This is a genomic window from Paractinoplanes deccanensis, assembly GCF_016862115.1.
Classification (GTDB): domain Bacteria; phylum Actinomycetota; class Actinomycetes; order Mycobacteriales; family Micromonosporaceae; genus Actinoplanes; species Actinoplanes deccanensis.
Map to the genome: position 1 here is coordinate 1 of NZ_BOMI01000064.1, position 93,977 is coordinate 93,977.

Sequence of the window (93,977 nt, forward strand, 5' to 3'; positions counted from 1 at the left end):
GGCACCGCGGTACGTCGGGCAACGACAACGGACACCACGAGCGCTCGGGCACCGCAGACGGTCGGGCAACGAGAACGGGTACCGCGAGCGGTCGGCGGGAGCGGCGCGGTCGGTGGCGCCGGGAACGGCGGCAGCGGTGGAGCCGAGGGATCAGGCAGCGGGGGCGGCGACCGTCAAAGTGCCGCCGGTCGCGTCCAGGCGGGCGTGGACGCCGAGGCCCACGGCGATCTGCTCGGGGCCATGGCCGATGGGCAGGCCGCCGAGGACGGGGATGTTCAGGCGGCTCAGCTCGGTGGTCAGGTAGTCGATCACCGGCGGGCTGGGGTCGGGGTCCACGCAGTCGGTGAACTGGCCCACGGCCACGCCGCGCAGGCCTTGGAAGCAGCCGGCCCGGCGCAGGTGGACGAGCATGCGGTCCACTCGGTAGGGCTCTTCGTTGACGTCTTCGAGGAGGAGGATGGCGCCGTCGAGGGCGGGGGCGTGCGGGGTGCCGATCGACGATGTGAGCATGGCCAGGTTGCCGCCCAGGAGGGTGCCTTCCGCTTCGCCGGGGATGCGGACGGGGTAGGTGTCTTCGGCCTTGTCGGCCCGGATCTCCACCGGAGCCGTGGTCGTCAGGGCTCGGCGGAGGGACTCGGCGGTCGGGGTGCCGGGGCCGCGGTCGAGCTGGCCGGCGGTGGGGCCGTGGATGGTGGCGAGGCCGGTCTCGTGCCAGAGGGCCAGGTGGAGGGCGGTGATGTCGGAGAAGCCGGCGACCAGCTTGGGGTCGGCGCGAACCGCGTCGAAGTCGACGCCGTCGACGATGCGCTGCATGCCGTAGCCGCCGCGCAGGCAGAGGACGGCGCGCACCTCCGGGTCGCGCAGAGCGTCGTTGAGGTCGGCCAGGCGCTGCTCGTCGGTGCCGGCGAACGTGCCGTGGCGGCCGTGGGCGTTGCGGCCGGCCCGGACGCGCAGACCCCAGGATTCGAGGGACTTCGCTGCGGCCTCCGTCCTGGCCGGGTCGATGGCGCCGGACGGCGACACCAGCGCGACGAGGTCGCCGGGGACGAGACGCTGCCCTTGGATCATGGCGGGCAGCCTACGCCCCCACGCGCGCCCGGTCGCCGGGGACGAGACGCCGGCCTTCGATCATGGCGGGCAGCCTACGCCCCCACGCGCGCCCGGTCGCCGCTGCCGGAGGTCGGGGCGAGGTGAGCCAAGGATGCCTTGTCGGGCTTGCCGGCCGGGGTGGTGGGGACCTGGTCGATCACGGTGATGGTGGCCGGGGTGGCCTTCTCGCCCAGGCGGGCCGCCACCGAGGCGGCCAGTGCTGTGGTGTCGGGGGTGCGGCCGGTGGCCGCCACGACGAAGGCGTGAACCGCCTCGCCCGATGACGGGTCCGGCTTGCCGATCACGTAGGCCTCGGCCACGGCCGGATCGGTTGCCAAGGCTCGCTCCACGGCGCCGGCGTGGATCAGCTCGGCGTGGACGATGATCACGTCTCGGGCTCGGCCGGTCAGGTGCAGGTAGCCGTTCGGGTCCAGGTGGGCCAGGTCGCGGGTGCGTACCCAGCCGTCGACGAAGACCTCGGCCGTCAGCGTGGGGTCGTTCCAGTAGGACGCGGCCTGGGCCGGGGTGCGGACATAGAGCTCGCCGTCGCGGACGTCCACCTCGACGGCCGCGGGTGGGCGGCCCACCGACGCCAGGGACGACGGGGACTCCAGCATCTCGCCGGGGGTCAGCATGGCGATCATGCCGGTCTCGGTTTGGCCGTAGCCGTGGAAGACGACCGGGCCCAGGGCTTCCAGGGCTTCGCGGAGGCGCCCGGGGTCCAGCGGCGACCCGGAGACCATCAGCGCCCGCAGCGTCGGCGGCCGGGCGCTGAGGGAGCGGACCAGCTGGTGCAGCTTGCCGACCGTGATGACGCTCGCGGTCGCGCGGTGGCGGACGATGGCGTCGGGGAACGCCGGCTGCCGCGCCACGACGAGGCGTCCGCCGGCGGCCAGCGCGAGGATGCCGTACTCGAGCATGACCTGGCTTGTCAGCGAGCCGAACACCAGGAAGCGGTCCATCCTCTCGGCCAGCGCGCGGATCGCCGGCGGCCACCGGTCGGGGTGCGCGGCCCAGGCGGCGGTCATCGCCTCGTACGTCTGGCAGCAGCCTTTCGGCTCGCCGGTGCTGCCGCTCGTGTAGAGGATCCGGGCGATGTCGCCGGGCCGCCCCGCCGCCGACAGCGGCTCGTCCGGCGTGTGCAGGAGGGCGGCGACCCGGGCGTCGTCGATCAGGGTGCCGACACCCGCGGCGGCGACGTGGTCCAGCTGATCGGCCCGTACGCCGGAGACGCGCGCGCCCACGGCGAAAGCGGCGATGATCGCGGCGAAGGCCGGCGCGTCGACGCCCAGCAGCAGGATGACACCGTCGCCGGGGCCCACACCCTCGCCGCGCAGGCCCGCGGCGATGCGGCGGATCATCGACAGCATCGCGGAGCCCGTCACCTCGCGCGCGCCGTCCTCGAAGACGACGCGGTCGCCCGCCGCCGACAGGATGCCGAGGACCGGCTCAGGCCACATCGGCGAGGACGCCTTTCACGAAGACCTCGAGCGGCTCCACGTGGACGCCCGGAAGGTCCCAATTATTCTCCAGGTTCTCCGCCAGGTGGTGGGTGGCGACGACGGTCCCGCCCCGGTAGGCCCGCACGACGGGATGCAGGTAGCTGGCCTCGTGCGCGGCGGCGGCGTCGTTCTCCGCGATCCGCGGCACGGTGATGTCGAACGGGTCGACCTGGTCGTGGTCCGGCCCGTATTCGAGCGTCACCACGAAGGCCACGTCGTACGAAGTAAGGGCCCCTTCCTTGAAGTAGGCGACGGGCACCTCCTCGTGATACGCGGCAGAGGAGGACGCCGAGGAGGTGGCGCTCACCGTGACGACGTCGGCGAGGACGGCGAACTGCTGCCACAGGGCGGACGTCCGGTTGATGCGCGCGATGACGGCCGCCGTGATCGCCTCGGGGGTCGGTTCCAGCGCCGCGGCCGGCCACGGGCGGGACTCGTACCGGGCCGACAGGATCTTGTGCAGCGCCCGCACCCCGTAGCGGAAGCCGTGAATGAAACCATTCGTGGACTTCTTGAAGTCGCGTTGCTGCGACAGCGTGCCCGCGAAGTACAGGCCCGGCACGTTCACCGACTCGAACGCGGCCGTCTGCTCGGGGAACCGGTCGTTGATGACCAACGCCGGCGCCGCCGAGGGGTCGAAGATCGAGGCGTCGAAGGCGAAGCCCGTACAGAGGATGATCCGGTCGTAGTCGAGGACGCGGGTCTTCTCGACCGTCCGCGCGTAGCGGAAGTCCACCCGGTAACCGCCGTCGTCGCGCCTGGCGATGCGCTCGACAGTGCCGTCCAGGACCGCGTTCTGCGACTTCAGCTGGTACGTGTCGAGGAAGTTGTTGTTCACCGCCCGCAGGTGCCCGACGTAGTGCGTCTGCCACGCCAGCCGCACCGAGTGCGGGCCCGCCACGTGGATGACCGCCGCCGTCTCGACCAGCGCGTCCGCCGTCTCGAAGGCCGAGTTGCCCTTGCCGATGATGAGGACGCGCTGGTTCGTGAAGCCGGCCGCATCGACGCTCACGGTGTCGTACCGCTCCGCCAGCGACGCCCCGGGGATCGGCGGCTCGTACAGGCGCGACACCCCGGTGGCCACGATGACCCGGCGTGCCGAGTACGTCCGGTCGCCGGCGGTCACGACGAAGTCCGCCGGCCGCGACACCGACGTGACGCGCACGCCGTACTCGATGTTCAGCCCCTCGGCGAAGTCCGCGAGGTAGCGGACCATGTCGCCGGCCGCCGGGAAGTACTTGGTGCTGTAGTTGCGGAACAGCCGCGCCGGGTCGTCGGTCAGCAGCGAGTTCCAGTCCGCGCGCAGGTTGAACTCCGGATCGTCCGACCCGGTCCACACCTTGTTGATCGAGATCAGCCGGCGGTGCCGCGGGTACGTGCGGAAGAACGTTCCCGCGGTCTCGCCCGCCTCCAGGACCACGTAGTCGTGACCGTCGCGTTCCATCAGCGCGGCGAGTTGCAGACCCGCCGGCCCGGCACCGATGATCAGGTAGTCGTGCGTCATGCGGCGGACCGTAGCCGGGCGATTTCAGAGACTTCTGAGAAGCCGTCAATATCGTCCGCTTTCATGAGAAACGTAGATCTCGACGCGCCGCTGCACGTGGCCGATCTGCTCGCCGCCCGCGACCCGATCGCGGTGACCCTGAGCCCGCGGCGCCGGGCCCTTCTCGAGGAGTCCCGCCGCTACTTCGACAAGGCGAGCGGCGAGGACCGCCCGATCTACGGCGCCACCACGGGTTTCGGCGCCCTGGTCGGCTTCGCCGGCCGCGCGGACCAGCGGGACCAGGCCGACAACACCCTCGCGCACCTGGGCGCCGGCCAGGGCCCCGACCTCGACCCGGCCGTGGTCCGGGCGACCCTTCTGGTCCGCGCGTGGTCGCTGGCCCGGGGCGCGTCCGGCGCCTCCCCGCACGTGGTCGACGCGCTCGCCGCCGCGCTCGGCACCACGTTCTCCCCCGCCGTCGCGCGGTTCGGGTCGGTGGGCGCCAGCGGCGACCTGATCCCGCTCGGCGCCGCCGCCCAGGCCCTGCGGGGGCGCGGCCACGCGTACCTCGAAGGCAAGCGCCTCCCCGCCGCGACCGCGCTGGGCACCGCCGGCCTGCGGCCCCTCGCCCTGGACGGCCGCGACGCCCTCGCCCTGGTCAACGGCACCTCCCTGACCACCGCGGCGCTGGCTCTCGCGCTGGACGGCGTCCGCCGGTCCCATCGCGGCGCGCAGGCGCTGACGTGCCTGCTCGCCGACCTGCTCGGCTGCGACCCGCAGTTCCTCGACGAGCGCCTGATCGCCCGCTTCAACCACGCCGGGGCCACCACTGTCGCCGCACGTATGCGGCAGACAGCACGCGGCCACACCCCGAGCGGGACGCGTCCGCTGCAAGAGCCGTACAGCATCCGATGCGCCCCGCAGCTGCTCGGCGCGGCCGAGGACGCCCTGGCCTACGTGGACCGGATGACGGCGGCGGACCTCGGCGGGGTGTCGGACAACCCCCTGCTCTTCCCCGAGGACGACGCGATCGTGCACGGCGGCAACTTCTTCGGCCAGCCCGCCGCCTTCGCCGCCGACCTGCTCGCGATCGTCCTGGCCCAGGTCGGCAACCTGATGGAGCGCCAGCTCGACCTGCTCGTCGACCCGCATCGCAACGGCGGCCTGCCGCCCATGCTCGCCGCCGGCCCCGGCAGGCAGCACGGCCTGCAGGGCGTCCAGCTCGCCTCGACCGCCTTGATCGCCGAGATCCGCCGCGACGCCGTGCCCGCGAGCATGCAGAGCCTGCCCACCAACCTGCACAACCAGGACGTCGTCCCGTTCGGCACCCAGGCCGCCCTGCGCGCCCTCGACCAGGCCGCCCTGCTCCGGTTGCTGTGCGGTTCGCTCGCCCTGGGCCTGCGCCAGGCCGCCCACTGCGGCGCCCGGCGCCCCACCGCCGACGCGAACCGTGCCCTCCTGGAGGCACTGGAGGCGGCGATCGAACCCGTCGATCCGGACCGTCCCCTCGACGACGACGTGCGGAAAGCCGCCGACATCGTGGAACAGGCTGATATTTCTCTGATTTCCGCTTCCTAGCGTCCTCAGTCGTGACGCTCGACTACCTGATCATCGGCGCCGGCCCCGCCGGCCTGCAGCTGGCCGCCCTGCTGGAACGCGACGGTCACGACCACCTCGTGCTGGAGGCCGGGGAGGGCGCGGGCACGTTCTTCCGCACCTATCCCCGGCACCGCACCCTCATCTCGATCAACAAGCCGCGGACCGGCAGCGACGACCCCGAGCTCAACCTGCGCCTGGACTGGAACTCGATCCTCAGCGACGACCCGGACCTGCGCTTCACGAACTACACCGACCGCTACTTCCCCGGCGCCGACCTCATGGTGCAATACCTCGCCGACTACGCGGCCAAGACCGGCGTCAATGTCCGGTACAACACGCGCGTCGAGCGCGTCGCCAAGGCCGGCGGCGTCTTTCAGATCACCACCGCCGATCAGGTGTACGAGGCGAAGCGCGTCATCGTCGCCACGGGCGTCAGCCGCATGCACCGCCCCGCCATTGACGGATTCGAGCTCGCCGAGACCTACGACACCATGCCGGTGGATCCGCGCGACTTCCTCGACCAGCGGGTGCTCATCATCGGCAAGGGCAATTCCGCCTTCGAGACCGCCGACAATCTCATCGAGACCACCACGCTGATCCACGTGGCCGGGCCGAGCGCGGTGAAGCTCGCCTGGCGCACCCATTACGTCGGCCATCTGCGCGCGGTGAACAACAACTTCCTGGACACCTACCAATTGAAGTCGGCCAACGCGATCCTCGACGGCACGGTCCGCCGCATCGAGCGCGACGGCGACGAGTACAGGGTGACCTTCGCCTTCTCCCGCGCCGACGAGGTCGTCAAGGAACTGCGCTACGACCGCGTCCTGGCCTGCACCGGCTTCGCGTTCGACGCCTCGCCGTTCACGGGTGATGCCCGGCCGAGCCTCGTCATCGACGACCGTTTCCCCGAGCAGACCTCGGCCTGGGAATCGGTAAACGTGCCCGGCCTCTACTTCGCCGGGACGCTGTCGCAGCAGCGCGATTTCAAGAAGTCCACGGGCGGCTTCATCCACGGATTCCGCTACTCCGTCCGGTCACTTCATCAGATCCTCCGGCAGCGGTACGAGGACACGCCCTGGCCGGCACGCCGGCTCGCCACGAGCGCCGTCACGGACGCGATCGTCGAACGGGTGAACCGCTCCTCGGCGCTGTGGCAGCAGTTCGGATTCCTCGCCGACATCGTGACGCTCGACGGCGGCACCGCGAAATACCACGAGGAAGTGCCGGTCGACTATTTCCGCGACGGCGGCCTCGGCGAGCGCACGGGCTTCGTGGTGACCCTCGAATACGGGCCGGACCACGACAAGGTCGACCCGTTCGACATCACCGTCGGCCGGATCGCGCAGAACGAGCCCGGCCGGGCGCACGACGCCGCGTACCTGCACCCGGTAGTCCGCTTCTATCGCGAGGGCGCCGTGGCCGCCGAGCATCACCTCGCCGAGAACCTCGAGAACCGCTGGGACCGCCCCGACGTCCACGTCGCTCCCCTGGCCGCGTTCGTCGAGCGCTGCCTGGGCCACTGAGGTGCGCGAGAAGGCGCGGGCCGCCCTCGACCCGGTCCGCTGGGACTTCTTCGCCGGCGGGGCGGGCGAGGAGCGGACCCTGCGGGCCAACGAGCAGGCGTACGAGCGGCGCCGGATCGTGCCCCGGGTGCTGCGCGGCACCGGCGCGCGCGACCTGCGTACCACCGTGCTCGGCACCGAGATGGCGATGCCGGTGCTGATCGCGCCGACCGCGTTCCACCGGCTCGCCCACCCCGACGGCGAGGCGGGCACGGCAACCGCGGCACGGCGTACCGGCACGGTCATGGTCGTCAGCATGGCGGCCACCCAGCCGGTCGAGGAGATCGCCGCGACGGGCGCGGCGCTGTGGTTCCAGCTCTATCCGCAACCCGACGAGGCGTTCCAGCGGTACGTCGTCGCGCGCGCCGAGGCCGCCGGGTGCCGCGCGCTGGTGGTGACTGTCGACTCGCCGGTCCTCGGCCGCCGCGAGCGCGACCTGCGCAACGGCTTCACCGACCTGCCCGCCGGGTTCGCCTGCGAGAACATGCGCGACGCCACGGGCGCGGTCCTGAGCATCGCGATGGACCCGGCGCTCGGCTGGGACCACATCGCCCGCCTGCGCGAGAGCACCCGGCTCCCGGTCGTGCTCAAGGGCATCCTGCACCCGGCCGACGCCGCCGAGGCGGTCCGGCACGGCGCGGACGGCATCATCGTCTCCAACCACGGCGGCCGTCAGCTCGACGGGGCCGTGGCCACCCTGGACGCGCTCCCGGGTGTGGTGGCGGCGGCCGGCGGGCGGGTCCCGGTTCTCGTCGACGGTGGCCTCCGGCGCGGCACGGACGTGCTTGTCGCGCTGGCGCTCGGCGCCGACGCCGTGCTGCTCGGCCGGCCGGTGCTCTGGGCACTCGCCGCGGGCGGCGCTCACGGCGTACAGCAGATGCTCGAGACCCTGCGCACGGACCTGGACCACACGATGGCCCTGGCCGGGGCGAAGCGCCCGGCCGACCTGACGCCGGACCTCGTCGCGTGAACGCCGTGGTCCGCCTCCGCGAATGGATCTTCACGCGGGTCAACGGCGCCGAGGGCATCCCGATCCCGGGCCCGCTGGTCGGCGCGGAGCACTTCGAGCGCGTCTACAACGACCCCGCGGCCGACGGGCGCAGCAAGGGCGCGGGCCTGTCGGACCTGTTCTGGTACTGGCTCGCGCCCGGCCCGCAGATGCATCAGGAGCACCTCGAGCCGGGCGACCGCTACAAGGCGGTCTCCCGGACGACCCGGCGGGTCCTCGCGATCCCGCACGCCGACGCCGACGCGCGGGTCACCGCCGCCTGCCGCCGCGTGCTCGGCGAGCTGCCCACCGGCCGGACCAGCCTCGTGCGGCTGCGCGACCTGATGATGCCGATCTGGGCCGAGGTGCACTACGAGCTGGTCTTCGGCGAGCCGTGCCCGCGCGAGGCCCGCGACCTCGTCGTGGCCAACGCCGACGACGTGGTCAGCGCGCTCAAGGGCACCCGCCCGCGGCGCATGGCCCGCCGCGACCGACTCACCCGCTATCTGCTGGGCCGCATCGAGGACGGCACCTGCCCGGTGACGCTGCCGCCCGAGTTCACCGCCCAGGAGACCGCCTGGTACCTGCAGGGCGCGTTCTTCAACACCGCTGTGGTGCAGATGTCCGAGGCCATGGCGCACATCCTGCTCTGCGCGGCGGCCCACCCGGCCGCCGCGTCCGAAGTGGACGACGACGCCGCGCTCGACCGGCTCATCGACGAGACGCTGCGCGTGCACCCGCTCTTCGGCATCGCGCACCGCATCACGTCCGCGCCGATCGTCGTGGACGAGCGCGTCACGCTGCCCGCGGGCTCGGTGCTGCTCTTCAACTACCTCGCCTACCAGCGCACCGGTCCCGCCGCCGACGACGCGTTCGACCCCGGCCGATGGCTCACGGTCACGCGCAAGGAGGCGCACTTCATCCCGTACGGGGTGACGCACAACCGGGCGTGCCCGGCGCGCGGCGTGGCGCCGGTGATGCTGCGCGCCGCGACCCGGGAGGTGCTGCGCCGCTACGCCGTCGCGTCCAGCGCCGCGCACACCCGGTCGCTGCCGAGCCGCGGCCCCGCCTACCTGACCCCCGCAGGGCTCCCCGGTCCGGGACGGGCCCGGCTGTGCGCCCTGCGCGCCGCCGACCGCTGGCAGGACGCCGGCCGTTCGGTGCTCCAGCTCGTGCTCGGCACCTGGATGGTGCTCGACGCGCGCCGCCAGCGACTCTGCGCCACCTACTTCGAGGAGGTCAGGCAGTGACACCCACCGAGTTGGCACCCCGGTTCTTCATCGCCGTCGCCGTCATCCTGCTCTTCTGCCGCCTGGTGTCCTGGCTGCTCGGCAAGGGCGGCCAGCCACCCGTGGTCAGCGAGATGCTCGCCGGGGTGATGCTCGGCCCGTCACTGCTCGGCCTGCTGCTGCCGGGCGTGCAGGACGCGCTCTTCCCGGCCGAGCTCTATCCCGTGCTGTACGTGGTCGGGCAGATCGGGCTGGTGCTGTTCATGTTCCAGGCCGGGTACGCCTTCACCAGCCACCGCGTGCCCCGGCTGGCCGGGACGGCGGGCGCCGTCTCGCTCGCCGGCGTCCTGGTCCCGTTCGCGCTCGGCGCCGCGCTGGTGCTGGTGACCGCCTCCGGCGTGTCGATCCGGGCCGAGGGCACCTCGCTCGGCGTCTCGGCCGCGTTCGTCGGGGTGGCGCTGGCCATCACGGCGTTCCCGATGCTGGCCCGCATCATCACCGAGGGCGGCCATTTCGGCACTCGGCACGGCTCGCTCGCGATGGCCAGCGGCGCCATCGACGACATGGTCGCGTGGATCGCGCTCGCCGTGGTCCTGGCGGTCTCGTCGGGCGACGCGGGCACGGCGTTCCTCACGGCCGGCGGCACGGTCCTGTTCGGCGCGATCCTGTGGTTCGCCGGGCGCCCCGCCACCCGCTGGCTGATGACCTCGGACCGGCTCGACGACCGCGGCCGCCTGCTCGGCACGGTGGCCCTGCTCTTCCTGGTCGCCTGGTACACCGACGAGATCGGCCTGTACGCCGTCTTCGGCGCCTTCGCGGCCGGCGTGGTGATGCCCCGCAACGAGCACACCGAGAAGACGGTCGACACGCTGACACCGGTGGCGACCACGGTGCTGGTGCCGCTGTTCTTCACGTTCTCCGGCCTGCGCACCGAGTTCGCCCTGCTGGGCGACCCGGCCGTGCTGCTGTTCGCTGTGGCCTGCGTCGCGGTGGCGATCGCCGGCAAGTTCGGCGCCTGCTGGGCCGCCGCCCGCCTGCGAGGCGAGCCCAACGGGGTGGCGCTGCGCGTCGGCTCGCTGATGAACGCGCGCGGGCTCATGCAGCTGATCGCCCTGAACGTCGGCCTGGAGGCGGGCATCGTGAACACGTCGCTGTTCACCGTGCTGGTGCTGGTCGCCCTCGTGACGACCCTGATGACCACGCCTATGCTCCGCTTCCTCGAGTGGCGCGACGGCCGCCGGCGGCCCGTCCCCGAGCCGGCACCCGTGGCCGAGCTCGCGGCCTGACGCCGCCTCGGCCCCGTTGCGCCACCCCGTCCACACCGGCGGGCCTCAGCCCACGCGCGGCAAGGAGGGGCGAGGCGGCGGGAGGCGCCACCACCGGAAGCCGGCCGCGCGAACCGAATGTTGTAATCGCAAATTTCGTCTAGTCAGCGACCGATGGGATATGTCATGGTCAATCGGTGCGAGGCGGACGATCCCCCCGGCTTCTGCTCGTCGAGGACGACGCGGAGCTGAGCGAAATGCTCACCGACGTCCTGCGGGACGACGGCTACGAGGTCGACCGGGCTGCCGACGGGCAGCGTGGGCTGCACCTCGGCCTGACCCGGCCGTACGACGTGATGGTCATCGATCGTTTGTTACCCGCGCTCGACGGGCTCGACCTGCTTGCCCGGCTGCGGGCCCGGGCCGTGCCCGCCCGGGCGCTCGTGCTCACCGCGCTCGGCACGGTCGGCGACCGCATCGCCGGGCTGGATGCGGGCGCCGACGACTACCTGGGCAAGCCCTTCGACCTCGACGAGCTCAGCGCCCGGCTGCGGGCCCTCTGCCGGCGCACCGCCGAGCCGGCGGACGTGCTGCGGATCGACGGCGGAGGGCTGCTCGACCTGGCGCTGCGCGACGTCGTGCTGCCGGACGGCGGGCGGGTGGCGCTCTCCGCCCGCGAGTTCGAGCTGCTGCGGGTGCTGGCCTCGCGCCCGCACAACGTGCACTCCCGCTCCCAGCTGCGCAGCCGGGTCTTCGACGAGGCGGCCGCGGCGTCCATCGTGGACACGTACGTCTACTACCTGCGCCGCAAGCTGGGCCGCGCCGTGGTGCGCACCGTCCACGGCCTCGGCTATCGGCTGGGCAGCCTGTGACCGGCACCGAGCGCGCCCTCGTGCGCCGCGCCCGCCTGCGCATGGGCCTGTTCGTCGGGCTGGCGGTCGGCGTCCTGCTCACGTTGGTCGGCGGGGTGGCGTACGCGACGCTGGTGCACAACCAGGAGCGCCAGATCCAGCGCGAGCTGGCCTGGGGCGCCGCGCACGGCACCGTCTCCGGCCCGGTCGGCTGCAACTGGATCATCACGCTGGCGGCGGGCCGGGTCAGCGCGGGCCCCGTCGCTCTCCCGGCCGGCTTCCCGCTGCGCGCCGCCCTCGACCGGGTGGCCGCCGGCGGCGAGCGCGAGATCACCACCGTCGCCCGCAACGGGACGACCTATCACGTGCGGACCGAAGCCACCGGCCGCGGCGTCGTGCAGGTCGTCTTCGACGCTCGATACCAGCTCGCCGACCGCCGCCACCTGCTGTGGGCGTTCGCCGTCGCGGCGCTCGTCGGGCTGATCGCCGCCACCGCGACCGGTGCCCTGGTGGCGCAGCGCTCGGTCGCGCCGCTGGCCGAGGCCCTGTCCCGGCAGCGCCGTTTCGTCGCGGACGCCAGCCACGAGCTGCGCACCCCGATCGCGCAGGTGCACACCCGCGCCCAGCTGCTCGCCCGCCGCGCGCCCTCGCACGACCTGGAACGGCTCATCGGCACCACCCGCCAGCTCGGCGAGATCGTCGACGAGCTGCTGCTCTCGGCCCGGCTCGCCGCCGACCCGCAGCACCGCCCGGCGGCCGTGCCCGTCGACCTGACCGCGCTCGCCTCGGCCGCCGTGGCCGGGGAGGCCGACCGCGCCGCCGAACGCGACGTGGCGGTCACGCTGGCCACGCCGGGCGGGCCGGTGCGCGTGGCGGGCGTCGAGTCCGCGCTGCGGCGGGTCGTCTGCGAGCTGCTCGCCAACGCCCTCACCCACACTCCCGCCGGCGGGCGCATCACGGTGACCGTGCGGACCGCCCGCGACCTCGCCGAGCTGGTGGTCGCCGACACCGGCGACGGCTTCGACCCGGCCGACGCCGAACGCCTCTTCGACCGCTTCCACCGCGGCGCGGGCGCCGGCGACCGCCGCTTCGGGCTGGGGCTGGCGCTGCTCCAGGAGGTCGTGACCGGCCACGGCGGGACCATCGTCGCGGAGGGCCGGCCCGGCCTGGGCGCGACCTTCACCGTACGGCTGCCCGCCTTGGCCGACGGCCGCTCGCTCACACCGTCGCGGCGGCTGTTCCCCGTCCATCCGCGCCGGGACTTCGCGTGGCGCCGGTGAGCTCGAGGTCCCACACGATCAGCGCCGGGTGACCGTCGCGGGCGGCGTTCGCGGCGGCGGGCACCCACGGGTGCAGCAGCCACACGTCCGGCGGCACCCCCGGGTCCTCGGGCGTCTCACCGGGCAGCACCGTCGGCCGGGGCCGTTGCGGCTCCTCGCAGGCCCGGATGGCGAAGCCGTGCTCGATCGACGCCCGCACGTAGTCCCCGGTCGGATGACACCAGTTGCGGACGTAGCCGTAGCCGCCGCGCCGGTCGTGCTTGACGATCGGGTAGAGCGGCGAGCCGAGGAAGTGGCCGCGCGTGTCGGCGATGAGCAGATGACCGCCGGGCCGCAGCACGCGGGCCGCCTCGGCGAAGAACGGGCCGACGTGCTCGGCGTGGGACAGCGCGAGCGTGCAGACCATGTGATCGGCGGACCCGTCCGCGAGCGGCAGGGCGGTGTATCTCGCCCGGGCGAAGGTGGCCCCGGGAACGTTACGGCGCGCCCTCGCGAGCATCCCCGGTGACAGGTCGAAGCCGTGCACCCGATGGCCCCGCGCGACCAGCTCCCGGCTCGGCGAACCGGGCGTGCGTGAACTCCCGCCCGTGCTCCCCGGCGAAGGCGCGCAGCAGGGCCACACCCTCGAGCCCGAGCAGGTACGCCAGCGGGTGCTGATAGATCGTCACGGCTTCCGGTCCCAGTCGAGGTCCGCCACGACCGCGAAGTGGTCGGACGGGTGGAGACCGTCGATCGGCTGGTCCCCGGCGAGGAAGGCGCGCTCGACCGTCAGCCCGCCGCCATGGGCGAGCACGTGGTCGATGCGGCGGTCGATCTGCTTGACCGCCTTCAGCGGCGCCTGCGGCACCGCGGAGCTCAGCGTCACCGCCGCCGGATCGCCGCCGCCCGCCGGCCACGCGTCGGCGAGCACCGCGAGCAGCGGCGCCATCTCGGGCTGGTCGACGGAGGCGTTGAGGTCGCCGAGCACCACCGCCGGCAGGTCGCTCGCGGCGGCCAGCTCCGCGACGGCGCGCGCCTGGGCGAGCTGGTCCTGGGCGAACCAGGTCTCCCATTCCAGGCAGGTGACGATGACGCGGAACGGGGCGCCGGGGCGGTCGAGGATCGCGGAGATCGCGGTGGGCGGCGGCCCGGTGCGCTGCGGGTGGGGCAGCTCGTGCACGGTGCGGCCGGTGATCGGCCAGCGGCTGACCAGCCCGACGCCCATCTGCACCCCGGCCTGCGAGGGCTCCTCCGGCGGATGGGGCACCGGCGGGATCGAGGTGGGGGCGAACGTCGCGTCGAAACCGCCCAGGCGCTCCGCGAGGAGCCGCGGCTGGGTGGTGCCGTCGCCGGCCCAGGTCTCGCAGAGACCGACCACGTCGGGTTGCACGGCGAGAAGAGTCGCCACGATGCCGTCCTCGCGCTCACGCCACGCGCCGCCGAAGCGCCACCACACGTTCCACGTCATGATCCGCATCAATGCGATGCTAGCCGCACGGACGGGACCGCGCAGGGCTCAGGACCGGCGGCGGAACCAGCCCCGGTTGCGCGGGATCTTGCGCCCGGCCTCGCATTGCTTGCATTGCGGCGCGAGGGTCAGCTGATCGGCCAGGAGGGCGGAGTGGGAACGGCAGATGCGCCGCCCGCAGTCCGCACAGCGCCGATGCGTCACCACATTGCACTTCGCGCCCGAGCTGAGGGGAAGCTCGCAACCCAGCACAATCAGTGATCTCGTCACAGAGCGCAGTCTGCCAGGTCGAAAAGCCCGGGTCCACCACCTTTGCAATCCGGTCACACGCGTGCAATCGCATCCAGGGCCACCACTGTCCCCGCACGAGATCGCGAGACCATAGAGTGGGACGGTGAACGACTCTCTGGAGCTCGCGCGGCAGATGACGATCCTCGGCGCGCTCGGCCGGGTGCTGCGCCGGGCGGTGCGGCGGGTCGCGTCGGTCGACCGGCTGTCGATGGCTCAGGTCGAGGTGCTGCGCACCGTCGAGGCCAACCCCGGCATCGGCACCCGGGCGGCGGCCGAACTCCTCCAGCTGGTCCCGAACACGGTGTCGACGATCATCGGCGAGCTGGTGACGGCGGGGCTCCTCACCCGCGTACGGGATGAGGGAGATCGGCGTGTCGCCCGGCTGAACCTGACCGCCCAGGGTGAGAAACACCTGGCCTCGTGGGGTGAGACCCAGGACGCGGTGCTCGCCGCCGCGCTGGAGCGGCTGGACGAGGCCGATCGCCGGGCCGTCCGTGACGCCCTGCCCGCGGTGCGTCGCCTGCTGACGGTCCTGGAGAGTTCTTCTTAGGGAGCTCTTAGTCTCAATTACTTGAGGCTTCATGTACTTGGGTCATGGTGGGATCATGACGATCACGGCCAGACCCGGCGCCGGCCGCAAGGCGCCACCCGTTTCCGGGCCTTCCGCGACGCCACGCTGGTGGGCGGATGCCGTCGGCGTCGTCGCCGGCGCCACCCTGCTCGTCGTCACCGCACTCTGGGTGAGCCACGGCGGGTTGCAGTCCGTGGGGAACGGCGGCCCCGGCGCGATCTCGTCCATCGGCCGCCTCTTCGGTCTCTGGGCCTCCGACCTGCTGCTCCTGCAGGTGCTGACGATGGCCCGCGTCCCGTTCGCCGAGCGCGCCTTCGGTCAGGACACGCTCGCCCGCTGGCACCGCTGGTCCGGCTTCACGTCGTTCTGGATGATGGTCGCGCACATCGTGCTGATCACCATCGGCTACGCCGGTACCGCCCGGAACAACCCGTTCGCCCAGTTCTGGACCATGATCTGGAACTTCCCGGGCATGCTCCTCGCCGCCGCCGGCACCCTCGCGCTGATCATGGTGGTGGTCACCTCGATCCGCGCCGCGCGCCGCCGCCTCCGGTACGAGTCGTGGCACCTGCTGCACCTCTACGCCTACCTCGGCGCCGGCCTCGCCCTGCCGCACCAGCTCTGGTCGGGCTCCGACTTCGCCGGCTCCGGCTGGGCCGCCACGTACTGGTGGACGCTGTGGGGTGTGGCCGCCGGCTCGGTCCTGCTCTTCCGCCTCGGCCTGCCGCTGCTGCGCAACCGCCGCCACCGCCTGGTCGTCGACCGGGTCGTCACCGAGGGCCCCGGCATGACGTCGGTGTACCTCACCGGGCGTGACCTCGATCGCCTGCCCGCCCGCGCCGGCCAGTTCTTCCAGTGGCGCTTCCTCGACGGGCCCGGCTGGACCCGCTCGCACCCGTTCTCGCTGTCGGCCGCGCCCGACGGCGACCAGCTGCGCATCACCGTCAAGGACAGCGGCGACGGCAGCTCCCGCGTCGCCACCCTCAAGCGGGGCACCCGCGTCCTCGTGGAAGGCCCCTACGGCAAGCTCACCGGCGAGTCGTACCACGGCGGTCCGCTGGTCCTGCTCGCCTGCGGCATCGGCATCACCCCGCTGCTGTCGCTGCTGGGCGAGCTTCCCTACGCTCCCGGCGAGGCCACCCTGATCTATCGGGTACGGAGTGCGGACGAGATCGCCTTCCGCCCGGAACTGGAGTGGTTCGCGCAGAAGCGGGGCGTGCGGGTCACCTATCTGGTGGGGCCCCGCGCCGCCGACGGATCGTGGCTGCCGGCCGGCCACCGCGACACGGACGTCGACGCCCTGCGCCGGCTGGCGCCGTCCGTGGCCGAGGCGGAGGTCTACCTCTGCGGGCCCGGCGCCTGGACACAGGCCGCCCACAGCGCCGCCCGCGCGGCCGGGGCGCCCGCCGCCCGCCTGCACACCGAACTCTTCTCCTGGTAAGCGAGGAACCCTGATGCGACGGATCACCCTGTGGCTGTTCTCGACGGTGGCGGCGGTCGTGCTGCTGTTCAGCTATCGCACCAGCACCAACAGCCCGGCCACGCCGGCCGCCGCGGAGGCGCCCCTGCCGGAGCCGGCCGCGGCCGGAAGCACGCCGCCTTCCTCGGCGGCGGCCGGCTCCGGCTCGGGGAAGGCGAGTGCGGGGCCGAAGGAATACGACGGCTCGTCGGTGCAGACCCAGTGGGGTCCGCTCCAGGTCCGCATCACGGTCGCCGACGGCAAGATCACCGACATCGCGGCACCGACCTCCCCGGCCGACAACCCGGCGGACGCGGGCGTGACCGCCGGCGCCCTGCCCCAGCTGCGCGAACAGGTCCTCGCGGCGCAGAGCGCCTCGATCGACGGGGTGTCGGGGGCGACGTTCACCAGCGAGGCCTACAAGCAGTCCCTGCAGGCCGCCCTGGACGCCGCCAAGATCTGAGCCGCTACCGGGCTTCGCGCACGCCGGACCGGCGGGGGGAGTAGAACCGAGAAACGATGCGGATACTCGTTGTGGATGATGACGCGGCGGTGCGCGACTCTCTCGCGCGCACGCTGCGGTTCGAGGGCTACCAGGCCGACACGGCCGGGGACGGCAAGCAGGCGCTGGACGTGGCCAAGGCCGTCGCGCCCGATGCGATGGTGCTGGACGTCAGCATGCCGGTCCTGGACGGGCTCGAGACGTGCCGCCGGCTGCGGGCGGAGGGTCTGCTGCTGCCCGTGCTGATGCTGACGGCGCGCGACAGCGTCGGCGACCGGGTGGCCGGGCTCGACGCGGGGGCCGACGACTACCTGGTCAAGCCGTTCGCCCTGCAGGAGCTGCTGGCGCGGATCCGGGCGCTGCTGCGGCGCTCGGGCCTGATGGCGGCGGGCGGTGGCGGGGCGGACGAGCAGCGGCTCGCGTTCGGCGACGTCTGGCTCGACGTGGTCACCAGGGAAGTGTGGCGCGGCGGCCGGCAGTTGCGGCTGACGCGCACGGAGTTCGCGATCCTCGAGGCGTTCCTGCGGCATCCGCGGCAGGTGCTGACCCGGGCGGCGCTGTTCGAGCAGGTGTGGGGCTACGACTTCGGCGAGGGGTCGAACAGCATTCACGTCTACCTGGGCTACCTGCGGCGCAAGCTGGAGGCCGAGGGCGAGCCGCGCCTGCTGCACACCGTCCGCGGCGTCGGCTTCGTGCTCCGCGAGGACCCGCTGTGAAAGAGCGGACCAGCTGGTGGCGCCGCCGCACGCTGCACACGCGGCTGTCGCTGATGGTGGCGTGCGCCGTGGCCGCGGCCGTGGTCGTCATGGCCGGGGCCGCGCTGCTCACGGTCGCCGCCCTGCAGGCCCACCAGCTGGAGGCGTCGCTCTCGTCCGACGCCCGCACCATCGCGGCCTCCCCGGCCGAGTGGGAGGACATCCAGGAGGCCATGCCCAAGGGGTACGGCGGCCACAAGCCCCTCGGGCCCACCTGGCAGCTGCTCGACTCCGGCGGCGCGATCGTGAGCGGCTCGGCGGAGGTGCTGCCCGTCACCCCGGCCGCCAAGGAGATCGCCGCGGGTGGGCGGCCGCGGTGGCAGGAGGAGGTGATCATCGATGGGGACCACCATCAGATGCTCACCGTGGCGGCCAAGGGCGGCGGGGCCGTGCAGGTCGCCATCAACCAGGAGCGGACCCGGGACCTGCTGACCCTGCTGGCCGCCGCGCTCGCCGCCGCCTGTGTGCTCGGCATCGCGGGGGCGGCCTGGCTGGGGCGGGTGGTGGCGCGGGCCGGGCTCGCGCCGGTCGAGAAGCTGACCGGGGCGGTCGAGCAGGTCGCGGTCACCATGGACCTCACCAAGCCGGTCGAGGTGTCGGGCGCCGACGAGGTCGCGCGGCTCGGGCGGTCGGTCAACACGATGCTCGCTGCCATCGACTCGGCCCGCCGCGCCCAGCGGACCCTCGTGGAGGACGCGGGGCACGAGCTGCGCACGCCGCTGACGAGCATCCGTACCAATGTGGAACTGCTCCTGGAGGTCGAACGGCGGCCGGAGCTCGCGCACCGGCTCCCGCCCGAGGAACGCGAGTCGCTGCTGCAGGACCTCGACTCGCAGGTGCGCGAGCTCGCCACGCTCACCACCGAGCTGGTGGAGCTGGCCCGCGAGGAGACCACCCGCGAGGCCGTCGAACCGGTCGAGCTTCAGGACGTGGTGACGGCCGCGGCGACGCGGGTACGCACGAGAGCGCCCGGCCTCACGTTCACCACCGACCTGACGGCGGCGACCGTGCGCGGGCGGCCCGGCGAACTGGAGCGCATGGTCGTCAACATCCTGGACAACGCCGCGAAGTGGAGCCCGGCCGGCGGCACCGTGCGCACGTCGCTGAGGGCGGACGGCCCGCACTGGTGGACGCTGACGGTCGCCGACGAGGGGCCGGGCATCGCCGCGGAGGATCTGCCGCACGTGTTCGACCGGTTCTACCGCGCGCCGGCGGCCCGGTCGATGCCCGGCTCGGGGCTGGGCCTGGCGATCGTCGCGCAGACCGCGGCCCAGCACGGCGGCACGGTCACCGCCGCCGCGAACGAGCCGCACGGCACGGTGGTGACCGTGCGACTGCCTAACGGCCGATGAGGTCGTCGAGCCAGTCGCGGCTGGCCCGGGCGACGCGCGCCGGCACGCCGAGCGAGTCGAGCAGGTCGGCGGCGGCCGCCATCTCCTCGCGGCGGCGCACGGCGTGCAGGCGGGAGCCCTCCACCACGCGGTCGAGGGTCGCCTCGTCGCTGCGGGCGAACTCGGCGCGGATGTTGTCGCTCAGCCACTCCTCGAGCCCCGCCGCACGGGCCGCCGCCAGCGCCTCGGTCACGGCCGCCGACATGCCCTTGTAGAAGACGCTGCGCAACAGCTTGCGGGTGGCCGCCGCGCCCACCGGGCCGTCGATGACCTGGACGCTCGCCCCGTACGGCTGCAGGATCGACGCCACCCGGGCCGCGGCCGGGCCACTCGCCGTCATCGGCGTGCGCAGGCCCCGCCCGGGCACCGGCGCCATCAGCGCCACGTCCACCACCTCGACGGCACCGTCCGCCGCCGCGAAGAGCTCCTCCTTGAGCCCCGGCGCGGACGTGTTCAGATCGGCCCACAGCGTCCCCGGCCGGCACGACGGCAGCGACTGCCGCAGCGCCGCCAGCGCCTCCTTCGCGCTGTTCACGCTCAGCACCAGGCCCGCCTCACGGCAGGCGTCCTCGTCACTCTTCCTCTGCTCTACGCCGTCAGGCGCGTCCACGGCCGGATCGAACCCGAACACCGTGGCCCCCGCGGCGGCGAGGTCGGCAGCGATCCGGCTCCCGGCCTCGCCGAGCCCGAGGACCGCGACGGCGGTCACGCCGGCCCGCCCAGGTAGTCGATCGACCGCAGCGCCTCGATGACGCTGGCGATGTGGTCGCGCATCGCGTTCTCGGCGGCCTTGGGGTCGCGGTCGCGGATCGCCGCGATGATGCGCTCGTGCTGCGGCAGCGACGTCTGCGGGCGGCCCGGCAGCAGTGACAGCATGAACTGGTGGCGCACCAGCTGGCCGCGCAGCGTCTCGACGATCCGGTCGGCGGTGCCGTGCGCCGAGATGGCTCGGATCAGCGCGTGCAGCCGCTGGTTGAGATCGCTGTACGCCCGGTACTCGCCCTCGGCGACCGCCGCGCGCATGAGCCGGCCGATCTCGTCGAGCTCGGCGGCCTGCTCGTCGCCGACCCGCTCGGCGGCACGCGCCGCGATCAGGCCCTCGACCACCATGCGCACCTCGGTGATCTCGACGGCCTCCTCGAGCGACACCTTGCGCACGTGGGCGCCGCGGTTGCGCTCCATCTGCACCAGGCCCTCGCCGGCGAGATCCTGGAGAGCGGCGCGCACGTTGAAACGGCTGGCCGCGAACCGCTCGATGAGCTGCGCCTCGACGAGCCGCTCGCCGGGCAGGTACTCACCGCGGAGGATCGCCTCCCGCAACCCGTCGCGCGCCTGCGCGGCGGCCGTTCCTCGGTCCTTTTCCCGGTCGGGCTGCATCGGTCCTGTTTGTTCCTTCGTGCGGGCCGGTGGTTGGTCCCGCTACCCTATCCCATGGCGGCTACAAAATTGTCAACAATCCCGGCGGGAATGGCCCGTTCGTCCCGGCAATTCCTGGGTAGCGGTAGGAAATGACATTCCTCCCCCTGCTGGGCGGCGTGCTGCTCCTCGGCGTCGCCGACTCGATGATCGGGCCGTACCTGGTGCTCTACGGCACGGACGAGGCGAACCTCTCCCCCTTTCGCGCCGGCGTGCTGCTCTCGCTGATCTCGCTGAGCGGCCTGGTCGTGAGCACGTGGCTGGGCCGCCGCTACGACCGGGCGGCGAGCCGGTGGCCGGCGTTCCTCGCGGTGACCGCCCCGGCCGCGGGCTATCTGGCGCTGACCTTCACGACGGCGTACCCGCTGCTCCTGCTCATCGGCGCCGGCCTCCTCGGCGCCGGGATGGCGGCGTTCCCACAGCTCTTCACGCTCGCCCGCACCCACCTCGGCGACCATCCCCGGGCCACGCCGGCGCTGCGCTCGGTCTGGTCGCTCGCCTGGGCGATCGGCCCGATCGCCGGCGCCGCCCTGCTGGCCGCGGGCGGCTATCACCGCTTGCTCCAGGTCACCGCCCTCGCGTTCCTCCTGGTGAGTGTTCCCCTCGCGCTTGTCGGCCGTACGCCGCGAGCACGCGCCCAGGAGCGCACCGGCACCACCCCGCTCCCGCGCTCGATGCTGCCGGTCGCGGCCGCCTTCACGCTGTTCCACACCGCGATGCTCGCCGGCTCGGTCGTCCTGCCGCTCTACGTCACCCGGACCCTGCATCGGCCGGACGACGACGTCGGCCTGCTGTTCAGCGTCTGCGCGCTCGTCGAGATCCCCGCGGCGCTGGCCACGATGCTGCTGCCCGCCCGCGCCCGCAAACGGCCGGTCGTGCTGCTCGGCATGGCGCTGTTCGCCGCGTACTTCGTGCTCGTGGCGTTCAGCGCCGGCATGCCCGCGCTGATCGCCACCCAGGTCGCCCGCGGCATGGCGCTGGCCGTCGTCGGGGCGCTCGGCATCACGTACGTCCAGGATCTGGCACCGCACGCGGCGGGGCGGGCGACCGCGCTCTACGCCAACACGCTCACCGTCGGCTCGCTCGTCTCCGGCGTGCTGGCCGGCGCGACCGCGCAGGCGCTCGGCTACCGGGCCGCCCTGCTGCTCTGCGCCGCCCTCACCGCGGGCGGCCTGCTGCTGCTGGCCGCCCGCCGTGCCGAGTCCGATCGAGGACGCATCGAAGCGATTCAATCCCGGGTGGGTGCAGGGTGAGTCCATGAGGAAGACGCTGATCATGGTCGTGCTGTGTGTGACGGGCGGCTTCGCGGCCGCCCAGGCGCCGGTGGACATCGACAGTGTCCGCGTGTGGAACGGGTTCGCCCTGGACGCGGTCCGCACCACGCGCGCCACGGACGCCGATGCCGCCCGGCTGTACGCGATGGTGAACCTCGCGATGTACGACGCCGTCAACGGGCTCGCCGGCTCCCGGGCGCGCACCAGCGCGCTCGTGCCGGGACCGGGACCGCACGACGCCGACCCGCAGGCGGCGGCCGCCGCCGCCGCGCACGAGGTGCTGGTCGCCCTCGACCCGGCGCGCGCCGCCGACTACGACGCCCGGCTCGCCGCGGACCTGGCACGCCTCACCCACCCGCGGGCGGGCGCCGCCTGGGGCCGGCACGTCGGGCGCGCCGTGGTCGCCGCGCGCACCGGCGACGGCTCCACGCCGGTCGAGACGCAGCCCGCGGGCACCGGCCCGGGCGTCTTCCGGGCCGCGTGGTCCGGCGTCCAGTACCGCCACGTGCGCCCGTTCGGCGTCGTCGATCCGGTTCGGTACGTCCCGGCCGGGCCGCCGGCGTTGACCAGCCTGCCGTACGCCGCCGCCTACGCCGAGGTCGCGCTGCTCGGCAACGCCGCGCTGCCCGACGCGGACCTGCTCGCGACGTACCAGTACTGGTCGTTGCCGGCCGGCTCCGTCCAGCCTCCCGGCGAGTGGCTGCGCATCGGGCTCACGGTCGCCGCGGACCGGCGTCTGCCGCTCGCCGAGCAGGCCCGGCTGACCGCGCTGCTCACCATGGGCCTCGCGGACACGACGGTCGCCACGGTCGAGACCAAGTACCGGTACCGCCATTGGCGCCCCACCACCGCGATCCGCGAGGGCGACACCGACGGCAACCCGCTGACCGTGCCGGATCCGATGTGGACGGCCCGGGCCGGCAGCGCCGGGGGCAGCCCCGAGTACGTGTCCGGGCACAGCTCGTACAGCGGCGCGGCGGCGACCGTCCTGGCCGGCTACTTCTGCGACGACACCGTCGCGTTCACCCACACCACCGATTCCGCGCCGGGCGGCGCCGCCCGCGCCTACCCCGGCTTCTCGGCGGCGGCCGCCGAGGCCGGCCGGTCGCGGGTGTACGGCGGCCAGCACTTCGAGTTCAGCAACCAGGCGGGCCTGGCCACCGGCCGGGGCGTCGGCGGCGAGGTCCTGGCCACCCGCCTGCTGGTCCGGGGCGGCCCGACGCACGTCGGCGCCTGCCCCCGCTGACTCACCGCCGGAGCCGGGCCATCGCGTCTCCCGCTGCCGCCCGCGTCATCGGCAGCAGCGGGCTCGACGCCATCAACGTCAGGTCCTCGCTCCACGACGTGGTGCCGTCGAGGAAGCGCAGGACCCGCTCCGGCGGATTGCGGTCGAAGAGCCGGTCGAAGAAGGTCACGCCGTCGACCAGCCCCCGGTCGAGGGCGCGCAGCTGCACGGCGTCCATCCAGCGGTGCCGCGGCGGGTACGGCGCCCCGGGCACCGGCGGCCGGCCGGCGGCGAGCTCGCGCGCGATGTCGCCGGCCTGGCGCGCCATCGCCGAGAACGTGAAGCCGGTGGACGGCCGCGTCGCCCCGCCGGCCGTGCCGAGGCGTACCACCCGGGGCGAGGGCCGCGGGTCGAAGACGCCGTCGGTCATCGGGATGACGCCGTCCTCGACCTCCCGCACCCGCAGCGCGCCGAGGTCGAGGCCGCTGAGCCGGGCATAGCCGCGCAGCGCGGCGTCGTACGCGTCGCCGTCGAGCACCGCGGGCGAGAACTCCGTGTATTCCACGAGCGCGAACCGGTCGCTGACCGGCAGCACGTAGCCGAAGGAGACCCCCCGGGCGGGCTGCGGCGTCCGGAAGTCCATGAGCACGGCCCGATCCGGCTCGAAGGCCGGCCGGTCCGACTCCAGCCACCAGCCCCGGAAGTGCTGGAGCCAGTTCGTCCGCCCGGCCCGCGCCGGCTTGCGCGGCCGTGAGTCGAGCGCCCACCCGGCGCGTACCAGAGGGGTGCCTTGCGGATCGGTCACGACCACCCGCGAGCCGTCGTCCACCACGTCTGCGGCCGGCGCGGTGACCCGCACGGCGCCGAGCCGCTCCTCCACGGCGGCCGCCAGCTCGTACAGCGGTTGCGAGCGCAGCATCGCGTACCGCAACGGTTCGAGCGCAAGCACCCGGCGCCGCGCCGGGGTGACCACATCGACCTCGCCCCAGCTGGCGCTCAGCAGGGGGTCGAGCACCGTGCCCGGCTGCCCCCAGAACGCCCAGGTGCGGTCCTGCCCGCGCTTGCGCACGGGATCGACGATCGCCAGCCGCAGGCCCGGAAGCCGCTCGCGCCCCAGCGCGGCGAGCACGAGCGACGCCGCTCCCCCGCCACCCACCAGGACCAGGTCGACGTCGACGGGAGCGCTCACCCGTCAGAGCTTGCCACCCCCTGGGTTTCTCGGTCCGCGCGGGCCGCCGGAGTCTCGTCCTGCTGGGCGAGCGGGAACGAGTGGTGCTCGTGCGCGATCAGCCAGCGGCCGCCCCGCTTGCGCAGCCCCAGCGTGATGCGCAGGCGGTGGTCCGGCCGGCGGGCGAGCTCGGCCGGCGTGCCGCAGCGCAGGAGCAGGTGGGCGTACGCGACGTCGGTGCCCGCCGTGACCTCGGTGCGCACCAGGCCGAAGACGGCGCCGCTCCTGATCCACTCGAAGAACGGTGGCCATGTCGCCCGGTACGCGCCGAGGCCCCGCACACCCTCCTCCGGCGGCGGCACGTCGAACATCACGACGTCGTCGGTGTGGTCGGCGACGACGGCCTCCAGGTCGGCGGTCCGCACCGCGGACACCCAGCGTTCGATCAGCTCAGTGATCGTCTTTTCGTCGGTCATGCCGGTACAACCCCGCGAGCGGCGTGGATCCATCGCGGCCGGGCGGCAATCTCGCGGGCAGGCCGAAGGCGGTGAGGTCGGCGTCCAGGAACGACACGACCTCGGCGACGCGGTCCGAGCGCAGGCGAAGGAGGTCGAGGCCGCCGGGCAGGTAGGCCGCGGCCCGGTCGTCCCATCGATAGATGCCGAACGCGACCTGGCCGTTCGCGGCGGCCGGCCGGAACCGCCACCTGAGGCCGAGAGGGCCGCCGACAAGGAATTCGCGGATCGCCGGCCGTCCGGTGTAAAGCACCGGCAGGGGTGGCATCGAGTACCGCGCGTCGTCGGTGAGCATGCCGACGATCGCCTCGACGTCGCCGGTCTCCCACGCGATCGCGTACCGGCGGGCCAGGTCACGGACGGCCGGCTCACCGAGCCCGCCCAGCACCGCCTGCTGGCTGGGCCCGAGGTTCGCCTCGGCGAGGGCCTTGCGGGCGCGCTGCATCGCGCTGTCGACCGCGCCGACGCTCGAGCCGAGCTGCTCGGCCACCTCACGCGAGCTGAATCCGAGCACGTCACGCAGCAGGAGGACGGCGCGCTGGCGGGCGGAGAGGCGCTGCAACGCCACGACGAAGGAGAGCTCGATGCTCTCGCGGGCCACCGTGCGGGCCTCCGGTCCCAGGCGGCCGTCGGCGTAGGGTTCCAGCCAGGTCGCCTCGGTGCCGGTGGGCAGTTCGCGGCGGGCCCGCCCGGTCAGCATGGTCAGGCAGCGGTTCGTCGCGATGCGGAACAGCCACGGCCGCAGCCGGGCCCGGTCGTCGAGCCGGTCGATCGCCCGCCAGGCCCGGACCAGGGTCTCCTGCACCGCGTCGTCGGCGTCGTGCACCGAGCCGAGCATCCGGTAGCAGTGCGCGTGCAGCTCGGCCCGCAGCGGCTCGATCAAGGCGGTGAAGCCGTCCACGCGGGCCATCCTGGCACAGCGGCGCTCTCGGTCAGACGCGGACGCGGGCGGCCAGTTCCTCGGCGGCGGCGCGCCAGCTCTCCTCGGTCTGGGCGTTGAGGCGGCCGAACAGGGCCGGGACGTTCTCCGGTGGGCGGCGGTCGCCCGCGTACCGCAGCAGGGTCGTGGCGGCGTGGTAGCGGACCAGGTATGCCGGGTCGCGCACCGCGGCGGCGAGGGCCGTGACCAGGCCGGTGCTCGGCGGGAAGCGGGCCAGGGCGATCGCCGCGTCGAGGCGGGCGAGCTCGGACGGGGCCGTGTCGAGCTCGCGGACGATCGGGCGCGACCAGGAGGGGTCGCCGGTGATGGTGTAGAGCGCCTCGGCGACGCGGATGCGCATCTCGCCTGTGGCGCCGCCCAGCGCCGAGCGCAGGTAGCTCACCGCGTCGGCGGGGGCGCGGCCGGCCGCGGCCAGCTCGGTGAAGGACCGGGCGGCCAGCGGGTCGCCCTCGGCGAGGCCGGCGCGGAGCATGCGCTCGACGCGGCGGGGGTCGGCGCGGACGGCGGTCAGCAGGGCGGTGAAATCGGGACCGTCGTGGTCCACGAGGTACGGATCGCCGAAGACCTCGCGCCGCCATCGCTGCCACTCCGCGTCATCGCTCATCGACGGACATTATTACGGGACTCGGGATCACCCGGCCACCGCGGGCCAAAGATGATCAAGCAAGCGAAATGCCCCGGCCTCGCCAGAGCGAGGCCGGGACTGTCTTCGGTGGAGTCTCAGTGCGCCATGGCGCGGGGCGCGTCCGGGTCGACGTCGAGCGGGCCGCTGCGGAACAGCAGCGCCGACACGACCGCGCAGACCAGGAAGAACCCGCACGACCACCAGAACACCGTGTGGTAGCTCTGCAGGGACGCCTCGGCCGCCAGGGTGGCCGACGCCGCGTGCGACTTCGCGTAGTTCGTCGCGGCGGTCGCGGCGAACGAGCTGAGCAGCGCGGTGCCGATCGAGCCGCCGATCTGCTGCACCGTGTTGATCATCGCCGAGGCGACGCCCGCGTCGTGGTGCTGCACGCCGCTGGTGGCGGCGTTCTGGGTCGGCGCGAAGACCAGGCCCAGGCCGAGGCCGATGATGAGCAGGCCGGGCAGGACGCCGCCGGCGTACGTCGAGTCGAGCTCGAGGCGGGTCAGGTAGGCCATGCCGACCGCGGCGATCAGGGCGCCGGCCGGGACCAGCGGGCGCGGGCCGACCTTCGGGGTGAGGATCGAGCCGGCCGTGGTCGCCGACAGCATGATGCAGGCGAGCATCGGCAGGAACGCGAGGCCGGTCTGCACCGGGGTGAAGCCGAGCACCGTGGTCAGGTAGTAGGTGAGGAACAGGAAGATACCGAACATGCCGGCGCCGGCGATGCCGATGGCCGCGTACGAGCCGCCGCGGTTGCGGTCGAGCACCACGCGCAGCGGCAGCAGCGGCTGCGCCACCCGGCGCTCGATCAGCACGAAGGCGATCAGGAAGACCACGCCGACGATGATCGGGATCAGCGTGGCGGCGGCCGTCCAGCCGTCCGTCTCCGCCTTGCCGAGGCCGTAGACCAGGCCGACGAGGCCGACGACGACCGCTACGACGCCCGGGATGTCGATCTTCGCCTTGCCGTCGACCGGCTCGTCCTCGAGCTTGAGCAGGGCGCCCACCACGGCGATCGCGGCGATCACCAGGTTGACGTAGAGGCACCAGCGCCACGACGCGTACTCGGTCAGGACGCCGCCGAGGAGCAGGCCGACCGCGCCGCCGGCGCCGGAGATCGCGCCGAAGATGCCGAACGCCTTGCCGCGCTCGGCGGGCTCGGTGAACGTCGTCGACAGCAGCGACAGGGCCGCCGGGGCGAGCAGCGCGCCGAAGGCACCCTGCAGCGCGCGGGCGACGATCAGCAGCTCGAGGCCGTTGGCCGCGCCGCCCAGCGCCGACGCCAGCGCGAAGCCGACAAGGCCGATGAGGAACATCCGCTTGCGGCCGAAGAAGTCGGACAGGCGGCCGCCGAGCAGCAGCAGGCTGCCGAAGGCCAGGGCGTACGCGGTGACGACCCACTGCCGGTCCGCGTCGGAGAACGCGAGGTCGGCCTGCGCGGTGGGCAGCGCGATGTTCACGATGGTGGCGTCCAGCACCACCATCAACTGGGCCATGGCGAGCACGACCAAGGCCCACCAGCGCCCGGAGCCGCGCTGCTCCGGTGGCGCGGGGGTGGGCCCCGCCAATCGGGTGTTCGTGTCGGTGGTCATGGTCGCCTTCCGTAGCGAGGGGTTCACATCCCCCTCCGCATCGGCAGGTGGCCACCCCGAGTTGAGGGTCGTCAAGTGGCGGGCAAGTGACATGATCGAGACTGCGCCGGTGAGGACCGAGCCGCATACCCAGGAGCTCGTGGTCATCCACCGGGTGTTCCGGCGGGAGGCCGCGCTGCTGTCACGCTTCGTGACCGGATGCCGGCCCGGCGACACCGCGCGGGCCGCCCAGGTCGCCGGCGCGGTGCGCGGCTACACCGGCGGGCTGCTCTGCCACCACCGGGTCGAGGACGAGCTGGTCTGGCCGCTGCTGCGCGAGCGGGCCCGGCTCTACGACGAGCTCGTGCAGCGCATGGAGGACCAGCACGGCCGGCTGGAGAAGAGCCTGCTCACGATCGGCGACCTGCTCCCCCGCTGGGAGCTGGCGGCGGCCGGGCACGTGCGCGACGAGCTGGCCGAGCATCTGACGGAGCACCGGGCGCTGCTCGTCGAGCACCTGGACGACGAGGAGGAGCTGATCCTTCCGCTGGTCGCCGAGCACCTGAGCGCCGCCGAGTGGGACGGGGTCGGCCGGCGGGCGCTGGGCACCACCACGCTCGGCGCGATCCTGGAGGAGGCCGGGCCGGACGAGCGCCGCCACTTCCTGGCCAAGGTGCCGCCGGCCGACCGGCTCGGCTGGTGGCTGATCGGCCGCCGGCAGTACCAGCGGCAGGTGTCCCGGCTGCGGGAGCCGCAGCCCTGGTGACCCGGCGGGACCGGCCGCCCAGTCGCCTTCCCGACCGTCTCGGCAGTTCACCACGCGTGACCGAGCACATAGGATCGCCGGATGATCGAGGTCCGGGTGCTCGGTCCGGTGACGATCCTGCTGGACGGCGAGCCGGTCACCGTCCGCGGCAACCAGGCGCTCGCCGTCCTGGCGATGCTGGCCGCCGCCCACGGCCGTCCGGTCGCCGCCGACCGGCTCATCGACCGGCTGTGGGGTGCCGCGCCGCCCGCCGGGGCCGCGGCGGTGCTCCAGTCCCACGTGTCCCGGCTGCGCCGCTCGCTCGAGCCGCACCGGCCGCCGCGCGGGGCCGCCGAGCTGCTGGTGAGCGAGGCCCCCGGCTACGCGCTGCGGCTGCCCGCCGGCGCGCTCGACGCCGGCCGCTTCGAGCAGGGCGTGCGGGCCGCCGACGGGCTCCCGCCGGCCGGGGCGCTCGACCGGCTGCGGGCCGCGCTGGAGCTGTGGCGCGGCCGCCCGTACGAGCAGTTCGCCGACCACGAGTGGGCCGCGGCCGAGGTCGCCCGCCTCACCGAGCTGCACCACACGGCCCGCGAGCGCGTGGTGGCCGCGCTGCTGCGGCTCGACCGCGCCGACGAGGCGATCCCGGCGGCGCGGGCGCTGACCGCCGACGACCCGCTGCGCGGCGAGCCGTGGCGGCTGCTCGCGCTCGCGCTGTGGGCGGCCAGCCGCTCCGGCGACGCGCTGGCCGCGCTCGGCGAGCACCGCCGGGTCGTCGCCGACGAGCTGGGCCTCGACCCCGATCCGGCGCTGGCGGCGCTCGAGCAGGCCATCCGCGAGCAGCGCGCCGAGGTGCTGGAGGCCGCCGTGCGGCCCGCACCGAGCCCGATCCGCCCGGCGCAGCTGCCCCGCGCCGCGCCGGTCTTCGCCGGGCGGGCAAGCGAGCTGCGCCGCCTCGACCGGCACACGCCCGCGCTGGTCGTCATCAGCGGCACGGGCGGCGTCGGCAAGACCACCCTGGCGCTGCGCTGGGCGCACCGGGCGGCCGAGCGCTACCCCGACGGGCAGCTCCACGTCGACCTGCGGGGCTTCGGGCCGGAGGACGCGGCCGCCGATCCGGGTGACGTGCTCGCGGCGTTCCTCGGCGCGCTCGGCGTGCCGGATCAGCGGATCCCGCCGTCGACGCCGGAGCGGACCGCGCTGTTCCGCAGCGTGCTGGCCGCGCGGCGGATGCTGGTGGTGCTCGACAACGCCCGCGACTCCGACCAGGTGCGGCCGCTGCTGCCCGGCAACCCCGGCTGCGCGGTCGTGGTGACCAGCCGCAGCCACCTCATCGACCTGGTGGTCACCGACGGCGCCCATCCGCTGCGGCTGGACGCCTTCCGGCCGGCGGAGTCCGTGGCCTACCTGCGGCGTCGGCTCGGCGACGAGGTGGTCGACGCGGACCCGCGGGCGCGCGACGCGATCGTGGAGCGCTGCGGCGGCCTGCCGCTGGCGCTCGCGCTGGTCTGCGCGCGGGGCGCGTTCCCGCTCGCCGAGATCGACGCGGAGCTGGCGTACGCCGACGGGCTCGACGGCTTCGCGGTGGCCGGCGTGAAGCACGATCTGCGGGCGGTCTTCTCGTGGTCGTACCGCCGGCTGGAGCCGTTGGCGGCGCGCATGTTCCGGCTGATCGCGCTGCACCCGGGCCCCGACCTGAGCATCGCGGCGGCGGCCGCCCTGGCGGGCACCGAGGTGGCCGTCGCCCGCGCGCTGCTGCGCCGGCTCGCCGACGACCACCTGCTCGCCGAGCACCGGCCGGGGCGCTTCGTGCTGCACGACCTCGTGCGGGCGTACGCGAGGGAGACGGCGGGACGGGTCGACCCGGCGGAGGACCGGGCCGCCGCGGTGACCAGGCTCCTCGACTTCGCCCTGCACTCCGCGGGGAACGCGGCGCGGGCGCAGCACCCGTTCCGGCGGCCGGTGATGGTCGGCGACGCGCCACCCGGCGTCGGCCCGGTGCGCTTCGCGGACGCGGCGGCGGCGATCGGCTGGCTCGACCTGGAGTACGACAACATCACGGCGCTGCTGGAGCTGTGCCGCGCCGAGCGTCCCGGTCACCTGCCGGGCTTCGTGTGGGCGCTGGCGCCGTACCAGCAGGACGTCCGCTTCCACCTGGCCGATTCGCTGGCGCTGGCGACCGACGCGCTGGCGGCCACGGACGACCGCCGCTGGACGAGCTACCTGCACCACGTGGTCGGGCGGGGGCTGCTGCGGCTCAACCGGCTCGCCTGGGACCACGCCTACCGGCCGGGCGGGCTCGACGAGGCGCGGCGGCTCTTCGAGGAGCACATCGAGATCAACAAGAGATGGCACAACGCGTACGGCGCGGCGGGCGGCTGGATGGAGCTGGCCCGCTTCCACCAGCGCGCGGGTGACCGTACGGCCGCGGCCCGGGCCCGGGAGCAAGCCCTCCGCGTCCTCGGCACGGCGCGCTCCGACCGGCCTAGCTGACCACCGGGTGCGGCAGCAGCGACTCGATGGCGCCCAGCACCTCGGCGTCGGCGCGCAGGGCGGTGCTCACCACGCTGAGACCGGCCGTCACCGCCGGGGTGCAGTGGCGCATCAGCGACTCCCGGATGCCCTCCTCGACGTGCGGGCCCGCCTCGCCGTACTTGCCGCCGACCACCACCACGGCCGGGTTGAGCATGTTGGTGAGCGGGGCGATGGAGCGCCCGATCAGCCGGCCGGCGTCGAGCAGGGCCCGCTGGGCCGGCCGGTGACCGCCGGCGGCCAGCTTCATCAGCCGCTGCTGGGGATCCTCGGACTCGCGGATGAACGGCGCCGCGTCGAGCACCGCGCCGAACGACGCCGGTGACAGGAACGTCGACAGGCATCCGCGGCTGCCGCAGACGCAGAGCGGGCCGACCTCGCGCACGTTGAGGTGGCCGACCTCACCGGCGTAGCCGAGCGCGCCCCGGTACATGCGGCCGCCGGCCACGATCCCGGCGCCGGTGTACTGGTCGGCGCGCAGGTAGAGAACGTCCAGGGCGCCCTGGGCGGCACCGCGCCGCACCTCGGCGAGGGCGGCCAGGTCGGCGTTGTTCTCCACCCGGCACGGCACGCCCAGCACCTCGGTGATCACCTCGGCCGGCGCGAACCCCGAGAACATCGGCAGGATCCCCGGCGTCCCGAACCGCCCGGTGACCGGATCGACCGGCGCGGGCACGCTCAGCGCCACCTCACGCAGGTCGCCGGGCGCGTGACCGTTGCCGGCGAGCAGGGACGCGATCAGCTCCCCGGCGAGCCGCACGGGCGCCTCACCGCTCACCGTCATCGGCACCGGATGGGCCGCCTGATGCAGCACCCGCCCCGCCCCGTCGGCCACGATCACCCTGATCCCGTACGCGGAGATCGCCGCCGCCGCGAGCAGCTCGGCCGGCGTGACCAGCCGGAAGCCGGGCGACGGCCGTCCCGGCCGCCCCTGCTCGACCGGCGCGTCGCAGGCTTCCACCATCCCTTCCCGGCACATCTCGTCCAGCAGCTCCACCACGGCCGCCCGGGGCAGCTTCGTCAGCCGCACCACGTCGCTGCGCGCGAGCGCCCCATGCGTCCGCAGCAACTCCGCGATCCGCTCCCGCCGCGCCACCCGCTCCCGCCGCCGCGGCGAGCCGCCCCGCTCCTCCCCCACCTCGACCGCCCCCGCCCGCTGCACGGCCCCGGCGCTCGCACCACCCAGCACCCCCGCATCCCACCCAGCGCCACCAGGCCCCGCAGCGGGCTCTCCCGCGACGCGCTCTGCGGTTACGCCCTCGCCCGCACCGTCCTGGCGTGCGACGCCACGCCCCGGGCCCGCCCTCCCACTGCCGGACATTTCCGTTTTTTCGGTTTCATGTGAAACAACCGGCTGAGCGGCGAACGGACGGTGAGACGCGGCGGCCGGCGGCGTGGTCGGCGTCGGCGCGGCGGGCGGCAGCGCACCGGCCCCCGGCCTGGCGGACGACGGCGCGGCGGCGGCAGCGCCCGAGGCCGACACCCCCACCCCGCTCGGGTGTGCGGCCATCAGACGGCTCAGCGGCGCGGCCCCCGGCAAGCGGCTCAGCGCCGCCGCCACCGCGCCCAGGAGCGCCGACCGGCCGGCCAGCGTCCCCGCGTGGATCGCGGTGCGTTCGGCGACGGCCGGCTGCGCGTACCGCAGGAGGGACTCTCGCACGCCCGCCACGATCGGGCCGCCCTCGGTGATCAGGGGGCCGTCCACGACGACCAGGGCCGGGTTGATCGTGTTGGCCAGGTCGGCCACGACCCGGCCGATCATGCGGCCCGCGTCGGCCAGCACGCGCTGGGCGATCGCCTCGTGTTCGGCCAGTTCGAGGGCGCGCTCCGCGCTCACCGGCTCGCCGTAGCCGGCCGACAGCGCGCCCAGCAGCTCGCGCGGCGCCGCGATCGTCTCGAGACAGCCCCGGTTGCCGCAGCGGCACAGGGCGCCCGTCTCGTCGACCTGCACGTGCCCGATCTCGCCGGCCACGCCGTTCGCGCCCCGGTGCAGCTCGCCGTCGAGCAGCAGGCCGCAGCCGATGCCCGAGGCGATCCGCAGGTAGCAGACGTCGCGGTAGCCGCGCGCGACCCCGTGGGTGACCTCGCCGAGCAGGCTCAGGTTGGCGTCGTTCACCACCGTCACGCCGTGCCCGAGCCGGCGCCTCAGCTCGGCGCCCGCCGCGAACCCGGCCCACCCGGGCAGCACGCTGCTCGTGTGCACCACGCCGTCCGCGACCGGCGCGGGCAGGCCGATCACCGTGTGCCAGACGCGCCGGCCCGCCGGCACGCACTCGGTGATCAGCGCGGCGAACTCGTCCAGGATCTCGGCGGGCGTGACCCCGTGCAGCGGGCGGCTCCGCTCCACCTCGATCTCGCCCGTGAGACCGGAAACGGCCACCCGCGCCGCCGCCCGGCCCGTCTCGGCAACGCCCGCGGAGTCGAGGACCGCCCCCACCACGTAGCCGGCCTCCGGCCCCAACGACAGCAGCCGCGCCGGCCGGCCCTGATGCCCGGCGGCAACCGGATCGGACTCGGCCAGCGACCCATTGGCGAGAAGCTTGGTGAGCAGCCCGTTCACCGTCTCGCGGGCCATGCCCGTGCGGCGGGTCAGGTCGGTGCGGCTGATCGGGCCGGCATCGCGGACGGTGGCGAGCACCAGGTCGCGCCCGGTGATCCCCGCGGGGCGGGTCGTCATCGGCGAAGCGTACCCCCGGGTTTTGATGGTTTTCTCGGTTAACCCGGCAGTGACCCACGACACCTGCCGCCCACATCGCCCATCACCTCAGAAATAACCGAGGAAGAAGACGAATCAGAGCCTCCGAACGGCCGATCACCCTCTGGATTGGTGTTAACCGGCTCATTACCTTCGAGAGATCAGGTGGTAACGAGCCGGGCCCGGCAAGGTACCTGTCCCCCGTTCCTTGCGTACCCAAGGAGGTTGCGATGACCGACATCGATCCTCGCCTTGCGAAGTTGCCACCGGCCGCCGGACTTCAGACCGCCGACCCGTCGCTGAACGACCAGATGATCGACCCCGTCAACCCGATCAGCGGTGTTCCCCTGAAGGTCACACCCCTGAAGATCACTCCCCCGGACGCCCCGAAGCGGCTGATCGTCTCGATGGCCCTCGCGCAGTTCGGCGCCTACCTGACGATCATGACTCCGGTCGTGGTCACCCTCTCCATCCGCGTGGCGCAGATCGCCCCGGACGACAAGGCCTCCGCGCTGAGCGCCGTCCTCTCGGTGGGCGCGCTGCTCGCGCTCATCGGCAACCCCTTCTTCGGCGCGATGTCCGACCGCACCCGGTCGCGCTTCGGCCGCCGCCGCCCGTGGCTGATCGGCGGCATGATCGCCGGCCTGATCGGTCTCACGATCGTCGCGACCGGCAGCACGATCCCGGTCCTCACCTTCGGCTGGGCGGTCACCCAGCTCGGCGTCAACGCCACCCTCGCCACCCTGACCGCGCTGCTGCCCGACCAGGTGCCCGCCCATCAGCGCGGCCGCGTCGGCGGCATCCTCGGCCTGATGACCTCGATCGCGATCCTGGCCGGCACCGCCCTGGCGGCCGTGCTGTCCGGGCACACCTTCTCGATGTTCATGGTGCCCGCGATCGCCGGCACCCTCACGGTGCTGCTGCTCGTCTCGATCCTCAAGGACCGCCCCGCCGTCGCCGGGCAGCACGAGAAGTACGACTTCCGCGAGTTCCTGCGCACCTTCTACGTCAACCCGCGCCGGCATCCCGACTTCTCCTGGAACCTGCTCAGCCGCTTCCTCATCTGGATGGGCCTGGCCAGCGTCACGACGTACCAGAGCTACCTGCTGATCGACCGCTTCGGCTACACCACCGACAACGTCGCGACCGCGGTGCTCATCGCCACCCTGATCACCACGGCCGGCATGGTCGCGGGCTCGACGATCGGCGGCTGGCTCTCCGACCGCAGCGGCAACCGCAAGCCGTACGTCCTCGCGGCCGGCCTGGTCATCGCCGTCTCCCTGCTGGTCATCGCGGTCAGCCACAACTTCGGCCTGTTCCTCGTCGCCGCGCTGATCTTCGGCGTCGGCGAGGGCCTCTACCTCGCCGTCGACCTGGCCCTCGCCACCGAGGTGCTGCCCAACCCGGACGACGCCGCCAAGGACATGGGCGTGCTGAACATCGCGAACGCCCTCCCGCAGTCGCTCGTGCCGATCCTGGCCGCCCCGATCCTCGCGATCGGCTCCGGCGGCGAGAACTACGGCGCGCTCTTCCTCGCCGGCGCGATCGTGGCCATCGTCGGCTCCCTGCTGGTCCGCATGGTCCGCGGCGCCCGCTGACCCATCCTCACGGAGGCTCCCATGTACCCGTACCAGAACCCCGCCCTGCCGATCGAGGACCGGATCACCGATCTGATCGGGCGGATGACGCTCGCCGAGAAGGCCGGCCTGATGTTCCACACGATGGCGGCCGTGAACGCGGACGGCACGCTCTTCGAGCCGGACGGCGCAGGCGGCATGTTCCCGTCGACCCGGTGGCTCGTCGAGGACAAGCTGATCAACCACGTCAACATCCTGACGATGGGCCCGGTCGCTCCCGCCGCGATCGCCGAGTGGCACAACCGGATCCAAGAGGTCGCGGCCGACACCCGCCTGGGCATCCCGGTCACCGTCTCGACCGACCCGCGGCACGGTTTCCTCGACAACCCGGCGACGTCGGCGGCCGCGGGCGGCTTCTCGGTCTGGCCGGAGCCGATCGGCCTGGGCGCCACCAAAGACCCCGATCTGGTACGGGAGTTCGCGGACATCGCGCGGCGCGAGTACCTGGCGGCGGGCATCCGGGTGGCCCTGCACCCGATGGCCGACCTCGCCACCGAGCCGCGGTGGGCGCGCACCAGTGGCACGCTCGGCTCGGACCCTGCCATGGTCGCCGACCTGCTCCGCGCGTACGTCGAGGGCTTCCAGGGACCGGAGCTCGGCCCGGACAGCGTGGCCACGATGGTCAAGCACTTCCCCGGCGCCGGGCCGCAGATGAACGGCGAGGACGCGCACTTCCCGTACGGGCGGGAGCAGGTCTACCCGGGCGGGCGCTTCGACGAGCACCTCAAGGTGTTCGAGGCGGCCTTCGAGGCGGGCGCGGCCCAGATCATGCCGTACTACGGGATGCCGATCGGCACCTCGTACGAGGAAGTGGGTTTCGGCTTCAACAAGGGCATCATCGAGGGGCTGCTGCGCGGAAGGTACGGCTTCGACGGTGTGGTCTGCACCGACTGGGGCCTGGTCACCGACGCGGACGACGTGTTCGGCGCCCCGATGCCGGCGCGCGCCTGGGGCGTGGAGAGCCTGTCCCGCCTCGACCGGGTCCACCGCATCATCGAGGCCGGCGCCGACCAGCTGGGCGGCGAGCACTGCCCCGAGCTGATCGTCGAGCTGGTCTCGCGGGGCCGCGTGCCCGAGTCCCGCATCGACGCGTCGGCCCGCCGGATCCTGCGGGACAAGTTCCGCCTGGGCCTGTTCGACGACCGCCGCACCGTGTCCGCACCGGACGCCGCGCAGGAGATCGGCCGGCCGGCGTACGTGGCGGCGGGCCTGGAGGCGCAGCGCCGCTCGATCGTGGTGCTCCAGTCGTCGGTGCTGCCGCTCGCCGAGGGCATCAAGGTCTACCTGGACGGCGTGGACGCCGACGTGGCCGGGCGCTACGCCAAGGTGGTCACGTCCGTCGCCGAGGCGGACGTGGCGATCGTGCGGCGGAGCGCGCCGTACGACACCACGCGCACCACGGGCTTCGAGTCGTTCTTCCACGCCGGCCGCCTCGACTACACCCCGGCCGAGCTCGCGCCCGTCGAAGAGATCGCCGCGGCGGTGCCGACGGTGGTGGACGTGCTGCTCGACCGGCCCGCGGTGCTCACGCCGCTGGCCGCGCGGGCGGCCGCCCTCACCGGCAGCTTCGGCGCGTCCGACGAGGCGCTGCTCGACATCCTCTTCGGCCGCGTCAGGCCCACGGGCACGCTGCCGTTCGAGCTGCCGCGCTCGATGGAGGCCGTCGCCGCGTCCCGCGAGGACGTGCCCAACGACACCGAGGACCCGCTGTTCCCGTACGGGCACGGCCTGACGCTCTGACGCTCGCCGCCGTACCTCTGCGGGGGTACGGCGGCGCCGTGCTACTCCCGGGCGAGGTAGCGGGAGAGCCGTCCGCCGCGGGACGCGCACCGCTGCCGCGCCGCGAAACCATTGCCGCATGGGAGGGCCGCGGTCCGCTGCCTTCATCCTGACTCGGCCAGCTCTCCCTGATGGTGCGTACCCGGAGCGCGATTCGAACGCGCACTGGCGCCGTCCTGAGCGGCGTGCCTCTGCCGTTGGGCTACCCGGGCTTGGTGCTTTTCCTGCGAGCGGCAGGCCGGGATCGAACCGGCGGCCTCCACCATGGCAAGGTGGCGCTCTTCCGCTGAGCTACAACCGCAAAAAAACCGCCGTCCCTGCGGTGGGCGGCGGCGTCGGCAATTGCCGGCCTTACGTGCTGCGCCACCGTTATCCGCTACCGGACAGACTGTGCAGCGACATCTTTTCTCTCCCTGATTTTCTCTCCCTGATTCGTGGTGATGTCGATGCTAGAAGCCGGCAGGAGCGGCGGCAACGGAATTACAGCGGCCTGCTCCGCAGATCGGCCTTGCGCACCTTGTTCGAGCCCGTCTTCGGCAGGTCGTCGACGATCGTGAAATGGGCCGGGATCTTGTATTTGGCGAGCCGCCCCGCGAGATGCTCGCGCAACTCCCCGGCGGTCGGCCGGTGCCCGGCCGCCGGGACGATGAAGGCACGCCCGGCCTCGCCCCATTTCTCGTCCGGCACCCCGATCACCGCCACTTCCGCCACCCCGGGATGGGTGAAGAGCGCTGCCTCCACCTCCGCCGGATACACGTTCTCGCCGCCCGAGATGTACATGTCCTTGAGCCGGTCGAGGATCCGGAAATGGCCGTCCTCGCCGACCGCCGCGATGTCGCCGGTGCGAAGCCAGCCGTCGGCGAAGGCGTCCGCGGTGGCCGCCGGATCCTCCCAATAACCGGGCGTCACATTGGGCCCGCGCACCAGCACCTCACCCGGTTCCCCGGGCGCCGCGTCGGTGAGGTCGGGCCGCACGCACCGTACGTCGGTGAAAAAGACCGGAACCCCCGCGGAGCCGACGTGGCTCAGGCTTTCCCGCGCTTCCAGGAACGTCGCGCCGGGCGCCGTCTCGGTCATCCCGTAGCCCTGGCAGAACGTCAGCCCCCGTTCCTGATAGGCCCGGATCAGCGCCGGCGGAACGGCGGCACCCCCGCTCATCACGCACCGCAGCGACGACAGATCCGTGGACGCCCACCGCGGTGACCGCGCGAGCGCCGCGAACATCGCCGCCACCCCGAACATCCACGTGACCCGGTGTCTCTCGATGAGATCGAGCGCCTGATCGACGTTCCACGACGGCATGATGACCGACCGGCCACCCTTGAGCACGGTCGGCAGCAGACATTGGTTCAGCGCCGCCACGTGAAACAGCGGCGCCCCGATCAACGTCACCTCGTCGCCCGCCACATCGACACCCACGAGCAGGTTGTACGTGTTCCACACGACGTTCCCGTGGGTCAGGATCGCCCCTTTGGGCCGCCCCGTCGTGCCCGACGTGTAGAGCAGGAACGCCGGATCGTCCAACCCGACCTCGACCTCGATCGGCGGCCCCGTTTCCGCGCTTGTCTCGGTCAGCGCGGTCACCGGGATCGTCGTCGGCGCCTTTGCCTCGGCGCATTCCGGGTCGCGGATGAGCACCCGCGCCCCGGAATGGCCGAGCTGATAGCGCACTTCCGGCGCTGTGAGCCGGAAATTGAGCGGCACGAACACCCCACCCAGCAGATGCGTGGCGAACAGGGTCTCGACGAGCGCCGGATGGTTCGGCCCCAGGTAGGCGACCCGGTCGCCCCGGCCGACCCCTTCCGCCCGCAGCCGGTGGGCCAGCCGGGTGACCCGGTCGCGCAATTCGGCGTACGTCCACGAATCGTCGCCGAAGACCAGAGCGACCCGATCCGGCGAGATGGCCGCACGGCGGGCCGGCCACGAGCCGAGTCCCCTGTTCATGACATCAGGGGTAGTAGCGATAGATGGGCCGGGCAACGCAGGCGGGCTTCTCACCGCCGTCGATCTCGACGGTGAAGTCCAGTTTCACCTGAGCTCCCCCACCACCGACCGGCGTCACCTCGGCAACGGTCGCCGCGAGCCGCACCTTGGACCCCACCTTGACCGGCGACGGGAACCGCACCTTGTCCAGCCCGTAATTGATACCCATCGACACCCCGCGCACTTCCAGCAACTCCGCGAAGAGCGGAATCACCAGCGCCAGCGTCAGATACCCATGCGCGATCGGCCCACCGAACGGCCCGGCCTCGGCCTTCTCGACGTCCACATGAATCCACTGATGGTCCCCGGTCGCCTCGGCGAACTGGTTGACCCTCTCCTGAGTGACCTCGAGCCATTGGCTGTGGCCAAGCTCCCTGCCACCCAGGGTCTTGAGCTCCTCGATCCCATCAACCGTGATCATCCCGCGTTCCCCTCATCCCTCAGCCACCAGTACTCGTGGATTCTGAGCCGATCCGCCACCCGGAAGTCCAGACCCACCCGCCTTGCTGCGACACCCGTCTCAAGCACCCGGCACCGCGCCGCCGTCACCGCCGGCGCCGCTCACGCCCCTTCCGGTGGTCTCGGCGCCGGAATCCCGTAGGTCTCCCACTCTCCGAAGTCGTGGGCGGCGATGGCGTCGGCGGTCCAGCCACCCTCGGCGAACGCGACAGTCTTCTCCTGGGGGTGCGCCCACAACGCCAGCCGGTCCCCGCCGATCCCGATCGCCTGCCCCGTGATGTCGCGCGACGCGTCCGAGGCCAGGAACACGACGAGACCCGCGACGTCCTCCACCGTGCCCATGCCTTCGTCCCGGCGCACCCAAGCCGGCAGCGGTGCATCACTTTCCAACAACGGCGCGAACGCGGGAATAGTTTTAGTCATCTCCGTAGCCGCCACCGGCACCACCGCGTTCACCGTGATCCCGGCCCGCGCGAGCTCCATCGCCCACGTCCGTGCCATCGCCGCGATCCCCGCCTTGGCCGCCGCGTAGTTCGTCTGCCCGAAGTTCCCCCGCTGCCCCGCCGGCGACGACACCAGGATCAGCCGCCCGCCCTCACCCTGCTCCCGCATCCGCACGGCCGCCGCCCGCGCACAGGTGAATGTCCCTCTCAAGTGCACATCGATGACCGCATCAAATTCTTCATCGCTCATCTTCCACAGCACCCGATCGCGCAAGATCCCCGCGTTGGTCACCATCACGTCGAGCCGCCCGAACTCCCGCACGGCCGTCCCCACAAGCTGCTCGGCCGTCTCCGCGGGCCCCACCGCAGCCACGACCCCAGCGGCCCGCCCACCAGCACCGTGGATCTCATCGACCGCAGCATCCACCGCCGCCTTGTCGACGTCGTTCACCACCACCGCGGCCCCCGCCTGGGCGAGCGCCTTGGCATACGCCAGCCCCAGCCCGCGCCCACTGCCGGTCACCACAGCGACCTTGCCGTTCAGCTCCATGTCCCCTCCACAGCCGCCACCGCTTCCCCTCACTCCTCCACAGCCCACGCCCCGTGTCCACGCCCGTCCACAGGGGCCGCCTTCGCACGCCCATCCACAACCACGACCGCCTCAGGCACTTTCTCCACAACCGCGATCGCTGCTCGCACCCGTCCACAGCCGCGACCATCCAACGCACCCTCCACAGCCGCAACCACTGTTCGCGCCCCTCCACAGCCACGACCACCTACCGGCCCCTCCACAGCCGCAACCGCTGCTCGCACCCCTCCACAGCCACGACCACCTACCACCCCTCTTTACGGCGACCGCGGCTCCACGGCCATCCAGAGTCGCCGCCCGTTCCCTCATTTCTGCCCACACCGGCGACAGCCCGTCAGACGCCACTTCGCGGCCGGCGCGCCACCACGGCATGAGGCGCGCCGGCCGAGAAGGAGGCGCACCGTGTCCCGCGGAATCATCGGCGGCCCACCGTGAACGGCCTCGGATACGGCGCCGGCCTGTAATGCACATAGGCCGGGGTGGCCGTGTCCAGCGACGCCGCGAGGGCGTTCAGCGCCTCCGGTGACGTGCCCGACCAGCGGCCGCTGCCGACGCGGTTTTCGAGCGTGCGCAATGCCGCCAGGATCTCGCCCACCGTGAAGGTGCAGTGGCCCGCCCTGTGCACGAACGCCTGCCGCAACAGAGCCGGCGAGCGGACCGCCTCGCGGTAGGCGCTCTGCACCTGCACCGGCACCAGCGCGTCCCCGGTCGTGTGGATGGTCATCAAGGGGTCGCTCAGCCGCCCGGTGAACGACAGGTTCCGCGCGATGTAGGCGACCGCCCGCGGATCCGCGCTGATCCGCGGCTCCTCGGCGAGCGTCTTCAGGTCGGCCTCGAGTGATGCGCCCGCCGCCTCGTACAGCGCCTTCACTTCCGCGCGCAGCGACGACCGGGCCAGCATCCGCGCGTAGTCCACGCCGGTGTTCCACGACATGTTGCCGCCCGCGCGGCTCTCCGCCTCCTGGCGCCAGGACAGCCCCACGTAGATCGTCGTGCCGAGCGCCCGCGCCTGATTCCGTTGCGCCGTCTCGTAATCTCCCGGCGCCGGCTCCGGAAGCGCCGGATCGTTCCAGGCCGGAATGTTGTGCAGCGCCGCCGCCAGAGCCGTCCGCGCCCGCCCGAGCGGCGTCGCCTGCGCTGCCTGCAGCGCCCCGGTCAACGCTGCGATCGACGCCGTCGCGGTCGTTTGATCCCCCAGCCGTACGAGGGGCACGTCCGCCCCCGGCAACAACAGCGTCCGCAGCGCGAAGAGCGGGTCCAGCGTGTTGTTCCAGTTCGCCACGCCGCCCTGCTGGAGCCCGCACATCGCCAGCCCGCCCACGAACCGGGCGGGGTACCGTTCCAGCAACCCCGTGGTGATCATCCCGCCCAGGGAGGTTCCCCACGCGAGCGTCCGGCGTGCCTTGCCGAACTGCCGCCCGAACACCTCCAGCGTGGCAACCTGGTCCGGCAGCGCTTGTTCGAGCACCCATCCCGTGTCGGCATACGACGACCCGATCAGCGCATACCCGCCGGCGAGCAGCGCTTCCCGAACCGCCGGGCTCGGCGCGTTCTGCGCCGGGTTGGGCGCCCCCTTCGGCGTGTAGCCGTGGCTGTAGAGCAGAACAGTCCCGTTCCACGGCGAAGGCACGTCGAAGATGTACGTGGCCCCCGACGGCAGCACGCCTTCCACATGCTCGACGGGCCCTTGACGGACGTGGCCGTCCACAGGGCCCGCGAACGACACCGCCCCGCCCGCTGCCTGGGCAGGTCCGGACAGCCCCGCCACCGCAAGGGCAAGCCCCACAACCACGGCACCAACACGGCGAAACTTCATGCGCGTTCCTCCAACGAATCAGGAGCAGACGAAGGCCGCTCCGTGGACGACCGCTCCTTGCCGACCCCAGGCCGCCCCGCGGATGACCCGCGGTCCGCCGACTCAGGCCCGGCCGCAGGGGACGACCCGTCCTTCGAGACAAGTCCGGCTGTGGAAGACGTCCCGGCCGCAGACGACTCACCCCCAGGGACAAACCCGGCTGTGGACGACACCCCAGCCACAGACGACTCACCCCCAGGGACAAACCCGGCTGTGGACGACGAACCGCCCGCCCGGAAGGGACCGTCCGTGGACGACGACCCAGCCGTGGACGAAGGTTGCGTTGTGGACGACGCCCCGGCTGTGGACGACCGCGGGAAGAAGCGCCGCACCGTAGGCACGATGCCCTGGGGCATGTAGCGGACGGCCGCTATCAGGAGCAGGGCGTAGACCGCATACGACAGGACGCTGGGGGCGTAACTGGGCATTCCGGGCTGGGTGCCCAGCGAGTTGAGCAGCTGGACCAGCAGGACGATGACGGCCGCGCCCACGAGCGGGCCCGCGATCGTGCCCAGGCCGCCGACCACGGCCATCACCACGAACTCGATGGAGAGCAGCACCGGGAACGAGCCCGGCGCCAGGTAGCCGAGGTAGAAGGCGTACACGCCCCCGGCCAAGCCGGCGAAGGCGGCGGACAGCGCGAACACCGCCAACCGGTAACCGCCGACCGGGACGCCGCTGGCTGCCGCGGCGGTTTCGCTGGTGGCGGCGGCGCGCAAGGCTCGGCCGGAGCGGGAGGCCACGACGTTGCGCGAGATGAGCAGCACTACGGCGAGCACCGCCCAGACGATGTAGGCGTAGCCGATGTCGTCGCGCAGCTCGGCGCCGAACAGGGACAACCGCGGGATGCCCTGCAAGCCGATGGCGCCGCCCGCCCACGTGCCCTGGCCCAGCAGGGACAACAGGATCAGCTGCACGGCCAACGTCGCGAAGGCCAGGTGGTGCCCGCGCAACCGCAGCAGCGGCGCGCCTAGCAGGACGGCGGCCACCGCGGCGGCCACGGGGGCGAGCAGGAGGCCGATCAGCGACGGGGCACCGTGCACGGCCAGCAGACCCGCGGCGTAGGCGCCGATGGCGTAGAAGGCCGCCTGCCCGAGGGAGACCTGGCCGGCGTAGCCCATCAGGAGAGACACACCGGCGGTGACCGTCGCGGCCAGGCCGAGCAGGATGTATACGGAGAGCTGGCGCTCCGGCAGCAGCGGGGGCAGGGCGAGCGTGATCGCGGCGACGGCGAACAGCAGCAGCGACTTCCTCATAGCGCCACTCCGCGAAGGAAGGCGCGAGGGCAGGCACGCGCACTCATCGGGCCGCCTCCCGGACCGGACCGGAGCGGGCCGCCTGCACGATCATCACGGTGAGCATGAGGAGGAGGGCCACCTCCAGTTGGTACGCGCCCCAGCCGTAACCCGCGATCAGCGTCTGCGCCACGCCCAGCAGCAGGCCGCCCACCAGGGCCACCCCGGGGCGGGTGAGGCCGCCCAGCACCGCCGCGGCGAAGCCGTTCACGATCAGGGTGACGTCGCTGTCGAAGGTGACCTGCTGCACCGGTGTGGTCAGGACACCGGCCAGGCCGCCGAGGGCGCCGCCCAGGGCGAAGGCCAGCAGGCCCATGCGGCGCACGTCGATGCCGACCACGCGGGCGGCGTACCGGTTCGAGGCGCACGCCGACAGGGCCTTGCCCAGGTCCGTTCGGCTGAAGAAGGCCGCCAGCGCTAGGAACACCGGCACCGTCACGCCGAGGATCAGCAGGTAATGGGCCTGGATGCGGGCACCGCCGACCGTTGCCACGCCGGGCAGGCCGGGGAAGGACCGGGGCTGGTCGCCCCAGAGGACGATCTCCACGGCGTACGCGAAGACGCCCAGGCCCAGGGTGATGATGAGGGACGTGCCGGGGTCGGTGCCGGGCTTGCCGATCGCGACGATGCCGACCAGGACGCCGACCACCGCCGCGACCGCCACCGCGGCCAGTTCCGACAGCACGTGCGGCAGGCCGGCCGTGAGCAGTGTCGAGGTGAGCATGGCGGCGAGGACCGCGAAGGCGCCCTGCGCGAAGTTGACCACTCCGGTGACCCGGTAGATCGCCACCAGGCCGCTGCCGACCAGGGCGAAGCCGGCGCCGATGCCGAGGCCGGTGAGCAGGTAGCCGAGGAAGTCACTCATAGTGGCCGCCCAGGTAGGCCGCGGTCAGCCGCTCGTCCCGGGCGAGCACCGGCGCGTCGCCGTCGAGGACGATTCTGCCCGCTTCCAGGACGTACGCCCGGGAGCACAGCGACAGGGCCAGCCGCGCGTTCTGCTCGATCAGCAGCACCGTCAGCCCCCGGTCGCGGTGCAGGTCGCGCAGGTGGCCGGCGAGCGCCTCGACGACGAGCGGCGCCAGCCCGAGGCTGAGCTCGTCGATGACCAGGACGTCGGGGCGGCCCATCAGCGCCCGCCCGATCGCCACCATCTGCTGCTGACCGCCCGACAGGGTTCCCGCGGCACGCCGGCGCAGCGGCACCAGGGCCGGCAGCAGCTCGTAGATGGCGGTGGTGTCCCGGCCGCGGCGCCCGTTGCGCCACCCGCCCAGCCGGAGGTTGTCGTCGACGCTGAGGTCGGCGAAGACCTCACGACCCTCCGGCACCTGCGCGAGCCGCCCGTTGACCGTCACCTGTCCCGAGGCCGGCGCGACGAGCCCGGACAGCACCTTCACCAGCGTCGACTTGCCCGCCCCGTTGGCACCGATCAGCGCGACCATCTCCGACCTGTCGAGATGGAGCGACACGTCGTCGAGGGCCGTGGCGCCCGAATACCGCACGGTGAGCGACGAGACGGAGACCAGCGTCATGACGCCGTCCCCAGATAGGCGCTGACGACGTGGGGATCAGCACGCACCGTGCCCGGCGTGCCGGAGGCGATGACCCGCCCGAGATCGAGCACGGTGACCTGGTCGGCCAGCCGCATCACGAAGGCCACGTCGTGCTCGATCAGCAGCATCGTCAGCCCGGAGCCGCGCAGCGACGACAGCAACGCGGCGAGCTGCGCCCGCTCCCCCGCCCGCAGCCCGGAGGCTGGCTCGTCGAGCAGGAGCAGCCGCGGTTCCCCGCACAGGGCCCGGGCCAGCTGCAGCGCCCGCTGCTGGCCCAGCGGCAGCGAGGCGGCCGGCCGGTCCGCCCAGCCTTCGAGGCCCGTGCGGCGCAGGCACTGCATGGCCCGGGACCGGATCAGCCGCTCCGTGCGGTAGTGCGCCGGCAGCCGCAGTGCCCCGGCGAGGAACCCGGCCCTCGTGGTCCCGTGCGCGCCGACCATCACGTTCTCCAGGGCGGTCAGCCCGTGGAAGATCCGCGCCGCCTGGAAGACCACGCCCACGCCGAGCCGGGCCCTGCGATGCGCCGCGAGCCGGTCGATGCGGGCGCCGTCGAGGGTCACGCTGCCGGCGTCCGGGGCGAGCTGGCCGCCGATCAGCGCGAACAGGGTGGACTTGCCCGCGCCGTTCGGCCCGATGACCGCCCGCAGTTCGCCCGGCGCCACGCTCAGGTGCACATCGCGTACGGCGAAAACGCCCCCGAAGGCCCGGGAGGCCCCGCTGACCTCGAGCGCGGCGCCGGTCATCAGCGCCCGCCCAGCTTCTGCGCCGAGTAGTCGGTCGGCACGAACGCGCCCTTCGTCACCGTGTTGATCGAGATGAAGTCGGTGGTCAGGCCGCTGTGGTCGGTCGCCGAGTACTTGTACGTGCCGTTCGGCGTGGTGAGCGTCAGGCCCTCCAGCGCGTCGCGCACCTTCTTCTTGTCGGTGCCACCGGCGGCCGTGATCGCGGCGGCGAGCAGCTTCACGCCGCTGTAGCCGTCCTGCGCGAACTGCGGCGGCGGGTAGCCGTACTTGGCCTCGAACGCCTTCGACAGCTCCTCGATCGCCGACTTCTGCTCACCGGCCGGGAGGGTGCTGCCGACCACGCCGATGGAGCTGGCGACGATCGCGCCCTCGGCCGCCGCGCCGGCCGGGTCGAGGAAGAGCTTGCTGGCCTGGGCACCGGTGAGCACCAGCGGGATCTTCAGGCCGCTCGCCGCGTACTGCTTGGTGAGGGCGACCGCCGGCGCGCCCGTCGCCCAGACCATCAGCGCCTGCGCGTCGGAGGAGCGCACGTGGGTGAAGACCGCCCCGAACTCGGTGGCCGTGGTCTGGAACTGCTCGACGGGGCCGAGCGTCACCCCGTACTGCCCGGCTTTGGCCTCGAGTCCCTTGAAGCCGGCGACGGCATAACTGCTCTTGGTGTCGTACGCGACGGCGACCTTCGACAGCTTCGACGCCTGGAAGTACTGGAGCGCCGCCTCCGCGTAGGTGCCCGAGGTGGCGGGGACGACGAAGACGTACGGATGAACGGGGTTGACCTGCTCGTCGGCCGGCGTGAGGGAGAGGTACGGGATCTCCTCGCGGTCGACCAGCGGCACGGTGGCGAGCGCCGAGTTGGAGAAGGGCGACCCGATGATGGCGTCGGCGGAGCCCTTGAGCTCGTTGAAGGCGAGGACGGCCTGGTCGGGCAGGCTCTTGTCGTCCTTCACGGACAGTTCGATCTTGCGACCGTCGATACCGCCCGCCGCGTTGATCTGGTCGACGGCGAGGGCGACGGACTTCTGGTTCTCGGTGCCGAGCGGCGAGTAGTTGCCGGTCAGCGAGACGATCTGACCGACTCTGATGACGTCGTCCGCATTGTCGGCGGACGAGGAGCAGGCGGCCAGGAGGAGGACGAAGACGAGGAGCGGAACGGATCTGCGCACGGGTACCTCCCGTTACAGGACCATTGTCAAGCTTCGATGACCCCCGAAGTTAGGCGGCTCTTCCACCGCCGTCAACAATCTGCCTAATATCGTGCCCATGCCGCTGACCGAGGCGAGGCCGCAGACCCTGCTGCTCATGCTCTTCGGCGACTTCGTGCTCGACCGTGACGTCCGGGTCTTCTCCGGCAGCGTGATCGACGTCTGCGCCCGCCTCGGCATCTCGTCGCACGCCGCCCGCTCCACCCTCGCCCGCATGGTCGGCCGCGACCTGCTGCGCCGGCAGCGCGACGGCCGCCGCATGTACTTCGGGCTCACCGAGCGCTCGACCGCCCTGCTGCGCGACGGCCGCACCCGCATCTGGGGCACCGGCGCGGTCAACGACCACTGGGACGGCACCTGGACGCTGCTGAGCTTCTCGCTGCCCGAGTCGTGGCAGCGCCAGCGGCACGACCTGCGGTCCCAGCTCGCCTGGTCCGGCTTCGGCCCGATACAGGGCGGCCTGTGGATCGCGCCCGGCCAGGTCGGCGCCGAGCAGATCGTCAGCGACCTCGGCCTCGAGGCGCACGCCCGGGTCTTCCACGCGCGGGCCGGCGCGCTCACCGACATCGGCGCGATGGTCTCCGACGCGTACGACCTCGCCGGCCTCGCCGCCCGCTACGACGACTTCCTCGCCCGGTGGGACGGCCCACCCCCGCTCGCCGACCCGCTCGCGGCCCGGCTGGCCCTGATGGCCGAGTGGCTGCACGCGATCCGCCGCGACCCGCGTCTGCCCGTCGAGCACCTGCCCCCGGACTGGCCCGCCGTCCGGGCGCAGAAGGTGTTCCGCGAGCTCGAGGCCGCGTGCGCCGAGCCGGCCCGCCGCGTCGCCGGCGAGATCCTGGAAACCGGATAGACGCGACCTCGAAGGTTGCTGGTAACTCCATCGGTGACTTGTCGGAGATTTCCCGCACCCGGGGCTGCCGAGGGTGGCCCCGTGGTGGCACAATCCGCGCACGATGACGAGCCAGACTCATGTTGTGGCCGCCGCGCCTGCGGAGCCGCCTCCCACCCCCGCCTCCTCCGACGACCGCCTGCGCCTCGGCCGGCCCGGCCTCGCGGCCGCCACGGTCGCCGGGCTCGCCGCCGTGGCCTCGAGCCTCTGGTCCGGCATGAACGCCGACGTCACCTACGCGCTGGGTGGCATCGAGACGGCCGGCCGCGGCGGCGTGTCCGTCTTCGACGTGTTCGTCGCCCGGCCCCTCGCCTACCGCCTGCTGATGTGGCTGGTGGAGCTGCCGGTCGGCGACGACGCCCCGATCCGCGTCGCCCACCTGCTGACGCGCCTCAGCGCGAGCCTCCTCGTCGTCGCGGTCACCGTCGTGCTCTTCCTCGGCCTCCGCCGCTTCCTCGACTCGCGGGCCGCCGGCTTCATCGCGGCGGCCACGGGCCTCTCCCTGGTCATCGCCCCGCCGTGGCACTTCCTGGAGCCCGACTGGGTGGCCGTGCTCGCCGTGGCCCTGGCCGTCGGTGCCGCCTGCGCTCCCCGCCGGGTCTGGCTCGGCGCGGTGCTCGGCGGCTTCTGCGTCTTGCTGACCGTCGCGGTCAAGCTCGCCACCGCCCCGCTGGCCCTGCTGGCCCTGATCATGGTGGCCGTCCTCAATTGGCGGCGGGCGGCGTGGGCCACCGCGGCCGCCGCCGCGCTCACCGTGGTCTGGTACGTGGCGACCAAGGCCCTGCTGCCCTGGGAGAACATCTGGCTCGGCGACCAGGCGGCCCTGGTCGTCGACTCGCCGATCCACCACGGCGTCCGGTGGGAGGACATCTACCGCCTGCTGCGCGGCATCGGCGACGTGGCCCTGCTCAGCCCGCTCGTGGCCGTGGCGCCCGCCGCCGCCGCGGTGCTCGTGCGGCGCCTGCGGCCCGGCCGCCCCCGCTGGATCGGCACCGGGGTGGCGGTCGCCGCCGCCGGCCTGTCCGTGGCGCCGGCCTACGGCCAGGGCGAGTTCTTCATGTACCACTTCGCGCCCGTGCCGGTGCTCGCCGCCGCCGTCTGCGCCGCCGCGTTCGCCCTCTGCCCCGGCGCCCGCACGCCGCTGCTGGCCGTCACGACGGTGTTCGTGGTGGCGAGCTTCGTGCTGTTGCGGCAGTCCCCGCAGTGGCGCCTCGACCACGTGATCGCCGTCACGATGACGTACGCGGTGGTGGCCCTGATCGCCGCCGTCGCCGCGTGGCACCTCGACGGCCGGCGGCTCCGGGCCGTGCCGGCCGCCGCCATGGCCGTCGTGCTCATCGCCGGCATGGTGCTGGCGACCCTGCCCCGCGCGCCGTACGCGTTCAGCGGCTACAACCAGGAGGTCCTCAACGACAAGCCCTCCGCGCCGGGCTACGCCGAGCTGCGCGAGCGGATCGGGCCGGACACCCCGGTGATGTACTTCAGCTTCGCGTCGGTCAACTACGACCTGGGCAACCCGACGGCGTGCCGCTACCCGTCGCCGCAGTGGCTCCAGCGGGCGGCCAAGCCCGGCAACCCGTCGGCGGGGTTCCGCAGCTACGCCGACAACCTGAAGTGCCTCACCGAGGACACCAAGTCGCGATACCTGATCTGGCAGTGGCAGTGGTTCTCGATCGCGACCTCGAGCGAGGAGGTGAAGGCCCTCGTCGCAAAGCGGTTCGACTGCTCGCTGAAGGCTCGCATCCCCGGGCCGAGGGAACTGGTGGTCTGTCCCACCCACCGGTGGATCAAGTAGTGACGCCGGGCCGGCCGTGCGGGTCCGCGGTCGTGTGCGGCATCGCCGACAGCGCCAGCACGTGCTGGGCCGGGCTGCCCGCCGGGGCGTAGAGCACCAGCCCGCCGTCCTGGTCGGCGTCGCGGCGCAGCGCGTGCTGGAACACCACCACCCCGGCGCTGGCCAGCAGGGTGACGCCGGTCAGGTCCACCACCAGCGGCCGGGTGCCGTTGCGGGTGAGCCGTTGCAGCTCCTTGGCGAGGAAGTCGGCCGTGGCCAGCGTGACGGGACCGTCCAGCCGGACGCGGGGCCCGGGCGCCGAGGGCTGGTCGAGCACGAGCAGCATCTCCGGCTCGGCTGCGACCGGCGGCCCGACCCGCTCGGCCAGCAGCAATCGCGCGGGCGTCGTGACCCGCTGGCGCACCTCGGCGGTGGTGCCCGCGTGGCTCCGGCGCAGCCGCAGCTGGTGGACCATCTGCTCGACGAGGATCAGCCCGAGCCCGCCGGAGGGCGCGGGCGGGTGCTCGTGCCACGCGCCGTCGTCGGCCACCTCCACCAGCACCTCGCCCGTCGCGTCGAGGTCGGCGCTCACCCGTACGCGTCCCGCCGCCCCGCCGCGATAGGCGTGCTGCACGCTGTTGGTGACCAGCTCGCTCACCGCGTGCCGCAGGGCGGTCACGTCCTTGTCGGCGGCGCCGAGCTCCCGCAGCCACTCGCCGACCGCCATGTTCGCCGGGCCGATCATGCTCAGGGTGGCCGGGAAGGACCGGCGCAGCGGCTCGGGCGGCGCGACCCGCTGCACCGCCAGCATCGTCACGTCGTCGGCGTGCCCGGTGGCGCGCAACAGCAGCTCGAGCGTCTGCATGCAGACGCGCTGGACGGTGGTGAGCCCGCTGCCGCGCAGCGCCCGGTCGCTGGCGGTGTCCTCGGCGACGGTCGCGAGCTCGACCAGGCTCTCGGTGTATTCACGGCCGGGCCGCTCGATCAGCCCGTCGCTGACCAGCATGAGCAGGTCGCCGATGCCGAGCCGGTCGGTGCCGAGCGGGAAGCGGCCGTCGCCGCCCAGCGGCCCGGCGCCGGTGGCCGGCAGGTAGCGGCTCGAGCCGCCGGCGCCGACCAGCAGCGGCGGCGGATGCCCCGCGGTGCAATAGACGAGCGACCCGTCCGCCGGGTCGAGCACCGCCACGCAGATCGTCGCGCCGCGCGCCGCGGGCAGCCGCCCGGCCAGCCTGTCCGCCGCGGCGAGCGCCGCCGTGAGGTCCCCGCCGTCGAGCAGCCTGTCCTGCACGACGGCGCGGAGCTGCCCCATCGTCGCGGAGGCCGCGACGCCGTGACCCGCGACGTCGCCGAGCACCAGCGCCACCCGGCCGTCGCCGAGCGCCAGCGCGTCGAACCAGTCGCCGCCGGCGGCGGTGTCCGCGTCGGCGGGCAGATAGCCGGCGGCGGCGCGCACCCGGGGCAGCACGGGCATGCCGCCCGGCAGCAACTCGAGCTGCATCGCCACGACCACGTCGCGGGCGCGGGCGTAGCGCCGCTCGGCGAGCTCGGCGCGCTGCCGCTCGGCCTCGCGCTCGCGGACCCGGGCGGTCACCTCCACCGTGTACAGCGACAGGCCGATCACCGCGCCCGACTCGTCGCGGCGGGGCGTGACCACGAAGTCGTAGTAGTTCTCCAGCCGCGTGCCGTCGTCGTGCTCCACCTGCAGCCGCCACTCCCGGGCCGTCTGCTCGGTGCCGGTGCGGTAGGCGCGGTCGTACAGCTCGACAACCTGCTGGGTGATCGCCGCGGGGAAGACCTCGGCGACCGTGCCGCCCACCGGGTTCGCCCGGCCGCCGAGCCGGCGCGCGACGGCGTTGGCCGCGACGATGCGGTGCTCGGGCCCCTCCAGCGCGATCAGCGAGATGGGCATCTCCTCGAAGACGCGGTGGACCGTGCCGGCGTCACCGGCATTGTCCAGCTCCTCCCGGCCACCCGACAGATCCGCCGCCACGTGCCCTCCCCCGGACGCCCGCCCCCAGGCAGAACCATAGCGCCGCGGGACACGATCACGGCCAAGGGCTTTCCGGGGGCGGCGGGTCCTCGCCGGTACGATCGGCGGCGGGCAGCCACAGCACGAAGGTGCTCCCGCGCCCCGGCTGGGAGAAGGCCGCGACCCGGCCCCCGTGCGACTCGACGATCTGGCGGACGATGGCGAGGCCCAGTCCCGTACGCCGCTCCGGGCCCTTCTGCGGCCCCTTCCAGAACCGGTCGAAGACCCGGGGCAGGTCGTCCGCGGTGATCCCCGGCCCCTCGTCGGCGACTGCGAGCCACAACCACGAGGCGGTACGCCCGGACGCCACCGTGATCGTGGAGCCGGCCGGCGCGAGCCGCACCGCGTTCGACAACAGGTTGCCCGCCGCGCGCCGCAGCGCGTCCGCGTCGCCGATCAGGTGCAGCCCCGGCTCGGCGCTGACGGCGAGCCGCAGCCCACGCTCCCGGGCCAGCGACTCCTCCGCCGCCTCGCGGGCCACCGTGCCCAGGTCCACGTCGGTGTCGGTCATCGTGTCGGCCTCGCGCCGCGCGGTCGCCAGCAGGTCCTCCACCAGCCGGGACATGCGCGTGGTCGCCCGGTCGACGACCGCCACGGCCCGGCCGCGCTCCTCCGGTGTCGTGTCCGGGGCGGTCAGCGACGCGTCCAGGGTGGTCCGGATGATCGCCAGCGGGCTGCGCAGCTCGTGCGACGCGTCGTCGATGAGCTGCCGCTGCGCCTGGAACGCGTGGTCGAGCCGGTCCAGCATGGAGTCGAGGGTGTCGGCCAGGTCGCGCAGCTCGTCGCGCGGCCCGCGCAGCCGGATCCGCCGGGACAGGTCGGTCGCCTGGATCTCGCGCGCGGTCCGGGTGATCGCCCCGACCGGCCGCAGCGCCCGCCCGGACAGCACCCAGCCGACCGCGAGGCTCGCCACGAAGAGCCCGCCCAGCGCCAGCAGCGAATAGTTCCGCAGGTTCTGCAGGGTGTTGTAGTTGATCGCCGCCTCGATCTGGCTGACCTCGGCGAACGTGACCTGGCCGCGGTACTGGCGGTTCTCGTAGAGCTTCGCCGTGCGCTCGGTGATCGGCTGCGGCCGCGTCGTCCGCGCGACCGCGAAGTAGATCACCGCGAGGGTGACGCCGGCCAGCGCGAACAGCACCGTCGAGTAGATCACCGTGAGCCGGAAGCGGATCGATCTCACGGCGCGTCCTCCCGCAGCCGGTAGCCGCGCCCGACCACCGTCTCGATCCAGCCCTCGCCGAGCTTGCGGCGCAGGGTGCCGACGGTGACCCGCACCGTCTGGGTGAAAGGGTCGGCGTTCGCGTCCCACACGTGCTCGAGCAGCTCCTCGCTCGGCACCACATGGCCGGGGCGCGTCATCAGGTATTCCAGCACGCCGAACTCCTTGGGCGTGAGCGCGAGCGGCTCGCCGTCGCGGGTCACCCGGTGGCGCGCCGTGTCGAGCTCCAGGCCGCCCACGGTGAGGCGGGCCGAGCCGCCGCCGGTGTCGCGGCGCAGCAGCGCCCGGACCCGCGCGAGCAGCTCGGCCAGGTGGAACGGCTTCACCAGGTAGTCGTCGGCGCCCTCGTCGAGCCCGCGCACGCGGTCGTCGAGGCCGCCCCTGGCGGTCAGCATCAGGACCCGCAGATCGCCCTCGCCGGGGGTCGGGGTCTCGCCCGTGCGCAGCGAGCGGCACAACGCGAAGCCGTCGCCGTCGGGCAGGTTGACGTCCAGCAACATCAGGTCGTACTCGTTGACGGTCAGCCGGTCGTACGCCTGGGCCACATCGCCCGCGACGTCCACCGCGTACCCGGTGCGGGCCAGTCCCACCCGCAGGCCTTCCGCCAAGTCTTCCTCGTCCTCAACAACCAGAAGGCGCATCACTCGACTGTGCGTCGCGTTCATGGGAGTTTGCTGAACCACAGCAGGGAGGCGAGCGCGGCGCCGAGCGCGAGGACCAGGCCCACCCCGATGAACCAGGCCGACACGTCCCGTCGCTCCGTCTCGGTCCCCACCGAGCTGCCGATGTCGGCGTACGCGTCGCGCAACTCGTCGGCGCTGCCGGCCGCGAAGTAGCGCCCGCCCGTCGCGTCCGCGATGGACCGCAGCGTCTCGCCGTCGACGGGCACCTGCTGTCCGCCCGCGATGGTGCCCGACGGCGTGCCGAAGGAGATGGTGTCGACCGGGACGCCCAGCTCGTTGGCCGCGGCGGCCGCCGCCGAGGGCTCCTGGCCGGCGGTGTTCGCGCCGTCCGAGAGCACGACCACCCGCGCCGGCGGCGTGTCCTCACCGGCCTGCGCGTCGAGCGTGCGGATCTGGTCGAGCGCGGCCGCGATGGCGTCGCCGATCGCCGTGCCGGCGCGCCCGGCCGAGCCGTCGGAGAGCCGGTCGATGCCGCGGGCCAGCTGGTCGCGATCGGTCACCGGCGGCACGAAGACCGACGCGGTGCCGGCGAAGCCGACCAGGCCGACGTTGAACGGCTCCGGCAGGTTGCCGGCGAACTCGTGCGCGGCGGCCTTCGCGGCGGTGAGCCGGTCGGGGGCCACGTCATCGGCGAGCATCGAGCGGGACACGTCGACCGCGACGAGCACGGTCGCCCGCTCCCGGGGCACCTGCACGTCGGCCTGCGGCTGGGCAAAACCGGCCACGAGCAGCGCGAGCATGGCGAGGAAGAGGCTCGCCGGCACGTGCCGCCGCCATCCGGGGCGCTTCGGGGCGACCCGGTCGAGCAGGCGGAGGTTGGTGAAGCGCACGGCGTAGCGGCTGCGGCGGCGCTGCGCCCAGACGTACGCCGCGGCGAGCGCGGCGACGCCCAGCAGCAGCCAGAGCCGCTCGGGGGAGAGCCAGGTCATGCTGTCCGTCCTCGTTTGATGGCGGCACGGCTCAGGCGCCTGCGGGCGTGCACGTGCCGGACGATGTCGGCGATCCAGTCGCGATCGGTCCGCAACCTCAGGTGGGCCGCGCCGCTTCTGCGCACGGCGGCCGCGATGCTCGCCTGCTGCCGGGCGGCCGCCGCGGCGTACCGCTCCCGCAGCCGGCGGCTCGCCGTCGGCACCTCGCGGCGCAGGCCGGTCTCCGGGTCGACGAGGGTGAGGATGCCGACGTCCGGAAGCTCCTGCTCGCGCGGGTCGCCGACCTGCACGGCGAGCACCTGGTGGCGGGCGGCGAGGCGGCGCAGCGGCCGCTCCCACTCGGGCGGGCGGTCGCCGAGCCCGTCCTCGTGCAGCCCGTCCAGGAAGTCCGAGACCACCACGACCAGCCCGGTGCGCGCGAGCCGGACGGCCGCGAGCCCGTCGGCCAGGGACGCTGTGCCGTCCACCCGGGGCGTCTCGGCGAGCGCCCGCAGCAGCCCCATCAGCGGAGCGCGGCCGGTGCGGGCCGGGAACCGCCGGGTCCCCTCCGGCGTGATCATCTGCGCGCCGAGCCGGTTGCCGTTGCCGAGCGTGAGGAAGCCGACGGCCGCGACCGCCGCCACGGCCAGCTCCCGCTTCTCCAGGTCGGCGGTGCCGAAGTCCATGCTGGCGCTCGCGTCGACCAGCACCCAGGTGGCCAGCTCCCGGTCCGCGTCGACCGTGCGCACGTGCGGCACTGTCGTGCGCGCGGTGACCGCCCAGTCCATGCGGCGCACCTCGTCCTCCGCCGGGCGGTATTCGCGGCTGCCGGCCGGCTCACTGCCGAGGCCCGGCAGCAGGCCGAGGTACGAGCCGTGCAGCAGCCCGTCCAGGCGCCGGGTGACGACCAGCTCCAGCCGGCGCAGCCGCCGCTCGTCCGGCCGCATCACGCCGCCTCCCGCAGCTGTTGCTCCTGCTGGGACGGCGCGATGAGCGGCAGCGGCACCGCGGCGACGATCCTGGCGATCAGCTCCTCGGGTTCGACGCCGTCGGCGACCGCGTCGAAGCTCAGCACGAGCCGGTGCGCGAGCACGTCCGGCGCGATCTCCTGAAGGTCGGCCGGCAGCACGTAGTCGCGGCCGCGCAGCAGCGCCAAGGCCCGGCCGGCGGCGACCAGGCCGAGCGTGGCGCGCGGGCTCGCCCCGTACGCCAGCTGCTCCGCCACGTCGGGGAGCCCGAACCGCGCCGGGTCGCGGGTGGCGATGACCAGCCTCACCACGTACTCGGAAAGGGCATGATGGACGAACACCGCACGCGCCTTGCCCTGCAGCGCGCGCAGGGTGGTGGTGTCGAGGACCGGCTCGGCCGCCGGGCGCTCGCCGCTCATCCGGTAGAGGATGCCCAGCTCCTCCTGCTCGGTCGGATAGCCCACCACGACCCGCATGAGGAACCGGTCGCGCTGCGCCTCCGGCAGCTGATAGACGCCCTCGCTCTCGATCGGGTTCTGCGTCGCCAGCACGAGAAACGGCTGGGGTACGGGGTGCGTGCGCCCGCCGATGGACACGTGCCCCTCGGCCATCACCTCGAGCAGCGCCGACTGCACCTTCGCCGGCGCCCGGTTGATCTCGTCGGCCAGCACGATGTTCGCCATGACCGGCCCCAGCTCCACGTCGAACGCCTCCCGCGACGCCCGGTAGATGCGCGTGCCGAGAATGTCCGACGGCACCAGGTCCGGCGTGAACTGGATGCGCCGGAACTCCCCGCCCACCGCCACCGCCAGGGTCTCCGCCGCCAGCGTCTTGGCCACCCCCGGCACGCCCTCGAGCAGGCAGTGCCCGCCCGCGAGCAGCGCCGTCAGCAGCCGCTCGACCAGCCGGTCCTGCCCGACGATGACCTTCTTGACCTCGAATAGCGTCTGCTCCAGCAGACGCGCGTCCGCCACGTCTTCCGTCATGCTCCCGATGACACCAACCGGGACCGAAAGACAAGCGAAGACAGTTGCATCCGGTACGCGGGTACGGGCTTACCGTCGACGCATGGACCCGTGCACCCTGCCGACCGCCGAGCGCCCCCTGCGGCTCGCCGAGTTCGACCAGCTCTTCGCCACCGCACTGCGCGCCCAGCAGCGTGTGTCACCGACCCTGCTGCGCTGGGACCTCGACCCCGCGGCCCTCGCGACGGCCCGCGACCTGACCGCCCGCGAGAGCCAGTGCTGCTCGTTCTTCACCTTCACCTTCCACCCGTCCGCGAGCGCGCTGCGCCTCGACGTCGCCGTCCCATCCGCCCGCGCCGAGATCCTGGACGCCCTCGCCGCCCGCGCCGCCGCCGGGATCCGGCCGTGACCGGCCTGCGCAGCAGCCAGCTGGCCGAGGCGGCCGGGGTCAACCTCCAGACGCTGCGCTACTACGAGCGCCGCGGGCTGCTCGCCGAGCCGGAGCGCAGCCTGGGCGGTCACCGCCTCTACCCCGCCTCGGCGGTCACCGTCCTCAAGGTGATCAAGGCGGCGCAGCGGCTCGGCTTCACCCTGGCCGAGGTCGCCGACCTGCTCAGCGCCGGCAGCCATCCCGACGACACCGGCCTCCGACAGCACGCCGGCACCGAACTCGCCGACGACGCCGGCCTTCGGGGGCGCGCCCGCGCCAAGCTCACGGAGGTCGAGGCGAAGATCGCCGACCTTGAGGTCATCGCCGGCACGCTGCGCGCGGCCGTCGACGCCGGCTGCGACGACCTGGTCACCTGCGCGGGCGAGCCCCGCTGCCCGATCCCCTTCGCCACCATGATCAGGTAACTTGCCCGCATGACGGTGATGCGGTCCCTGATCCTCTTCGTGCTGGCCGCGCTCGCCGAGATCGGCGGCGCCTGGCTGATCTGGCAGGGCTGGCGCGAGCACCGGGGCCTGTGGTGGATCGCCGCCGGCATCCTCGCCCTCGGCGCCTACGGCTTCGTCGCCACCTTCCAGCCCGACCCCCACTTCGGCCGCATCCTGGCCGCCTACGGCGGCGTCTTCGTCGCCGGCTCGCTGGCCTGGGCCATGCTCGTCGACAAGTTCCGCCCGGACCGCTGGGACATCGCCGGCGCCGCCATCTGCCTGATCGGCGTCGCCGTCATCATGTACGCGCCCCGCCCCGGCCACTGACCGCCGCTCAGCCGGCCAGCGCCTCGTTGATCTGCCGCGTGGTCTGCGCGGCCACGCGGGCGTCGGTCGCCGCGTATGAGCAGTAGGCGTTCAGCCCCGTCGCCAGCGCCCAGCCGCGCCCCCGCGCCCACGTGGCGTCGTCCACCCCCAGCGCCTCCCGGAACACCACCCGCGACGCCGCCGACATCAACGTGTACGCGATCATCATGTCCGGCGCCGGGTCACCGGCCCCGAGCCCGCCGAAGTCGATGACGGCACTCACCCGCCCGGCCACGGTCAGAATGTTGCCGATGTGGAAGTCGCCGTGAAACCACACCGGGTCACGATCCCAGGCGGGCGCGTCGAGCGCCGCCTCCCACACCTTGACGAGCCCCGCCGCGTCGAAGACATCGCCCACCCGCGCGATCGCCTCGCGCGTCTCCTCGTCGCGCTCGCCCAGCAGACCGCCGTCACCGCTCGGGGCCCCCGCGACCGGCAGCCCCTGCAACGCCCCGAGAAACCCGGCGAGCTCCTCCGCCGCCTGCCGCGAGTCGGCGAGCGCGACGGTCGCCACCTCGCCGGGCAGCCAGCCGGCCACCGACCACGGCCACGGATAGCCGTTCGCGGGCCGCCCCACCCCCACCGGCTCCGGCACCGCCAGCGGCAGCCGCGGCGCCAGCCAGGGCAGCCAGGCGCTCTCCTTGCCGGCCTGCCCCACCGCCCCGTCGTGCCGGGGCAGGCGGACCGCGAGCTCCTCCCCCAGCCGGTAGATGACGTGATCCGACCCGGCTCTCTCCACAGCCCGCAGCGGCAGCCCCGCCCACTGCGGAAACTGCGCCGCCACCAACTCGGCCGCCTGACGCACGTCGATCTCCACGAACATGCCCGCACGCTACTGCGCCGGGGGCCGTTTCTCAGCCGAGATACCGCCCCGTGAAGCGAGGACCGCCGGCAGAGAGAACGAACGTTCTGTCTATCGCGCCCGCTGCCGCGCCGGGCGTGGTCGACAGAGAGAACGAACGTTCTGTCCATCCAGGCCACGCGCGCCTGAGTTGCTGTTAGCCAGAACGAACGTTCTATCCACCAAACGCCGCGCGGAGTGCCCCAAGACGAGAACGAACGTTCTATCCACCACCGTTAACGCGCCCGACGCGCCGAGCTAGCCGACGGGCAGAACGAACGTTCTGTCCACCACACCACCGCGCCAGCCGTCGCACGCGGGCCTCCGAAGGCAGAACGAACGTTCTATCCACCACACCACCACGCCCGCAGCCGCACGCGGGACCACCGATAGGCAGAACGAACGTTCGGTCCCCCACGCCACCACGCCCGCAGCCGCACGCGGGACCACCGATAGGCAGAACGAACGTTCTATCTATCGAATAACGCGACCAACGCGGCCGAGCCGCACGCCAGCGCCGCCCAACGCCGCGTAGCACCGCCCCGACGCCGCAACACCCGGCGCGCGCCTCAAGGCGCCGGGTCATCGACTTACGTAACGAAATCCCGACGAGTCATCGACTCATGAAACGAAACGCCGACGCGAAGAAGACCGTGCCAGAACAAGAGGCGAAGCCCGCAACGCCCCTGACGGCAAAGCCCATCCTCAGTAGGCGACCGTGAACCGCGCCCGCCGATGAGCCCCCGACTCGATCTCGTCAACAAACGCGATGGCAAAATCCGCGCCCGAAATGTACGAATCCCCCTTGGCGTCGGTGAGCAGCACGTCCCCACCCACCCGGAACTCACCCGTCTTCTCACCGGGGTTGTAGCCGCCAAACGCCGCCGCCGGGCTGACATAGAACCAGTCCAGAGCCGAGTCACTGGCACGCAGAGCCACCAGCGCATCGCGGGCGGCAAGAGCCTCACCCTTGTACGCTTCCGGGAAGCTCGGCGTGTCGACCAGGTCCGGCCCGCCCTCGGCCACCTGCAACGACCCGGCGCCACCGACGAACCCGAGCCGGGCGCCCCGGGCAACGGCGGTCTCGATCAGCGACGGCAGCGCCTCGATCAGCTGCGGCTCGTCCGCCTGAGGCCCGAACCGCAGCGCCACCACGATGTGGTCGGCGCCCTCGGTGACCCGGCGCACGAAGTCAGCGTCGTGGATCGACCCGGCCTCTCCCGCGATCCCGTCCGGCAGCGTCGAGAGTTTCCGCGCGACACCGGTCACCTGGTGCCCACGGGCCGCCAGCTCCGCCCCGATGTGCCCGCCGGCGTATCCGGTGATGCCGAAGACGACAACCTTCGCCATGATTTGCTCCTGTATCTCTGAGGTAGCTACTACCCGAAATATAGCGCCCCGAGATTGTGCGGAAGAGTGCACAATCACCCCCGTGATGACCGAAGGCGGACCCGCCGACTTGATCGCCATGCAACGGGCCGTGCAGCGCGCCTGGACCCCGCACAGCCGCTGGCACATCGGCGACCTGGCCTGGCAGCACACGTCGCTCGCCGAGCACCCGATGGCCCTGTGGCGGCCGGCCCCGGACGGCGAGGTGGCGGCCTGGGCCGTGCGCACCGCACCCGGGCGCCTGGAACTGCATGCGCCGCCCGAACTGGTCGACGCCGTGCTGAGCTGGTTCCACGAGACCGCCGGCACCGGCGAGCGGACGGTCACCGCGATGGCGGCCGACACCGCGCTCACCGGCGCCCTGCGGGCCGCCGGCTACCGCGAGGCGGCGGAGCCGTACTTCCTGCACTGCCTGCGCAACCTGAACGCGCGAACGGACGACGAACTGCCGGCGCGACCGGACGACGAACTGCCGGCGCGACCGGACGACGAACTGCCGGCGCCGCGCCTGCCGGACGGCTACCGGGTGCGCGCCGTCCGGCCCGGTGAAATCGCCGAGCGGGCCGCGGTGCACCGGGCCGCCTGGCGCCCGCAGCGGGTGGGTTGGTTGCACGTGCCGCCCGTCGACTTCGGTGACGGCGAGTCCGGCATGACCACCGAGCGCTACGCGCGGATCGCGGCCACGTGGCCGTACCGCCATGATCTCGACCAGGTCGTGGAAGCACCCGACGGCACCTTGGTGGCCTCGGCGCTCGGCTGGTACGACGAGGTCAACCGGGTCGGCCTGCTCGAGCCGGTCGGCACCGACCCGGGTCATGCCCGGCTCGGCCTGGGCGCCGCCGTCAGCCTGGCCTGCCTGCGGGCGATGCGCGACGCCGGCGCGACCCTCGCCGTGGTCCGCCCGCGCGGCGACGACGCCTACCCGGTGCCCCGGGCGCTGTACCACCACATCGGCTTCCGCGACGCGGGGCGCACGGTCACCTACCGGCGCCCCGCGTGATTCAGCCGCGGCCCAGGGCCGACCAGATCTGGCTCACGTTCTCGTAGGCGACGCCCGGCGGCAGGCTGTCGATGTCCGCGAGCACGTCGTCCGGAGCGCCCAGTGTCTCGGCGCTCTGCCGCAGCGCCTCACGGTCGCCCGGCAGCGCGGACAGCCCGATGTAGCGCCCGAACCGGCTCAGGTCGTTGCTCGGGTCGCTGCCGGCGACCGGCGAGACGGAGGGCTGGTCCTCGCCCGAGGGCTCGGCCATCTTCCACTCCTCGGCGCGGCCCTTCTCGTTGCCGCCGAGCTCCTGGTCCAGCTGCTCGTCGATACGCGGGCTCACCTTGTTGCTGCCTCGTTCCATGGGGACCCCCATTCCCGGCACATAGGGCGATAAACGTCAGGACGGCCCGTACGGCGACGTCTGGTCCTCGGGCACCGGCCGATCCTCCGCGCGGCTGTGCGGGCCACCGTGCGGCGGTTCGGTCGGCTTGGCGTCCTGGGTGCGCTGCTTGGTCGCCGGTGACTCTTCGTTGCGCCGAAGCTCCGGCTGCTGCGGGTTCGTCATGCACGCTGGCTACCCGCGATCTCGGCCGATACACGGGCGGTTCGCGGGTATCGACGCCGCTATGAACGCTTGGCAGTCGCTCCGCATCGCCGCGCTGACCGGCCCGGCGTGGCAGGCCGTCATCCCCGGGCTGAGCTGGCGAACGCGTCCGCGCTCGGTGCGGTCAGCAGGCCGAGGAGCGGGCCCAGGCTCTCGCCGGCGGCCCGCCCCGGGCCACGCGTCTGCTGTCAGCGCGCTGAGGCCACCGTACGGCGGGTGGTCAGGAACCCCAGCGCGATCATCCCGAGCCCGAGGCCCAGGTGCAGCCAGTCGTCGGCGGTGTTGACCGGCACGAAGTTGGCCGCGGTGTTGTCGCCGACCACCAGGCCGTACAGCCAGAGGACGAGATAGACGGCGCCGCCGCCGATCAGATAGGCGCGTGCGCCGCCGGCCGTGCGCGCCAGGGCCAGCCCGGCCGCGCCGAAGAGGAGGTGGACGATGTTGTGCAGGATCGACACCTGGAAGACGCCGAGCAGCAGGGCGTCGGAGTGGTGCCCGGCGAAGGTCATGGTGTCGTAGTTCGTGGTGACGCCGGGGATGAACCCGAGCACGCCGACCAGCAGGAAGGTGGCCGCCACGACGAGCGCGGCGGTGCGGACGGGCGATCGGCCGGACGTGACGCGGCCGGCGGTGGGGGCGGTGGACATGAGGACGCTTCCTCTCCGTGGGGGATGCGTGGATCCCCGCCCCTGGTCACCGCAAACGCATCACGTCAGCGGCGGCGCCATCGATAGGCGTCGACGACGGCGTACCCACCCACGAGCGCCACCACCGCACAGGTCAGGATGACGCCGGCCGCGCCCCAGGCCACCATCGCGATGGAGAGCAGGCCCCAGACGAGTCCACCCACGACCGCGAGGGGTATCAGAACGTGGCGGGGCAGGCGCCGCCGGCCGGCCAGCGACGGATAGTCGGTGGTGAGCCGCTCGACGATCTCGGCGAACTCTCGTTCCTTGTCGTTGGTTCCCATCGGGTCAACCTCCCGGCCCAGTGTCCCTCGCCGACGCCCGTTCGTGTGGGCCATGTTCCTCGCCCTTCTAGGACGCATCCCTAAGTTAATTCGTGCAGTCCGGCGAATGAACACAAGAGGGACAGCGAATACAGCTGGCGCACAGGAACGCCCGGCTTACTTGTCGCTGTGAATCTTCTGCTCGCCGTCGCTGTCGACCTGCTGGCCATCACGGTGCTGGCGTTCGGGATCTACTTCCCCCGGCACCACCGCCGTGACCTGCTCGTGGCCTATCTGGTGGTCAACGTCGGCGTGCTCGCCGTGGCGACGATCCTCGAGTCGGCGACGGTGGGCGTCGGGCTCGGGCTCGGCCTGTTCGGCGTGCTGTCGATCATCCGGCTGCGCTCGTACGAGATCGCCCAGCACGAGATCGCGTACTACTTCGCCGCGCTCGCCCTCGGCCTGCTGCCGGGCCTGACCGGACGGGTGGACGGCCTGGTCGCCGGACTGATGGCGCTGATCGTGGCGACCCTGTTCGTCGGCGACCACCCGCGGCTGTTCCCGCGGCACCGCCAGCAGACCGTGCAGCTCGACACCGCGCACACCGACGAGGCCGCTCTGCGCGTACACCTGGAGGCTCTGCTCGGCGCGCGTGTGGTGCACCTCTCCGTCCGCCACCTCGACCTGGTCAACGACACCACACTGGTCGAGGTCCGCTACGTGGCCGCCGCGACGTGAAGACGATCTCGCTGGAGGAACTGGTCGAGCTCGGCGCGCTGCTCCGGCGCTTCGAGCGCAAATACGTGCTGCCCGCCGCGGCGCTGCCGGAGCTGTTCGACGCGCTGCCGGCGGACACCCGGATCCTCGACATCGGCGGCCGCCGTCGTTTCCCGTACCGGTCGACGTATTTCGACACCCCCGGCCTGGACAGCTATCTCGGCGCCGCGCACCGCCGCCGGCGCCGTTTCAAGCTGCGCGTGCGCAGCTATCTCGGCACCGGCGAGGACTTCCTCGAGGTCAAGACGCGCGGCCCCCGCGGGGTGACGATCAAGGACCGTTTCCCGTACGAGGGTGAGCACCATCGCCTGACACCGGCCGCACAGACCCTCGCGTCCGGCGTGCTCGCCGCCGCCCGCATAGTTCCCGGCGGCGCCTTCGGGCCGGCCCTGATCAGCCGGTACGAGCGGACGACGCTCTTCGTGCCCGGCAGCGCCAGCCGGGTCACCATCGACCACGACCTCACGTGGGCGCTGCCCGGCACCCCCGAGCCCGTCCCGCTCCCGGGCCGCGTCGTCGTGGAGACGAAGTCGCCGCGCCTCACCTCCCCGGTCGACCGCCTGCTCTGGTCGCTCGCGCACCGGCCCACCCCGATCTCCAAGTACGCCACCGGCCTCGCCGTCCTGCGGCCGGGCCTGCCCGCCAACCGCTGGCGTCCCGTGCTGCGGCGCCACCTCACCCCGGAGAGCCCCGCATGAGAAAGCTCGCCGCCGCCGTCGGCACCGCCGCCCTCGCCTCGGTGCTCGCCGCCTGCTCCGACGACGCCACCCCGGCGCCCGCCGCCACCCCGACGGCGGCCGACAGCGCCGCCACGGTCCTCGCCGCGAACGAGCCCGTGCACGCCGCCGCCGCGGACACCGGTTCGGCGGCGACGATCGACCTCGGCGGCGGCTCGCCTCCCGACGGCGTCGAGGTCGAGGACGGCACGGTGACCATCACCGCCGCGGGCGCCTACCGCCTGACCGGCACCCTGAACGGCCAGGTCGTCGTGAACACGCCCAAGGCCGCCGTCACGCTGGTCCTCGACAACGCCACGATCACCAGCGCCGCGACCGCCGCGATCGCCGCCGTCGAGGCGTCGCGGCTGGACGTGGTGCTCCCGGCCGGCACGAGGAGCACGCTGGCCGACGCGTCCTCGTACCCGCAGGACGCCGACGTCAACGCGGCCCTGTTCAGCGCCGGCGACCTGACCGTCGGCGGCACCGGCGCGCTGACCGTGACCGGCAACGGCAACGACGGCATCGCCTCCAAGGACGGGCTGCTCGTCTCGTCGGGCACGATCACCGTGCGGGCGAAGGACGACGGCCTGCGCGGCAAGGACTACCTGGTGGTCCGGGACGGCACGATCCGGGTCACGTCCGGCGGCGACGGCCTCAAGGCGGACAACGACACGGACCCGCGCGCGGGTTTCGTCGCCGTCGCCGGCGGGACCGTCGAGGTGACGTCCGGCGGCGACGGCGCCGACGCGGCCACCGACCTGGTGCAGACCGGCGGCACCCTGAAGGTGACCGCCGGCGGCGGCCACGGCACCGCGCCCGCCGGCGACCCGTCCACCAAGGGCCTGAAGTCCGGCGTCGTCACCGTGCTGGAGGCGGGCACCGCCACCGTGGACGCGAGCGACGACGCCGTCCACAGCGACGGCTCGATCCACCTGGCCGGCACCACGCTGAGCGCGGCAAGCGGCGACGACGGCGTCCACGCCGAGAACACCCTGCGCGTCTCGGCCGGCAAGGCCGCCGTCACCACGTCCGTCGAGGGCGTCGAGGCCGCCCACGTCGACGTCACCGGCGGCGCCACCACGATCGTCTCCAGCGACGACGGCCTGAACGCCGCCGGCGGCGACGGCGGCGGTCTCGGCGCCCCCGGCGGCGAAGAGGTGGGCGACTACACCGCCACGGTCACCGGCGGCACCCTGATCATCGACGCCGAGGGCGACGGCTTCGACTCGAACGGCACCGCCTCCATCACCGGCGGCACGGTCGTCGTGAGCGGCCCTTCCGGCCGGGGCAACGGCGCCCTCGACGTCAACGGCACCTTCACCATGTCCGGCGGCACCCTCTTCGCCGCCGGCAGCGCCAGCATGCCCGTCGCCCCCGACGAGAGCTCGGACCAGGCCTGGCTGGCGGTCACCCTGGACACCCCGGCCCTCGCCGGCACAACCCTGCACGTGACGGACACCAGCGGCAAGGTCCTGGCCACCTTCGTCACCCACAAGCCGGCCGAGAACATCGTCTTCTCGTCCCGCACCCTCAAGAAGGACACCGAATACCAAATTCATTCGGGCGGCAAAGCCTCCGGAGCGGACGTGGGAGGCCTCACCGAGTCAGGCACCCTCGAATCAGCCCATCAGACAGCCACCGTCACCTCGGGCGTAGCCCCCGAGGGCGGCTGGGGGCGCAGGCCGGGCCGCTGACCGTCTCCGCCTCGCCAGACGCCACCCGTGGAGACCGACATCGCAGTCCGCCCACGTCGTCGGATCCGCTTGCAGGCGAGAGTGCGTTGCCCTACTCGACCTGAGATCCTTGTGGCGGGCAACCGAGAGCCTTGGTGAGACGCACATCCTCTTCTTGATAGCCGCGCCGGGCGTAGAAGGCTCGGGCCGGAGCGTTCGCCGCGCCGGTCTCCAAGGTGAGATGCCGAAGCCCGCGACCGCGAGCCCATGCCTCTGCCGCATGCATCAGGAGGCTGCCCACGCCACGCCGTTCGTGCTCGGCCCGCACCACAAGCTCACCGACGTAGGCGTCGACCTCGCCGGTGAAATGCCGGCGTTGAGCAACCGTCACCACGCCGACGACCTCCTCGCCTACCTGAGCCACCAACACTTCACGATCCTCGGCGTCGGCGTTGGCGAGCGATTCGTCGATCCATCCCGCAACGGCTCTGCGGACAGCTTCGGCGTCACGCCAGTGGGCGACGCCGAACTCCAAGCGGGGAGCGAGCAAGACAACAGCCTCCCGGTCGTGTGGCTCGTATCGGCGGACGCTGACCGCGGCATCAGACATGAGCCAATGATGACGAAGGGAACCCCCTCGAATAAACACCGAGGCCACCATCGGGAACTGCCGCGTCGAGGGCGTTGGTGCTCTTGCCGGCGGTGACGCACCGTGAGTTATGACTACTTCTACAGTTTCCGGTCACGCGTGGATTCGCCGTTGACGAGCGCATGCTGCGTGCGGCGGCGGCCGCGTACCTGGGCCGGTACCGTGGTGAGTCCCGCGTTCACACCGGCTCCGACCTCAAGGTGTCCTTGACCTGGTGCTCAGGTCGAGAACTTGACCCGCTGTGCCTGGGCCGGGCTGAGATCGAACGGTATGTGCGCTGGTTGCAGGACGTCCGCCGCTGCCGGCGTTCCACCGTCTCTCGCCGACTGTCGGTCGTGGTCGGCTTCTACCGCGTGTGCGTCATTGACCAGCTTTGACCCACACGCCGGCCGACTCACCGACGCTCGGGCTCGGTCATCTTCAGTTCGAGGCCCTGCTCACGACCGCACGGCTGTCGGCCAACCGCGACGACTTCGCGTTGATCGCGATGCTCGGCCTGCTCGGGCTGCGGATCTTCGAAGCCAGCGGGTGCGAACATCGCTGATCTCGGCGAGGAGCACGGCCATCGTGTCCTGAAGATCCGCGGCAAGGGCGACAAGACGGTGCTGGTTCCGCTGCCTCCTGCTGCTCGGGCCATCGAGCATGCCACCGCGGGCCGCGGGCCGCGGGCAGGGGCCGATCTTGCGCAACCGGCTCGGTCGGCGGATGGATCGGCACGCCGCGACTCGGCGGCTGCGGCAGCTGTCCGCATCGTCCGGGATCCGGATGCCGCGGATGCACCCGCACATGCTGCGCCACACGTTCGTCACGACCATGCTCGACGCGGGAGTCAGCCTCCGTGACGTGCGGATCGCGGCCCGGCACGCCGACCCGAAAACCACGATGCGCTACGACCGGGCCCACAAGAACCTCGACCGGCACCCCAACTACATCCTCGCTGCCTACATGGCCTCTGGCACCTGAACGCTCGAGGCCTGCCAGCCCGGGGATCGCCCCGGCCGGCTGGCCTCGTCCGGTAACCGACCTATCCCATCGCTGGCGGACGAACGTCCGCCTCATCGCTGGATCGATCTCGCGTACGCGGACATGCCGAGAAGAATGCGTCGGCTGGTGCGCCGCTGGCTAGCCAACGCTGGAATGCAGTACAAACTCGTAGGTTTAGAAGCGAACCGTCTGCATCTTCTCGCCGTCTGCGCCGCCCTTTTGTGTCCAGGTGATCCGGATGAGGTGTTGAGACGTAGATCCAAAACTGGCCCACACCGGCATTTCAATAGGGGCACCCGGAACAAGATACTCAATCGAATATTTCTCCGGCATGGACACCGGCTGCCAATCTTCCGGCCGTGGATCTGGTGCCACCCAGTCAAAGTCGACATTTTCGGCAACCGCACTGCCGATATTCTCAAATACGAGATACTCGTAGTTCTGAATTTTCAAGCGACCCTTGGAGTCAACTTTTTGCCGCTGCTCCTTCCTGGTCTTGGCGACGACATCGGCGACCAACTCTGCCGGTTTCTGCGGACTTTCGGGCGTCGGCAGGTGGAGTCGCTCACGGACGGTACGAAGGAGATCTCTCTTGATCAGGTCGGTAAGCTGCTCGACCGAGCTGTACTCACGATAGATTCCCCATGTCTGCGCCCTGGACTTGAAGTCCTGCACGGCCGAGTATTGTTTTGGATCAATAGATGACGGAACGACCGGCTGGTTGGAGAAACACAGAACTCCTGGCTTCCCGGCGCTGACTACTCGTTCGAGTTCATGGACCGTTGCCGCAGTTCCGTCAGGCAGTAGCGAACCAATCTTGGTCCAAAAGATACCGATGACCATATCGGCACTATCGACAATCTGAGTGTCGAGCAAGTCCTGGGGGTGGGAGCCTAGATCAGCACGACTGTGCGTTTCCCAAAGCACAGGCAGAAGAATAACTTGCAGCGCGGCGGCGTGCTCGTCGTTGAACTCCCATAAAGTCTGGCGTAGCGCATCACGTTCGGCAGCGACATCACTCGGGGAGGCTATGAGGACGGAGACGACGTTCGCGGGGTAAACCATGCCTACCTTCTACACCATGCGCGGACCAACGCGTAGAGCAAGGCTATCACTCCTGCGCGATCTCCCATTGGAACAGCTTGTTTACGATTTTGTAGCTTTTGTTCGTGCGCGCTCATCTGCCGCGTACAAGGCGCGCGCCGGGCTACCGGACTCGAACCGGCTCATACCTCGCGGTCGGCAGCACAGAAGTGCTGGCACGGAGTTTCCCACCCGCCTTTGCCCGGCGCGCGGCACCAGGTTAGCTGCCAGCCAGCGCCGATGCACGGGAGCTTTCTGGGCGTGCGCTCTCATAGCCGCTGTCCGTGCGCGTCCGCGGCACGTGAGCCAAACTGCGTCTCTGAACTCGCACCGTGCGTAGGGTCGGAGCATGAGTGACTACGTTCCGTCGCCTGTCGCTGTGGCAGCAATGCGGCGGCTGGTGGCGAGCGTTGCCGGAACGGGGCCGATCCTCGAGGAGCATGTGAACGACAACGACGAAGTTCTGCCGCATCTGCTCATTGCCGATCTCCGCCGCTGGTTCGTCGACGCGGTGGTGGCAGGGAACGCCCGCGGCGTCACAGATTTCCTCGCCGCCATCGAAGTTCTGTATGCCAGCGAAGACCCCGACACACGCAACGTCATGGAAGTTTCGTTCATGGAAGATCTGTTAGCACTGCCGGATGCTAATGAACAGGCAGCCATCGAGGTCTTGCAACTGAGGGCCGGACCGAGGACGCGGGAGGGTCTGATCGCGACGTACACATACCTGCACCCGCCCGGTGACGAGGCCCGTCCTGCGTCGTAGAGGACTCCCGGCACCGTTCTGCCCAATGCGCCATGAGCGCACTCTTCTAGCCGCGATTCGCGTGCCGGCTGGGTCATCGTGCGTCGAGCCTTCCCCGGCGCACAGAGCGGGGGATGGCTCAGGACGACGAAGTTCAGTCGACGAGGGCGGCAAGAGTTGTTCTCGCAGCACGGGTCGTAGTCGACGACTGCGGCAAGCGGCACGGCCGGTGCGCCGGGACGCGCGATGATGACGGCCGGGTCCGCCCGAGTCGCAGCCGGCCCGAGCGACCTGCACGCCCGGTGCCGGCCGTTCGGCGTCGCTATCGCATTGCCATCCCAGCATTACGAACTGTTGGAACATGGGGCAGCAGCTTCATCTGCCGGCTTTTCTTGAGCCGGGGCGCCGACCGCCACGTGCAGGCCCAGAGCCGCGGGATCGGCCCGGCTGATCAGCTGGGCCGTCGACGGCACCAGGGCTGGAGAACGACACCGAAGGTGCCGCGGGCCGGGAAGACTGGGGTGGCGGCCATTGCGACGCTGTGATCTGCGCTCCGGTGACCGGCACCTTGGGCGAGAGGTGGTCGAGCAACCGCTGCGCCAGTGTGGCATCGATCTCGAGGTCGGCGCTGATGCGTACGTCGGCGTCGGTCGCCAGGTCCACGACGTCGTCGCTGGTGAACGCGCCCGCTCCGATAGTGCTCAACCGTCGTGCGAACTCCTGCGCATTGATCATCTGCAGCCTCATCCTCGGATTGCCAACAACCCACCGTAACCCCCGCTTCAGTTGCCAGGCCCTGCCCCCACGGTGCGGGCCACTGCGGCTACGAAGGCGCCAAGCGCGCAACCCCGCGCGGAGAGCGTCGCCATGGAGCCCTCAAAGCACACCTCACCTGTCGCGTACCGTTCGCTCCAAAACGTGATGATGATGCTCCTTCGTGCCGCCATGTCCACAAACCGCGGCTGCCTCTCCGTCATCGTCTTCGACAGCTGCGCGCGCCGCCCCGAGGCTCGACCACGACCTTGGTGACGAGGACACGATCTGGCCGGTCGTGGAGTTGTTGGAGCGAGCCGCCTTCGACGGCGAGCCGTTCGACATCGGGATCGTCTACATTCACTCGGCCAATCCGGCCCGGGGTGGTCGAGGTTCGGCAGGCGCTGGAGCGCTGGGGCTATCCCGTACGGCCGGTGCCCGGCTCGCCGCACGTCGTTTACTGAAGGAGCGCCAGCCAGTCAAGTGACGCTGGGCGGTCCAGATCCGGGCCGTGTCGCGGGTGCCGGTGGACGAACACCTGGATCGGCGGGCCGTTCGGCCCATCGCTGAAGTTGATCTTGTCGGGGACACTGCGGGGATGTCGCGATGGGACGTGCTGGGGCTGGTGGCGGAGAAGAGGGCGCGGAAGCGGGAAGAGGAGGCGCGGCGGCGGGAAGAGGAGGCGCGGCGCAAGCGGCGCGACCTGAAGATCCTCGCGGGCGTACTGGTCGTCTGCGCGGGCGTGATCACCGTTGGCGCGCTCACCGAGGACGACGAGAGCGCAGCGCCGGCGGCGTCGGCCTCCGCCGCAGCCGTTTCCGGTGCGCAGCCGGGGTCGCCGGCTCCGGTCGGGGTGCAACCGGTGGTGACCGCGACGGCCTCGATCAGCCCGTCCGCGTCTGCGGTGCGGCCGTCGTCGGCCGCGCCCACCCGGTCGGCCACGCCGAGCCCGAAGCCGACCACCACGACGAAGCCCATGCCCACGGCCGACGACGAGGAAGCGGCGGCAGAAGTGGATCCCCGGTACGCCACCTGCGCGAAGGCGATCGCCGCCGGCCACGGCCCGTACTACAGGGGCGAGGATCCGGAGTATTTCTGGTACCGCGACCGGGACAAAGACGGCGTGGTCTGCGAATAGGGTAAATGGGATCGGCGCCGGGTCCTTCTCAGCCGGTCGTGCTACAGAGGAGACATGGACATCCATGTCGACCGGAAGAATCACAGCGATGTGGTCGTCCGGGACATGATGGCTGCCACGTTCGGGCTGGCGGCGGACGTGCCGGCGACGGTGACGACCGGGTGCGGGCTCGAGGTGCCGCTGGTGTCGACGTCCACCGAGCCCGACCGGGTCACCTGTGCGCCGTGCCGCGGGTTCGCCCATCGGCAGCATCTGGAGCTGGCCGAGCAGATCGAGCGGCTCGGCGCCGTGCCGGGCAGCGTGGTGACGCCGGACAAGGTCGCCGCGGCGGCCGCCCTTCACCGGGAGCTGGCCGCCCGATACATCGATTGATTGCGATGGATGGGCGGACGCATTACGGTGTTCGCACAAGCGCGGTGCTGACAAGCACTGAGTGGGCGCGCTCTTCCCTTCAGAGGTAGGTCATGAAGAGAATCGCCGCCGCGCTGGTGGCTGCCGTCGTGTCCGTGCTGTTCTTCGTCGCGCCGGCGCACGCCGCGACCGGGCTGCACATCGTGGGCCGCAACATCGTCGAGGCCAACGGCCAGACGTTCGTCATGCGGGGCGTCAATCACCCCCACGCCTGGTACGCGAGCCGCACCAACTCGATCGCCGACATCAAGGCCGCGGGCGCCAACACCGTACGGGTGGTGCTCAGCGGCGGCCGGTGGACCACGAACACGGCCGCCGACGTCGCCAACGTGATCGCGCTGTGCAAGGCGAACCGGCTGATCTGCGTGCTCGAGAACCACGACACCACCGGCTACGGGGAGGACGCGGCCGCGTACAGCCTGGATCAGGCCGTCGATTACTGGATCAGCATCAAGTCCGCGCTGACCGGGCAGGAGAACTACGTCGTCATCAACATCGGCAACGAGCCGATCGGCAACACGAACCCCGGCCAGTGGACGGCGGCCACCGTCGCCGCGATCCAGAAGATGCGCGCCAACGGCTTCGAGCACCTGCTCATGGTCGACGCGCCCAACTGGGGCCAGGACTGGACGTACGTCATGCGCGACAACGCGCAGACCGTGCTCGACGCGGACACGCGCAAGAACACCGTCCTGTCGATCCACATGTACGCCGTCTTCAACCAGCCGTCGGCGATCACCAGCTACCTCGACACGTTCGAGAGCCGCGGGTGGCCCCTGGTGATCGGCGAGTTCGGCTGGCAGTTCGCGAGCGGCGAGGTGAACGACCAGACCGTGCTGGCCGAGGCCGTGCGCCGCAACCTGGGCTACCTGGGCTGGTCGTGGTCGGGCAACACCGACCCGATCCTCGACATGACCACCAACTTCGACGCGAGCCAGCTCACCACCTGGGGCCAGCGCATCGTCAACGGCCCGAACGGGCTCAAGGCCACCGCCAAGGAGGCCACGATCTTCGGCGGCACGACCCCGCCCACGACGCCACCGACGACCCCGCCGACCACGCCACCGACGACCCCGCCCACCGGCAGCTGCTCGGCCACGTACGCCGTCACCGGCCAGTGGCAGAACGGGTTCCAGGGTGAGGTCAAGGTGACCGCCGGCAGCGCGGCCGTGAAGAGCTGGGCCGTGACCTGGACGTACGCCAACGGCCAGACCGTCACCCAGGCCTGGAACGCCACCGTGACCAGCAACGGCTCGGCCGTGACGGCCCGCAACGCCGGCTACAACGGCAGCCTCGCCGCGGGCGCCAGCACCACCTTCGGCTTCCTCGGCTCGTGGTCGGGCACGAACAGCGTCCCGGCCGTCAGCTGCTCCGCCACCTGATCGGTGCCCGGGGTGTGCCGCCGCACCGGCGGCGCACCCCGGCCCGTCACACCGCCTCGGTCGGCTCCGGGTCCGGCGGCGGCTCGACGGTGGGTGGCGGCAGCTCGTCGCTCAGCTGCTCGCGGATGTAGTTCCAGATCACCGCGATGACCGCCGCCACCGGTACGGCCAGCAGGCTGCCGACGATGCCCGCGAGGCTGCTGCCCAGCGTCACCACCAGCAGGATCACCGCCGCGTGCAGGCCCAGCCCCCGGCTCTGCACGATCGGCTGGAAGACATTTCCCTCGAGCTGCTGGACGGCCAGGATGATCGCGAGCACGATCAGCGCGTCGGTCAGGCCGTTGGACACCAGCGCGATCAGCACCGCGACGAAGCCGGCGAAGACCGCGCCGACGATCGGCACGAACGCCGACACAAAGGTGAGCACCGCCAGCGGCAGCACGAGCGGCACCCCGACCGCCCACAGGCCCAGCCCGATGAAGATCGCGTCGAGCAGGCCGACGAACGCCTGCGAGCGTACGAAGGCACCCAGCGTGTCCCAGCCGCGCTGCGCGACCGTCGGGATGTCGGTGGAGAGCCGGCCCGGCAGCTGCCGGGAGAGCCACGGCAGGAACTTCGGCCCGTCCTTGAGGAAGAAGAACATCAGGAAGAGCGCCAGCACCGTGGTGATCACGCCGTTGACCACCGTGGTGACGGTGCCGAGGGTGACGTTCACGATGCTGCCGGCGCGGCTCTGGATCTGGGCGATCGCCGCGTCGAAGGCCTGCGTGATGTCATCGTCGCCGATGTTGAGCGGCGGGCCCGACGCCCAGTCGCGCAGCCGCTGGATGCCGTCGACCACCCCGTCGGCGAGCTCGCCGGACTGACCGGCCACCGGCACCGCGATCAGCACGATGATGCCCGCGGCCACGGCCAGGAACAGCACCGTCACCACGGCGGCGGCCAGCGCGGGCGGGAACCTGAGCCGGGTGCGCAGCAGCCGCGTGACGGGCCAGGTGAGCGTGGTCAGCAGCAGCGCCACGACGACCGGCCAGATCACCGACCAGGCCTTGCCGAGCAGCCACAGCGCGACGTACGACGCCGCCAGCACGAGCAACGTCTGCGCCGACAGCAGGGCGCAGGTCCGCAACGCGGAGCGCGCCTTGTCGGCATTCAGCTTGGCAGGCATGCCGACCACCTTAGAGATTCCCCGCCGGCGCCGCCCGGCGGCCTGCGGATTGTCCCCCGTGACGACAATGGACCGCATGCGGTACGGGATCCTCGGCCCCACCAGGGCCGAGCGCGACGACGGGACGCCGGTGCGGACGGGCGGCCCCCGGTTGCGCGCCCTGCTCGCCATGCTGCTGCTCGACGCCGGCCGCGCGGTTCCGGTCGAGCGGCTGATCGACGGGCTGTACGGCGACGAGCCGCCCGCCGGCGCCGTCAACGCGGTGCAGTCCCACGTCTCGCGCCTGCGCCAGGACCTGCCGGTGGAGTACGACGGCGCCGGCTACCGGCTCGCCGTCGACCCGGACGAGGTGGACGCTCACCGCTTCGAGCGCCTCGCCGCCGAGGGACGCCGCGCGCTGACCGAGGGCGACCACCAGCGGGCCGCCGAGCTGCTGCGTGCGGCGCTGGGCCTGTGGCGGGGTGAGGCCCTGGCAGATGTACGGGGGTCAGCGTTCGCCGCCGTCGCCGCCGACCGTCTCACCGAGCTGCGCCGGCAGGCCCTGGAGGACCGGGCCGAGGCCGATCCGGGGCCGGACGACGAGCGGGAGCTGCGCGAGCTGGTCGCCGCCGATCCGTTGCGCGAACGGGCCTGGGCGCTGCTCATACGCGTGCTCGCGCGAGCCGGCCGCCCCGCCGAGGCGCTCACGGCGTACGAGAAAGCTCGTCATGTCTTGGCCGAGGAGCTCGGCACGGACCCGTCGGCGACGCTGCGAGCCGCACACCTGGCGGTCCTGCGGCCAAACCCGCGGCACGGGCTGCCGGCCCAGCTCACCAGCTTTGTCGGGCGCGGCGAGGAACTGGGCGCCGTCGGTGAGGCGCTCGGCCGGGCCCGCCTGGTCACCCTGCTCGGGCCGGGCGGCGCCGGCAAGACCCGCCTGGCCGTCGAGGCCGCCGGCCGCCACCCCGGCGACGTCTGCTTCGTGGAGCTGGCCGCGACCGGCGACGTGGCCGGCGCCATCACCGACGCGCTCGGCGTGCGCGACACGGGCCTGCGCGAACGCGGTACGGCGGCGCCACCGGACCGGCTGCTCGCCGCGCTGGCCGCCCGCGACCTGCTGCTCGTGCTCGACAACTGCGAACACGTCATCGACGCGGTCGCGGCCCTGGCCGCACGCCTGCTCGCGAGCTGCCCCGGCGTGCGCGTGCTGGCCACCAGCCGCGAGCCGCTGGGCCTGACCGGCGAGGTGCTGTGCCCGGTCTCCGGCCTGCCACCGGACGCCGCCGGCCGCCTGTTCGCCGACCGCGCCGCCGACGCGGGCTCGCCGCTCACCCCCGCCGACGAGGAGGCCGCGCGAAGCATCTGCCGCACGCTCGACGGCCTGCCGCTCGCGCTCGAACTGGCCGCCGCGCGCCTCACCGTGCTGCCCGCCGCCGAGCTGGCCCGGCGCGTCGAGGACCGCTTCGCCGTGCTGTCCCGCGGCAGCCGCACCGCCGCCGAACGCCACCGCACCCTGCGCGCGGTGGTCGCCTGGAGCTGGGACCTGCTCACCGGCCAGGAACGGCTGCTGGCCCGCCGCCTCGCCGTCTTCCGCGGCGGCTGGACGCTCGACGCCGCCGAGCACGTCTGCGGCCTCGGCCCCGCCACGCTCGACGTGCTCCACGACCTGGTCGCGAAGTCCCTGGTGGAACGCGACGGCGACCGCTACCGCATGCTCGAGACCATCCGCGTCTTCTGCGCCGAGCAGGGCCCCGACCCCGGCCTGGCCCAGGCGCACGCCGGCTACTTCCTGTCGCTCGCCGAGACCGCCGACGCCCACCTGCGCGGCGCCGACCAGCTGACCTGGCTGGCCCGGCTCGACGCCGACCGCGACAACCTGCACGCGGCCCTGCGCGGCGGCTCCACCACGACCGCCCTGCGGCTCGTCTCGGCGCTGACGTTCTACTGGTGGCTGCGCGGCTCCCGCGGCGAGGCAGCCGCCCTGGCCGGCGAACTGCTGCGCCGGGCCGGCCCCCAGCCACCAGAGGGCCTGACCGAGGAGTACGTGCTGTGCGCCCTCAACGCGGGCCTGGCCGGCGGCGCGGCACCCGACGGCGAGACCACGCGCTACCTGGCGGGGCTGTCGGGGCCGCCCCGCCAGCCGTTCCTGCTCTACCTGTCGGCCGTCACGGCCGGCCCGCCGCCCGAGGCCACCGGCCACGTCACCGTCATCCACCGCCGCCTGCGCGAACGCCTCACCGGCGACCCGTGGAGCGAGGCCCTGTCCGCCATCGGCGGGGGCTGGCTCACCCTGCTCTTCGAGCCCGCCGCCGGCCTCGCTGCCGGTCTCGGCGCCGGTTCCGCTGCTGGCCTCGCTGCTGCCGAGGCCGAGTTTGCGGCCGCGCTCGCCGGCTTTCGTGCGCTCGGCGACCGCTGGGGCATGATGCTCGCCCACGCCGGCCTGGCCGAGGTGGCCACCCAGCGTGGCGACCACGCCGCCGCCCTGCCTCCCATGGCCGCCGCCATGCGCCTCGCCGCCGAGCTCGGCTCCGTCATCGACGAGGCCGAGCTCCTGCGCAGCCGGGCCGAGGCCCTGCTCCTGGCCGGCGACCTCGACGCGGCCACCGCCGACTTCCACCGAGCCGCCGGCCTGGCCGGCTCCTGCGGCGCCCCCGAACTGCTCGCCGCCGCTCACCTGGGCCTCGGCCGCGTGGCCCTGCACCGGCACGACCACGACACCGCGCTCCAGCTGTGCACCACGGCCCTGCACGAATGCCCCACCGGCTGGTACACCGCCGACGGCATCCGCATGACCATCCTGGTCACGCTGGGCCGCATAGCCGCCGCCACGGGCGACCCCGCCGAGGCGGAACGCCGCTACCGCCAGGTCGCCGAGATCGCCGGCGGCCCCGACGGCCTGCGCGCCATGGCGGACGCGCGGGCCGGTCTCGACGCTCTGGGCGCCTGACGGCCCACACTCATGCGGCGCGGCGCTCTTCCGGTAGCCGCCGGAAGACAATCCCACGGCGCCGGCCACGCGCGCCGCGGCAGCGGGCTGACTCGGTTGCCACACACGCCGCGGCGGTCGGCTGACCCGGTTGCCACACGCCGCGACAGCCAGCTGAACCGGTTGCCACACGCCGCGACAGCCGGCTAACCCTGTTGCCACACGCCGCGGCGGCCCGGGTCAGCCGGTGATCACCGCTTCGGTGGCGACGACCAGGGCGACCGCGAAGATCAGGTAGGCGAACGCGCGTTGCAGGCGTGCGGTGGGAACCCGGCCGGCGAATCGTCCCGCCAGCAGTGATCCGGTGATGGCGGCGGCGGTGAACGCCGCGGCGATCCGATAGTCGACCGCCGCGTCGCCGGCGTGGGCGGCGAACCCGGCGGCGCAGTTGACCACGATGATGACCAGCGAGGTGGCGACCGCCGCCGGCATGGGCAGGCCGAGCAGCAGCACGAGGGCGGGAATGATGAGGAAGCCCCCGCCGACGCCGAACAGGCCGGTGAGGAACCCGACGCCGAGGCCGGCCGCGACGGACTTCGGCAGGCAGCCGCGCCAGTTGACGCCGCCGCCGGGCAGGGCGCAGTCGCCGCCGCTGTCGTCGGTGTCGCGCAGCATGCGCAGCCCGGCGGCCACCATGACCGCGGCGAAACCGAGGAGCACCAGCCACGGGTCGAGCAGCCGGTTGACCGCGGCGCCGGCGAACGCTGCGGCCGCGCCGGTGCCGCCCACGACGGCCGCGATCCGCCGGCGCACCAGGCCCTGCCGCAGGCGGGGAAGCAGGGCGGTGCCCGACGAGATGCCGACCACCAGCAGTGACGTGGGAATCGCGGCGGCCGGCGGCAGGCCGGCTCCGTAGACGAGGGCCGGGACGGCAAGTATGGATCCGCCGCCACCGAGCAGGCCGAGCAGGACGCCGATGAGGGCACCGAACCCGATCGCGGCGGTCATGGGGTGCGATTCTCCTGAGATTCAGCTTCCGGTGACGATGGTCAGGCCGGCGTCGGCGGCGGTGGTGTAGCTGTCGTCGATGTGCACGACCCTTCGCCCGGCGCGTTGCAGCAGGCTGGTGGCGGCCGCGGCGCGGTAGCCGGAGCCGCAGTGCACCCACACCGTGCCGGCGGGCACGTCGCCGAGGCGGTGAGGCAGGTCGGGCAGGGGGATGTGGACCGCTCCGTCGATGTGGCCGGTGGTCCACTCGTTGCTCATGCGCACGTCGAGGAGCACGTCGACGCCGGGCAGGCCGTGCGGCGCGGCGCCGGCGCGGGCGGCGGCGAGGTCGGCGAACGTGGCCGTGTCCAGGTGGGCGAGGCGGGTGTCGTCGCCGCCGGCCCATTCCTCGGGATCACCGGTGGCCGCGGCGGCGGGCCGGTCGATGCCGATGCGCGCGAGCTCCCGCTGGGCGTCGGCGATCTGGTGTGCGCTGTCGCCGAGCAGGGTGATCGGGGCGCCCCAGGGGGCCATCCAGCCGAGCCAGGTCGACATCGGCCCGTCGAGGCCGAAACTCAAGGTGCCGGTCAGATGCCGGTGCGCGAACGCCTTGCGCGAGCGCAGATCGACGACCCACTCGCCGGAGGCGATCCGCTCGGCGAGCTCAGCGGCGTCGGCGGCGGTGATCGGGGTGAGGTCGATCAGGTCGGCGCCGGCGCTGTTGCGGGCGCCCATGTGCGCGTAGTAGGCCGGGTAGGCGTCGAGGCCCGCGAGGGTCCGGGCGACGAAGTCACCGGTCTCCAGCCGCAGCGCCGGGTTCGCGGTGCGTTCCCGCCCGATGGTCGACTCCGGCGCGTCGGACTGGGTGGCGGAGCAGAAACTGCCGAACCCGTGGGTGGGCCACACCTCCGCGCCGTCGGGCAGCAGGTCGGCAAGCCGCCGTACGGAGGCGTGCTGGTGTTCGGCGAGCGTGTGGGCGTGCTCTTCGCCGAGCAGGTCGGTGCGGCCGGTGGTGCCGAACAGCAGCGACCCGCCGGTGAACACCCCGACCGGCCCGCCGGTGCCTTCCAGCACGTACGACACGTGGTGGAACGTGTGCCCCGGGGTGGCCAGCACCCGCAGCCGCAGGAGCGCCGACACGCTGATCTCGTCGCCGTCGGTCACCGGCTGCCGCGCGAAGCCGACCTCGTCCGCGGCGGCCACCAGGTAGGTCGCGCCGGTGAGTCTCGCCAGCGCCAGGCCGCCGGAGACGTAGTCGTTGTGCAGGTGCGTCTCGGCGACGTGGGTGATGCGGACACCGAGACCGCCGGCCAGCGCCAGGACACGGTCGATGTCGCGTTGCGGATCGATCACGACGGCGCTCTGCCCGTCATGGGCCAGGTAGCTGCGATCCCCCAGCGACGAGGTCTGCACGACCTCGACCTTCAGCTCGCTCATCGTTGCTCCTCCGAAGCTTTCGGCACATACCCCCGGGGGTATGCGACAAACAGAGTGCGGCCAAGGTTGCGCCGCAGGGCCGGGACGGTCAGGAGAAGGACATGAACAGCTTCTCGAGCTCTTCCTCGCTCATCGGCGGCTCCTCCCCGCGCCCGCGAGCCGCCTGACACTCACGCATGCCGGTAGAGATGATTTTGAAACCGGCCCGGTCGACGGCACTGGACACCGCCGCCAGCTGAGTGAGAACCCGCCGGCAGTCCGCACCGTCCTCGATCATCGCGATCACCGCACCGAGCTGACCCTGAGCCCGCTTGAGCCGCGTCAAAGCGTCCTTCAACTGAACTGCGCTCATCTCCACGCGCGCCACCCCCACCCTTCGCGCTTCACCATACCCCCGGGGGTATCCGCCGCCCAGCGTTGTGACCTGTTTCCCACGGCCTGACGACGCGCCGGCAGGGGCCGTCAGCGCCCCGTGCGCCGTCCGTCAACGCCTCCCGCGACGCTCGACGGCATGACAGACCACGCCATCGTGGCCCACGGGCTACTCAAGACGTACCGCGACAAGCGGGCCCTCGACGGCTTCCACCTGGAGGTGCCCGCGGGCACCGTCTGCGGCCTTCTCGGGCCGAACGGGGCCGGCAAGACCACCGCCGTTCGCGTCCTGTCGACCCTGCTGCGCTTCGACGGGGGCCGGGCCACGGTGGCCGGCGCCGACATCGCCCGGGAGCCCGCCGCGGTGCGGGCGCGGATCTCGCTGACCGGGCAGTACGCCGCCGTGGACGAGGTGCTGAGCGGGCGGCAGAACCTGGTCATGTTCGGCCGTCTGCGTCATCTGCCCCGGCGGGAGGCGACCAGGCGTGCCGAGGAATTGCTCGACGAGTTCGGGCTGATGGCGGCCGCCGACCGGTCCGCCGCCGAGTACTCGGGCGGCATGCGGCGGCGGCTCGATCTCGCGGCGAGCCTCGTTCAGCGGCCGAGCGTGCTTTTCCTCGACGAGCCGACGACCGGGCTCGACCCGGCCAGCCGTACCCGGGTGTGGGGTGCCGTCCGCAAGCTCGTGGCCGAGGGGACCACCGTGCTGCTCACCACGCAGTACCTGGACGAGGCCGATCAGCTCGCCGACCGGATCAGCGTGATGGACGCCGGCCGGGTCGTCGCCGAGGGCACCCCGGACGAGCTCAAGGCGGCGCTCGGCGCGGACCGGCTCGAAGTGGTGGTGCACGACGCCGGGCAGCTCGTCGCGGCCGCCGCGCTGCTCGGGGCCACGGAGACCGACGTGGACACGCGGCGTGTGCGGGTGCCGGTCACCGACCGGGTGGCCGCGCTGACCGGGGCGCTGCGGGCGCTGGAGGCGGCCGCCATCGCGGTCGACGACATCGGGATCCGGCGGCCCACCTTGGACGAGGCGTTCCTGCGCCTGACGGGAGGCGAGCGATGAGCGACGGACTGGTGATGACGGGCCGCTACCTGCGCCACGTGGTGCGGGCGCCGGAGCAGATCGTCATCTTCTTCACCTTGCCGATCATGTTCGTGCTGGTCTTCGGCTACGTGTTCGGGTCCGGCATGGCCGTGTCGGGCACCGCCTACCGCGAGTTCCTGCTGCCCGGCGTCTTCGGCATGACGCAGTTGTACGGTCTGGGCGCCACCGCCATCGCGATCTCCACGGACATCGGCAAGGGCGTGGTCGACCGGTTCCGGTCGATGCCGACCGCCCGGTCCGCGCTGATGACCGGGCGCGCCGCGGCCGATCTGGTCCGGGCGGGGCTGGAGATGGCCGTGCTGGTCGTCTGCGGCCTGCTCGTCGGCTGGCAGTGGCACCGCGGTGCCGGTCTCGCGCTCGCCGCCGTGGGCCTGCTCCTGCTGCTGCGGCTGGCCCTGACCTGCGTCGGTGTCTACCTCGGCACGGTCGTGCCCAACCCGGACACGGTCTCGCTGATCGTCTTTCCGCTGGCGTTCCCGCTGACCGCGCTCTCCAACGTCTTCGTGGCGCCGGAGCTGATGCCGGACTGGCTGGGCGCGGTGAGCGCCTGGAACCCGCTGTCGGCGACCGTGGCGGCCTGCCGCGAGCTCTTCGGCAATCCCGGCGTCGGCGGCGACTCGTGGCCGGCGGAGCACCCGATCCTGCTCGCGGTCCTCTGGCCGCTCGCGCTGATCGCGGTCTTCGCGCCGTTGGCGGTGCGAAGCTACCGGCGGTTGAGCAGGTAGCGGCCCGGCGGCACACTGACCCGGTGGACGGACTGACCCGGCGCCGCTTCCTTCAGGCCCTCGGCGTGAGCGGCGGCGCCGGCGCCCTCCTCGCCACGCTGGCGGCGAACGGGGGCACCGCCGTCACCCCGCCCTGGACGCCGCCGGCGCGGGCCGGGCGCGCCGGCCGCTCGGTGGTCGTGCTGGGCGGCGGCATAGCGGGGCTCACCACCGCGTACGAGCTGGGCAAGGCCGGCCACCGCTGCACGGTGCTGGAGGCCCGGGCGAGACCCGGCGGCCGGGTGCTGACCATCCGGGGCGGCGACCGCGAGACCGACCTGGACGGGCACACCCAGCGGGCCGCCTTCGCCTATGGCACCTACTTCAACGCCGGGGCGGCGCGCATCGCGCCCTGGATGGTGACCCTCGACTACTGCCGCGAGCTGGGCGTGCCCGTCGAGGTCTTCGTCAACTCCAACGCGGACGCCTTCATCCACCGCTCGGCCGGCGGCGCCCCGGTCCGGTTCCGCACGGCCAGGGCAGACCTCTACGGGTACGTGTCGCAGCTGCTCACCCGGGTCACCCGGCAGGGCCTGCTCGACGCCGAGCTGGCCACCGGCGGGCGCGACGAGTTGCTGGCGTTCCTGCGCGAGTTCGGCCGGCTCACCGACACCGGGGAGTATCTCGGCGGCCCGGACCGCGGGTTCGCGGTGTATCCGGGCGCTGACGGAGGCGTACCCCTGCAAGGTCCTCCCTCGCTGTCCGAGGTGCTCACCGGCGGCGCCGGCGCGTCTCTGGGCTTCGATCTCGGGTTCGACCAGGCGATGCCGATGTTCCAGCCGGTCGGCGGCATGGACCGCATCCCGGCGGCGCTGGCCCGGGCGGTCGGCGAGGAGCGGATCCGGCTCGGCGCCGAGGTCGTCGCGGTCACCAACCGGCCGGACGGCGTGGAGGTGCGTTACCGGCAGGACGGCCGCGCGCACGCGATCGTGGCGGACTTCTGCGTGGCCACCCTGCCGCCGCATCTGATGGCCCGCATCCCGCACAACCTGGGCGACGACGTGAGCCTCGCGCTCGCGGCGTTCCGCCCGGCCGCCGCGGGCAAGATCGGGCTGGAGTACGCGAGCCGCTGGTGGGAGACCGAGCTGGGCATCTACGGCGGCAGCACGGACACCGACCTCGACCTGCGCCAGGTGTGGTATCCGTCGTCCGGGTTCCACTCGCCGCGCGGCCTCGTCGTCGGCTACTACAACTTCGGGCCGGACGCGGAGGCGTACGCGAGCCTGGCCCCTCGCGACCGCGCGGCACGAGCCGTCTCGCTCGGCGAGCGGATCCACGGCCCGAGATTCCGTACGGAGCTCGCGTCGTCCTTCTCGGTGAGCTGGAGCCGCGTCCCCCACCTGGAGGGTGCCTGGGCCACGCCGCCCTACGGAAGCCCGGCCTTCGCCCTGCTGCGCTCCCCCGCCGGGCGCGTGCTCTTCGCCGGCGACTGGCTGAGCCACACGGTGGCGTGGCAGCACGGCGCCTTCGTGTCGGCCCGCGCCGCCGTCACGGCCGTGCACGAGCGTGCCTAACCGAGCTCCGCTTCGATCTCCTCGGGGGCGCGCATCCGCCAGGCGTCGGTGACGAGTTCCGTGAGCCGCGCCACATCAACGCGCGGTAACCGGAGCATCACCAATGGAAGGCCGTCGTAGCCCGGCACCGTGAAGAACAGGTCGGGCTCGCCCAGCAGGAGGGCCTGTTTCTCGGCCTCGTCGCCGACGTAGAGGACGGCGACGTCGGTGCGGATCACCCGTGGCTTTCCCGGGATCCGCTCCGGGTAGGACCAGACGAAGCCCCGGTTGGCGACCCGGAAGTCGAAGCCGTCGCTGTCGATCTCGACGACGTGCGGCAGGGAGAGCGCCAGGCTGCGGACATCGTCGGCGGTCGCCACGAGAAGTCCTCCCCTTTCGGTCCGATATGACACACCACTGTGCCACCGCCGACAGTCTCCCAAAGTTCATGCGTAGGATTCCTCCCCGCACGGTCTTGCCGCAGGGATCCGAGGGAAAACGATGCCGCTCACTCCAGCCGACATTCACAACATGGCGTTCAAGAAGCCTGCGATCGGCAAGCGGGGGTACGACGAGGAGGACGTCGACGCGTTCCTCGACGAGGTGGAGCAGGAGCTCATCCGCCTGATCGAGGAGAACCGCGCCCTGGCGGACCAGGTGCAGCGCAACGGCGGCGGCATGGGCCCCGGCCCGTCCGGCCCGTCGTCGAACAACCGGGCCATGGAGGCCGAGCTGGCCGCCCTGACCACCCAGCTCGGGCGCATGCAGGAGGCCCGCGCCCGCGCCGAGCAGAACGCCCGCAGCGTGCAGGCCCAGCTCGAGCGCGCCCGCACCGAGCGGCCGGCCACCCCGCCGCCCGCCGACAAGGACGACCGCCTCTCGGCCGTGCTGATGATGGCCCAGCGCACCGCCGACGACCACATGCGCGACGCCCAGCAGGAGGCCGAGTCGCTGCTCAAGGCCGCCCGCGAGCAGTCCGAGGAGATCACCGGCGACGCGCTGCTGGCCGCCGACAACATCGAGACCGACGCGCGGCGCAACCACAGCGACGCCCTGGCCAGCATCGACCAGAAGCGCGACGCGCTGCTCGACGAGATCGACCGGCTGGGCCAGCTGGCGCGCACCTACCAGTCGGCGCTCAGCGCCCACGTGCAGCAGCAGCTCCAGGAGCTCGACAGCGTCTCCAACGGCACGAGCCGCGACCTGGACTGACCGGGCGGGGCAGCCAGGGGGCCATCACACGGTGGTATGTGGCAAGTGGAAGGTGACCGGAGCGCCCGCGCGCGCGTACGGTACTTCGACAGCCATCAATCCCCCGGCTGCCCTTTCCCCGGAAGGAGTCCGGCGTGCGCATCCGCATCGTCGTCGCCTCACTCGCCACCGCCCTCACTGGCGCCCTGGCGGTTCCGTCCGCCGCCGCGGCCGCGGTCGACGACCCCTCGACCACCATCATCGGAGGCGGTACGGTCTCGTCCGCGCCGTGGGCCGCCGCCGTGTTCAGCAACGGCAGCTTCACCTGCTCCGGCACGATCATCTCGGCGAACTACGTGCTCACCGCCCGCCACTGCATCAGCGGCTCGATGTCGGTGCGCGTCGGCAGCGTCAACCGCACCTCCGGCGGCACGACCCGCACCGTCAGCAGCACGGCGACCCGCTACGACCTGGCGCTGATGCGTCTGTCCAGCCCGATCACGACGTCGTACATGCCGCTGTCGAGCGCGTACCCGCCGGTCGGGTCGACCAACAGCATCTACGGCTGGGGCATGACCTGCTACAGCGGCTGCAGCGCCTCGACGACGCTCAAGACCGCCACCGTCCAGGTCACCTCGACCAACCAGACCGACGCGTACGGGGGCCGCGCCATCGGCAGCACGCGGATCAACGGCAACGCGTGGCGTGGCGACTCCGGCGGCCCGCAGGTCTACAACGGCGCCCAGGTCGGCGTGGCGTCCACCGCCGACGGCACGAGCCGCCAGTACTACGGCAGCGTCGCCTACAACCGCGCCTGGATCCAGTCGACGGCCGGCGTCTGACCGAGCCCGCTCCGAAGGCCCTTCCCGCCCGGCGGGGAGGGCCTTCGCGGCATACGCCACGCCTGCGCTCTGCGCCTTCGCCACGCTACGAATCGTCGATAATATGAGTCCCAAAGTCGTCGCGGAATCACAGCCCGTCAAACAATGATCATGCGGGTTGACTAACGGTTCCGGACCATATATCTGTTCTGTCTGGCGATGAGCGGGCCTCACGGAGGCTGATGCCACAAGTGAGGAGTTCGACGTCTATGCCGGCACAGGCCACGTTGGGGGAACGCGGGCAGCGCAAGCCGCAGGACGGCTCCGGCGCAAGCACCAAAAAGAAGCCGAAAAGCCGCAAGCTCCCGTTGTGGACCAAACTGGTCACGGCCTTCGGTGTGCTTCTTCTGCTGGTCGGCGGCGGCGGGCTCGTCTCGGTGAAGTATTTCCTCAACCAGCTCACCAGTAACATTCAGACGACGTCCAGCGTTCTCGACTCCGCGGGCCTCGGCAACAAGGCGGTCGCCTCCGGCAAGATGCCCGACGGCGCGATGAACATCCTCATGCTCGGCCTCGACACGCGCACGGGCTGGGAGGAGAAGGGCGAGCTGTCCCGCTCCGACACGATGATGATCCTGCACATCACCGCGTCGCACGACCAGGCGTACATGATCTCGATCCCGCGCGACACGATCGTGGAGGTCCCGGCCGACGAGTCGCTCGGCTTCCGCGGCTCGACCGAGAAGATCAACGGCGCCTACGCGAACGGGTCGCGGGACGGCCGCGGCTGGCAGGGCGGCGCGAAGCTCGCGACCGCGACGGTCAACAAGCTGACCGGCATCGAGTTCGACGGCGTCGTGGTCATCGACTTCAACGGCTTCAAGGGCATCCTCGAGGCCATGGGCGGCGTCTACATGTGCGTCGACAAGCGCATGTGGTCGAGCCACTACATCGTGGTCGACGGCAAGGTGAAGTACGCCGAGGGCGCCGACCCCAAGAGCCCGCCGAAGAACGCGCTGTGGTTCGAGAAGGGCTGCCGCAACATGAAGCCGTGGGAGGCGCTCGAGTTCTCCCGGCTCCGCCACTCGGCCAACGGCGACTACGACCGCCAGCGCCACCAGCAGCAGCTGCTGCGCGCCATGATGAAGAAGGCGACCAGCGCCGGCATCATCAGCAACCCGACCAAGGTCTCCAAGATCCTGGCCGCCGCGGGCACCTCGCTCAAGATGGACACCCACGGCGTGCCCGTCACCGACTTCATCTTCGGCATGAAGGGCCTGGCGGCGGGCGACCTGATCCCGATCAAGACCAACGGCGGCACGTTCGCGTCGGTCCAGGGCGGTGAGGGCGTCAACGAGGCCACCCAGCAGCTGTTCAAGGCCACCGCCGAGGACAAGCTGCCGGCCTTCCTGGGCCGCCACCCCGAAATGCTGATCAGCGACCCAGCGACGTCGTAACGGCTATTACCGCAGCGCGGGCAGGACCTTGCTCCCGAAGGCGTCGATGAAGGGCGCGAGGTTCTGCCCCACGTGGTGCAGGTAGATCCGGTCGAAGCCGAGCGCGGCGTAGCGCCGCAGCCGTTCGGTGTGCTCCTCCAGGTCGGCCGAGATGTCCACGACCTTGCGCACCTGGTCGACGGTCACGTTCTCGGAGATGACGTCGAAGTGCTCGACCGTCTCGGCGTCCCAGCACACCGGCGGCGCGAAGATGTTGCTGCGCCACTGGTCGTGCGCGATCTGCTCGGCCTCGGCCTCGGTCGGCGCCCAGCTGAGGTGCACCTGGAGGCAGACCGGCCCGGTGCCGCCCGCGTTCCGGTAGGCGGCGATCATCTCGCGCAGGTGCTCCTCGGGCGCGTTGACGGTGACCAGCCCGTCGGCCCATCCCCCGCACCACGCGGCGGTCTTCGTGCTCACCGCCGCCCCGATCAGCGGCGGCGCCTGCTCGGGCCGGGTCCAGAGCTTCGCCCGGTCGACGGTGATGATCCCGTCGCGGGTGACCTCCTTGCCGGCCAGCAGGCCGCGGATCACCTCGACGCAGGCCAGCAGCCGCGCCTCGCGGAGGTCCTTGCGCGGCCACGGCTCGCCCGTGATGTGCTCGTTGCTGTATTCGCCGCTGCCCAGCGCCGCCCAGAACCGCCCCGGGTACATCGACGCGAGCGTCCCGATGGCCTGCGCGATGATCGCCGGGTGGTACCGCTGGCCGGGCGCGTTCACCACGCCGAACGAGAGGTTCGTCGCCTGGAGCGCCGCGCCCAGCCACGACCAGGCGAAGCCGGACTGCCCCTGCCGGGCGCTCCACGGCGAGAAGTGATCGGAGCACATGGCCGCCTCGAAGCCCGCCCGTTCCGCGGCGACCACGGCGGCCAGCAGGTCGGCGGGCGGGATCTGCTCGTGCGAGGCATGGATTCCGTAGACCGTCATGGCCCTGTTCGTACCCACCGTAACCGGATAAGAATCGGTCACGAGCCCTCAGTTCCGGTAGCGATCGTGACGCCCGGGCATCAATCATCGGAGCCATGACCCACCATCGGCTCACCCGCCGCCGGTTGCTCGTGAGCGCGGGCGCCGGCGTCCTCGGCCTGACGATTGTCAACACCGTGGCCGGATGCTCCGACTCCGGCTCCCCCGCCGCGCCGGCCTCCTCGCCGTCGCGGTCGAGCGGCGGCGGCTGGCAGCGGGTCAACCTCTCGTTCGTCTCCGCCTACCTGCTGATCCGCGGCGGCGAGGTGGCCGTGGTCGACCTGGGCACCCCGGGCTCCGGCGACGCGATCGGCTCGGCGCTGACCGCCGCCGGCAGCGGCTGGAGCGCGGTGAAGCACGTCATCCTGACCCACCAGCACCAGGACCACGCGGGCGGCCTGCCCGACGTCGAGCCCCGGGTGCGGGCCACGTTCTACGCCGGCCAGGCCGACGTCGCCGCGATCGTCACCGCCCAGAAGCCGCTGAAGCCCCTCACCGACGGCGACGAGGTCTTCGGTCTGCAGATCATCGGCACGCCCGGGCACACCGCCGGCCACGTCTCGGTCTTCGACCCGTCCACCGGCACCCTGGTCGCCGGCGACGCGCTGCGCACCACCGAGGGCCTGGTCGGCGCCGACCCGAAATACACCGCCGACCCCGGCCAGGCCGCCGCCTCCGTCAAGAAGCTCGCCGCCCTCGACGTCCGCACCATCCTGCCCGGCCACGGCGACCCCCTCACCGACGGCGCCGCCGACGCCCTGCGCAGGCTCGCCGCCGGCTAGCCCGCTCTTCTCCCTCTCGCGCCCCCGGCCCGTGATCGGGTACGGTTTCGCGCGGCGCAGTCGCGCCCACCACCTCCCCGGGAGCGGACCCATGCGCCGGATCCTCGCCGCCGCCACTGCCCTGTTGCTGCTCGCCACGACGGCGTGCACATCGGACGACAAGAAGGCCGACGCCGGCGCCACCAAGGTCACCGTCGGCGTCGTGCCGATCATCGACGTGGCGCCGATCTACCTGGGCAAGGCCAAGGGCTTCTTCGCGAGCCGCGGCATCGACCTGACGCTCGTGCCCGAGCAGGGCGGCTCGGCGATCGTGAAGAACGTCGTCGCCGGCAAGTACCCGTTCGGCTTCAGCAACGTCACCTCGCTGATGGCCGCGCAGATCGGCGGCGCACACCTCAAGGCGGTCGCGGCCGGCGTCTCCTCGACCGGCCGGCCCGGGCGCGACTTCTCCGCGATCGTCGTGCACGACGGCAGCCCGATCCGCACGGCCAAGGACCTGGCCGGCAAGACGATCGCCGTCAACACCCTGAAGAACCTGGGCGACACCACGGTGCGGCAATCGGTGCGCCGGGCCGGCGGCGACCCGAGAAACCTGAGGTTCGAGGCGATGCCGTTCAGCGACATGCCCGGCGCGCTCCAGGGCGGCCGGATCGACGCGGCGTGGGTGGTCGAGCCGCAACTGTCCCAGGCGCTCACCCAGGGCGGCCAGATCGTGGCCTCCAACTTCGTGGACACCGCCGACGACCTGACCGTCGCGCTCTACTTCACCAGCGAGGCCACGATCGCCAAGAGCCCCGCGCTGGTCACCGGCTTCACCGAGGCCGTCAAGGAGTCGCTGGCCTACGCCGCCGCCCACCCCGACGAGGTGCGCGACATCGTCGGCACGTACACCACGATCAACGACACGGTACGGATCGCGATGATCCTGCCCAGCTGGCCCGGCGAGATCAACCGCCCGTCGATCGAGCGGATGGCCCAGCTGGGCCGCACCGACGGCATCCTCACCAAGGCACCCGCCCTCGACCAGCTCCTCCCGTAGCCCAGGCGCCCTACGCCCGCCGCACGCATGGTCGGCGCCGCCCGGCGGTCACGGCAGCAGCAGGTGGACGTCGCCGAACTCGTGCCACCGGTAGCGTCCCCGCAACGCCGCGTCGTAGGCGGCGCGCAACGCCGGCAGGCCGGTCACCGCCGACAGCATCCGCAGGTGTGACGCCCGCGGCTCGTGCAGCCCGGTGAGCAGCCCGTCGACCGACCGCACCGGCCGCTCCGGCCCGATGACCAGGTCGGTCCAGCCCGACTGCGGCCCGTCCAGCGCGGACTCCAGCGCCCGCACCACCGTCGTGCCCACCGCGACGACCCGCCCACCGGCCGCCCGCACGTGTCCGATCAGGCCGGTGGTCGTGCCCGGCACCGAATACCACTCCGGGTAGGGCGGCTCGTCCACCTCGGCCGACGCCACCCCGGTGTGCAGCGTGATCGGCGCGACGAGGACTCCCCGTCCGGCCAGCGCGGCCAGCACCGACCCCGTCAGCGGCCGCCCCGCGCTCGGCATCTCGGCGCTGCCCGGCTCGGTCGCGTAGGCGTTTTGATAGGTCGACAGCGGCCAGTCGCGGTCGGTGTAGTCATACCTGATCGGCCTCCCGTGCCGGGCCAGGTAGTCGACCCGCGTCCCCGCCACTCGGGCCTCGGCGATCCAAAGCCTTGAGGTGTACGGGCGAAGCAGCGTCAGCGTACCGCCCGGCACCCGCAGCCGCAGCCCCGTTCGCGCCGGCCCCGAGCCCGGCGCGAACGGGGCCGTGGTCCCACCGGCCGGCCGCCGCAACTCCACCAGCCAGCTGCCGTCGGCGTGCTCGGTGGACACGTGCACGACCAGCCCGTCGTCCGTGTCGACCGCGGCGGGCACGGTCGCCGAGTTGTTCACCACGAGCAGGTCCCCGGCCGTCAGGATCCACGGCAGCTCGGGAAACCGGTGGTGGCTGACCTCGTCGCCGCGGCTGACGAGCAGGCGCACGTCCTCGCGCCCCCTCCCCCGCGCCTCGGCCGGCTCCCGGGCCGCCAGGTCGGCGGGCAGCTCGAAGTCGACGGTCGCCGCGCTCATCGCGCCACCGCTTCGACCGCCGGCAGCTCCGCCGCGACGTACCTGCCGGACGCCGGACGCGACCGCAGCAGCCCCAGCAGGTGCGGCACGACCGTCTCGGGCGGCGGCAGGTGCGTGATGTCCTCGCCGGGCGCGGCCTGCTGGTAGAGCCGGGTCCGCATCTCGCCGGGGTCGACGCTCCACACCCGTACGCCCGGCTCCTCGATCGCCAGCACCCGGCCCGCGTGATCGAGGGCCGCCTTGGCGGCCCCATAGCCACCCCAGCCCGGGTACGCCTCGACGGCGGCGTCCGAGCTCACGTTGAGGACCGCGCCACCCGACGGCGAACGGCGCAGCTGGGGCAGCAGCAGCTGGGTCAGGGCGAGCGGCGCGAGGGCGTTCACCTCGAACGTCTCCAGCAGCGCCGGCAGCGGGAAGGTGGCGAGCGCCGGAAGCGGGCTGCCGCCGAGCACGGAGGCGTTGTTGACGAGCAGGTCCGCCCCGCCGAGCCGGTCCGCTGCGGCGGCCAGGACGGCGCGGTGGTCGTCGTCCACCACGTCGCCCGGGATCGCGACGACGGTGGTCAGCCGCCCGAGCTCGGCGGCCGCCGCGTCCAGATCCGCCGCGGTGCGAGCGTCCAGGACGAGCCGCCAACCCGCCTGGGCCAGCCCGTGCGCGAGGGCGGCGCCGAGTCCGCGGGAAGCGCCGGTGATGACGGCGACCGGTGTCGTGTTGTCGTTGGTCATGCCGTCGACCTTCCCGCCGCGCGGGCACCCGCCGAATCGGGCGCGGGGCGGCTTCCGGCCGGGACCTTGGTCCTAGGACCATCGGCGCACGATTTCGGCCCGGCCTCGCGGCTATGGTGGGCGCGTGGACGAGCTGAGCACGGCGAGGCGGCTCTCGGCGGCGGTGCTGGCCGTGAGCAACCAGCTCAGCGTGCCCGAGGTGTTGCAGACCATCGTGGACACCGCCCGCGAGCTGGCCGGCGCGCAGTACGCGGCGCTCGGCGTCCCCGACGACGCCGGCTCGTTCGCCCAGTTCGTGGTCTCCGGCGTCAGCGACGAGGTGCAGGCCGCGATCGGCCCGCTCCCCCGCCAGCACGGTTTCCTGGCGGTGATGCTGCGTGACCCGGCCCCGCAGCGGGTGCCGGACATCCGCGCCGACCCGCGCTTCCACTGGTGGCCGGCCGCCCACCCGGTCCTCAAGGCTTTCCTGGGCGTCCCCATCATCACCGGCGACGAGATCCTGGGCGCCGTCTACCTGGCGAACAAGCCGGGCGGCTTCACCGGCGCCGACGAGGAACTGGTCGGCGTCCTGGCCGCCCACGCCGCGATAGCCCTGACGAACGCCCGTCTGCACGCGCGCAACCGCGAGCTGACCATCGCCGAGGAACGCGCCCGCATAGCCCACGACCTGCACGACGCGGTGGCGCAGCGCCTCTTCGGCCTGCGCCTGACCGCCCAGGCCGCCGACGTGCTGCTGGACCGCGACCCCACGGCCGCCCGCGCCCACCTGGCCGAGGTGACCACGCTGGCCAGGGAGGCGGCCGAGGAGCTGCGCGCCGCCGTCCAGGAGCTGCGCCCCGCCGACCTGACCACCGACGGCCTCCCGTCGGTGTTGCGCAAACAGGTGAGCATCCTCGACCGCGCCTACGGCGGCTCCCCCCACCTGACCTACAGCGACAACGACCCACCCGAGCTGCCGATGGCCGCCCGCACGGTCGTCTTCCGGGTAGCCCAGGAGGCCCTGCACAACGCGGTCCGCCACGCCAAGGCCACCGAGGTCCGCGTCACCCTGCAAGCCACAACCACGTCATCGGTACGCCTGGAGGTGGCCGACGACGGCCGCGGCTTCGACGTGGAGCCCACCCTCCGAGCCGGCCGGAGCCTGGGCCTGCGCTCCATGCGAGAACGAGCCTGCGCCGTCCGGGCCACCCTGAAGGTCACCTCCACCCCCGGCCAGGGCACAACGGTGACCTTGGAGGTCCCCCATGCCTGACGTCTCCCTTCCGCACGCGCCCGCCCAACCCGCCGGCACCCCAGGACCGGAGGCGCGGCATGCCTGACATCAAGGTGCTGATCGTCGACGACCACCCCGCCGTCCGCCGGGGCCTGCGAACCTTCCTCGAACTGGCCGGCGACCTGGAGGTCGTGGGCGAAGCGGCCGACGGCCCCACCGCCCTCGAGATGACCGCCGAGCTGACCCCCGACGTGATCCTGCTCGACATGGTCCTGCCCGGCATGGACGGCGTCGAGGTCCTCCGCGAACTACGCCGCCGGGACCTCCCCGCCCGCGCCTTGGTGGTCACCAGCTTCACCGATCGAGCCCGCCTCCTCCCCGCCGTCCGAGCCGGCGCCCGCGGCTACCTCTCGAAGGACGTCGACCCCCACGCCCTGGTGGCCGCCGTCCGCTCGGTAGCCGCCGGCCACCTCCTCCTGGAACCCGAGGTGGCCACCGCCCTGCTGGGTGCCCCACCCGAGGAGCCACCCCTGACCGCCCGGGAACGCGACGTCCTGGCCCTGCTCGCCGAGGGCCGCTCGAACCGCGAGATAGCCCGAGCCCTGGTAGTGGCCGAAAAGACCGTCAAGACCCACGTCTCCAGCATCCTGCTCAAACTGGGCCTGTCCGACCGGACCCAGGCAGCCCTGCACGCCGTCCGCACCGGCCTGGCCCCCGACAACCGCACCTGACCCCGCCATCCACACCGAGGCCATCCCCAGAACGAGTTATCCACAGCCCCGACCCACGAACGCCCCTCCCCTGCGATACTGATTCTCGCGACGGCATTTCCACACCGAGAGTCGGAGGTAGCACAGGAACCAGTTCGATCCCACCCCCGAAAGGGCGATCCAGGCCGATTTTACGAGGCCCTTGACACTGACCCTCAAGGCCGAATGCCGCTTTCCAGCCAACGCCGCACCAACCAAATCTCAGCAATGCGGCAGACACCGAATGCGCAATTCCGCCCCGAAGCGGATACCCCGCCGAGCCAACGGCCCGTCGGCGCGAGGCCGGACACTCTTCCACCACCACTTCCGTGGCCGCCGCCCGCTCGGCCGCCACTCCGTGAGCCGCCTCATCCTCGACCGCCGCCAGCCCGACGCTGAGCCCGTCGGCCCCCGCTTCCTCGACCACCACCTCCGCGATCG

90 protein-coding genes, 2 tRNA genes and 1 pseudogene are annotated in these 93,977 nt (G+C 72.5%); 46 read left to right on the forward strand and 47 right to left on the reverse strand.

Annotated features, from left to right (window positions below; all coding sequences use genetic code 11):
• Positions 1–150: 150 nt before the first annotated feature.
• From Ade02nite_RS16665 to Ade02nite_RS16675, 3 genes are all read right to left on the reverse strand, one after another.
• On the reverse strand, positions 151–1,068 hold the full coding sequence (locus tag Ade02nite_RS16665) for a S66 peptidase family protein (RefSeq protein ID WP_203763434.1): 918 nt from the start codon (positions 1,066–1,068) through the stop codon (positions 151–153).
• Positions 1,069–1,142: 74 nt separating this feature from the next.
• Positions 1,143–2,549 carry a class I adenylate-forming enzyme family protein gene (locus Ade02nite_RS16670; RefSeq protein ID WP_203763437.1) on the reverse strand — a complete coding sequence of 469 codons (1,407 nt, stop codon included), beginning with the start codon at positions 2,547–2,549 and terminating at the stop codon, positions 1,143–1,145.
• Positions 2,539–4,095, reverse strand: coding sequence for an NAD(P)-binding domain-containing protein (locus Ade02nite_RS16675; RefSeq protein WP_203763439.1), 1,557 nt, complete (start codon positions 4,093–4,095; stop codon positions 2,539–2,541). Before Ade02nite_RS16675 ends, Ade02nite_RS16670 begins: the two co-directional genes overlap by 11 nt.
• A gap of 63 nt (positions 4,096–4,158) precedes the next feature.
• On the opposite strand from Ade02nite_RS16675, the gene Ade02nite_RS16680 reads away from it, so the two are divergent.
• The 7 genes from Ade02nite_RS16680 (at position 4,159) to Ade02nite_RS16710 (ending at position 12,848) form a co-directional block, all read left to right on the forward strand.
• Entirely contained in the window at positions 4,159–5,652 is a 1,494-nt protein-coding gene (locus Ade02nite_RS16680; protein WP_203763441.1) for an aromatic amino acid ammonia-lyase, read from the forward strand.
• Positions 5,653–5,663: 11 nt separating this feature from the next.
• Positions 5,664–7,196 (forward strand): NAD(P)-binding domain-containing protein, encoded by a 1,533-nt coding sequence (locus Ade02nite_RS16685; RefSeq protein ID WP_203763443.1) that lies wholly within the window; start codon positions 5,664–5,666, stop codon positions 7,194–7,196.
• 1 nt (position 7,197) lies between these two features.
• On the forward strand, positions 7,198–8,205 hold the full coding sequence (locus tag Ade02nite_RS16690) for an alpha-hydroxy acid oxidase (protein ID WP_203763445.1): 1,008 nt from the start codon (positions 7,198–7,200) through the stop codon (positions 8,203–8,205).
• A complete protein-coding gene (locus tag Ade02nite_RS16695; protein ID WP_203763447.1) occupies positions 8,202–9,473 on the forward strand; it encodes a cytochrome P450 in 1,272 nt (423 codons plus the stop codon). The genes Ade02nite_RS16690 and Ade02nite_RS16695 overlap by 4 nt, the downstream gene beginning before the upstream one ends.
• Entirely contained in the window at positions 9,470–10,738 is a 1,269-nt protein-coding gene (locus Ade02nite_RS16700; RefSeq protein ID WP_203763449.1) for a cation:proton antiporter, read from the forward strand. The genes Ade02nite_RS16695 and Ade02nite_RS16700 overlap by 4 nt, the downstream gene beginning before the upstream one ends.
• 176 nt (positions 10,739–10,914) lie before the next feature.
• A complete protein-coding gene (locus tag Ade02nite_RS16705) occupies positions 10,915–11,589 on the forward strand; it encodes a response regulator transcription factor (RefSeq protein ID WP_239168814.1) in 675 nt (224 codons plus the stop codon).
• On the forward strand, positions 11,586–12,848 hold the full coding sequence (locus Ade02nite_RS16710) for a sensor histidine kinase (RefSeq protein ID WP_239168815.1): 1,263 nt from the start codon (positions 11,586–11,588) through the stop codon (positions 12,846–12,848). The genes Ade02nite_RS16705 and Ade02nite_RS16710 overlap by 4 nt, the downstream gene beginning before the upstream one ends.
• Here Ade02nite_RS16710 and Ade02nite_RS16715 read toward each other — a convergent pair.
• Together Ade02nite_RS16715 and Ade02nite_RS16720 are read right to left on the reverse strand one after the other, a co-directional pair.
• A complete protein-coding gene (locus Ade02nite_RS16715; RefSeq protein WP_203763452.1) occupies positions 12,787–13,374 on the reverse strand; it encodes a class I SAM-dependent methyltransferase in 588 nt (195 codons plus the stop codon). The two genes, Ade02nite_RS16710 and Ade02nite_RS16715, sit on opposite strands and share 62 nt — an antisense overlap.
• A 138-nt stretch (positions 13,375–13,512) precedes the next feature.
• Positions 13,513–14,304: an endonuclease/exonuclease/phosphatase family protein gene (locus Ade02nite_RS16720; protein WP_203763455.1), complete on the reverse strand. Its 792-nt coding sequence runs from the start codon at positions 14,302–14,304 to the stop codon at positions 13,513–13,515.
• A 385-nt stretch (positions 14,305–14,689) separates the two neighbouring features.
• Between Ade02nite_RS16720 and Ade02nite_RS16725 the strand changes: the two genes are divergently transcribed.
• Genes Ade02nite_RS16725 through Ade02nite_RS16745 form a run of 5 tightly spaced genes read left to right on the forward strand, consistent with a single transcriptional unit; the run spans position 14,690 to position 19,225 of the window.
• Positions 14,690–15,136 (forward strand): MarR family winged helix-turn-helix transcriptional regulator, encoded by a 447-nt coding sequence (locus Ade02nite_RS16725; RefSeq protein ID WP_203763458.1) that lies wholly within the window; start codon positions 14,690–14,692, stop codon positions 15,134–15,136.
• A gap of 55 nt (positions 15,137–15,191) precedes the next feature.
• On the forward strand, positions 15,192–16,598 hold the full coding sequence (locus Ade02nite_RS16730; protein ID WP_203763461.1) for a ferredoxin reductase family protein: 1,407 nt from the start codon (positions 15,192–15,194) through the stop codon (positions 16,596–16,598).
• Positions 16,599–16,611: 13 nt separating this feature from the next.
• Positions 16,612–17,079: an FMN-binding protein gene (locus tag Ade02nite_RS16735; RefSeq protein ID WP_203763464.1), complete on the forward strand. Its 468-nt coding sequence runs from the start codon at positions 16,612–16,614 to the stop codon at positions 17,077–17,079.
• Positions 17,080–17,135: 56 nt separating this feature from the next.
• Positions 17,136–17,834: a response regulator transcription factor gene (locus tag Ade02nite_RS16740; protein WP_203763466.1), complete on the forward strand. Its 699-nt coding sequence runs from the start codon at positions 17,136–17,138 to the stop codon at positions 17,832–17,834.
• Positions 17,831–19,225 carry a HAMP domain-containing sensor histidine kinase gene (locus Ade02nite_RS16745; RefSeq protein WP_239168816.1) on the forward strand — a complete coding sequence of 465 codons (1,395 nt, stop codon included), beginning with the start codon at positions 17,831–17,833 and terminating at the stop codon, positions 19,223–19,225. The genes Ade02nite_RS16740 and Ade02nite_RS16745 overlap by 4 nt, the downstream gene beginning before the upstream one ends.
• Here the strand turns inward: Ade02nite_RS16745 and Ade02nite_RS16750 are convergent.
• Complete coding sequence (locus tag Ade02nite_RS16750; protein ID WP_203763468.1) at positions 19,212–19,973, reverse strand: NAD(P)-dependent oxidoreductase; 762 nt, start codon at positions 19,971–19,973, stop codon at positions 19,212–19,214. The genes Ade02nite_RS16745 and Ade02nite_RS16750 overlap by 14 nt on opposite strands.
• Positions 19,970–20,641: a GntR family transcriptional regulator gene (locus Ade02nite_RS16755; protein WP_203763470.1), complete on the reverse strand. Its 672-nt coding sequence runs from the start codon at positions 20,639–20,641 to the stop codon at positions 19,970–19,972. The genes Ade02nite_RS16750 and Ade02nite_RS16755 overlap by 4 nt, the downstream gene beginning before the upstream one ends.
• 131 nt (positions 20,642–20,772) lie before the next feature.
• Between Ade02nite_RS16755 and Ade02nite_RS16760 the strand changes: the two genes are divergently transcribed.
• On the forward strand, positions 20,773–21,933 hold the full coding sequence (locus Ade02nite_RS16760) for an MFS transporter (protein ID WP_203763472.1): 1,161 nt from the start codon (positions 20,773–20,775) through the stop codon (positions 21,931–21,933).
• A 4-nt stretch (positions 21,934–21,937) separates the two neighbouring features.
• A complete protein-coding gene (locus Ade02nite_RS16765) occupies positions 21,938–23,200 on the forward strand; it encodes a vanadium-dependent haloperoxidase (protein WP_203763474.1) in 1,263 nt (420 codons plus the stop codon).
• Between the two features lies 1 nt (position 23,201).
• Here the strand turns inward: Ade02nite_RS16765 and Ade02nite_RS16770 are convergent, their stop codons facing one another.
• The 5 genes and pseudogenes from Ade02nite_RS16770 to Ade02nite_RS16790 all read right to left on the reverse strand — a co-directional run bounded on the left by Ade02nite_RS16770 (position 23,202) and on the right by Ade02nite_RS16790 (position 28,019).
• Positions 23,202–24,368 carry a lycopene cyclase family protein gene (locus Ade02nite_RS16770; RefSeq protein WP_203763476.1) on the reverse strand — a complete coding sequence of 389 codons (1,167 nt, stop codon included), beginning with the start codon at positions 24,366–24,368 and terminating at the stop codon, positions 23,202–23,204.
• A 32-nt stretch (positions 24,369–24,400) separates the two neighbouring features.
• A pseudogene (locus tag Ade02nite_RS16775) lies at positions 24,401–24,823 on the reverse strand (YybH family protein); the annotation flags it as partial.
• The gene (locus Ade02nite_RS16780) at positions 24,798–25,772 is read right to left on the reverse strand and encodes an RNA polymerase subunit sigma-70 (RefSeq protein WP_203763481.1); all 975 of its coding nucleotides are present in this window, start codon (positions 25,770–25,772) and stop codon (positions 24,798–24,800) included. The gene Ade02nite_RS16780 and the pseudogene Ade02nite_RS16775, both read right to left, overlap by 26 nt.
• A gap of 22 nt (positions 25,773–25,794) precedes the next feature.
• Positions 25,795–26,406, reverse strand: coding sequence for a HEAT repeat domain-containing protein (locus Ade02nite_RS16785; protein WP_203763484.1), 612 nt, complete (start codon positions 26,404–26,406; stop codon positions 25,795–25,797).
• Between the two features lie 116 nt (positions 26,407–26,522).
• Positions 26,523–28,019, reverse strand: a complete 1,497-nt coding sequence (locus tag Ade02nite_RS16790; protein ID WP_203763487.1) for an MFS transporter — start codon at positions 28,017–28,019, stop codon at positions 26,523–26,525.
• A 109-nt stretch (positions 28,020–28,128) separates the two neighbouring features.
• On the opposite strand from Ade02nite_RS16790, the gene Ade02nite_RS16795 reads away from it, so the two are divergent.
• Both Ade02nite_RS16795 and Ade02nite_RS16800 read left to right on the forward strand, forming a co-directional pair.
• Positions 28,129–28,764, forward strand: coding sequence for a hemerythrin domain-containing protein (locus Ade02nite_RS16795; RefSeq protein ID WP_203763490.1), 636 nt, complete (start codon positions 28,129–28,131; stop codon positions 28,762–28,764).
• Positions 28,765–28,845: 81 nt separating this feature from the next.
• Positions 28,846–31,233: an AfsR/SARP family transcriptional regulator gene (locus Ade02nite_RS16800; RefSeq protein WP_203763493.1), complete on the forward strand. Its 2,388-nt coding sequence runs from the start codon at positions 28,846–28,848 to the stop codon at positions 31,231–31,233.
• Here the strand turns inward: Ade02nite_RS16800 and Ade02nite_RS16805 are convergent.
• Complete coding sequence (locus Ade02nite_RS16805; protein WP_203763496.1) at positions 31,226–33,949, reverse strand: ROK family protein; 2,724 nt, start codon at positions 33,947–33,949, stop codon at positions 31,226–31,228. The genes Ade02nite_RS16800 and Ade02nite_RS16805 overlap by 8 nt on opposite strands.
• Before the next feature lie 248 nt (positions 33,950–34,197).
• Between Ade02nite_RS16805 and Ade02nite_RS16810 the strand changes: the two genes are divergently transcribed.
• On the forward strand, positions 34,198–35,565 hold the full coding sequence (locus tag Ade02nite_RS16810; protein ID WP_239168818.1) for an MFS transporter: 1,368 nt from the start codon (positions 34,198–34,200) through the stop codon (positions 35,563–35,565).
• A 21-nt stretch (positions 35,566–35,586) separates the two neighbouring features.
• Complete coding sequence (locus Ade02nite_RS16815; protein ID WP_203763499.1) at positions 35,587–37,344, forward strand: glycoside hydrolase family 3 protein; 1,758 nt, start codon at positions 35,587–35,589, stop codon at positions 37,342–37,344.
• A gap of 178 nt (positions 37,345–37,522) precedes the next feature.
• On the opposite strand, the gene Ade02nite_RS16820 is transcribed toward Ade02nite_RS16815, so the two are convergent.
• The 11 genes from Ade02nite_RS16820 to Ade02nite_RS16870 all read right to left on the reverse strand — a co-directional run bounded on the left by Ade02nite_RS16820 (position 37,523) and on the right by Ade02nite_RS16870 (position 47,463).
• Positions 37,523–37,595: transfer RNA gene (locus Ade02nite_RS16820), tRNA-Leu, on the reverse strand.
• 17 nt (positions 37,596–37,612) lie between these two features.
• A tRNA-Gly gene (locus Ade02nite_RS16825) sits at positions 37,613–37,684 on the reverse strand.
• A 179-nt stretch (positions 37,685–37,863) separates the two neighbouring features.
• On the reverse strand, positions 37,864–39,327 hold the full coding sequence (locus Ade02nite_RS16830) for an acyl-CoA synthetase (protein WP_203763501.1): 1,464 nt from the start codon (positions 39,325–39,327) through the stop codon (positions 37,864–37,866).
• Positions 39,328–39,331: 4 nt separating this feature from the next.
• Positions 39,332–39,787, reverse strand: a complete 456-nt coding sequence (locus tag Ade02nite_RS16835) for a MaoC family dehydratase (RefSeq protein ID WP_203763504.1) — start codon at positions 39,785–39,787, stop codon at positions 39,332–39,334.
• A 140-nt stretch (positions 39,788–39,927) separates the two neighbouring features.
• Positions 39,928–40,818: an SDR family oxidoreductase gene (locus Ade02nite_RS16840; RefSeq protein WP_203763507.1), complete on the reverse strand. Its 891-nt coding sequence runs from the start codon at positions 40,816–40,818 to the stop codon at positions 39,928–39,930.
• Between the two features lie 454 nt (positions 40,819–41,272).
• Entirely contained in the window at positions 41,273–42,673 is a 1,401-nt protein-coding gene (locus Ade02nite_RS16845; RefSeq protein WP_203763509.1) for an alpha/beta hydrolase, read from the reverse strand.
• On the reverse strand, positions 42,670–43,968 hold the full coding sequence (locus tag Ade02nite_RS16850) for a branched-chain amino acid ABC transporter permease (RefSeq protein WP_239168819.1): 1,299 nt from the start codon (positions 43,966–43,968) through the stop codon (positions 42,670–42,672). Before Ade02nite_RS16850 ends, Ade02nite_RS16845 begins: the two co-directional genes overlap by 4 nt.
• 43 nt (positions 43,969–44,011) lie before the next feature.
• Complete coding sequence (locus tag Ade02nite_RS16855; protein ID WP_203763512.1) at positions 44,012–44,872, reverse strand: branched-chain amino acid ABC transporter permease; 861 nt, start codon at positions 44,870–44,872, stop codon at positions 44,012–44,014.
• Positions 44,865–45,536 (reverse strand): ABC transporter ATP-binding protein, encoded by a 672-nt coding sequence (locus Ade02nite_RS16860; RefSeq protein WP_203763515.1) that lies wholly within the window; start codon positions 45,534–45,536, stop codon positions 44,865–44,867. Before Ade02nite_RS16860 ends, Ade02nite_RS16855 begins: the two co-directional genes overlap by 8 nt.
• On the reverse strand, positions 45,533–46,300 hold the full coding sequence (locus tag Ade02nite_RS16865; RefSeq protein ID WP_203763517.1) for an ABC transporter ATP-binding protein: 768 nt from the start codon (positions 46,298–46,300) through the stop codon (positions 45,533–45,535). The genes Ade02nite_RS16860 and Ade02nite_RS16865 overlap by 4 nt, the downstream gene beginning before the upstream one ends.
• Complete coding sequence (locus Ade02nite_RS16870) at positions 46,300–47,463, reverse strand: ABC transporter substrate-binding protein (protein ID WP_203763520.1); 1,164 nt, start codon at positions 47,461–47,463, stop codon at positions 46,300–46,302. The genes Ade02nite_RS16865 and Ade02nite_RS16870 overlap by 1 nt, the downstream gene beginning before the upstream one ends.
• A 97-nt stretch (positions 47,464–47,560) precedes the next feature.
• Here Ade02nite_RS16870 and Ade02nite_RS16875 point away from each other — a divergent pair, with 97 nt between their 5' ends.
• Both Ade02nite_RS16875 and Ade02nite_RS16880 read left to right on the forward strand, forming a co-directional pair.
• Entirely contained in the window at positions 47,561–48,355 is a 795-nt protein-coding gene (locus tag Ade02nite_RS16875) for a PaaX family transcriptional regulator (protein WP_203763523.1), read from the forward strand.
• Positions 48,356–48,458: 103 nt separating this feature from the next.
• The gene (locus Ade02nite_RS16880) at positions 48,459–50,189 is read left to right on the forward strand and encodes a hypothetical protein (RefSeq protein ID WP_239168820.1); all 1,731 of its coding nucleotides are present in this window, start codon (positions 48,459–48,461) and stop codon (positions 50,187–50,189) included.
• On the opposite strand, the gene Ade02nite_RS16885 is transcribed toward Ade02nite_RS16880, so the two are convergent.
• From Ade02nite_RS16885 to Ade02nite_RS16910, 6 genes are read right to left on the reverse strand one after another with little or no spacing between them, the layout of a single operon-like run.
• Positions 50,182–52,158: a SpoIIE family protein phosphatase gene (locus Ade02nite_RS16885; protein ID WP_239168821.1), complete on the reverse strand. Its 1,977-nt coding sequence runs from the start codon at positions 52,156–52,158 to the stop codon at positions 50,182–50,184. The two genes, Ade02nite_RS16880 and Ade02nite_RS16885, sit on opposite strands and share 8 nt — an antisense overlap.
• A gap of 55 nt (positions 52,159–52,213) precedes the next feature.
• Entirely contained in the window at positions 52,214–53,377 is a 1,164-nt protein-coding gene (locus Ade02nite_RS16890) for a sensor histidine kinase (RefSeq protein ID WP_239168822.1), read from the reverse strand.
• The gene (locus tag Ade02nite_RS16895) at positions 53,374–54,057 is read right to left on the reverse strand and encodes a response regulator transcription factor (protein WP_203763526.1); all 684 of its coding nucleotides are present in this window, start codon (positions 54,055–54,057) and stop codon (positions 53,374–53,376) included. Before Ade02nite_RS16895 ends, Ade02nite_RS16890 begins: the two co-directional genes overlap by 4 nt.
• Positions 54,058–54,077: 20 nt before the next feature.
• Positions 54,078–55,028, reverse strand: coding sequence for a VWA domain-containing protein (locus Ade02nite_RS16900; RefSeq protein ID WP_203763529.1), 951 nt, complete (start codon positions 55,026–55,028; stop codon positions 54,078–54,080).
• Positions 55,025–55,954, reverse strand: coding sequence for a DUF58 domain-containing protein (locus Ade02nite_RS16905; RefSeq protein ID WP_203763655.1), 930 nt, complete (start codon positions 55,952–55,954; stop codon positions 55,025–55,027). The genes Ade02nite_RS16900 and Ade02nite_RS16905 overlap by 4 nt, the downstream gene beginning before the upstream one ends.
• Positions 55,954–56,961: an AAA family ATPase gene (locus Ade02nite_RS16910; RefSeq protein ID WP_203763532.1), complete on the reverse strand. Its 1,008-nt coding sequence runs from the start codon at positions 56,959–56,961 to the stop codon at positions 55,954–55,956. Before Ade02nite_RS16910 ends, Ade02nite_RS16905 begins: the two co-directional genes overlap by 1 nt.
• An 82-nt stretch (positions 56,962–57,043) precedes the next feature.
• Between Ade02nite_RS16910 and Ade02nite_RS16915 the strand changes: the two genes are divergently transcribed.
• The 3 genes from Ade02nite_RS16915 to Ade02nite_RS16925 are packed head-to-tail and all read left to right on the forward strand — an operon-like array spanning position 57,044 to position 58,143.
• Entirely contained in the window at positions 57,044–57,349 is a 306-nt protein-coding gene (locus tag Ade02nite_RS16915) for a hypothetical protein (protein WP_203763535.1), read from the forward strand.
• Positions 57,346–57,795: a MerR family transcriptional regulator gene (locus Ade02nite_RS16920; RefSeq protein ID WP_203763538.1), complete on the forward strand. Its 450-nt coding sequence runs from the start codon at positions 57,346–57,348 to the stop codon at positions 57,793–57,795. The genes Ade02nite_RS16915 and Ade02nite_RS16920 overlap by 4 nt, the downstream gene beginning before the upstream one ends.
• A gap of 9 nt (positions 57,796–57,804) precedes the next feature.
• The gene (locus Ade02nite_RS16925; protein ID WP_203763541.1) at positions 57,805–58,143 is read left to right on the forward strand and encodes a YnfA family protein; all 339 of its coding nucleotides are present in this window, start codon (positions 57,805–57,807) and stop codon (positions 58,141–58,143) included.
• A 7-nt stretch (positions 58,144–58,150) separates the two neighbouring features.
• On the opposite strand, the gene Ade02nite_RS16930 is transcribed toward Ade02nite_RS16925, so the two are convergent.
• A complete protein-coding gene (locus Ade02nite_RS16930; protein ID WP_203763544.1) occupies positions 58,151–59,005 on the reverse strand; it encodes an aminoglycoside phosphotransferase family protein in 855 nt (284 codons plus the stop codon).
• Positions 59,006–59,728: 723 nt separating this feature from the next.
• Complete coding sequence (locus Ade02nite_RS16935) at positions 59,729–60,493, reverse strand: NAD(P)-dependent oxidoreductase (protein WP_239168823.1); 765 nt, start codon at positions 60,491–60,493, stop codon at positions 59,729–59,731.
• Between Ade02nite_RS16935 and Ade02nite_RS16940 the strand changes: the two genes are divergently transcribed.
• Complete coding sequence (locus Ade02nite_RS16940) at positions 60,459–61,412, forward strand: GNAT family N-acetyltransferase (RefSeq protein WP_203763547.1); 954 nt, start codon at positions 60,459–60,461, stop codon at positions 61,410–61,412. The two genes, Ade02nite_RS16935 and Ade02nite_RS16940, sit on opposite strands and share 35 nt — an antisense overlap.
• Position 61,413: 1 nt before the next feature.
• On the opposite strand, the gene Ade02nite_RS16945 is transcribed toward Ade02nite_RS16940, so the two are convergent.
• The 4 genes from Ade02nite_RS16945 to Ade02nite_RS16960 form a co-directional block, all read right to left on the reverse strand.
• Positions 61,414–61,758, reverse strand: a complete 345-nt coding sequence (locus Ade02nite_RS16945; protein ID WP_203763550.1) for a DUF2795 domain-containing protein — start codon at positions 61,756–61,758, stop codon at positions 61,414–61,416.
• Positions 61,759–61,794: 36 nt separating this feature from the next.
• Positions 61,795–61,962, reverse strand: coding sequence for a hypothetical protein (locus Ade02nite_RS16950; protein WP_203763553.1), 168 nt, complete (start codon positions 61,960–61,962; stop codon positions 61,795–61,797).
• Positions 61,963–62,189: 227 nt separating this feature from the next.
• Positions 62,190–62,648: a DUF4383 domain-containing protein gene (locus Ade02nite_RS16955; RefSeq protein ID WP_203763555.1), complete on the reverse strand. Its 459-nt coding sequence runs from the start codon at positions 62,646–62,648 to the stop codon at positions 62,190–62,192.
• 65 nt (positions 62,649–62,713) lie between these two features.
• Positions 62,714–62,971 (reverse strand): hypothetical protein, encoded by a 258-nt coding sequence (locus Ade02nite_RS16960; RefSeq protein ID WP_203763558.1) that lies wholly within the window; start codon positions 62,969–62,971, stop codon positions 62,714–62,716.
• Positions 62,972–63,139: 168 nt separating this feature from the next.
• Between Ade02nite_RS16960 and Ade02nite_RS16965 the strand changes: the two genes are divergently transcribed.
• The 3 genes from Ade02nite_RS16965 to Ade02nite_RS16975 are packed head-to-tail and all read left to right on the forward strand — an operon-like array spanning position 63,140 to position 66,140.
• Positions 63,140–63,688, forward strand: a complete 549-nt coding sequence (locus tag Ade02nite_RS16965) for a DUF4956 domain-containing protein (protein WP_203763560.1) — start codon at positions 63,140–63,142, stop codon at positions 63,686–63,688.
• Positions 63,685–64,425 (forward strand): polyphosphate polymerase domain-containing protein, encoded by a 741-nt coding sequence (locus Ade02nite_RS16970; protein ID WP_203763562.1) that lies wholly within the window; start codon positions 63,685–63,687, stop codon positions 64,423–64,425. Before Ade02nite_RS16965 ends, Ade02nite_RS16970 begins: the two co-directional genes overlap by 4 nt.
• Entirely contained in the window at positions 64,422–66,140 is a 1,719-nt protein-coding gene (locus tag Ade02nite_RS16975; protein ID WP_203763564.1) for a carbohydrate-binding domain-containing protein, read from the forward strand. Before Ade02nite_RS16970 ends, Ade02nite_RS16975 begins: the two co-directional genes overlap by 4 nt.
• Positions 66,141–66,231: 91 nt before the next feature.
• Here the strand turns inward: Ade02nite_RS16975 and Ade02nite_RS16980 are convergent, their stop codons facing one another.
• Complete coding sequence (locus Ade02nite_RS16980) at positions 66,232–66,729, reverse strand: GNAT family N-acetyltransferase (RefSeq protein WP_203763566.1); 498 nt, start codon at positions 66,727–66,729, stop codon at positions 66,232–66,234.
• Positions 66,730–67,141: 412 nt separating this feature from the next.
• Here Ade02nite_RS16980 and Ade02nite_RS16985 point away from each other — a divergent pair, with 412 nt between their 5' ends.
• Entirely contained in the window at positions 67,142–67,312 is a 171-nt protein-coding gene (locus tag Ade02nite_RS16985; RefSeq protein ID WP_203763569.1) for a hypothetical protein, read from the forward strand.
• A 98-nt stretch (positions 67,313–67,410) separates the two neighbouring features.
• Entirely contained in the window at positions 67,411–67,731 is a 321-nt protein-coding gene (locus Ade02nite_RS16990) for a tyrosine-type recombinase/integrase (protein ID WP_275409921.1), read from the forward strand.
• 195 nt (positions 67,732–67,926) lie between these two features.
• Here the strand turns inward: Ade02nite_RS16990 and Ade02nite_RS16995 are convergent, their stop codons facing one another.
• A complete protein-coding gene (locus tag Ade02nite_RS16995; protein ID WP_203763573.1) occupies positions 67,927–68,817 on the reverse strand; it encodes a DUF4062 domain-containing protein in 891 nt (296 codons plus the stop codon).
• A gap of 367 nt (positions 68,818–69,184) precedes the next feature.
• On the opposite strand from Ade02nite_RS16995, the gene Ade02nite_RS17000 reads away from it, so the two are divergent.
• On the forward strand, positions 69,185–69,601 hold the full coding sequence (locus tag Ade02nite_RS17000; RefSeq protein WP_203763576.1) for a DUF7674 family protein: 417 nt from the start codon (positions 69,185–69,187) through the stop codon (positions 69,599–69,601).
• Positions 69,602–69,955: 354 nt separating this feature from the next.
• On the opposite strand, the gene Ade02nite_RS17005 is transcribed toward Ade02nite_RS17000, so the two are convergent.
• Positions 69,956–70,327, reverse strand: a complete 372-nt coding sequence (locus Ade02nite_RS17005) for a hypothetical protein (RefSeq protein ID WP_203763579.1) — start codon at positions 70,325–70,327, stop codon at positions 69,956–69,958.
• 304 nt (positions 70,328–70,631) lie between these two features.
• Here Ade02nite_RS17005 and Ade02nite_RS17010 point away from each other — a divergent pair, with 304 nt between their 5' ends.
• The 4 genes from Ade02nite_RS17010 (at position 70,632) to Ade02nite_RS17025 (ending at position 73,264) form a co-directional block, all read left to right on the forward strand.
• Positions 70,632–70,820 carry a hypothetical protein gene (locus tag Ade02nite_RS17010; RefSeq protein ID WP_379036289.1) on the forward strand — a complete coding sequence of 63 codons (189 nt, stop codon included), beginning with the start codon at positions 70,632–70,634 and terminating at the stop codon, positions 70,818–70,820.
• A 33-nt stretch (positions 70,821–70,853) separates the two neighbouring features.
• A complete protein-coding gene (locus Ade02nite_RS17015; protein ID WP_203763582.1) occupies positions 70,854–71,471 on the forward strand; it encodes an excalibur calcium-binding domain-containing protein in 618 nt (205 codons plus the stop codon).
• Positions 71,472–71,525: 54 nt separating this feature from the next.
• Complete coding sequence (locus Ade02nite_RS17020; RefSeq protein WP_203763585.1) at positions 71,526–71,843, forward strand: hypothetical protein; 318 nt, start codon at positions 71,526–71,528, stop codon at positions 71,841–71,843.
• A 92-nt stretch (positions 71,844–71,935) separates the two neighbouring features.
• Complete coding sequence (locus Ade02nite_RS17025; RefSeq protein WP_203763588.1) at positions 71,936–73,264, forward strand: cellulase family glycosylhydrolase; 1,329 nt, start codon at positions 71,936–71,938, stop codon at positions 73,262–73,264.
• Positions 73,265–73,310: 46 nt separating this feature from the next.
• On the opposite strand, the gene Ade02nite_RS17030 is transcribed toward Ade02nite_RS17025, so the two are convergent.
• Entirely contained in the window at positions 73,311–74,432 is a 1,122-nt protein-coding gene (locus Ade02nite_RS17030; protein ID WP_203763590.1) for an AI-2E family transporter, read from the reverse strand.
• A 76-nt stretch (positions 74,433–74,508) separates the two neighbouring features.
• Between Ade02nite_RS17030 and Ade02nite_RS17035 the strand changes: the two genes are divergently transcribed.
• Positions 74,509–77,358 carry an AfsR/SARP family transcriptional regulator gene (locus tag Ade02nite_RS17035; protein ID WP_203763592.1) on the forward strand — a complete coding sequence of 950 codons (2,850 nt, stop codon included), beginning with the start codon at positions 74,509–74,511 and terminating at the stop codon, positions 77,356–77,358.
• A gap of 219 nt (positions 77,359–77,577) precedes the next feature.
• Here the strand turns inward: Ade02nite_RS17035 and Ade02nite_RS17040 are convergent, their stop codons facing one another.
• The 3 genes from Ade02nite_RS17040 to Ade02nite_RS17050 form a co-directional block, all read right to left on the reverse strand.
• On the reverse strand, positions 77,578–78,345 hold the full coding sequence (locus tag Ade02nite_RS17040) for a sulfite exporter TauE/SafE family protein (RefSeq protein ID WP_203763594.1): 768 nt from the start codon (positions 78,343–78,345) through the stop codon (positions 77,578–77,580).
• A gap of 21 nt (positions 78,346–78,366) precedes the next feature.
• Positions 78,367–79,761 (reverse strand): MBL fold metallo-hydrolase, encoded by a 1,395-nt coding sequence (locus Ade02nite_RS17045; protein ID WP_203763596.1) that lies wholly within the window; start codon positions 79,759–79,761, stop codon positions 78,367–78,369.
• Positions 79,762–79,849: 88 nt separating this feature from the next.
• The gene (locus tag Ade02nite_RS17050) at positions 79,850–80,113 is read right to left on the reverse strand and encodes a metal-sensitive transcriptional regulator (RefSeq protein ID WP_203763662.1); all 264 of its coding nucleotides are present in this window, start codon (positions 80,111–80,113) and stop codon (positions 79,850–79,852) included.
• A gap of 159 nt (positions 80,114–80,272) precedes the next feature.
• On the opposite strand from Ade02nite_RS17050, the gene Ade02nite_RS17055 reads away from it, so the two are divergent.
• Genes Ade02nite_RS17055 through Ade02nite_RS17065 form a run of 3 tightly spaced genes read left to right on the forward strand, consistent with a single transcriptional unit; the run spans position 80,273 to position 83,519 of the window.
• Positions 80,273–81,199 carry an ATP-binding cassette domain-containing protein gene (locus Ade02nite_RS17055; protein ID WP_203763598.1) on the forward strand — a complete coding sequence of 309 codons (927 nt, stop codon included), beginning with the start codon at positions 80,273–80,275 and terminating at the stop codon, positions 81,197–81,199.
• Positions 81,196–81,966: an ABC transporter permease gene (locus Ade02nite_RS17060; RefSeq protein WP_239168824.1), complete on the forward strand. Its 771-nt coding sequence runs from the start codon at positions 81,196–81,198 to the stop codon at positions 81,964–81,966. The genes Ade02nite_RS17055 and Ade02nite_RS17060 overlap by 4 nt, the downstream gene beginning before the upstream one ends.
• 23 nt (positions 81,967–81,989) lie before the next feature.
• Positions 81,990–83,519: a flavin monoamine oxidase family protein gene (locus tag Ade02nite_RS17065; protein WP_203763600.1), complete on the forward strand. Its 1,530-nt coding sequence runs from the start codon at positions 81,990–81,992 to the stop codon at positions 83,517–83,519.
• Here Ade02nite_RS17065 and Ade02nite_RS17070 read toward each other — a convergent pair.
• A complete protein-coding gene (locus Ade02nite_RS17070; protein WP_203763602.1) occupies positions 83,516–83,878 on the reverse strand; it encodes an MmcQ/YjbR family DNA-binding protein in 363 nt (120 codons plus the stop codon). The two genes, Ade02nite_RS17065 and Ade02nite_RS17070, sit on opposite strands and share 4 nt — an antisense overlap.
• A 121-nt stretch (positions 83,879–83,999) precedes the next feature.
• Here Ade02nite_RS17070 and Ade02nite_RS17075 point away from each other — a divergent pair, with 121 nt between their 5' ends.
• The 3 genes from Ade02nite_RS17075 to Ade02nite_RS17085 all read left to right on the forward strand — a co-directional run bounded on the left by Ade02nite_RS17075 (position 84,000) and on the right by Ade02nite_RS17085 (position 86,967).
• A complete protein-coding gene (locus tag Ade02nite_RS17075; protein ID WP_203763606.1) occupies positions 84,000–84,710 on the forward strand; it encodes a DivIVA domain-containing protein in 711 nt (236 codons plus the stop codon).
• Between the two features lie 134 nt (positions 84,711–84,844).
• Complete coding sequence (locus Ade02nite_RS17080) at positions 84,845–85,531, forward strand: S1 family peptidase (protein WP_203763609.1); 687 nt, start codon at positions 84,845–84,847, stop codon at positions 85,529–85,531.
• Positions 85,532–85,779: 248 nt separating this feature from the next.
• Positions 85,780–86,967 carry an LCP family protein gene (locus tag Ade02nite_RS17085; RefSeq protein WP_203763613.1) on the forward strand — a complete coding sequence of 396 codons (1,188 nt, stop codon included), beginning with the start codon at positions 85,780–85,782 and terminating at the stop codon, positions 86,965–86,967.
• Between the two features lie 6 nt (positions 86,968–86,973).
• Here the strand turns inward: Ade02nite_RS17085 and Ade02nite_RS17090 are convergent, their stop codons facing one another.
• Positions 86,974–87,930 carry a TIGR03885 family FMN-dependent LLM class oxidoreductase gene (locus Ade02nite_RS17090; protein WP_203763616.1) on the reverse strand — a complete coding sequence of 319 codons (957 nt, stop codon included), beginning with the start codon at positions 87,928–87,930 and terminating at the stop codon, positions 86,974–86,976.
• Positions 87,931–88,025: 95 nt separating this feature from the next.
• Between Ade02nite_RS17090 and Ade02nite_RS17095 the strand changes: the two genes are divergently transcribed.
• Together Ade02nite_RS17095 and Ade02nite_RS17100 are read left to right on the forward strand one after the other, a co-directional pair.
• Positions 88,026–88,751, forward strand: coding sequence for an MBL fold metallo-hydrolase (locus Ade02nite_RS17095; RefSeq protein ID WP_203763619.1), 726 nt, complete (start codon positions 88,026–88,028; stop codon positions 88,749–88,751).
• A gap of 91 nt (positions 88,752–88,842) precedes the next feature.
• A complete protein-coding gene (locus Ade02nite_RS17100; protein WP_203763622.1) occupies positions 88,843–89,790 on the forward strand; it encodes an ABC transporter substrate-binding protein in 948 nt (315 codons plus the stop codon).
• Between the two features lie 48 nt (positions 89,791–89,838).
• Here the strand turns inward: Ade02nite_RS17100 and Ade02nite_RS17105 are convergent, their stop codons facing one another.
• Positions 89,839–90,849, reverse strand: coding sequence for an S-adenosylmethionine:tRNA ribosyltransferase-isomerase (locus tag Ade02nite_RS17105; RefSeq protein WP_203763625.1), 1,011 nt, complete (start codon positions 90,847–90,849; stop codon positions 89,839–89,841).
• Positions 90,846–91,574: an SDR family NAD(P)-dependent oxidoreductase gene (locus Ade02nite_RS17110; protein ID WP_203763627.1), complete on the reverse strand. Its 729-nt coding sequence runs from the start codon at positions 91,572–91,574 to the stop codon at positions 90,846–90,848. Before Ade02nite_RS17110 ends, Ade02nite_RS17105 begins: the two co-directional genes overlap by 4 nt.
• A 124-nt stretch (positions 91,575–91,698) precedes the next feature.
• Between Ade02nite_RS17110 and Ade02nite_RS17115 the strand changes: the two genes are divergently transcribed.
• The 3 genes from Ade02nite_RS17115 to Ade02nite_RS17125 all read left to right on the forward strand — a co-directional run.
• Positions 91,699–92,826, forward strand: a complete 1,128-nt coding sequence (locus Ade02nite_RS17115) for a GAF domain-containing sensor histidine kinase (protein ID WP_203763630.1) — start codon at positions 91,699–91,701, stop codon at positions 92,824–92,826.
• A gap of 59 nt (positions 92,827–92,885) precedes the next feature.
• Positions 92,886–93,518 carry a response regulator gene (locus Ade02nite_RS17120; protein ID WP_203763633.1) on the forward strand — a complete coding sequence of 211 codons (633 nt, stop codon included), beginning with the start codon at positions 92,886–92,888 and terminating at the stop codon, positions 93,516–93,518.
• A 262-nt stretch (positions 93,519–93,780) separates the two neighbouring features.
• Positions 93,781–93,977 (forward strand): hypothetical protein (locus Ade02nite_RS17125; protein WP_203763635.1); only part of this gene is annotated, 197 nt, incomplete at its 3' end.

Bases quoted from the DNA above. Each gene is read 5' to 3' on its own strand.
- Ade02nite_RS16925 (WP_203763541.1), top strand. From the start codon at position 57,805: ATGACGGTGATGCGGTCCCTGATCCTCTTCGTGCTGGCCGCGCTCGCC.
- Ade02nite_RS16910 (WP_203763532.1), bottom strand. From the start codon at position 56,961: ATGACGGAAGACGTGGCGGACGCGCGTCTGCTGGAGCAGACGCTATTC.
- Ade02nite_RS16670 (WP_203763437.1), bottom strand. From the start codon at position 2,549: ATGTGGCCTGAGCCGGTCCTCGGCATCCTGTCGGCGGCGGGCGACCGC.
- Ade02nite_RS16955 (WP_203763555.1), bottom strand. From the start codon at position 62,648: ATGTCCACCGCCCCCACCGCCGGCCGCGTCACGTCCGGCCGATCGCCC.
- Ade02nite_RS16960 (WP_203763558.1), bottom strand. From the start codon at position 62,971: ATGGGAACCAACGACAAGGAACGAGAGTTCGCCGAGATCGTCGAGCGG.
- Ade02nite_RS16860 (WP_203763515.1), bottom strand. From the start codon at position 45,536: ATGACGCTGGTCTCCGTCTCGTCGCTCACCGTGCGGTATTCGGGCGCC.
- Ade02nite_RS16940 (WP_203763547.1), top strand. From the start codon at position 60,459: ATGACCGAAGGCGGACCCGCCGACTTGATCGCCATGCAACGGGCCGTG.
- Ade02nite_RS16735 (WP_203763464.1), top strand. From the start codon at position 16,612: ATGCGACGGATCACCCTGTGGCTGTTCTCGACGGTGGCGGCGGTCGTG.
- Ade02nite_RS16975 (WP_203763564.1), top strand. From the start codon at position 64,422: ATGAGAAAGCTCGCCGCCGCCGTCGGCACCGCCGCCCTCGCCTCGGTG.
- Ade02nite_RS16845 (WP_203763509.1), bottom strand. From the start codon at position 42,673: ATGAAGTTTCGCCGTGTTGGTGCCGTGGTTGTGGGGCTTGCCCTTGCG.
- Ade02nite_RS16855 (WP_203763512.1), bottom strand. From the start codon at position 44,872: ATGAGTGACTTCCTCGGCTACCTGCTCACCGGCCTCGGCATCGGCGCC.
- Ade02nite_RS17120 (WP_203763633.1), top strand. From the start codon at position 92,886: ATGCCTGACATCAAGGTGCTGATCGTCGACGACCACCCCGCCGTCCGC.
- Ade02nite_RS16730 (WP_203763461.1), top strand. From the start codon at position 15,192: ATGACGATCACGGCCAGACCCGGCGCCGGCCGCAAGGCGCCACCCGTT.
- Ade02nite_RS16835 (WP_203763504.1), bottom strand. From the start codon at position 39,787: ATGATCACGGTTGATGGGATCGAGGAGCTCAAGACCCTGGGTGGCAGG.
- Ade02nite_RS16805 (WP_203763496.1), bottom strand. From the start codon at position 33,949: ATGACGACCCGCCCCGCGGGGATCACCGGGCGCGACCTGGTGCTCGCC.
- Ade02nite_RS16790 (WP_203763487.1), bottom strand. From the start codon at position 28,019: ATGACCACCGACACGAACACCCGATTGGCGGGGCCCACCCCCGCGCCA.
- Ade02nite_RS16930 (WP_203763544.1), bottom strand. From the start codon at position 59,005: ATGTTCGTGGAGATCGACGTGCGTCAGGCGGCCGAGTTGGTGGCGGCG.
- Ade02nite_RS16915 (WP_203763535.1), top strand. From the start codon at position 57,044: ATGGACCCGTGCACCCTGCCGACCGCCGAGCGCCCCCTGCGGCTCGCC.
- Ade02nite_RS16830 (WP_203763501.1), bottom strand. From the start codon at position 39,327: ATGAACAGGGGACTCGGCTCGTGGCCGGCCCGCCGTGCGGCCATCTCG.
- Ade02nite_RS17035 (WP_203763592.1), top strand. From the start codon at position 74,509: ATGCGGTACGGGATCCTCGGCCCCACCAGGGCCGAGCGCGACGACGGG.
- Ade02nite_RS16850 (WP_239168819.1), bottom strand. From the start codon at position 43,968: ATGAGGAAGTCGCTGCTGCTGTTCGCCGTCGCCGCGATCACGCTCGCC.
- Ade02nite_RS17105 (WP_203763625.1), bottom strand. From the start codon at position 90,849: ATGAGCGCGGCGACCGTCGACTTCGAGCTGCCCGCCGACCTGGCGGCC.
- Ade02nite_RS17000 (WP_203763576.1), top strand. From the start codon at position 69,185: ATGAGTGACTACGTTCCGTCGCCTGTCGCTGTGGCAGCAATGCGGCGG.
- Ade02nite_RS16990 (WP_275409921.1), top strand. From the start codon at position 67,411: ATGCCACCGCGGGCCGCGGGCCGCGGGCAGGGGCCGATCTTGCGCAAC.
- Ade02nite_RS17050 (WP_203763662.1), bottom strand. From the start codon at position 80,113: ATGAGCGCAGTTCAGTTGAAGGACGCTTTGACGCGGCTCAAGCGGGCT.
- Ade02nite_RS16980 (WP_203763566.1), bottom strand. From the start codon at position 66,729: ATGTCTGATGCCGCGGTCAGCGTCCGCCGATACGAGCCACACGACCGG.
- Ade02nite_RS17110 (WP_203763627.1), bottom strand. From the start codon at position 91,574: ATGACCAACGACAACACGACACCGGTCGCCGTCATCACCGGCGCTTCC.
- Ade02nite_RS16800 (WP_203763493.1), top strand. From the start codon at position 28,846: ATGATCGAGGTCCGGGTGCTCGGTCCGGTGACGATCCTGCTGGACGGC.
- Ade02nite_RS16880 (WP_239168820.1), top strand. From the start codon at position 48,459: ATGACGAGCCAGACTCATGTTGTGGCCGCCGCGCCTGCGGAGCCGCCT.
- Ade02nite_RS16680 (WP_203763441.1), top strand. From the start codon at position 4,159: ATGAGAAACGTAGATCTCGACGCGCCGCTGCACGTGGCCGATCTGCTC.
- Ade02nite_RS17040 (WP_203763594.1), bottom strand. From the start codon at position 78,345: ATGACCGCCGCGATCGGGTTCGGTGCCCTCATCGGCGTCCTGCTCGGC.
- Ade02nite_RS16755 (WP_203763470.1), bottom strand. From the start codon at position 20,641: ATGCAGCCCGACCGGGAAAAGGACCGAGGAACGGCCGCCGCGCAGGCG.
- Ade02nite_RS16815 (WP_203763499.1), top strand. From the start codon at position 35,587: ATGTACCCGTACCAGAACCCCGCCCTGCCGATCGAGGACCGGATCACC.
- Ade02nite_RS17030 (WP_203763590.1), bottom strand. From the start codon at position 74,432: ATGCCTGCCAAGCTGAATGCCGACAAGGCGCGCTCCGCGTTGCGGACC.
- Ade02nite_RS17020 (WP_203763585.1), top strand. From the start codon at position 71,526: ATGGACATCCATGTCGACCGGAAGAATCACAGCGATGTGGTCGTCCGG.
- Ade02nite_RS16840 (WP_203763507.1), bottom strand. From the start codon at position 40,818: ATGGAGCTGAACGGCAAGGTCGCTGTGGTGACCGGCAGTGGGCGCGGG.
- Ade02nite_RS16950 (WP_203763553.1), bottom strand. From the start codon at position 61,962: ATGACGAACCCGCAGCAGCCGGAGCTTCGGCGCAACGAAGAGTCACCG.
- Ade02nite_RS16900 (WP_203763529.1), bottom strand. From the start codon at position 55,028: ATGACCTGGCTCTCCCCCGAGCGGCTCTGGCTGCTGCTGGGCGTCGCC.
- Ade02nite_RS16780 (WP_203763481.1), bottom strand. From the start codon at position 25,772: ATGGCCCGCGTGGACGGCTTCACCGCCTTGATCGAGCCGCTGCGGGCC.
- Ade02nite_RS16875 (WP_203763523.1), top strand. From the start codon at position 47,561: ATGCCGCTGACCGAGGCGAGGCCGCAGACCCTGCTGCTCATGCTCTTC.
- Ade02nite_RS17060 (WP_239168824.1), top strand. From the start codon at position 81,196: ATGAGCGACGGACTGGTGATGACGGGCCGCTACCTGCGCCACGTGGTG.
- Ade02nite_RS16765 (WP_203763474.1), top strand. From the start codon at position 21,938: ATGAGGAAGACGCTGATCATGGTCGTGCTGTGTGTGACGGGCGGCTTC.
- Ade02nite_RS16945 (WP_203763550.1), bottom strand. From the start codon at position 61,758: ATGGAACGAGGCAGCAACAAGGTGAGCCCGCGTATCGACGAGCAGCTG.
- Ade02nite_RS16865 (WP_203763517.1), bottom strand. From the start codon at position 46,300: ATGACCGGCGCCGCGCTCGAGGTCAGCGGGGCCTCCCGGGCCTTCGGG.
- Ade02nite_RS17090 (WP_203763616.1), bottom strand. From the start codon at position 87,930: ATGACGGTCTACGGAATCCATGCCTCGCACGAGCAGATCCCGCCCGCC.
- Ade02nite_RS16720 (WP_203763455.1), bottom strand. From the start codon at position 14,304: ATGCGGATCATGACGTGGAACGTGTGGTGGCGCTTCGGCGGCGCGTGG.
- Ade02nite_RS16675 (WP_203763439.1), bottom strand. From the start codon at position 4,095: ATGACGCACGACTACCTGATCATCGGTGCCGGGCCGGCGGGTCTGCAA.
- Ade02nite_RS17005 (WP_203763579.1), bottom strand. From the start codon at position 70,327: ATGAGGCTGCAGATGATCAATGCGCAGGAGTTCGCACGACGGTTGAGC.
- Ade02nite_RS17085 (WP_203763613.1), top strand. From the start codon at position 85,780: ATGCCGGCACAGGCCACGTTGGGGGAACGCGGGCAGCGCAAGCCGCAG.
- Ade02nite_RS16935 (WP_239168823.1), bottom strand. From the start codon at position 60,493: ATGGCGATCAAGTCGGCGGGTCCGCCTTCGGTCATCACGGGGGTGATT.
- Ade02nite_RS17100 (WP_203763622.1), top strand. From the start codon at position 88,843: ATGCGCCGGATCCTCGCCGCCGCCACTGCCCTGTTGCTGCTCGCCACG.
- Ade02nite_RS16995 (WP_203763573.1), bottom strand. From the start codon at position 68,817: ATGGTTTACCCCGCGAACGTCGTCTCCGTCCTCATAGCCTCCCCGAGT.
- Ade02nite_RS16895 (WP_203763526.1), bottom strand. From the start codon at position 54,057: ATGCGCCTTCTGGTTGTTGAGGACGAGGAAGACTTGGCGGAAGGCCTG.
- Ade02nite_RS17025 (WP_203763588.1), top strand. From the start codon at position 71,936: ATGAAGAGAATCGCCGCCGCGCTGGTGGCTGCCGTCGTGTCCGTGCTG.
- Ade02nite_RS16905 (WP_203763655.1), bottom strand. From the start codon at position 55,954: ATGCGGCCGGACGAGCGGCGGCTGCGCCGGCTGGAGCTGGTCGTCACC.
- Ade02nite_RS16785 (WP_203763484.1), bottom strand. From the start codon at position 26,406: ATGAGCGATGACGCGGAGTGGCAGCGATGGCGGCGCGAGGTCTTCGGC.
- Ade02nite_RS17045 (WP_203763596.1), bottom strand. From the start codon at position 79,761: ATGAGCGAGCTGAAGGTCGAGGTCGTGCAGACCTCGTCGCTGGGGGAT.
- Ade02nite_RS17095 (WP_203763619.1), top strand. From the start codon at position 88,026: ATGACCCACCATCGGCTCACCCGCCGCCGGTTGCTCGTGAGCGCGGGC.
- Ade02nite_RS16810 (WP_239168818.1), top strand. From the start codon at position 34,198: ATGACCGACATCGATCCTCGCCTTGCGAAGTTGCCACCGGCCGCCGGA.
- Ade02nite_RS16740 (WP_203763466.1), top strand. From the start codon at position 17,136: ATGCGGATACTCGTTGTGGATGATGACGCGGCGGTGCGCGACTCTCTC.
- Ade02nite_RS16760 (WP_203763472.1), top strand. From the start codon at position 20,773: ATGACATTCCTCCCCCTGCTGGGCGGCGTGCTGCTCCTCGGCGTCGCC.
- Ade02nite_RS16665 (WP_203763434.1), bottom strand. From the start codon at position 1,068: ATGATCCAAGGGCAGCGTCTCGTCCCCGGCGACCTCGTCGCGCTGGTG.
- Ade02nite_RS17075 (WP_203763606.1), top strand. From the start codon at position 84,000: ATGCCGCTCACTCCAGCCGACATTCACAACATGGCGTTCAAGAAGCCT.
- Ade02nite_RS17055 (WP_203763598.1), top strand. From the start codon at position 80,273: ATGACAGACCACGCCATCGTGGCCCACGGGCTACTCAAGACGTACCGC.